The sequence below is a fragment of the Pseudomonas sp. MS19 genome (genome assembly GCF_013277615.1).
GTDB classification, from domain to species: domain Bacteria; phylum Pseudomonadota; class Gammaproteobacteria; order Pseudomonadales; family Pseudomonadaceae; genus Aquipseudomonas; species Aquipseudomonas marincola.
The window spans coordinates 1-100603 of sequence record NZ_VBTO01000001.1 but is presented as its reverse complement, the minus strand read 5'-3'; the positions used below and the strand labels follow the sequence as shown (position 1 = coordinate 100603).

Annotated in this window: 96 protein-coding genes, 1 tRNA gene and 2 pseudogenes; 43 read left to right on the top strand and 56 right to left on the bottom strand. The window is 56.5% G+C overall.

The genetic code is table 11. The features are described from left to right. A pseudogene (locus FEZ62_RS00490) lies at positions 1–239 on the top strand (IS4 family transposase); the annotation flags it as partial. Between the two features lie 44 nt (positions 240–283). On the opposite strand, the gene glyA reads toward FEZ62_RS00490, so the two are convergent. Further along, positions 284–1537, bottom strand: a complete 1254-nt coding sequence (gene glyA, locus FEZ62_RS00485; RefSeq protein WP_150548268.1) for a serine hydroxymethyltransferase — start codon at positions 1535–1537, stop codon at positions 284–286. Between the two features lie 436 nt (positions 1538–1973). Here glyA and ettA point away from each other — a divergent pair, with 436 nt between their 5' ends. The 3 genes from ettA (at position 1974) to FEZ62_RS00470 (ending at position 5642) form a co-directional block, all read left to right on the top strand. After that, positions 1974–3638: an energy-dependent translational throttle protein EttA gene (gene ettA, locus FEZ62_RS00480; RefSeq protein ID WP_172926473.1), complete on the top strand. Its 1665-nt coding sequence runs from the start codon at positions 1974–1976 to the stop codon at positions 3636–3638. A 217-nt stretch (positions 3639–3855) separates the two neighbouring features. Continuing rightward, positions 3856–5262, top strand: a complete 1407-nt coding sequence (locus tag FEZ62_RS00475; RefSeq protein ID WP_172926472.1) for an FAD-dependent oxidoreductase — start codon at positions 3856–3858, stop codon at positions 5260–5262. Positions 5263–5300: 38 nt separating this feature from the next. After that, positions 5301–5642, top strand: a complete 342-nt coding sequence (locus FEZ62_RS00470) for a cupin domain-containing protein (RefSeq protein WP_172926471.1) — start codon at positions 5301–5303, stop codon at positions 5640–5642. Positions 5643–5783: 141 nt separating this feature from the next. Here FEZ62_RS00470 and FEZ62_RS00465 read toward each other — a convergent pair whose 3' ends face one another. The 4 genes from FEZ62_RS00465 to FEZ62_RS00450 all read right to left on the bottom strand — a co-directional run bounded on the left by FEZ62_RS00465 (position 5784) and on the right by FEZ62_RS00450 (position 9218). Continuing rightward, positions 5784–6842 (bottom strand): c-type cytochrome, encoded by a 1059-nt coding sequence (locus tag FEZ62_RS00465; protein ID WP_150548271.1) that lies wholly within the window; start codon positions 6840–6842, stop codon positions 5784–5786. An 11-nt stretch (positions 6843–6853) separates the two neighbouring features. Next, entirely contained in the window at positions 6854–7408 is a 555-nt protein-coding gene (locus FEZ62_RS00460) for a c-type cytochrome (protein WP_274600607.1), read from the bottom strand. A gap of 473 nt (positions 7409–7881) precedes the next feature. After that, positions 7882–8445 (bottom strand): NADPH-dependent FMN reductase, encoded by a 564-nt coding sequence (locus FEZ62_RS00455; RefSeq protein WP_172926469.1) that lies wholly within the window; start codon positions 8443–8445, stop codon positions 7882–7884. A 500-nt stretch (positions 8446–8945) separates the two neighbouring features. Beyond that, the gene (locus tag FEZ62_RS00450; protein WP_172926468.1) at positions 8946–9218 is read right to left on the bottom strand and encodes a hypothetical protein; all 273 of its coding nucleotides are present in this window, start codon (positions 9216–9218) and stop codon (positions 8946–8948) included. Between the two features lie 96 nt (positions 9219–9314). On the opposite strand from FEZ62_RS00450, the gene FEZ62_RS00445 reads away from it, so the two are divergent. From FEZ62_RS00445 to FEZ62_RS00415, 7 genes are all read left to right on the top strand, one after another. Continuing rightward, the gene (locus FEZ62_RS00445; protein ID WP_172926467.1) at positions 9315–9971 is read left to right on the top strand and encodes a response regulator transcription factor; all 657 of its coding nucleotides are present in this window, start codon (positions 9315–9317) and stop codon (positions 9969–9971) included. A 5-nt stretch (positions 9972–9976) separates the two neighbouring features. Further along, positions 9977–10366: a curli production assembly/transport protein CsgE gene (gene csgE / locus FEZ62_RS00440; protein ID WP_150548273.1), complete on the top strand. Its 390-nt coding sequence runs from the start codon at positions 9977–9979 to the stop codon at positions 10364–10366. Continuing rightward, positions 10363–10776 (top strand): curli assembly protein CsgF, encoded by a 414-nt coding sequence (locus FEZ62_RS00435; RefSeq protein WP_069902575.1) that lies wholly within the window; start codon positions 10363–10365, stop codon positions 10774–10776. Before csgE ends, FEZ62_RS00435 begins: the two co-directional genes overlap by 4 nt. 24 nt (positions 10777–10800) lie before the next feature. Then, positions 10801–11649 carry a CsgG/HfaB family protein gene (locus FEZ62_RS00430; protein ID WP_172926466.1) on the top strand — a complete coding sequence of 283 codons (849 nt, stop codon included), beginning with the start codon at positions 10801–10803 and terminating at the stop codon, positions 11647–11649. Between the two features lie 353 nt (positions 11650–12002). Continuing rightward, a complete protein-coding gene (locus FEZ62_RS00425) occupies positions 12003–12500 on the top strand; it encodes a curlin (protein WP_242454851.1) in 498 nt (165 codons plus the stop codon). 51 nt (positions 12501–12551) lie between these two features. Then, on the top strand, positions 12552–14546 hold the full coding sequence (locus FEZ62_RS00420) for a hypothetical protein (RefSeq protein ID WP_172926464.1): 1995 nt from the start codon (positions 12552–12554) through the stop codon (positions 14544–14546). Positions 14547–14655: 109 nt separating this feature from the next. After that, complete coding sequence (locus FEZ62_RS00415) at positions 14656–14967, top strand: hypothetical protein (RefSeq protein ID WP_172926463.1); 312 nt, start codon at positions 14656–14658, stop codon at positions 14965–14967. A gap of 18 nt (positions 14968–14985) precedes the next feature. Here the strand turns inward: FEZ62_RS00415 and FEZ62_RS00410 are convergent, their stop codons facing one another. From FEZ62_RS00410 to FEZ62_RS00400, 3 genes are all read right to left on the bottom strand, one after another. Continuing rightward, complete coding sequence (locus FEZ62_RS00410; protein ID WP_172926462.1) at positions 14986–16548, bottom strand: acyl CoA:acetate/3-ketoacid CoA transferase; 1563 nt, start codon at positions 16546–16548, stop codon at positions 14986–14988. 113 nt (positions 16549–16661) lie between these two features. Further along, entirely contained in the window at positions 16662–18047 is a 1386-nt protein-coding gene (locus FEZ62_RS00405; RefSeq protein WP_172926461.1) for a GntP family permease, read from the bottom strand. 307 nt (positions 18048–18354) lie between these two features. Further along, on the bottom strand, positions 18355–19821 hold the full coding sequence (locus FEZ62_RS00400; protein ID WP_150548277.1) for a sigma 54-interacting transcriptional regulator: 1467 nt from the start codon (positions 19819–19821) through the stop codon (positions 18355–18357). Positions 19822–20157: 336 nt separating this feature from the next. On the opposite strand from FEZ62_RS00400, the gene FEZ62_RS00395 reads away from it, so the two are divergent. From FEZ62_RS00395 to FEZ62_RS00380, 4 genes are all read left to right on the top strand, one after another. Then, positions 20158–21153, top strand: coding sequence for a DctP family TRAP transporter solute-binding subunit (locus tag FEZ62_RS00395; protein ID WP_172926460.1), 996 nt, complete (start codon positions 20158–20160; stop codon positions 21151–21153). Positions 21154–21250: 97 nt separating this feature from the next. Next, positions 21251–21727, top strand: coding sequence for a TRAP transporter small permease (locus FEZ62_RS00390; RefSeq protein ID WP_069902584.1), 477 nt, complete (start codon positions 21251–21253; stop codon positions 21725–21727). Next, positions 21717–23012: a TRAP transporter large permease gene (locus FEZ62_RS00385; RefSeq protein ID WP_172926459.1), complete on the top strand. Its 1296-nt coding sequence runs from the start codon at positions 21717–21719 to the stop codon at positions 23010–23012. Before FEZ62_RS00390 ends, FEZ62_RS00385 begins: the two co-directional genes overlap by 11 nt. Positions 23013–23233: 221 nt before the next feature. Further along, complete coding sequence (locus FEZ62_RS00380; protein ID WP_242454848.1) at positions 23234–24253, top strand: GGDEF domain-containing protein; 1020 nt, start codon at positions 23234–23236, stop codon at positions 24251–24253. 19 nt (positions 24254–24272) lie between these two features. Here FEZ62_RS00380 and FEZ62_RS00375 read toward each other — a convergent pair whose 3' ends face one another. Beyond that, positions 24273–25301 (bottom strand): AraC family transcriptional regulator, encoded by a 1029-nt coding sequence (locus FEZ62_RS00375; RefSeq protein ID WP_172926457.1) that lies wholly within the window; start codon positions 25299–25301, stop codon positions 24273–24275. A gap of 125 nt (positions 25302–25426) precedes the next feature. On the opposite strand from FEZ62_RS00375, the gene FEZ62_RS00370 reads away from it, so the two are divergent. Then, positions 25427–27025, top strand: a complete 1599-nt coding sequence (locus FEZ62_RS00370; protein WP_069902587.1) for a choline dehydrogenase — start codon at positions 25427–25429, stop codon at positions 27023–27025. A gap of 108 nt (positions 27026–27133) precedes the next feature. Here the strand turns inward: FEZ62_RS00370 and FEZ62_RS00365 are convergent, their stop codons facing one another. The 6 genes from FEZ62_RS00365 to FEZ62_RS00340 all read right to left on the bottom strand — a co-directional run bounded on the left by FEZ62_RS00365 (position 27134) and on the right by FEZ62_RS00340 (position 33803). Then, the gene (locus tag FEZ62_RS00365; RefSeq protein WP_090515795.1) at positions 27134–27454 is read right to left on the bottom strand and encodes a hypothetical protein; all 321 of its coding nucleotides are present in this window, start codon (positions 27452–27454) and stop codon (positions 27134–27136) included. Positions 27455–28018: 564 nt separating this feature from the next. Next, positions 28019–30631, bottom strand: coding sequence for an N-6 DNA methylase (locus FEZ62_RS00360; protein WP_172926456.1), 2613 nt, complete (start codon positions 30629–30631; stop codon positions 28019–28021). 164 nt (positions 30632–30795) lie between these two features. Next, positions 30796–31719, bottom strand: a complete 924-nt coding sequence (locus FEZ62_RS00355) for a restriction endonuclease (RefSeq protein ID WP_172926455.1) — start codon at positions 31717–31719, stop codon at positions 30796–30798. Positions 31720–31757: 38 nt separating this feature from the next. Further along, positions 31758–32528 carry an NERD domain-containing protein gene (locus FEZ62_RS00350; RefSeq protein ID WP_172926454.1) on the bottom strand — a complete coding sequence of 257 codons (771 nt, stop codon included), beginning with the start codon at positions 32526–32528 and terminating at the stop codon, positions 31758–31760. 135 nt (positions 32529–32663) lie between these two features. After that, positions 32664–32816, bottom strand: a complete 153-nt coding sequence (locus FEZ62_RS00345) for a hypothetical protein (RefSeq protein WP_172926415.1) — start codon at positions 32814–32816, stop codon at positions 32664–32666. Positions 32817–32924: 108 nt separating this feature from the next. Further along, a complete protein-coding gene (locus tag FEZ62_RS00340) occupies positions 32925–33803 on the bottom strand; it encodes a competence protein CoiA family protein (RefSeq protein WP_172926453.1) in 879 nt (292 codons plus the stop codon). Between the two features lie 141 nt (positions 33804–33944). Between FEZ62_RS00340 and FEZ62_RS00335 the strand changes: the two genes are divergently transcribed. Next, a complete protein-coding gene (locus tag FEZ62_RS00335) occupies positions 33945–34925 on the top strand; it encodes a hypothetical protein (protein ID WP_172926452.1) in 981 nt (326 codons plus the stop codon). 51 nt (positions 34926–34976) lie between these two features. Here FEZ62_RS00335 and FEZ62_RS00330 read toward each other — a convergent pair whose 3' ends face one another. The 3 genes from FEZ62_RS00330 to FEZ62_RS00320 all read right to left on the bottom strand — a co-directional run bounded on the left by FEZ62_RS00330 (position 34977) and on the right by FEZ62_RS00320 (position 36860). After that, positions 34977–35315: a hypothetical protein gene (locus FEZ62_RS00330; RefSeq protein ID WP_172926451.1), complete on the bottom strand. Its 339-nt coding sequence runs from the start codon at positions 35313–35315 to the stop codon at positions 34977–34979. After that, positions 35305–35865 carry a helix-turn-helix domain-containing protein gene (locus FEZ62_RS00325; RefSeq protein ID WP_345940409.1) on the bottom strand — a complete coding sequence of 187 codons (561 nt, stop codon included), beginning with the start codon at positions 35863–35865 and terminating at the stop codon, positions 35305–35307. The genes FEZ62_RS00330 and FEZ62_RS00325 overlap by 11 nt, the downstream gene beginning before the upstream one ends. 530 nt (positions 35866–36395) lie before the next feature. Beyond that, positions 36396–36860, bottom strand: coding sequence for an MbcA/ParS/Xre antitoxin family protein (locus tag FEZ62_RS00320; protein WP_172926450.1), 465 nt, complete (start codon positions 36858–36860; stop codon positions 36396–36398). Between the two features lie 732 nt (positions 36861–37592). Here FEZ62_RS00320 and FEZ62_RS00315 point away from each other — a divergent pair. The 5 genes from FEZ62_RS00315 (at position 37593) to FEZ62_RS00295 (ending at position 41434) form a co-directional block, all read left to right on the top strand. Next, a complete protein-coding gene (locus FEZ62_RS00315; protein WP_172926449.1) occupies positions 37593–37961 on the top strand; it encodes a hypothetical protein in 369 nt (122 codons plus the stop codon). Positions 37962–38001: 40 nt separating this feature from the next. Continuing rightward, positions 38002–39492 carry a hypothetical protein gene (locus tag FEZ62_RS00310; RefSeq protein WP_172926448.1) on the top strand — a complete coding sequence of 497 codons (1491 nt, stop codon included), beginning with the start codon at positions 38002–38004 and terminating at the stop codon, positions 39490–39492. Between the two features lie 605 nt (positions 39493–40097). Further along, the gene (locus FEZ62_RS00305; RefSeq protein ID WP_172926447.1) at positions 40098–40514 is read left to right on the top strand and encodes a hypothetical protein; all 417 of its coding nucleotides are present in this window, start codon (positions 40098–40100) and stop codon (positions 40512–40514) included. Between the two features lie 12 nt (positions 40515–40526). Beyond that, positions 40527–40919, top strand: a complete 393-nt coding sequence (locus FEZ62_RS00300; protein WP_172926446.1) for a hypothetical protein — start codon at positions 40527–40529, stop codon at positions 40917–40919. Positions 40920–40921: 2 nt separating this feature from the next. After that, positions 40922–41434, top strand: coding sequence for an HAD domain-containing protein (locus FEZ62_RS00295; protein ID WP_172926445.1), 513 nt, complete (start codon positions 40922–40924; stop codon positions 41432–41434). On the opposite strand, the gene umuC is transcribed toward FEZ62_RS00295, so the two are convergent. The 9 genes and pseudogenes from umuC to FEZ62_RS00255 form a co-directional block, all read right to left on the bottom strand. Then, positions 41417–42676, bottom strand: a complete 1260-nt coding sequence (umuC, locus tag FEZ62_RS00290) for a translesion error-prone DNA polymerase V subunit UmuC (protein WP_172926444.1) — start codon at positions 42674–42676, stop codon at positions 41417–41419. The two genes, FEZ62_RS00295 and umuC, sit on opposite strands and share 18 nt — an antisense overlap. A gap of 5 nt (positions 42677–42681) precedes the next feature. Beyond that, on the bottom strand, positions 42682–43065 hold the full coding sequence (umuD, locus tag FEZ62_RS00285; RefSeq protein WP_242454847.1) for a translesion error-prone DNA polymerase V autoproteolytic subunit: 384 nt from the start codon (positions 43063–43065) through the stop codon (positions 42682–42684). A 183-nt stretch (positions 43066–43248) separates the two neighbouring features. Further along, a complete protein-coding gene (locus tag FEZ62_RS20815; RefSeq protein ID WP_274600606.1) occupies positions 43249–43476 on the bottom strand; it encodes an MbcA/ParS/Xre antitoxin family protein in 228 nt (75 codons plus the stop codon). A gap of 15 nt (positions 43477–43491) precedes the next feature. Then, positions 43492–43878: pseudogene (locus FEZ62_RS20660) on the bottom strand (antitoxin Xre/MbcA/ParS toxin-binding domain-containing protein); the annotation flags it as partial. After that, positions 43875–44132 (bottom strand): hypothetical protein, encoded by a 258-nt coding sequence (locus FEZ62_RS00275; RefSeq protein ID WP_172926441.1) that lies wholly within the window; start codon positions 44130–44132, stop codon positions 43875–43877. The pseudogene FEZ62_RS20660 and the gene FEZ62_RS00275, both read right to left, overlap by 4 nt. A gap of 8 nt (positions 44133–44140) precedes the next feature. Then, complete coding sequence (locus FEZ62_RS00270; RefSeq protein WP_172926440.1) at positions 44141–45121, bottom strand: tyrosine-type recombinase/integrase; 981 nt, start codon at positions 45119–45121, stop codon at positions 44141–44143. Then, positions 45114–45314, bottom strand: coding sequence for an AbrB/MazE/SpoVT family DNA-binding domain-containing protein (locus FEZ62_RS00265; RefSeq protein WP_172926439.1), 201 nt, complete (start codon positions 45312–45314; stop codon positions 45114–45116). The genes FEZ62_RS00270 and FEZ62_RS00265 overlap by 8 nt, the downstream gene beginning before the upstream one ends. A gap of 270 nt (positions 45315–45584) precedes the next feature. Beyond that, positions 45585–46364 (bottom strand): helix-turn-helix domain-containing protein, encoded by a 780-nt coding sequence (locus FEZ62_RS00260; RefSeq protein ID WP_172926438.1) that lies wholly within the window; start codon positions 46362–46364, stop codon positions 45585–45587. 30 nt (positions 46365–46394) lie between these two features. Next, entirely contained in the window at positions 46395–46622 is a 228-nt protein-coding gene (locus FEZ62_RS00255; protein WP_172926437.1) for a hypothetical protein, read from the bottom strand. Between the two features lie 162 nt (positions 46623–46784). Between FEZ62_RS00255 and FEZ62_RS00250 the strand changes: the two genes are divergently transcribed. Continuing rightward, positions 46785–47753 carry a hypothetical protein gene (locus FEZ62_RS00250; protein ID WP_172926436.1) on the top strand — a complete coding sequence of 323 codons (969 nt, stop codon included), beginning with the start codon at positions 46785–46787 and terminating at the stop codon, positions 47751–47753. Here FEZ62_RS00250 and FEZ62_RS00245 read toward each other — a convergent pair. From FEZ62_RS00245 to rpsU, 6 genes are all read right to left on the bottom strand, one after another. After that, positions 47733–48791: a site-specific integrase gene (locus FEZ62_RS00245; protein WP_172926435.1), complete on the bottom strand. Its 1059-nt coding sequence runs from the start codon at positions 48789–48791 to the stop codon at positions 47733–47735. The two genes, FEZ62_RS00250 and FEZ62_RS00245, sit on opposite strands and share 21 nt — an antisense overlap. Before the next feature lie 127 nt (positions 48792–48918). After that, positions 48919–48995 (bottom strand) — tRNA-Ile (locus tag FEZ62_RS00240). A gap of 15 nt (positions 48996–49010) precedes the next feature. Continuing rightward, entirely contained in the window at positions 49011–52958 is a 3948-nt protein-coding gene (locus FEZ62_RS00235; RefSeq protein WP_242454846.1) for an EAL domain-containing protein, read from the bottom strand. Between the two features lie 94 nt (positions 52959–53052). Next, entirely contained in the window at positions 53053–54897 is a 1845-nt protein-coding gene (gene rpoD, locus FEZ62_RS00230) for an RNA polymerase sigma factor RpoD (protein ID WP_069902598.1), read from the bottom strand. A gap of 67 nt (positions 54898–54964) precedes the next feature. After that, on the bottom strand, positions 54965–56953 hold the full coding sequence (gene dnaG, locus FEZ62_RS00225) for a DNA primase (protein WP_172926434.1): 1989 nt from the start codon (positions 56951–56953) through the stop codon (positions 54965–54967). 174 nt (positions 56954–57127) lie between these two features. Then, positions 57128–57343 (bottom strand): 30S ribosomal protein S21, encoded by a 216-nt coding sequence (gene rpsU, locus FEZ62_RS00220; RefSeq protein WP_003296736.1) that lies wholly within the window; start codon positions 57341–57343, stop codon positions 57128–57130. A gap of 205 nt (positions 57344–57548) precedes the next feature. Between rpsU and tsaD the strand changes: the two genes are divergently transcribed. After that, positions 57549–58574 (top strand): tRNA (adenosine(37)-N6)-threonylcarbamoyltransferase complex transferase subunit TsaD, encoded by a 1026-nt coding sequence (tsaD, locus tag FEZ62_RS00215; RefSeq protein WP_090515431.1) that lies wholly within the window; start codon positions 57549–57551, stop codon positions 58572–58574. Between the two features lie 35 nt (positions 58575–58609). On the opposite strand, the gene plsY is transcribed toward tsaD, so the two are convergent. Then, entirely contained in the window at positions 58610–59179 is a 570-nt protein-coding gene (gene plsY / locus FEZ62_RS00210) for a glycerol-3-phosphate 1-O-acyltransferase PlsY (RefSeq protein ID WP_069902601.1), read from the bottom strand. A gap of 251 nt (positions 59180–59430) precedes the next feature. On the opposite strand from plsY, the gene folB reads away from it, so the two are divergent. Together folB and folK are read left to right on the top strand one after the other, a co-directional pair. Continuing rightward, entirely contained in the window at positions 59431–59787 is a 357-nt protein-coding gene (gene folB, locus FEZ62_RS00205) for a dihydroneopterin aldolase (RefSeq protein ID WP_090515429.1), read from the top strand. Continuing rightward, the gene (folK, locus tag FEZ62_RS00200) at positions 59778–60311 is read left to right on the top strand and encodes a 2-amino-4-hydroxy-6-hydroxymethyldihydropteridine diphosphokinase (RefSeq protein ID WP_069902603.1); all 534 of its coding nucleotides are present in this window, start codon (positions 59778–59780) and stop codon (positions 60309–60311) included. The genes folB and folK overlap by 10 nt, the downstream gene beginning before the upstream one ends. Here folK and FEZ62_RS00195 read toward each other — a convergent pair. The 11 genes from FEZ62_RS00195 to FEZ62_RS00145 all read right to left on the bottom strand — a co-directional run bounded on the left by FEZ62_RS00195 (position 60308) and on the right by FEZ62_RS00145 (position 74377). After that, on the bottom strand, positions 60308–61546 hold the full coding sequence (locus FEZ62_RS00195; protein WP_172926433.1) for a multifunctional CCA addition/repair protein: 1239 nt from the start codon (positions 61544–61546) through the stop codon (positions 60308–60310). The two genes, folK and FEZ62_RS00195, sit on opposite strands and share 4 nt — an antisense overlap. Positions 61547–61677: 131 nt before the next feature. After that, a complete protein-coding gene (locus FEZ62_RS00190; protein ID WP_090515422.1) occupies positions 61678–63258 on the bottom strand; it encodes a SpoVR family protein in 1581 nt (526 codons plus the stop codon). Next, the gene (locus FEZ62_RS00185) at positions 63255–64529 is read right to left on the bottom strand and encodes a YeaH/YhbH family protein (RefSeq protein ID WP_069902606.1); all 1275 of its coding nucleotides are present in this window, start codon (positions 64527–64529) and stop codon (positions 63255–63257) included. The genes FEZ62_RS00190 and FEZ62_RS00185 overlap by 4 nt, the downstream gene beginning before the upstream one ends. Before the next feature lie 97 nt (positions 64530–64626). Then, positions 64627–66549 (bottom strand): PrkA family serine protein kinase, encoded by a 1923-nt coding sequence (locus FEZ62_RS00180; RefSeq protein ID WP_069902607.1) that lies wholly within the window; start codon positions 66547–66549, stop codon positions 64627–64629. 276 nt (positions 66550–66825) lie between these two features. Next, positions 66826–67155, bottom strand: coding sequence for a thiosulfate sulfurtransferase GlpE (gene glpE / locus FEZ62_RS00175; RefSeq protein ID WP_069902608.1), 330 nt, complete (start codon positions 67153–67155; stop codon positions 66826–66828). Beyond that, positions 67152–67976, bottom strand: coding sequence for a symmetrical bis(5'-nucleosyl)-tetraphosphatase (locus FEZ62_RS00170; RefSeq protein ID WP_172926432.1), 825 nt, complete (start codon positions 67974–67976; stop codon positions 67152–67154). The genes glpE and FEZ62_RS00170 overlap by 4 nt, the downstream gene beginning before the upstream one ends. Before the next feature lies 1 nt (position 67977). Then, positions 67978–68358 (bottom strand): Co2+/Mg2+ efflux protein ApaG, encoded by a 381-nt coding sequence (gene apaG / locus FEZ62_RS00165; RefSeq protein WP_069902610.1) that lies wholly within the window; start codon positions 68356–68358, stop codon positions 67978–67980. Positions 68359–68381: 23 nt separating this feature from the next. Next, positions 68382–69203 carry a 16S rRNA (adenine(1518)-N(6)/adenine(1519)-N(6))-dimethyltransferase RsmA gene (gene rsmA / locus FEZ62_RS00160; protein WP_172926431.1) on the bottom strand — a complete coding sequence of 274 codons (822 nt, stop codon included), beginning with the start codon at positions 69201–69203 and terminating at the stop codon, positions 68382–68384. 104 nt (positions 69204–69307) lie between these two features. Further along, entirely contained in the window at positions 69308–70297 is a 990-nt protein-coding gene (gene pdxA / locus FEZ62_RS00155; RefSeq protein ID WP_172926430.1) for a 4-hydroxythreonine-4-phosphate dehydrogenase PdxA, read from the bottom strand. Continuing rightward, positions 70294–71586, bottom strand: a complete 1293-nt coding sequence (locus FEZ62_RS00150; RefSeq protein WP_069902613.1) for a peptidylprolyl isomerase — start codon at positions 71584–71586, stop codon at positions 70294–70296. Before FEZ62_RS00150 ends, pdxA begins: the two co-directional genes overlap by 4 nt. After that, positions 71567–74377, bottom strand: coding sequence for an LPS-assembly protein LptD (locus FEZ62_RS00145; protein WP_172926429.1), 2811 nt, complete (start codon positions 74375–74377; stop codon positions 71567–71569). The genes FEZ62_RS00150 and FEZ62_RS00145 overlap by 20 nt, the downstream gene beginning before the upstream one ends. Before the next feature lie 126 nt (positions 74378–74503). Here FEZ62_RS00145 and FEZ62_RS00140 point away from each other — a divergent pair, with 126 nt between their 5' ends. The 3 genes from FEZ62_RS00140 to FEZ62_RS00130 are packed head-to-tail and all read left to right on the top strand — an operon-like array spanning position 74504 to position 76966. Next, positions 74504–75529, top strand: coding sequence for a phosphotransferase (locus tag FEZ62_RS00140; RefSeq protein WP_172926428.1), 1026 nt, complete (start codon positions 74504–74506; stop codon positions 75527–75529). After that, positions 75526–76209 carry an N-acetylmuramate alpha-1-phosphate uridylyltransferase MurU gene (gene murU / locus FEZ62_RS00135; protein WP_172926427.1) on the top strand — a complete coding sequence of 228 codons (684 nt, stop codon included), beginning with the start codon at positions 75526–75528 and terminating at the stop codon, positions 76207–76209. The genes FEZ62_RS00140 and murU overlap by 4 nt, the downstream gene beginning before the upstream one ends. 1 nt (position 76210) lies before the next feature. Beyond that, complete coding sequence (locus FEZ62_RS00130) at positions 76211–76966, top strand: DnaJ domain-containing protein (RefSeq protein ID WP_172926426.1); 756 nt, start codon at positions 76211–76213, stop codon at positions 76964–76966. A gap of 25 nt (positions 76967–76991) precedes the next feature. Here the strand turns inward: FEZ62_RS00130 and FEZ62_RS00125 are convergent, their stop codons facing one another. Continuing rightward, positions 76992–77981, bottom strand: coding sequence for an alpha/beta hydrolase family protein (locus tag FEZ62_RS00125; protein WP_172926425.1), 990 nt, complete (start codon positions 77979–77981; stop codon positions 76992–76994). A gap of 135 nt (positions 77982–78116) precedes the next feature. Between FEZ62_RS00125 and rpe the strand changes: the two genes are divergently transcribed. From rpe to trpC, 6 genes are all read left to right on the top strand, one after another. Beyond that, positions 78117–78791 carry a ribulose-phosphate 3-epimerase gene (rpe, locus tag FEZ62_RS00120; protein ID WP_090515402.1) on the top strand — a complete coding sequence of 225 codons (675 nt, stop codon included), beginning with the start codon at positions 78117–78119 and terminating at the stop codon, positions 78789–78791. Next, positions 78791–79474, top strand: coding sequence for a phosphoglycolate phosphatase (locus tag FEZ62_RS00115; RefSeq protein ID WP_172926424.1), 684 nt, complete (start codon positions 78791–78793; stop codon positions 79472–79474). Before rpe ends, FEZ62_RS00115 begins: the two co-directional genes overlap by 1 nt. Before the next feature lie 301 nt (positions 79475–79775). After that, on the top strand, positions 79776–81254 hold the full coding sequence (trpE, locus tag FEZ62_RS00110) for an anthranilate synthase component I (RefSeq protein WP_172926423.1): 1479 nt from the start codon (positions 79776–79778) through the stop codon (positions 81252–81254). Between the two features lie 10 nt (positions 81255–81264). Further along, a complete protein-coding gene (locus FEZ62_RS00105) occupies positions 81265–81861 on the top strand; it encodes an aminodeoxychorismate/anthranilate synthase component II (protein ID WP_069902622.1) in 597 nt (198 codons plus the stop codon). Continuing rightward, positions 81858–82907, top strand: coding sequence for an anthranilate phosphoribosyltransferase (trpD, locus tag FEZ62_RS00100; RefSeq protein WP_172926422.1), 1050 nt, complete (start codon positions 81858–81860; stop codon positions 82905–82907). Before FEZ62_RS00105 ends, trpD begins: the two co-directional genes overlap by 4 nt. Then, positions 82904–83740 carry an indole-3-glycerol phosphate synthase TrpC gene (gene trpC / locus FEZ62_RS00095; RefSeq protein WP_069902624.1) on the top strand — a complete coding sequence of 279 codons (837 nt, stop codon included), beginning with the start codon at positions 82904–82906 and terminating at the stop codon, positions 83738–83740. The genes trpD and trpC overlap by 4 nt, the downstream gene beginning before the upstream one ends. A 52-nt stretch (positions 83741–83792) precedes the next feature. Here the strand turns inward: trpC and crp are convergent, their stop codons facing one another. Next, positions 83793–84437 carry a cAMP-activated global transcriptional regulator CRP gene (gene crp / locus FEZ62_RS00090; protein WP_069902625.1) on the bottom strand — a complete coding sequence of 215 codons (645 nt, stop codon included), beginning with the start codon at positions 84435–84437 and terminating at the stop codon, positions 83793–83795. 230 nt (positions 84438–84667) lie between these two features. Here crp and FEZ62_RS00085 point away from each other — a divergent pair, with 230 nt between their 5' ends. Together FEZ62_RS00085 and speD are read left to right on the top strand one after the other, a co-directional pair. Beyond that, positions 84668–85090: an OsmC family protein gene (locus tag FEZ62_RS00085; RefSeq protein WP_069902626.1), complete on the top strand. Its 423-nt coding sequence runs from the start codon at positions 84668–84670 to the stop codon at positions 85088–85090. A gap of 314 nt (positions 85091–85404) precedes the next feature. Further along, positions 85405–86199 (top strand): adenosylmethionine decarboxylase, encoded by a 795-nt coding sequence (gene speD / locus FEZ62_RS00080; RefSeq protein ID WP_069902627.1) that lies wholly within the window; start codon positions 85405–85407, stop codon positions 86197–86199. Positions 86200–86283: 84 nt separating this feature from the next. Here the strand turns inward: speD and FEZ62_RS00075 are convergent, their stop codons facing one another. The 3 genes from FEZ62_RS00075 to FEZ62_RS00065 form a co-directional block, all read right to left on the bottom strand. Further along, positions 86284–87048, bottom strand: coding sequence for a carbonic anhydrase family protein (locus FEZ62_RS00075; protein WP_172926421.1), 765 nt, complete (start codon positions 87046–87048; stop codon positions 86284–86286). A gap of 144 nt (positions 87049–87192) precedes the next feature. Continuing rightward, the gene (coq7, locus tag FEZ62_RS00070) at positions 87193–87840 is read right to left on the bottom strand and encodes a 2-polyprenyl-3-methyl-6-methoxy-1,4-benzoquinone monooxygenase (RefSeq protein ID WP_069902628.1); all 648 of its coding nucleotides are present in this window, start codon (positions 87838–87840) and stop codon (positions 87193–87195) included. Between the two features lie 109 nt (positions 87841–87949). Next, entirely contained in the window at positions 87950–88288 is a 339-nt protein-coding gene (locus tag FEZ62_RS00065; RefSeq protein ID WP_090515392.1) for a histidine triad nucleotide-binding protein, read from the bottom strand. A gap of 85 nt (positions 88289–88373) precedes the next feature. On the opposite strand from FEZ62_RS00065, the gene FEZ62_RS00060 reads away from it, so the two are divergent. Beyond that, entirely contained in the window at positions 88374–89858 is a 1485-nt protein-coding gene (locus FEZ62_RS00060; protein ID WP_172926420.1) for an AAA family ATPase, read from the top strand. A 9-nt stretch (positions 89859–89867) separates the two neighbouring features. Here the strand turns inward: FEZ62_RS00060 and FEZ62_RS00055 are convergent, their stop codons facing one another. The 4 genes from FEZ62_RS00055 to hemJ all read right to left on the bottom strand — a co-directional run bounded on the left by FEZ62_RS00055 (position 89868) and on the right by hemJ (position 93285). Then, on the bottom strand, positions 89868–90659 hold the full coding sequence (locus FEZ62_RS00055; RefSeq protein WP_069902631.1) for an SDR family oxidoreductase: 792 nt from the start codon (positions 90657–90659) through the stop codon (positions 89868–89870). A gap of 77 nt (positions 90660–90736) precedes the next feature. Continuing rightward, on the bottom strand, positions 90737–91690 hold the full coding sequence (locus FEZ62_RS00050; protein WP_172926419.1) for a DUF805 domain-containing protein: 954 nt from the start codon (positions 91688–91690) through the stop codon (positions 90737–90739). 146 nt (positions 91691–91836) lie between these two features. After that, positions 91837–92793: a nitronate monooxygenase family protein gene (locus tag FEZ62_RS00045; RefSeq protein WP_172926418.1), complete on the bottom strand. Its 957-nt coding sequence runs from the start codon at positions 92791–92793 to the stop codon at positions 91837–91839. Positions 92794–92856: 63 nt separating this feature from the next. Further along, positions 92857–93285 carry a protoporphyrinogen oxidase HemJ gene (gene hemJ / locus FEZ62_RS00040; protein ID WP_090515383.1) on the bottom strand — a complete coding sequence of 143 codons (429 nt, stop codon included), beginning with the start codon at positions 93283–93285 and terminating at the stop codon, positions 92857–92859. A 132-nt stretch (positions 93286–93417) separates the two neighbouring features. Between hemJ and argC the strand changes: the two genes are divergently transcribed. The 4 genes from argC to erpA all read left to right on the top strand — a co-directional run bounded on the left by argC (position 93418) and on the right by erpA (position 96031). Beyond that, positions 93418–94452, top strand: a complete 1035-nt coding sequence (gene argC / locus FEZ62_RS00035) for an N-acetyl-gamma-glutamyl-phosphate reductase (protein WP_090515381.1) — start codon at positions 93418–93420, stop codon at positions 94450–94452. Continuing rightward, a complete protein-coding gene (locus tag FEZ62_RS00030; protein WP_242454845.1) occupies positions 94452–95177 on the top strand; it encodes a DUF6776 family protein in 726 nt (241 codons plus the stop codon). The genes argC and FEZ62_RS00030 overlap by 1 nt, the downstream gene beginning before the upstream one ends. Positions 95178–95192: 15 nt before the next feature. Next, on the top strand, positions 95193–95603 hold the full coding sequence (locus FEZ62_RS00025) for a polymer-forming cytoskeletal protein (protein ID WP_069902637.1): 411 nt from the start codon (positions 95193–95195) through the stop codon (positions 95601–95603). A 77-nt stretch (positions 95604–95680) separates the two neighbouring features. Beyond that, entirely contained in the window at positions 95681–96031 is a 351-nt protein-coding gene (gene erpA, locus FEZ62_RS00020) for an iron-sulfur cluster insertion protein ErpA (RefSeq protein ID WP_069902671.1), read from the top strand. A 73-nt stretch (positions 96032–96104) separates the two neighbouring features. On the opposite strand, the gene FEZ62_RS00015 is transcribed toward erpA, so the two are convergent. Both FEZ62_RS00015 and FEZ62_RS00010 read right to left on the bottom strand, forming a co-directional pair. Then, positions 96105–97196, bottom strand: a complete 1092-nt coding sequence (locus FEZ62_RS00015; protein ID WP_172926417.1) for an anhydro-N-acetylmuramic acid kinase — start codon at positions 97194–97196, stop codon at positions 96105–96107. Between the two features lie 4 nt (positions 97197–97200). After that, the gene (locus tag FEZ62_RS00010) at positions 97201–98607 is read right to left on the bottom strand and encodes a peptidoglycan DD-metalloendopeptidase family protein (RefSeq protein ID WP_172926416.1); all 1407 of its coding nucleotides are present in this window, start codon (positions 98605–98607) and stop codon (positions 97201–97203) included. A gap of 223 nt (positions 98608–98830) precedes the next feature. Here FEZ62_RS00010 and tyrS point away from each other — a divergent pair, with 223 nt between their 5' ends. Continuing rightward, positions 98831–100030, top strand: a complete 1200-nt coding sequence (gene tyrS, locus FEZ62_RS00005; RefSeq protein WP_069902640.1) for a tyrosine--tRNA ligase — start codon at positions 98831–98833, stop codon at positions 100028–100030. Positions 100031–100603 lie beyond the last annotated feature (573 nt).

The following is a 100603-nucleotide window of genomic DNA, read 5'->3' as shown; positions in this document are numbered from 1 at the left end:
CCTTTGGACGAACGCCTTCGGATATACGTTTCAAACCCGCCTGCCAGTACATCGCAGTGCAGTTGATCGTCATGGCGGCGGCCAATCCGGTATCGGCAACGGGCAGACGATTAGCAGAGTTGCGAGGAGGTGTCGCAGGGTTGTTTTTGGATCACCGACCAAGGCCAGGTAGACCAAGGACGGTGAAGATTTCCAAAACCCGGTATCCAGTTGACCGTAAGGCTGCTCCGCTTAAGTGAACAGCATTGCGCCAATCGGCGGGCTTTCTCATGTCTGCCAGTGCTTACTTGCCGTATACCGGGAAGCGTGCGCACAGGGCTTTGACTTGCTCGCGAACGCGCTCGACAACCGACTCGTCGCCCAGATTGGCGAGAACTTCGCAGATCCAGGTGGTCAGCTGACGGCACTCTTCTTCCTTGAAGCCGCGGGTGGTAACTGCCGGGGTGCCGATACGCAGGCCCGAAGTTACGAACGGTGAACGCGGATCGTTCGGAACCGAGTTCTTGTTGACGGTGATGAAGGCGCGACCCAGTGCAGCGTCGGCGTCTTTACCGGTGATGTCCTGCTTGATTAGGCTGAGCAGGAACAGGTGGTTTTCGGTGCCGCCGGAAACGACGTCATAACCGTTCTCGATGAACACGCTGGCCATGGCCTGAGCATTCTTCACAACCTGCTGCTGGTAAGCCTTGAACTCAGGCTGCAGAGCTTCTTTGAAGCACACGGCCTTAGCGGCAATTACGTGCTCCAGCGGGCCGCCCTGACCACCTGGGAAAACAGCCGAATTCAGCTTCTTCTCAAGGGCTTCGTTGCTGCGGGCCAGGATCAGGCCGCCGCGTGGGCCGCGCAGGGTTTTGTGAGTAGTGGTGGTTACCACATCGGCAAACGGAACCGGGTTCGGGTAAACGCCAGCAGCGACCAGACCGGCTACGTGAGCCATGTCGACGAACAGGTAGGCACCCACTTTGTCGGCGATTTCACGGAAACGCGGGAAATCCAGAACCTGCGAGTAGGCAGAGAAACCGGCAATGATCATCTTCGGCTTGTGCTCAACCGCCAGACGCTCGACTTCGTCGTAGTCGATCAGGCCGCTGTCGTTGATGCCGTACTGCACAGCATTGTAGATCTTGCCGGAGAAGCTGACGCTGGCACCGTGAGTCAGGTGGCCGCCGTGAGCCAGGCTCATGCCCAGAACGGTGTCGCCCGGGTTCAGCAACGCCATGTAAACGGCGCTGTTGGCTTGCGAGCCGGAGTGCGGCTGCACGTTGGCGTAGTCGGCACCAAACAGCTCTTTGGCGCGGTCGATTGCCAGTTGCTCGACGATATCAACGTACTCGCAGCCACCGTAGTAGCGCTTGCCCGGATAGCCTTCGGCATACTTGTTGGTCAGTACCGAACCTTGCGCTTCCATCACCGCTGGGCTGGTGTAGTTTTCCGAGGCGATCAGTTCGATGTGTTCTTCCTGGCGCTGGGCTTCCTGCTCCATCGCGGCAAACAAATCGGCGTCAAAACGGGCAAGATTCAAATCACGGCTGAACATGGCTATCCCCTGAGAAAATCAGCTGGGCTGTTAAAAGAGGGGGCGAATATTACCTTATCTAGCCGTTTCAGGGGTATGAAACACAGTCATATTGCGGACAAGCGGCCCTCATGTGCGCGTTGCCGGCCGAGGTTTTATCCGGCGGCGGATTCTTGCGCCTGCAGAGCGCTGTTGAAGCAAGGCCGATAATGCGCAAAAAGATGCTGAAAATGCGCCGAATCGTCGGCTGTCGTTTGCCCTCAAGCCCCCGTTCCGGTAGCTTTGTCGCACGCGCGCGCAAACTGTTCATGTCTGGCGCCGCAGGCCGGCTGTAAAGGTGCAGTAAACCACCAGCGGACACTCTCGGGCGACACACGGGCGCACAATCCGCCCCCGGTGAGCAGTCCGACAGCTGACAGCCATCCATCAGTTTCCACATAGAGACCCAAGGTTATCCATGGCTCAATACGTCTACACCATGCATCGGCTGAGCAAAGTTGTGCCGCCGAAGCGGGAAATTCTGAAAAATATCTCCCTGTCGTTTTTCCCGGGCGCCAAAATTGGCGTACTCGGCCTGAACGGCTCGGGTAAGTCCACGCTGCTGAAAATCATGGCTGGCGTTGATACCGAATTCGACGGCGAAGCCCGCCCGATGCCGGAGCTGAATGTCGGCTACTTGCCGCAAGAGCCGCTGCTCGACCCAAGCAAGACTGTGCGTGAAGTGGTTGAAGAAGCGGTCAGCGCGATCAAGGATGCACAGGCGCGCCTTGATGAAGTCTACGCCGCTTACGCCGAGCCGGATGCCGACTTCGACAAGCTGGCTGCTGAGCAGGCCAAGCTTGAAGCGATCCTGCAAACCTCCGACGGCCACAACCTTGAGCGTCAGCTGGAAGTTGCCGCCGACGCTCTGCGCCTGCCAGCGTGGGATGCTAAGGTCGAGCACCTGTCCGGTGGTGAAAAGCGTCGCGTGGCACTGTGCCGTCTGCTGCTGTCTGCCCCCGACATGCTGCTGCTCGATGAGCCAACCAACCACCTGGACGCCGACTCCGTTGCCTGGCTTGAGCACTTCCTGCACGATTTCCCGGGCACTGTGGTTGCGATCACCCACGACCGTTACTTCCTGGATAACGTAGCGGGCTGGATTCTCGAACTCGACCGCGGTGCGGGCATCCCGTACGAAGGCAACTATTCGGGCTGGCTTGAAGCCAAGTCGGATCGTCTGGCGCAAGAGTCCAAGCAGCAGTCGGCTCACGAGAAGGCCATGAAGGACGAACTGGAGTGGGTGCGCAAAGGCGCCAAAGCCCGCCAGTCGAAATCCAAGGCACGTCTGCAGCGCTTCGAGGAAATGCAATCGCAGGAATTCCAGAAGCGCAGCGAAACCAACGAGATCTACATCCCGGCTGGCCCGCGTCTGGGCGACAAAGTCATCGATTTCGTTAACGTCAGCAAAGGTTATGGCGACCGTGCATTGATCGACAACCTGTCGTTCAGCATGCCGAAAGGCGCCATCGTCGGCGTGATCGGCGGTAACGGTGCCGGTAAGTCGACCCTGTTCCGCATGCTCATGGGCAAAGAGCAGCCAGACTCGGGCAGCATCGAACTCGGTGAAACCGTGCAGCTGGCTTGCGTCGATCAGAGCCGCGAAGACCTCGACGGCAGCAAGACTGTCTGGGAAGCCGTTTCCGGTGGCTCCGACATGATCAAGATCGGTAACTATGAAGTGCCGTCGCGTACCTACGTAGGTCGCTTCAACTTCAAGGGCGGCGATCAGCAGAAGTTCGTCAAAGACCTCTCCGGTGGTGAGCGCGGTCGTCTGCACTTGGCGCTGACCCTGAAAGAGGGCGCCAACGTCTTGCTGCTCGACGAACCGTCAAACGACCTCGACGTAGAAACCCTGCGTTCGCTGGAAGAAGCGTTGCTCGATTTTCCTGGCGCTGCCATTGTGATCTCGCACGATCGCTGGTTCCTCGACCGCGTTGCCACGCACATTCTGGCGTACGAAGATGACTCGCACATTGAGTTCTTCGAAGGTAACTACACCGAATACGAAGCGGATCGTAAGAAGCGCCTGGGTGATGCGGCGGCGCAACCGCACCGCGTGCGTCACAAGAAGCTCGCGTAGTAACGCGCAGGCTTCTCTCAGCAGTACCGCGTGAAGAGAAAGCCGGTCGATGCAAGTCGACCGGTTTTTTTATGCCCTGAAATAATCCCGGGGTCGTTTACCTGCGAGTAATTCCCTGTGAGGTATTGGCGAAAATTCCTTGCGTACCCGCACGCACGACAAGCCACAGACGAAATGAATACTCTGCACTCAATTCGATATTGAGCGGAGAAATGCCGTGACTGACTGGCGCACGATTAGCCTGTGGATGGACCTGCTTGAGCAGCCGCTGCGCCCGCGCCCCGCGTTGGGTGAAGACCTGCAGGCGGACGTCGCCATCATCGGCGCCGGTTATACCGGCCTCTGGACGGCGTATTACCTCAAGCGGCAGGCGCCGCATCTCAAAGTCGTCATTCTTGAGGCCGAGACCGCGGGCTTCGGTGCATCCGGGCGCAATGGCGGCTGGCTGATTGGTGACATTCTCGGCAGTGCACGCCTGCTGTCAGGCCTTGACGCCGAGGCGCGGCATGCGGCCTACAACTTGTTGCACGGGATTCCGGATGAAGTCGGGCACGTGCTTCAGCGTGAATCCATCGACTGTGATTATCGCAAAGGCGGTTCGCTGTATTGCGCGGCGCGCTATCCAGAGCAGGAAGTCGCCTTGCGTGCTCAGTTGCAAGATGCCCGCAAACTTGGGTTGGGCGAGGACGATTATCGCTGGCTGGCGCCGGAAGATCTGGCGGGCCAGTTACGCATCGCCAACCCCTACGGCGCACTCTTCAGCCCGCATTGCGCGACCATCCAACCGGCGCGGCTGGTGCGTGGCCTGGCCGAGTGTGTCGAGCGTCTGGGCGTGCAGATTTACGAGCAAAGCCGCGTAACGCATTGGCAGTCCGGCTTGCTGCGCACGGCTCAGGGATCGGTGAAAGCCGACTGGCTGGTGCCGGCCGTGGAAGGTTACGCCGGCTCATTGCCGCCTCTGGGGCGTTATCAATTGCCAGTGCAAAGCCTGATTGTGGCGACCGCGCCGTTGTCTGCCGCCACGTGGGCGCAGATCGGGCTGGAACACGGCCAGGCCTTTAGCGAGAACAGTCGGCAGGTCACCTATGGCCAGCGCACGGCGGATAACCGACTGGTATTCGGCGCGCGGGGTGGTTATCAGTTTGGCGGGCGTTTGCGCAGCGATTTCACGCTCAAGGAGCACGAAGTCGAGTTGCGGCGCTACTTGTTTGGCGAGCTGTTTCCTCAACTGCGCAATGTCGAACTGACCCACGCCTGGGGTGGGAATCTGGGCATGGCCCGACGCTTTCACCCGCACATGTTGGTCGACCGCAGCGCAGGTATTGCGCTGTCCGGAGGTTATGGCGGCGAAGGTGTGGGCGCCAGCAATTTGGGCGGGCGCACCCTGGCCGCGCTGATCCTCGGTCAGAGCAACGAGCTGACGCAACAGCCATGGGTGCTTGGTGATAAGCCGCTGAAAAGCCTGTCTGGCTGGGAACCGGAGCCACTGCGCTGGCTGGGTTACAACGCGATCATCAAAAGTTTTGTGCATGAAGACAAGGTGCTGGCCAAGCGTGCATCAGCGCCGTGGCAACGCAAGTTCGCCGAACATCTGGCGGGCTTCATGGAAAGCCTGATGCGCTAAGCGCAGCACACTAATAAGCAAAGTACTGGAGCCGTAAGATGAGCATCACCCAATTCAAACAGACCGCGACGCTGCTGCTGGATGAGTCCAATCCTGTCACGGTGCCCATCGGCGAACCAGTGGCAATCGCCTCGACTCATAGCGTTGAGCGCAGTGATGGTGTGGAGACTGGCGTCTGGGAATGTACGCCCGGTCGCTGGCGGCGACAGATCGTCCAGCAGGAGTTTTGCCACTTCATCTCGGGGCGCGCCACGTTCACCCCGGATGGCGGTGAGCCCATCGTGATCGAGGCCGGTGATGCGATCTTGCTGCCGGCCAACTCGATGGGCATCTGGGATATTCAGGAAACCCTGCGCAAGAGCTATGTGCTGATTTTTTAACGCGTGTCAGTTACGCCCGTTTGATTCATCCGGGGGATCGCTACAAGCTGCGTTCACGCTCGCGTCGGGGTGCCTGAGTTATTCAGTGAATAAAAAATGCCGGTCGCGCATAACGCTCCGGCATTTTTTATTGGGGCAGGGCTATTTTACGGTGGTCGCTGGAAAGGCTTTAGTGCCGAGTATTTCACCCTCGACTTCCTTGCCGTAGAAGCCATCGTCGTCGGCGTGATACTGCTTCGCAGTGGCCGCAACATCGCCTTCAAAGCGTGGGTCTTGCGGGCGCTCGCGACTGTTGATGTAGGCCGCGACATCCCATGCCTCTTGCGGCTTCAACTGCACGGCCTTGCCCAGCGGCATATTCTCGTAGATGAACGTCGCTGCAGTGTTTACCCGGTGCATGCCGGCGCCCCAGTTGTAAGACTGCGCGCCCCAGAGTGGCGGCAGTACAGTGACGTCTGCCATTTTTATGCCCTGGCCATCTTCGGCATGGCACAGCGCGCAATGCTCGGCATAAATCTTGGCGCCGCGCTCGGGCGAGGGCGCTTGATCGGTTTTATCCAGCTTGGCAAAGGCGCGGCCCGGCATTTGGCCGCGTTTATCCAGCTTGACCTTGTCTGATAAAGGCCCGGGTAATTTGAAGTCGTCGATGTTGCCGCCTTGCTGCAGCGCCGCATCGCTCAGCTCAGGCACTGCGGTTTTTTGCATGCCGAACATGTCGAGCAGCCCGCCCATCAGCAGCCAGTAAGAATATGCCGAGATGGCGACCAGCTCGGGAGAGTCGATTGCTGGTGCCTTGCCGTTCATGGAGAAGTTGAAGCAGCCCTGAACGCGCTCGGCAAAGGTGTTCACGTGGTTATTCTTTTTACGAAATGCCGGGTACGCCAGATAGGCTGCCCACATTGGCGCTGCATAGGCTTTGGCGCCTGCGTCGAGGTGGCAGTTGGTGCAATTGAGCTGGTTGCCCACCGAGCGGCCGTTGAGTTGCTGGGTATTGACGAACAATTCATAGCCCTTGCGAATCTTGTCGCCAAATGCGCCCTTGGGGATTTCGCTCAAGTCCCGTGGAACGAAGTAGCCCAGGTTGGTCGCTTTTGGCTGCGGCGGAATTTCTTCCTGCATGTCGGCAAAGTACGCATCGGCCATCGCCACCCCGGTGCCGCCTAACAGTGTCAGCGCCAGCAAAGCTTTTTTGATCATCATGGCATTAACCCCTATTGGATGGCTGACAGGTAAGTGGCAAGGGACTTGATTTCGTCTTCCTTGAGCTTGGCGGCGATGTGGCCCATGGTGTTGTCGTGGTCACCGCTACGCTCAAGTTTGCGCCATGCAATCAATTGCTCCGCCAAGTAGTCAGCCTGCTGGCCAGCGAGCCTCGGGAAGCTGCCTCCGCCAGCTGCAGACGGGCCATGACAGCTGTAACAAGCCGGCAGGCCACGCTTCAAATCGCCCTGGTAATAGAGTTTTTCAGCGCCGGACAAGGCTATTTTATCGCCGCGCAATTGCCCCTTGAGTGGGCTGCCCTGCGCTGCAAAGTAACTCAGCGCAACTTTGCGTGCGGGCAGATCAACCAGGCTCTGCGCCATGAGTGTCATCAAGGTGTTGTTGCGCCTGCCAGCAATGAAATTCTCGATTTGCGCATCAAGGTATTGCTCGCTCATGCCACCGATCATGGGGCCTTGCGCTGTTCCCTGACCTTTGTCGCCATGGCATGTCACGCATTGTTGCGCCTCTGTGGGTATATCAGTCGCCTGAGCGGTTGCCGCCATCAGTGTTAGCATATTATTAGATTTCGCATTACACGTCCCCGTCAGTCACACGCCTGCGTTAGTCACAGCATAGGTGAGCGATGCTTCAGTTGTTTGCAATGCGGAAAGTTTCGCGGACTTTTGCGTTTTATTGGCTGAGATTGCGGGTTGATAGCTGCTATCGAGCATGCTGTGTAGGAAAAGGCTTACAAGCTATGACGGGAAAGACGACTACTTGGCGTCCAGCGGCGAGCGTAATCTTTGCTCATGGACATCGCGCAGGACGCGCAGCGCAGGAAGCGCTAAGTACAGCTTCACCGTACCGCATGGAAACGATGGATTGCAGCCACGGATGGCAAGCGGATCATGGAAGTCAGCTACAGTCTGCATAAGGCCCCGCTCTGCGGGGTTTTCTTTTATCTGGCATTCGCCAAATTCAAACCAGCGCGCCCAGCCTGATCAGAGACCAATAACCAGGCACGTGGGTTTGCGGCTCAAGCCTGTTTCGGATGCATCTCAACCCACTGCGCGTAGGCGTTGATGAACTTCTGCAGGAACGGTGTGATTCCCTCTGTCAGCTTGCCTTCGTCATCAAAGAAACTCCCTGCGCCACCCAGATAGGCTTCGGGTTGTTGCATCATCATGACGTCGAGAAACACCATGGACTGGCGCAAGTGATGGTTAGCCCCAAAACCGCCAACAGCGCCCGGTGATGCGCTCAGAACAGCGCCAGGCTTACCGCTGTAGCCGCTCTTGCCATAAGGCCGGGAGCCCACGTCGATGGCGTTTTTCAGTGGCGCTGGCACTGAGCGGTTGTACTCTGGCGTCACAAACAGCAGGGCATCTGCGGCGTTCAATTTTGCTCTGAACACGTTATAGGCATCGGGCGCAGAAGTGCCGTCTATATCTTCGTTATAGAGCGGTAGCGCGCCAATTTCGACGATTTCCAATTGCAGTGATGCGGGCGCAAGATCTGCCAGCGCCAATGCAAGTTTGCGGTTGATCGATCCGCGGCGCAGGCTGCCGACCAAAACTGCAACATGACGTACTTCGCTCATACAAACTCCTCAAATCGAAAGCTCAATGGTTAAACTACACAAACTATAGACGCCTCCGGTCGAACTATGGCTACGCAGGCTTGACGTTCTGTCTTCACCAGCCGAATGTTTAGCCGAGCAGCATGCCATCTGATTGTCATTTTAATGGCGGATGCTGACGCTATAACAATCATCTCCTCAGGCCGCTTGGCCTTTCGATCTGCCTTCTGACCACTGACAGAGCATCCGGTTAATCCCGGAAGGAGTTTTATATGCGTCCATTAGCTGCTTTCTCGCTACTTAATACCTATGACCCAGATTCACAGCTTGAGGCTGAGGATGAACCGCGCGTAATAGCCTCAAACCAGCCTGCGGCCCGAATTCATGGGCAGATAACCTGCACGGTTGCGGCCATTGATGCGGCGTTATTGCAGTTGAAGAGGCCGGGTAAACCCAGCGGCGAGCGCAGGGATTAGTCCTTCGCCGCATATGCAGCCTGACTGAGCCGAGGCTTGAGTCGGTCAGGCTGTTTCGCTGCTCTTCTGGTTGGCGCATGAGCGCATGTGGAAGGCTCTCGAGCGAGTGACTGATGCTGCAATGGCATCGGTTTTGGTCGGCAGATGCGAGGGCGACAGGGTGCCAAAGCGCGATTTATGCAAATAAAAATGGTTTTCGTTCAGCAGAAAAATAACCGGTCGCGTGAGTGCTTTTTTTTTGACGAAAAGCCTGAGATAGACAATCTGCGCGGGTAAGTCATTGATAAAAGTGTGGTTTTGTATATTCCATTTTTTCATTTTTGAGATGGTATTAATACCAAATTGAACTTTCGCGACAAAATTATCCTGCTAGATTCCAAGACATTATTAAAAAAGATGTCACGGTGATATCACATGGATGTGGAGTCCAACCCTGTGCTCGGTCTGTCAGATCGGGCAGATGTAGTGCTGCTAACCCGTCATCAACTCCTGGGTCAATTGCTTCAGCATTTTCTGGCTAATTTGCCGGACCTGAGTCTGTCCCTGCAGTCTCTGCCTGAAGATATTGGCAGCGGAAATGCCCTCTTGCTGCTGGATACCGCAAGCGTAGATTGCGCTGAGCTTGCTCGTGTTTTGGCTCTGGTCGATGACGGTTGTGCAGTGGCACTGGTGAATACCAATCCCGAGCAGGCTGAGCAGATTCTTGAGCAGTTTCCATGGGTGCGCGGGGTGTTCTACAGCCACGTCACACGGGAGCATTTGCTGCAAGGTATCCGCGCTTTGCTCGCCGGGAATGACTGGTTGCCGCGTCCCTTGATGGAGCGGCTGGTCGGTCAATTACGCTCCTTGCGCGGGGCGCCGCAAGAGCGCGAAGAGGCCGAGCTAACCCGCCGCGAGCTGGAAATCATGCAGTTGGTGGGCAAGGGCTTATCCAATACCGATGTGGCGGCGTTGCTCAATCTGAGCCCGCACACCATCAAAAGCCATGTGCATAACCTGCTGCGCAAACTCGGCGTGTCCAATCGTGCTGAAGCGGTTTATCTGCTGCGCGATCAGTTGGGCAGGGAGTGAGGGCTATGCGGATTGTATGGCTCGTTCTGATGTGCCTGCTGGCAGCCAATGCGGTTGCCAAGAATCAGGAAGACGAGATCAAGGGCTTCGTGGTGGATCAGACCATTTCGCGAATTGGCCACGAGTTCTACCAGCACTTCACTGACCGCCTGCGCGATACCAGCCCGATGGATTTCAATCTGGTGGTAGTCGAGCGGCCGTCTGCACGTTGGGGCAGCTTGATTTGGGTCGAGTTCGAGCGGCGCATGCTCTATCGCAGTTTCCTCCAGCCCAACACCTCGCAGCTGCAAGAGACGGCTTATCAGGCCGCAGACTTTGTGCAGGAGGGCATTGCCCGGCAAAAGTTGGAGCAACTTTTTGATGACACGTTTGATATGGACAAGGACGAAATATGACTAGGCGTACATTGACTCTCGCGGCGGGGGTGTTGCTGGGCTGTTCGACAGCGGTTTCGGCAACCGAGTTGGTCTACACACCCGTGAACCCTTCGTTTGGCGGCAACCCGATCAATGGCAGTTACTTGCTCGGCAATGCTCAGGCGCAAAACGACTACAAAGACCCGGATACCCCGGACTTTTCCTATGAGCAGCCCAGCGCGCTGGATCGGTTTACCGATCAGTTGCAGTCACGGCTTCTCAGTCAACTGTTAACAGACGTCGGTAATGGCAACACCGGCAGCCTGTCTACCGACAGCTTCCTGATCAATATCGTGGATGACTCGGGCGCACTCAGTGTTGAGGTGACCGACAAGCTCACAGGTGAAGTTTCAGTTATTGAAGTGAGCGGCCTCAACGCCACTTATTGAATTGCCGATAAGGAAGTCTGAAACATGAAACGCTACGTACTGACGGCTTTGATGCTGGCTGCGTTACAAGGTTGTGCCGTCCGCGAGCCGATGCCCGCCGAGCATGATGCCGATACCCCGACACTGACGCCCCGGGCCTCAACCTATTACGATCTGCTGCAACTGCCCAAGCCAAGAGGCAAGCTGGTCGCGGCCGTTTATGGTTTCCGCGACCAGACCGGCCAGTACAAACCCCTGCCTTCAAGCTCGTTTTCGACCGCTGTAACCCAGGGTGGCGGCAGTATGCTGGTCGACGCATTACAGGCCAGTGGCTGGTTCAGCGTGCTGGAGCGTGAGGGCCTGCAAAACGTGCTGACCGAACGCAAGATTATTCGCGCTGCGCAGAATAAGTCTGAAGGCGGCAATAACCCGCAAATGCCGCAACTGCCTTCGTTGATGGCGGCCAACATCATCCTTGAGGGCGGTATTGTGGCCTACGACACCAACGTGCGAACGGGTGGTGAAGGCGCGCGCTACCTGGGCATTGGAGTGTCCGAGAAATATCAGGTTGATCAGGTGACGGTGAACTTGCGCGCCGTCGATGTGCGCGGTGGGCAGGTGTTATCTAACGTGATGACGACCAAAACCATCTACTCGGTCGACCGCAGCGCGGGGGTCTTCAAGTTTATCGAGTTCAAGAAACTGCTTGAGATAGAGGCGGGCTACACCACCAATGAACCCGCGCAGCTGTGCGTGTTGTCGGCCATTGAGTCGGCTGTCGCGCATCTGGTTGCGCAGGGTGTCGAGCGTAATCTTTGGGTGATGGCAGACAACGTACCTATCGAGCAAACCAATCTGGTGAAGTTTCTCGACCAGCAGCAAACCAGCCTCTGAGGCTTAAACCGTTTGCCTCCATTTGGCCCCGTCCGCTTTCAGCGGGTGGGGTCAAATGGTTTCTGGGCAGTGTGAAGCTGAGCGCTGCTGCGCCTTGGCTTCGCTGACACCCCAACTCCCTGAATCCTGAATACGCGACTGCAGTGTCGCAGCCCGATTGCGCGGGCACATTGTGCGCGGCGACTACTCGGTATTAATCGGTTGGATAGGGGGCTTAATCCCTGTTGTATGACGAGGGCCGGATTTTTACACCGATTGGGCGATGTTGGTGTGCCACTACCGCGGCAACAATGTTGCTCAATTGAAGTGGAGCAACGCCCATGTCCCTCCGTTCACAGATCAACGCATTACTCATGGCTTCCATGCTTGGCCTTGGCTTGGCAGGCGGTGCCGTGATGGCTGCAGATCTGCAAGATAACCAGGACCTGATGGCGGGCACAGAGCTTGGCCAAGACCTCTCGGCGCAACTGGCAGGATTGTCTGGCGAGCAAAAAGCCCTGTTATTGCAGCAGGGCTACAGCAACGTCGGCAAGATCACCCAGATCGGCAGCAACCAAGCGGTGATGCTGCAAAACGGTGCTGATTTGTTGGGCGGCATTGTCCAGGTCGGCAGTGATCAGGAAGCCTACATCCTTCAGCAAGGCGCAGCTAACGCGGCCGGCATCATCCAACTCGGTAGCGACAACGATGCGCTGATCATCCAGAACGGCGCTTTCAATCAGGCACTTATTACACAGAACGGTGTGGGCAATAACGCCCAGATCATGCAGGACGGTTACGCCCTGCAAAGTAGCGTTACCCAGTGGGGTAACGGCAGTGGCAGAAGCGTCGTAGTACGCCAGTACCGCTGAGATTGGCAACTAACTTGACTCATGCAATGGATGCATCAAAGGAGAAATACCATGCTCAAGCTCAACGCAATTGCAGCGGCACTGATCGCACTTTCCAGCGCCCAGGCCATGGCAGCAGACAACTATGCACTGCAACTTCAAGCGGGTGTTGAAAACGAAGCCGAAGTTGATCAAACCACCGGTTCATTGAGCAACTACGCGCTGCAAGGGCAGGCGGGTGTTGGCAACGATGCGACCATTACACAAAAGAACAGCGGCGCTAACTTCGCTGTTCAGGGGCAAGCTGGGTTCGATAACGTCGCGGCTGTTAAGCAAAGTCTCGGCGGTGGTTCAGGGGCGCTCCAACTCCAGGGTGGCACTGGCAACGATGCGCAGGTCACTCAGACGCTTACGATTGGCGCAGGGGCTAGCCAAGTGCAGCTAGGCACCAGCAACCAGGCGGTTACCACTCAAACAGGGCAGACCGGCAGTACTGCCGCGACCTATCAGTACGGTAATGGCAACACTGCTGAGTTGCAGCAACAAATTGTGGGTTCAAACAACTCGGCTAGCGCTACCCAAGTCGGTAACTCTAACGATGTTCTGGTGACACAGAACAGCTCAGGATTCCTCGGTTTAAGCCCAAGCTCCAGCAACCAGGCTATTACCTACCAGGACGGTGACCGCAACAAGGCTTATGTTGGCCAGTCCGGGACCGGCAACACAGCAACCACTTCATCGGTCGGTAGCGACAACAGAATTCTGGCAGGTACCAGCAAATCACCAAGCAGCACCGGCCAGTCGGGTTCAAACCAAGTGGCGAGCCTGCAGCAAGCGGGTGACAGCAACCTGATTTCGTTGCGTCAAAGCAATAACGGCAACAATGCTACGGCCAACCAGAGCGGTGACTTCAACACCGCAAGCATTAGCCAGCCAAGCAGCGGCAGCGTTGCCACTGTCGACCAGACGGGCGACTGGAACAAGGCCACCGTTAGCCAAACGCGCAATCGTCAGACTTCCGATATCGACCAGAATGGCGTTGGTAATACCGCGACGACTTCCCAGGGTGGCGATAACGAAAACATCGCCAGCATCAATCAAGAAGGCACTTGGAACACCGCCAACACCGTGCAAAGAGGTAAGGCGAACGAGGGCTATGTAATTCAGTCCGGTGACTGGAACAACTCCACCGTTGATCAGAGCAACGAGGGCAACCGGGCTAACGTTTCGCAAGATGGCACTGGCAACACCTCTGGTGTGTATCAGGCTGATGGCTCGTTAAACGTTGCAGCGGTTGAGCAAGTCGGCGACTGGAACGTTTCATCGATTAAGCAATATGGTTCTGAGAACGGCGCTACTGTTGCTCAAGGCGGTAACTGGAACGAGGCGACTACTCTGCAAACGGGTAGCGGCAATCAGGCGGATACAAGCCAGTCCGGCGACTGGAACGTGGCCACAACCACTCAGAACGGTAATGACCATATCGCTGATGTGACTCAGGACGGAACCGGTAACAATGCGACAGTTGATCAGTTTGGCGGCAACGGCAACGCCTCGACAATTGATCAAACTGGCGGTTGGAACACTGCCAAGAGCACGCAGGACGGCGCAGGCAACGTTGCCGAACTGACCCAGGACGGTAACTGGAACAACGCGACCGGCAACCAGAATGGTAGCAGCAACGAGCTGTATTTCAGCCAGAATGGAACGGGTAACGAGCTGACTGCTGATCAGTCTGGCAACGGCAACATGATTGATGGTTTCTCAACTGGCAATTACAACGTGGCCGATATCGACCAGGTGGGTAATGGTAACGATGCGACTGTTCGTCAGCTTGGTGCGAACAACGACGCGTCGGTGGACCAGAATGGTGGTCATTACGCTCAGGTTGCACAGATCGGCTGGGGTAACGATGCCAACATCGTGCAAACCGGCACCGGCAACTCGGCCTGGGTGGGTCAGGTTGGCGCCGCTAACCTCAGCAACGTGACGCAAGGCGGTAGCAGCAACATCGCGATGGTCGGTCAGGTTGGCGCGAGCAACGTGAGCACCATCAACCAAAACTAAGCGCCGTCAGCCGCCTCGGCAACGGGGCGGCTTCTGGCAGGAAACGAATGTGTTATCGATTGCACTAACGTCCCTACTCCTTGCCTCAGCCTCACCGGCTGGGGCTTCTTTGTTTCTGCAGCCGGTTTCGGCAACCCAGTTGGAGCTGCGCCTGTGTTTCACCGGCGATGGCCAACAGGTGCGCTACGACCTCGAAGTACTCACGGTGTCGGCTGCGGGCAAGCAACGCTCGCGACAAGGCGGTACGTTGCTGGCGACCGCAACGCGCGCGTGTCCGATACTTAATCGCATGGGTACCAGCGCAGATCGCAGCGTTGAGGCTACCGTGCACTGGTGGGTTGATGGTCAGGAACAAGCGCCGCTGGAGCAGCGCTTTCCTGAAAACCAGCAGAGCAATGGCCGTGCTGGTGAGCCGACTTAGCGGCGCTGATTTCTTGCGCTAAAGCGTTGTCGCCAATTGCGCACTCAAGCCCATGGCTTGTGGTTGGAACAGGCGCGCATCCATCAGTTTGGGCTGGCGAATGATCGGTTCGAAATCCATCCGCTCAACGATGTCGCGCTGAATATCGATCCCCGGCGCCACCTCGATCAGCTCCAGTCCCTCGGTGGTGAGTTCGAATACGCAGCGCTCAGTGACATACAGCACGGGCTTGCCGCGTTCTGCTGCCTGTTTACCCGCGAATGTACGGTGCTCGACCTCGCCGACGAACTTGCGCATTTGCCCGTCTGTGATGATTTGCAGCAGGCCATTGTGAATACGGATGTCTTGTTTGCCAGCGCTGAATGTACCGGCGAAAACCACCTGTTTGGCGTTTTGGCTGATATTGATAAAACCGCCCGCGCCTGCCAGCCGACTGCCAAACTTCGAGACGTTCAGGTTGCCCGCTGCATCGGCCTGCGCCAGCCCGAGTACGGCCAGATCCAACCCGCCGCCGTCGTAAAAATCGAACTGATAGGGTTGGTCGATCAAGGCGCTGTGATTACTCGCCGCGCCGAAGTCCAGCCCAGACGCTGGTACGCCGCCGATCACGCCGGGCTCTGCCGTGAGTGTGAGTAAATCACTCACGCCTTCTTCGGCGGCAACGGCGGCCACACCTTCCGGCATGCCGATGCCCAGATTAACCACCGAGTTGGCCTTAAGCTCCAGCGCGGCGCGGCGGGCGATCAGCTTGCGCACATCGAGCGGCCGCGGCGCCAGGCTGTCCATTGCCACCCGCGTTTCGGCAGAGAAGGCCGGGTTGTAACCTGTGGCAAAGGTTTGTTGATGGTTTTCGGGGTCGGCAACGACAATGCAGTCGACCAGAATGCCGGGGATTTTAACGTCGCGCGGATTCAGTGAGCCGCGTTCGACAATCCGCTCAACCTGCGCGATCACCAAACCGCCGCTGTTATGCGCGGCCATGGCGATGGCCAGGCTTTCGATGGTCAGCGCTTCGCGCTCCATGCTCAGGTTGCCGTCGGCATCGGCGCTGGTGGCGCGAATAATGCCAACGTTGATCGGCAGCGCCGGATAGAACAGATAGTCCTGATCATCTATCGGCATGCGCCGCACCAGATCCACTGTGGTTCTGGCGTTCAACTTGCCGCCGCCAAACAGCGGGTCGACAAAGGTGCCCAGACCAACCTTGGACAGTTGCCCCGGTTTGCCCGCCGCGATATCGCGAAACAGTTGGGAGATAACCCCTTGCGGCAAGTTATAGGCTTCGATCAGGTTATCCACAGCCAGCTTCTGCAAACCGGGCACCAATCCCCAATGGCCGCCGATTACGCGGCGCACCAAACCTTCATGGGCCAGATGATTAAGCCCGCGCTGTTTGCCATCGCCTTGGCCAGCGGCGTACACCAGCGTCAGGTCGCGCGGGGCTTGTTGGGCAATGAAGCGTTGCTCCAGCGCCACGGCGATTTCCTCGGCGAAGCCAATGCCTACAAAACCCCCGGTGGCGACGTTGCTGTTGTCCTGTATGCGGGCCACCGCAGCGGCGGCCGTCATGATTTTGCTCATGCGGTTTTACTCAAATCAATACGCAATAACGGAACTGCGCAGCGCTAAGGACTTGTTGGTGCTGCACGCAGCGGCAGGCAGCAAGTCGAAAGCGCCACGTTTGTAGCCTCGGGTCAGAAGCTACCGAAAAGTGTTCCGAGGGCAATCACCACCGCCAGAGCCATCATTGGGAAGGCCACGGTGTTGACGAAAATAAACTTGTACGACTCACGGTGCGTGAGTTTGCAAATGGCCAGCAGCGAGATCACCGCGCCGTTGTGCGGCAGGGTATCCATGCAGCCAGAGGCCATTGCTGCGACGCGGTGCAGCAGTTCGGGGCTGATGCCGGCGGTGGTGGCCAGTGTCATGTATTGCTCGCCGAGGGTTTTCAGCGCAATCGACATGCCGCCCGAAGCCGATCCGGTAATACCCGCGAGAATATTCACCGCCACCGCTTCCGAGATCAGCGGGTTATCCGACACGCCCAGCACCAGATCGCGGATAACCACAAAGCCCGCCAATGAAGCGATGACGGTGCCGTAACCGACTTCGGCGGCGGTATTGAGAATCGGCAACATGGAGCCGAAAGCACCTTCGTTGACGGTTTTCTTCAGGTCCATCCAACGACGCCAGTGCATGACGATCAGCAAGACGATGGCCGACGCCAACGCAACAATGATCGACCAGATGCCGATCAGTGATTTGGCATCAGCCAGGCCGCCAAATTCAGGCTTGGCCAGATAGCTGGCATCGATGCCCGGCAGGATTTGCTTGGCCATTACATAGTTGAGGCCGATCACGATCAGAATCGGCAGCAGCGCCAACCAGAAACCGGGAGTGTGGCTGTAGTCTTGCTCAACCGGGTCTTCGCGGTGGTCGCCGTAGCCCTCGCCAGCTGCTTTCAGTTTGCGTGCCTGGCTGGTGAGCCACCATGAACCAAGGCCGAACATGATCAGGCCCGCGATGATGCCAAGGCCGGGCGCTGCGAAGGCATCGGTGCCGAAGAACGGGTTGGGAATCGCGTTTTGAATGGCCGGCGTGCCGGGCAGGGCGGTCATGGTGAAAGTGAACGAACCCAGCGCAATCGCGCCGGGGATCAGGCGCTTGGGAATATCGGCTTCGCGAAACAGCGCTGCGCCAATCGGGTACACCGCAAAGGCCACCACAAACAGCGAAACGCCGCCGTAGGTGAGAATGCCGCACGCCAGCACAATCGCCAGAATCGCCCGCTCGCTGCCCAACTTGGCAACGATGCCGTGGGCGATGGCGCGGGCAGAGCCAGAGTCATCCATGAGTTTGCCGAACAATGCGCCGAGCAAAAACAGCGGGAAGAACTGAATGACATAGCCGCCCATGGCTTTCATGAACACTTGGGTGTACGTGGGCAGCAGCATGGCCACTTCGCCTGAGAACAGCAGGGCGAGCAGCGCAAGAAGGGGAGCGAGTATCAGCACGTTAATGCCGCGATACGCGAGGTACATCAGCAGTGCGAGGGAAATCAGAATACCAAGGGTACCCATCGTAAATTCCTTTTGTTGTTATTGAGGTCGTGCTCTTTGGCGCGCCGGGTAGCGCTACGCGCAGTCAGCAGCGCGCAGCATTGGCGTGATAGAGCGAAAGGTGTGCCAGTTATCGTAAGACCTTAGTCGGACAGGCCTGCATGGCAGGCGGGCTGGGGTTTACAGCCCGTCAGGCGATTACGCGGGGCGATTTGGCGAGGGTTTTGATATGTCGCGATATGCCCAAAAAATTGGACATGTATGATTTTTTGGAAGGATCTGTCGTTTTTGTGTCCAGTAATTTGGACATTTGCGCGGTGGACTTTCGTTAAGCGTCGCGCTCGCTTAGGCCGTGCTGCTGCAACTTGTTGTACAGGCTGGCCCGTGAAATCCCCAGACGGATTGCGGTTTGCCGGCGATTACCGTCACAGGCCCGCAGCGCTGTTTTAAGCGCAGCCAGTTCGGCGTGAGCCATGCTGGTGGCAAGCTCCGGGATCGGCTGCTGAGTATCTGCCGCAACAGCTGGCGCTGGAGATGCTGGCGCCGCGCCGCGCAATAATGGCTGAATCAGCGCGACGTCGAGCACGCTGCCTTCGGTTGCCAGTTGCACACGCTCTAGCAGGTTACGCAATTCACGCACGTTACCGCTCCACGGTTGCTCGCCTAACAGTTTCAGTGCCTCTTCGGTCAGCTCCATCGGCGCCTGACCCGAGCGATTGGCAATGTCGTCCAGCAGGTGTTCAACCAGCGCCGGAATATCTTCACGGCGCTCGCGCAATGGCGGCACTCTCAGGCCGAGCACATTGAGGCGGTAATACAAGTCGTCACGGAACTGGCCAGCCGCGACCTTGGCTTCCAGGTCGATGTGAGTGGCGGCAATCACCCGTACATTGAGCGGTTTCACCTGATTCGAGCCGAGCGGCTCAATCTCTTGCTCCTGCAGCACGCGTAGCAGCTTGGCTTGCAAGGGCAGCGGCAGATCGCCGATTTCATCGAGGAATAAGGTGCCGCCGTTGGCGACTTCAAACTTGCCGATGCGGCCCTTGCGGTCGGCGCCGGTATACGCGCCAGGCGCTGTACCGAACAACTCGGCTTCCACCAGCGTTTCCGGAATGGCGGCCACGTTCACCGCCACGAATGGGCCATTGGCTCGCGGCGACAGGTTGTGGATACCCTGCGCCAGCAACTCTTTGCCGGTGCCGGTTTCACCGCGCACCAGAACTGTGGACTCAAGCTGCGCGGCGCGTCTGGCCTGGCGTTTGACCTCGCTGGCTGGTGCGCTGGAGCCGATAAATCCGGCGATGGTGTAGCGCGCCCGGCGGGCTTTGGCGAGTTCGTTCTGAGTCGCCAGCAACTGGCTCTGCAAAACATTGAACTTGGCCATCAAGGGTTTCAGATGCCGAGCCTGATCGAACAACACAAAGCCGAGCGCGCCGACCACCGTGCCGTCTTCGTCACTCAGCGGAATGCGCGTGACTACAAAATGCTCGCTGCCAAACGCCATCAGATCGAGCATGCTCGGCTGGCCGCTCTCAACAACTTCACGCAAGCGACTGGCGGGCAGCACCGCTTCAATCTCTTTACCGAGTACGCTGCGCGGATCGCTGATGCCGACCTTGGCGGCGTATTTATCGTTGATCCAGACAATCCGCGCCTGCCGGTTGACCGCGATGGTGCCCTCGCATTGAGCGTTCAGGTGATCAAACAGCAGCGGCATGGCCACCGAGCGAAAACGCTCCTGCGATACGCCGATAATCAGCCCGTTCTGGTCGAGGTCGCCGTGCGAGATAGCCATGCCTGAAAGGTTCCGGATTGAGGGTGGGGCGATTATGGGCATCTGAGCCGACCCGCAGCAAGGCGCGGGCGTAGCCTGATGCAATTGGTCTTCTCATGCTTTGCGCTAATGGCGTTTATGCCATTGTTTTGAGATAGTTAGCCGGCTATCCGCCTGCGCGAGGCTCAAAAGGCCAACTGCAAGCGTCGACGCCTATCGCGTCACTCCCTCATGGTGTCTATCTGACACACGTTGGCGAGCTATCCGCGCGCCGCTGGATCTGCCGTGCACAGCCCACATGGCTGACGTTCGTGCATTCAAAAAATTAAAAAGTCTCGATCCATCCAAGGACGTCCCATGAAATTCACCCGTTGCTTCACCTTGCTGGCTTCTGCTGCCGCTTTAACCCTTGCCGTTTCCGCGCAAGCTCGCGAATACTCGGTTTCGACCGTTCTGTCGGACGCTTTCCCGTGGGGGCAGGCAGCGCAGAAGTGGGCTGATCTGGTCGCCGAGCGTTCCGAGGGTCGTATCACCCTGCGTGTGTATCCCAATGCCCAGTTGGTAGCGGGCGACCAAACCAAAGAATTCTCGGCCATGCGTTCTGGCCTGATTGATATGGCTGTCGGCTCGACCATCAACTGGTCGCCGCAAGTGCCAGAACTCAACCTGTTCTCACTGCCGTTCCTGATGAAAGACGACAAAGACCTCGATGCGCTGACTCAGGGCGAAGCGGGCAAGCTGTCGTTCAGCGCGATTGAGTCGCGCGGCATCGTGCCGCTGGCGTGGGGCGAGAATGGTTTCCGTGAGCTGTCCAACTCGGTCAAGCCGCTGCGCACCCCGGCCGATCTGGCAGGTCTGAAAATTCGCGTGGTCGGCTCGCCATTGTTCCAGGATACCTTCACTGCACTGGGCGCCAACCCGACGCAGATGAGCTGGTCTGATGCGAAACCTGCACTCACCACTGGCGCAGTAGACGGCCAGGAAAATCCGATCTCGGTATTCGACGTTGCCCGTGTCGATCAAGTCGGCCAGAAGTACCTGACCCTTTGGCACTACATGGCCGACCCGCTGATCTTCGCGGTTAACCAGCGCGTGTGGAAAACCCTGCCGGAAGAAGACCGCGAACTGCTGCGCCAGGCTGCACTGGACGCCGGTAAGTGGGAAACCGAACTGTCGCGTGGCCAGCAAGCTACGCGTCTGGCTGATATCCGCGAGCGCGGTGTAGAAACTGTCGAGCTGAGCGCCGAAGAGCGTCAGGCATTTGTCGAGGCAACCCGCAGCGTGCATGAACAATGGGCGCCGAAAATCGGTGCTGATCTGATCAAGGCTGCTGAAGCGGCAATCGCCCAATAATGCTTGTGCGGGGCAGCAGTTTGCTGCGCCCTGCGATACGTCCCAATGATCGAGTTTTACCCGCAAGCCTCCGGGCTTGCGGTTGTTTGAGGTCTTTATGAAAAAACAACCGGACGCGCGCTTCGAGCGTGCGCTGGCTACCTTGGCGCTGGTGATCATTAGCCTGATCAGCCTGGCCAACGTGGTGGTGCGTTACTTCACCAATGCATCTTTTGCGTTTACCGAAGAGTTTTCCGTGTTCTTGCTGGTCATCCTGACCTTTGCCGGTGCATCGGTTGCGCTGCGCAGTAACCGCCACATTCGCATCGGCATGCTGGAGCGGATGTTTCCGCGTCTGCGCACGCCGCTAATCATTGTGCAATGGCTGGCAGCCGTGCTGGTGCTCGGCCTGGTGGTTGCTTATGGCGGTCAATTCGCCTGGGAAGAATTCCAATGGGACTCCGAGTCACCGGGCTTGGGGTTGCCTAACTGGTGGTACGTAATCTGGCTGCCGCTGCTCGGCCTGTTGATGCTGTGGCGGGTGACTCAAATGAGCCTCGACCGTCTGCGCGGGAGGATCAGCGATGAGCCCTGATATGTGGTTGATTCTGAGCTTTCTGGCGCTGCTGATACTGGGTGTGCCGGTGGCTTTCGCGCTGGGATTGTCGGGTGCTATCGGCATCATCGCCGGGTTGTCACCGGACATGCTCGCGACACTCGGCACCAATACCTACAACGGCGTGGCCAAATACCCGCTGATCGCCATTCCGCTGTTCATCCTCACCGGCTTGGTGTTTGAAAAGGCCGGTGTTGCGCTGCGTTTGGTGCGCTTTGCCCAGGCGCTGATCGGCCCGCGTCACGGTGGTTTGGCGCTGGTGGCGATTCTCGTGTGCCTGATCATGGGCGGCATGAGTGGTTCCGGCCCGGCGGATGCAGCCGCGGTGGCGATGGTGATGCTGCCCAGCATGACCAAGGCCGGCTACCCCAAACCATTCTCGGCAACGCTGATTGCGGCGTCGGCCTCGACCGCGATTTTGATCCCGCCTTCAATCGCGCTGATTCTCTACTCGATTGTGGTGCCCGGTGTAGATCTGCGCGCACTGTTTGCCGCTGGCCTGTTTCCGGGAATCATCGCCGGGCTGGTCTTGCTGCTGCCCGCGTGGTTGTTGTCACGCCACTACGGCTGGGAGTCGCCGGATGAGGTCGAACGCCCGGCGGTGTGGGAAAGTTTCAAGCAGGCGTTACCGGCACTGTTTGCCCCGGTGATCATTCTCGGTGGCCTGCGCAGCGGCCTGTTCACCCCGACCGAAGCGGCAGTAGCCGGCGTGACATACGGCGTGCTGGTTGGCTTGTGGCTAACCCGCGAGCTGGACTTGCGCAGTTTGTGGCGTTTGTGTGGTGAAGCGGCGGTGATCTCGGGCGTGGTCATGCTGATTATCGCGCTGGCAGGCATTTTTGCCTGGGCCGGCACCATGCTCGGCACATTCCGCCATTTGGCCGAGTGGCTGATTTCGTTGTCGGATAACGGCACGGTGTTGCTGATACTGGTCATGGTCGCGGTGCTGCTGGCGGGCATGCTGCTGGATGCCATCTCGATCTACCTGATTCTGATGCCGATCCTGATTCCGGTGATGCAGCACTTCGGCTGGAACCCGGTTTGGTTCGGTATTCTGCTGGCGATGAACATTGCCATCGGCCAATTTACACCGCCAGTCGCGATCAACTTGATGGTAACTGCCGAGGTGGCAAAAATCCGCCTGGAGCAAACCGTGGGCTGGGCGCTGCTGTTTGTCGTGGTCATGGGCAGTGCGCTGGTGCTGGTAGCGGTGTTCCCTGACATCGCCTTGTGGTTGCCGCGTGTGCTGGGTTACTCGGTTTAAGCTATTGTTGAACCCGTAGTCAGGTATTTTCAGATTGCCGGTGTAAAAGCCGGTAATCAGGCTATATTGTTGCGTTAGGCCGTTCAGGGGCTGCCGACTCGTTGCAGTGCTCGCAATGTTGTCGGATCACCTGATTACGAAGCGCAGGGAAATGGATGCCATCCTCCAGTATTGAGAAACGCTCGAATAACGGGCTGGCTGAAACTGGCAAACGAACGTTGATGCGGGTCATTCTGGCGTCGACGGGTGTCACGCTGGGCGGCTTTTCTGTGTTGCAGTTTCTTGCCGGCAACCACCTGTTTGCGCTGCTCGAAGTGGTGATGACCGGCGTGCTGTTATACGGCGCATGGCGGATTGTGCATGTGCGCAACATGACGCCCTGGATCTACCTCTACATCATCCCGACATCGGCGTTTATCACGTACATCATCATCATGCCTGATGCCTCCAAGGCGGCATTTGTGTGGGTGTACACCATTCCGCTGATGTCGTATCTCTTGCTGGGCAGGGCACGTGGCTTCCTGCTTTCCACGCCTTTGATGATTATTCCGACGGTGCTGTACTTTGAGCAACACAAGGTGGCCTTGGATACGGCGGGCTTGATCGATCTTGGCAACGCCGTGGCCTGTGGCCTGCTGATCATTGCCTTTGTGCACATCTACGAATCCTTGCGCGCAGCGGCTCATGCGCAGCTTGAACACATCGCCCAGACAGATGCGTTAACCGGGGTAATGAGCCGTGGCAGTTTTCAGCAGGTGCTCGACGGCAGCATTGCCGAAGCGGAGCGCAGCCAGGCGCCGCTGGTGCTGGTAATCATGGACATCGACCACTTCAAGGGCGTTAACGATGACTGGGGCCACGATGCGGGTGATCAGGCCTTGAGGCACATGAGCACGCTGCTCAAGCAGCGCTTGCGCGTGACTGACAGTGTTGGCCGCTTGGGCGGCGAAGAGTTTGGCGTGCTGTTGCGCAATACCGACAGCGACCGTGCCGCTGGCCTGATTGAAGCGTTGCGCGTGCAAATCGTCAGCACGCCTTTGCAATACGGTGAGGATATCGTGCCACTGTCTGCCACTTTTGGTTTGGCGGAATGGCCGCATGATGGCCGCACCTCCAACGAGCTTTATCGTTGTGCGGATAAACGTCTTTATCTTGGCAAAAGTCGCGGGCGTAACCAACTGGTCGGGCGCGATTATCGCGGGGCGGAAATGCCTGCGCATTCATTGAATCCGTCGCTCTAGCGTGGCGTAGCTTTTACGCTTAATGCTGATTGTGTGACGCTTCCATGCTCAGCAGTTTGCGTCGGAAAGCCAGCGGCGTTAGCCCGAACCAACGCTTACAGGCCCGATTAAGCACACTCTGTTCGCTGTAACCCAACAGCCCGGCAATCTGCGAAATCGGCATGTGCCGCTCGGCCAGATACTGCTCAGTCAGCTCCTTGCGAATGCCCTCAAGCAACTCGTCAAAATGCATATCCAACTCCGCGAGCCGGCGCTGTAGCACGCGTGGATGCAAACCCAATTGTTCGGCAACAGTGGGCAGACGGCAGCGATGAGTGGGTAGCAAGCGGCTAATAAGCTTGTTCACCTGCGCCACCAGATCAGAGCCGTTTTGCAGGCTGTGCTGCTGTAGATAATCTTCAAGGGTGCGGTGCAAATTATAGTTTTGCTGCTCAATCGGCCGGGCCAGTTGTTCAGCCGTCATCACCAGCGCATTGCGCGCCTCGCCAGTGAGAACGCGGCTGGCGAAATAGCGCCGGTAAGTGGCGGGCGGCAGCGTGCTCGAACTGGTCAGGCTGACGGCATACGGGGCGAAATTGCTGCCGCACAACAACTTCATCGCATTCAAGGCCACTCCCAACGCCAGCTCGGTCATCTGCCGCTTGTAGCGAACTTGCGGCAGATTGAGCGTGATAACCCATTGGGTTAACTGCGAATCGCGGGTGTTCAGTTCAAGCTCGATGCCGGGGCTGTGATAACTGATAAACCGCACAATATCCGTGAGCGCCTGACCAACAGTGGCGCAACTCAGGGCGATTACCGCGATGGGCCCGAGAATTTGCATGTCCTGATACTTGGCCATGCGCAGGCCAAAGTCCGGGCAATCGAGGCTGTTAGCGGCATGCTCAAGCAAGCCAACCAGCGCACTGAGCGGCAGGCGCGCGTCTTCATCATCCAGCAGCGCGGGGTTGATGTGAAAGCGATCGAGCATTGCATCGGCGTCGCCGCCCAGTTCGCGGGTCAATTCGCGAAAGCCGATGAATGAGGTGGTTCTGATCAGTGCGGTCATGGTTCCAAAGATCAAATAAAAGTCATCAAAGATCAATAATTACCTAGACTGAATGATGAAAATCGAACCTGTAGCTTTCGCGTCGCGTTCGATGGCGCATAAAACAACAACAATTGGAGTGCCAGATGACATTCGATTACATCATCGTAGGTGCCGGCTCGGCTGGCTGCGTACTTGCCAACCGCCTGAGTGCCGATCCCGCCGTTAGTGTTTGCCTGCTCGAAGCCGGGCCACAAGATTCCTCTCCGTTTATCCACATGCCAGCCGGGATCGCAGTCATCCTGCCGACCAAGCATGTCAATTGGGCCTTCAATACCGTGCCGCAGCCGGGCCTCAATGGTCGTCTGGGCTATCAGCCGCGTGGCAAAACTCTGGGCGGCAGCAGCTCGATCAACGGCATGATCTACATCCGTGGCCATAAAACCGACTTCGATGACTGGCATGCCCTGGGCAATGAAGGCTGGTCTTACGATGATGTGCTGCCGTATTTCCGCAAAAGTGAGAACTACTACGGCGGCGAGTGTGAATATCACGGCGCCGGCGGCGAGTTGTATGTGGGCCGCGCCGATGTGCAGCAAACCACGCACGACTTCGTCAAAGCCGGCACCGATGCCGGCCATGCCTTCAATGCCGACTTCAATGGCAAAGAACAGGAAGGTGTTGGTTACTTCGACGTCAACATCCGCGACGGCCGTCGCTGGAGCGCAGCCACTGCATTCCTCAAGCCGGTGCGTGAAGCGCGCAAGAACCTGACCGTAATCAGCGGTGCTCTGGCTGAACGAGTCCTGCTGCAAGGCAAGCAGGCAGTGGGTATCGAACTGAGCGTTAAAGGTAATCGACAAATCATCAGCGCGCGCAAAGAGGTATTGCTCTGCGGTGGTGTGTTTGGCACGCCGCAACTGATGATGCTCTCGGGTATCGGCCCGGAAGCCGAACTGAAAAAGCACGGTATTCCAGTCCAGCATGAACTGCCGGGCGTTGGCGAAAACCTCAAGGACCACCCCGACGTGGTGCAGTGCTACAAGAGCACCGACCGCTCACTCATGGGCGTCTCTCTGCGGGCTTCACCACGCCTGACCAAAGACCTTTACGACTACAGCCGAACCAAGAAAGGCCCATTGGCGAGCAACCTTGCCGAAGCCGGCGCCTTCCTGAAAACCGACGCCACCCTCGACCGCCCCGATATCCAACTGCATTCGGTAGTGGGCTTGATTGATAACCACAACCGCAAGCTGCATTGGGGCCATGGTTTCAGCGCACACATCTGCGTATTGCGGCCGAAGAGCGTCGGCAGCATGGGCCTGAATTCGCCAGACCCGAAAGACGCGCCGCGTATCGACCCGAATATCCTCGGTGACGACCACGACGTCGAGACCATGCTCAAGGGTTTCAGGATGACCCGCGAAATCATCGCCCAGTCGCCAATGGCGCATCTGCAGCTAAAGGAAATGTACGGCATCAATCAGGATCAGGACGAACAACTGATCAAGTTGATTCGTGATCGCACAGACACCATCTACCACCCGGTAGGTACCTGCAAAATGGGTTCAGATGAAATGGCCGTGGTCGACAGCAAACTGCGTGTGCACGGCATTCAAGGCCTGCGCGTGGTCGACGCCTCGGTGATGCCAACGCTGATCGGCGGCAACACCAATGCGCCAACCATCATGATCGCCGAACGTGCGGCCGAGTGGATATTGCAGGATCAAGCTACGAACGCCTAGCAACAGAGCACGGCTAAACGCTAGCCGTTGGTTCTTTGCAGCAAGGTTGTGGGGTTGTGCAATGGCATACAGCGATTGCACAACCCCACAGCGCGTTTAGACATCAAATCAAACGAAGTTCTGGCGCGCAGCACCACGCGGCAGACGATTACGCCCCGGCAGCTCCTGCAGGCGCTGCTGCCATGCAGCCTTAACGCTCATCGCAGGCTTGGCCTTAACCTGTTCCGCCGCCGCTTTCTCAGCTTTGGCTGCCGCACGCAACTCAGCCAGCGTAGGCGTTCTGCGGGCCACGGCAGGCGCCGCTTCCTTCTCAATAGAACGCAGGCAAAGCTTGCAGGAAACCTGCTCCTTTTCCCCGGTAGTGCTCAGGCTAGAACCCGTGCGGCCGCAAGCCACAGCGTCAGGGGAGGGCGAGTAGTGAATAGCCAACGTTACATCTCCAGCTTTTAACAAAGCCGGCGATTTTACATATCTAGTGGCGAGTGTGCGTCTGGAAATGGGACGAAAGGTTGTTGGGATGAGCGGGGAAGGGGATGTTTTGGGGTAACGAAAATGACCAGCGTTTAGGTTGGTCGTTTGGGTTGCGTTGTTTGGTGGACCTACACGGACTCGGACCGTGGAACAAAGGATTATGAGTTGCCTAGAAACACTGCAAGCCTAGTGAAACCGTGCGTAGCTTAGTGTAGGTACAGTAAGCTGAAAGTATCGTCGTAGAGCGGGTTAAGCGTAATTGAGCGTAACCTGCAAAAGCTGGGCACTGTACCGTCAGTGTACTGCTTTCGCATAAGATGGTATTGCATAAGTCGGGAGTTACCTCGGGAATTTGCAGGTAATGATTTATGCCGAGCGTGTGCATTGCATGCTATTACTATATTACTAAGTGTTTGGGGTTTTATAGTTGTACCCTGATTTAAAAATCGATCGAGTACGATTTATCAGTATCATGAAGTGCTGGTTTATGCTTCATGATACTGACATGTTTAATATGAGTCTCTATATGTTTTTATCAGGGTTCTGTTTTTTATTGCCTCGGGTTATTAGTCCCTCCAAAAGACTGTCCGTCATGCTCTCAAGGTTAATGTTTCCATCCTCAAGGAACTCTCGCATGGTAGTTTGAGTGCGTGACTTATTTATTATTTCTGATACTTCATTCCAGTCGTCTGGTATAGGGATTAGGATGTTAGATATATGAATTGGCTCAAGATGTTGTTGGACTGCGCCGTATTCATTTTTGAGCATTTGATTTAGCGCTTGCTTGGATTGAAGGAACTGATAGACGTAGAATCTAATATCTTCGTCCGGGATTCTGACTCGAATTAGGTCGTCAGATACGATTGCGCCATCAAGTCTTTTGGTTATATAAGAAACTCGGCCAATAGTACCTGAGCGGGTGATTACTATGTCTCCCCGGTGAACTCTAACAGCATTAATTGTTGAAATTTGCTTTGCCGATGCAAAATTTATGTTGAGTAATTTTGCGCTTTCTGATTTTTCTTGCAAGACAGCCGAGGGTGTATAGTAAGGCTCTATGCCGTCTCCTGTTTGCTCAACAAGGAGATTTTCACTTTTCAGTCTTGGGCCTTTGAATATTTTTACATTGGTGGTTATTTGGCCGAGCGTAGTTACTGACCAGCCATCTATGCCATCAATGGATTCTATCTGTTTAATGGTTTCATTAAGGTTTGGTAAATAAAACTGAGGGTTTATTCTCAGTTGATTATCGATGTCGGAGCGATTGATTGCAAAGCGATACTCTGATGCGATGAGGTTGTTCTGTTTGAATGCGTTGTAGTCTTTTAAGATCTCATCAAAGTCGTGATCAATCTCCTCTGTCGGAGCGTTATTATGGTCTCGTTTGAATATTGGGAAGCCCTCACTGTCTTGACCAATTTTCTTTGAGATTGCGAGGAATATTTCATAGTCGATTGGTGCCGTCATGTCCTTTTCAAAGCGCTCGATTATTAATAGGCATGTCCGGACGCCTGTATGTGGCTGAAAAGTGTCTTTATGGCAATTGATTACAGCCAGAAGCTTGTAGCCGTCAAACATTAGCTTCCTTGCTGGGAAGTAAGTTTGTGTGTCGAGAAAACTTTTAGGCATCACGATTCCTATGATGCCTCCGGGTGCAACCCAGTTGAGACAGCGTTCGAAAAAAAGCATTTCCGGTGGTACACCTTCTGCGTTTCTTTCGCCCGTCGGTGCGTATTCACCTCCCCGGCTTGTCCATTTGATACCGGTTGAAAAGTTATCAAGAACATGTGGGTCGGATATTCGTCCTTCTGAAGCTCCTGCAAATGGTGGGTTTGTCAAAATTACGGTCGGCTTTTCCATACCGCAACGTGCGAGTACATGCTCGTTTAGATTTGACAGATCACCAAGTGAGTCTCCTTGAGTCATGCCCGCGTGGCCATCGCCATTCAAAATCATGGCCGTCTTAGCAATTTTTACTAGCCGCTTGCTAATTTCAACCATAAACAAATTGGTGCGATGTTTGTCCAGCTGGCGCTGTTTGGCGATGGCAGTATCTGTTGACGATAATATTTTTTTTCGCACGTAGCGCATGGCCCCGGTAAGGAACCCACCAGAGCCTCCCGCGGGGTCTAATATTATGTCTTGGTAATGTGGACCAACGCACTCGCACAAAAAATCAACAACTAGTCGATTGGTAAAAAACTGTCCGCGTTTTCTCTTTAAGTAAGTTGCTGTGTATTGTTCGTAAGCGTGTCCCATTATGTCCCAGTCTGTGGAATCATTTAGGTCGCTTAGCAATCGATACCTCTGTAATTCGATAACAACATCGCAAATTGCGCGTGCTCCAACAGAAATGTTCTCGTGCTCAGAGAATACATCTTGATTGTTTGATACAACTTCTTTGAATAAGCGGTGAACTCGGTTTGCTACTGCTTCTCGTCCGACTTCCGATCTGTATTCCTCGGGCGTGCAATAGAACTCGCAATATTCACCGGATTTTTCCTCGTCCATGGCTTTTGCAAGAATTAGCCTAACCATGTCCATGGTTAAGTCATCTTCATCGCCGTCAACGCCCCTGCCATGAAGTTTGTTGTGGCATTGACGTAGCATTCCTTTTATATCTATTGGGCGTTTTAAGTCCTCTTTTTTTCTCTGGCCTAATGCGTCCCAGGCTTCGGATTTTCTCGGGATGCCTGTCCAGTCAATCAGTTCGTTTGTTGGGGCGCTGAGACGTCTATAGTACTGGGGTGCGTCGCCGTTATACCAGACACCACCCTCGGCGCTTGTATTGTATATGTAGGAAACTAATTGGTTGTAGCCGGTGTTTATGTTTGGTGCTTTACATTCTACTACAAGTAGTATTGAGCCTTGGTCTTTGTTTGCTTTTGCTTTTGCTGTGCGATAAACAACTATGTCGGCCCTGACAGGCTGTCCAAACTGATCTTTTAGCTCTTTACTTCCGTAGTGTATTGCTACTTCTCTTGCTAGTGTGTTGATAGGGTATTGGTATTCGTAATGCAGGACTCGTAAGTAGTATTGGCGTACAAATTCTTCGGGTGTCGCTTCCAACTCAATGTTGTCAAGAAAGTCTACAATTTTTCCATTTTCGTTTTTTATAACTTCAAAATGATCCATGTTCTTAGTCTTTTCATTCTTTAGCGGAAATGAGAGGTTTTTCTATCTGTGCTGGTATGTGTGCAGAATATTTTGCGCACGAGAAGTTTCAATGGTTTATTTTAAATAATCATTCATGATATATGATTGTATGTTTAATTGGATAGTTTTTCATCTTGACTTAGCTAGTCCTCTTCACTGAAGTAGTCGCTATCTAGCTTCGGAAGCTTGAGTAGGCGTGAGGCAACGCCTACTTCGTGATCCATCATCAGGTTGACCAGTCGGCTGCCATCGACCAGCACCATGCCTTCTACGGAACGGGAGAAGTCGATTGCCTGTGCTGTAAATCCTGAGGTGGTAATAAACACGCCACGCTTGGCTTTCTGCCCAGCGAGTGCGCCATAGAAAGCCTGCAACTCTGGCCGCCCAACCGTGCCCTGCCAGCGTTTGGCCTGGACGTAGACTTTTTCCAGGCCGAGCTTATCGAGTGAGATCACTCCGTCGATACCGCCATCACCGCTGCCACCAACACGCTGCAGATCGTTGCGACTAGCGCCATAGCCAAGGCTGTGCAGCACATCCAACACGATGACTTCAAAGCGGTTAGGGCTGACTTGCAGGAGGTTATCCAGCAGGTCTGCAGCCGTTGCCTCGCGTAGTTCCCGCAGAGCCTGCTCCAGGCGGTCGTCAGGGCTAACAGTGGCTGAGCTGGCCGCAGGTGTAGGCTGCTCTTGCCCATCGAGTGGGACAGCATCTGTCGGGGTCTTGAGTTTTACATTCATAAAGCCAATGGCGAGCTGTTCGACCTTATCCGCAGTCAGAGGGGCGGGGTGCTGGACGGCATAGGTAATGCCTGCGTCGGTCAGCTTCCAATACCCACGCTTGGCGCTGCTGGACAGGCCGGCGCGCTTGAGGCGGTCATGGGCCCAGCCTGCACGGTTTTTGTAGGTGGCCTGGCCGCTGGCAATCAGCTCTTGGCGCTGCGCTTCCGATAGGTTCAGTGCATCGGCGGCGGCCTCATGGGCGTCACGTGCTGTCGCGCCTTCGGGCGTAGCGGCCAGAAAGCGTAGGATCGGCTCAATAAACTGGTCGTAGGTAGGGACGGGCATTGCGACTCCAGGCGCAGGATTGATGGTAGGGCCGCTTGCTAAAGGTTCTGCATGGTTTTGCATTTGGGGAAGGTTGAGCAGCCCCAGAATTGTTGGCCGACATTAGTCCCTGTTTTACGGGTGCGAATAACCAGGGCGCTGCCGCATTTCGGGCACTGCCGCTCGGCGGTTGGATCGCTACGGCGTTTGAGGTTTTGCACATGCTCGCGGTGGGTAGCGAGGGTCGGCGCGCGGCGGCCGGTTTGCAGGGCTTGTAGCATGGTGTCGACATCAGCCGCGCTGAATACCGGCTGCTGGAATGACTGGATATAGCGGATAAAGCCAATGCCCTGGGTCACGTTGGCCGGCACTTCGGTTTTGAAGGTGCTGCCGCCAACGAAGGTGATCACCGAGTGCAGGTGCTCTGGGTTAACGCCAAGGGTGCCTTCCAGGGCTTTGAGGTGCTTGTAGTTCTGGCGTAGCGGGTTCTGGAATTTGAAGGTGCGTTTGTAGAGCTTCTGCGTCCACTGCGCCTGCTTCTCGCCGCCGAAGATCCAGCCGCTCATGTTCTTCGTTTCCAGCACGAAGATGCCGTAGGGCGAGAGGAATACGTGGTCGATCTGCGTGGTGCCGTCTGGCGTGTTCAGCGTGACATTGTGCAGGCGGCGGTAGGTGTGTTTGTCCAGCTGCCAATGGGCAAACAGCCGTACCAAAAGTTCGCCAATATGACCCTTGGCCCAAGGCGATTTGAGCAGGCCGATCAGCAGCATCAGCGGGATAAACCAGCCGAGCGTGCCCCAGACCTGCGCGATGATCGGGGTGAAGTCCATTTCTTAACCTCCAGTAATCCTGAGTTATCTGGATATTACCGAAAGTAAGCGTAAGTAGACGAAAGTATTCAATGGCCAGTCTAAATCGGGCCATTGCCCCCGGTTGTTTGCAAGAACTCGGGACGGTATATGTGGTTAGGCGTTGTCGCGGGTGTCGTCGCCGGCAGGCTCTGGCAGCGGCAGGCCAAGCAGGCTGCATAGCTCGGTGAGGAACAACTGGTAGTTGGCGCGCTCAGTGCCTCCGGCCTTTTGCCAGCGGGCCAGGAAGGTGTCCAGGTGTTCCATCACGGCATTGCTCCGACTACGAGAAAGGCTGGGATTCTAACGGAGAGGTCAGGTCTAGGGTATGGCATCGCAAATCTGCGTAGTTGAGCGCAGTTTGGGAAGCGACTCTGCTTAGGGTTGCCCATCCAATTGTTGCAGGCGGCTTAGAACTTCTTCGCAAGATCGTGGGTGGTAGATCCAGTTCCTGAATTTCGGGTTGTACTCGCCGCCCAGCTCGTTACGCCAGGATTTAAGCAGCTCTGCAATTTCCGGATTGAATGACCAGGAGCGTACGGCAACTGAACCTGTGGGCAGTATTCGAGCGGACATCCACATCCCCATGATCGTGTAACGGTGCTCGATGCATTTGGCTTGGGGTTCCGCTGCAGGGGGCTTGGCTGGAATGGATTGCCAATCAATTGCCGGTAGCAATGGCATTGGTGGCGGTTCGGGATAGATCCACGATTTGTTGCGTGTCTGTTCCAGGATATGGACTTTCACCTCTTCCGAGGGAATGGGCTGCTTGTTGAACAGCAGTTCGCTGAGGTCTATTTCGACAGTATTTATGCCAACGGTTTTGATCCGCTCCAGCTTTTCCTCGCTAATGAACGAGGTGACTGCGATTTCAATGAATAGCTGGCTACCGTCTCTAAGGTGGGCAACCAGGTCTGGTTGGAATCCTGGCTGCGGGACTTCTTCATCCACGCGTTCGAAATCCCACCAGCTGGATTTGTCTTCGCTCTCCGGCCAAGTGCCTGGCATTGGGGGCAGTTGCAGGCCGAGGTGATTGCGGATGACTTGCTTGGCGTAAAGGTGCAGCAGGCTTTCGCGCTGGATGAAGCAGCTTTCCTTGTTCGAGTGATGGGAGAAGTGATGCTCACGAATCATACCTTTGCGAGCGACTACCGGCTCACCGCAACATATGCAGGTGCAATTGCAGGCAAGCCCGCGCAGGGCGGTTTTAATGGTGATTAGTTGGCCGTTTGGGGCGAGAGCAACGAACATGCTCATGGGGTAAGCCTCTGGTGTTAAGACGGCTTAAAGAGTCATGATTCGAGCAGGTTAAAACCTCCCCCGAACCCTGTATAAAGGGTTCGGGAGGGTTCATGGAGATGCTTGGGCCCCTTTATTTACGTGGCCTCTGGAGGGATTGTGCTGGAAGTGATGCGTTGTCTGGATGAAGAACTGCGGCAGTCGCCTGCACCAGATGTAAAGGCCTACAAAGTGATCCGGGTTTTGCTGGATGCCAGTATTAACGCCCTGGTAAAGGGCAATCAGGACCCTCAGACCTTTGACCGCGCGACCTTACTGGAAATCTGCGATCCGAAGGTGAAGGCAGCCGGCCGCGATCCTGCGCGCTGGCTATCAACCTCCACGTTGGAAACATTCCTGGACGCCCGAATGAACTCGATTCGGCGGCGTGCGGAGCAAATAGGCTTGAAGCATTTGCCGGTGATTGCCAGCAGTGAAGCGAAGGGTGGAGCAGGCAATCAGCGGATTTACTGGCTCGCAACTCGGCCGGTAGAAGCTGGTGATGGCGGCTCACTGGCTGTGCAGGCGCAACGACAGATCGTTTACACCAGAACGGAAAATGGCGAAGTTCAGCCGGCATTATTTTTACGGCTGATTTTCCGCGAGGGTGTGCTGGAGAACCGGAGTTGGCGTGGCTTGATGATGTTTATCACCGTTATGTTCGGTATGGGCTCTCTGCTGCTTTGGGTATTGGCTTCGATATGGAGCCTTTCCACGATTGATCAGGCGCTCACGCTACGCCAGCTAGCCAGCAGCGTTTTAGTGGTCTTTCTTGCTTGGTTCATATGGCGCGGCGTACATCAACCGTGGATCGAGTTGGTGGACAATCGGGTCGTGAAAGCAGCGGCTCCGCTTCTTGCACTCAAGGAAGACTCTGCCGAACTCGAAATGTACCGTGATGACGCTAAGAGACCTTGGACGAGGTTCGTGCGCTTCTCAAGCGAATGCCCATTTTGTAGTGGCCGGGTTTTGCTGGCGGAAGGTAAGCCCGATCACCAGATGCCGCTTGTAGGTCGATGCAGTGAAAGTCCGCATGCGCACGTGTTCAGTTTTGACAGGGCTAGGTTGTCTGGGGTGTATATCGGGCCACCTTTGGGTTGAGCTATTAGAGCGGAGCGCCAAACATACACCGGATGCCGACGCCGCTCTCTTTTAGGAGTTGTACTCCTGTGCGTGGAGCTTCAAATGGTCGTCAAATGACGACGGAGTAGGGGGCACCCGCAGGCGGCAGATAACGTCGTCCTCTGGGGATTCACGAAAGCCGCGCTGGCGTAGTTCCGTAAGTAAGCGTTGCCAGTTGCCGTAACCGAGTACATGGACGATCACGTCGACATCTTCGGTAAAGCGCACGGCCTCGCGGGCGAAAGCATCGGTGATCAGCAGCGCGGTGGTGCAGCCGCCGACAAAGGCGACCTCACGCAGCAAGTCCGGCCCCAGTGCATCAGCCACGGTTTGCAGCATCTGCTCCTGCATACGCCATTCAGCTGCCATCGGGTTCGCCTCGCAGCTGTTGCGTTAGCAGGGTTTTGGCCAGGCTGGCCTCGCGCTCATTGCCCAACCGGATGGCGTCCACCAGGGCGAGCATGGCGTATAGCGCTTCATCCTGACGCACGGCATTGGGTACGCTTTTGAACAAGGGTTCGATGCTTTGGCCCATGTCGCTGCCCAATGCATCCTCCCAGACATAGATGTGCTCTCCGCCGGACAGCAGCTTACCCGCCAGCACGGGCGCAGCGTGCGCAGTGGCCAGGCCGCGCACGATAGGGCCGGGCCGTACCGGGAACACGTATTTCAAACCGTGGGCGAGAAATTCGTTGAGGGCGCGGGTGTTGACCTGCGGCAGTGCGCTGTTGCGCCCCAGCTTGGCGAGCCCTGCGGCAATGCAGCGGTTAAGCGCATTACTGACTTCGGATTTGCTGATACCGGTGGACTGCTCCAGCGCACGCATGGAAAAGTGCTCGGCCGCTTGCTCGGGTTTGGGGTGCTGGTTTGCCAAGCTAACCAGCTTGAGCATTAGCAGTATGTCTTGGCCTTTCATCATCGTAGTCGCTCTCCGTCCACTGTCCATGGACTGAGGACGGTTTGCTGGCCGGACAGCTCACCTGTCAATGCAGCCCAATGGGGCGAGCGTAGTGACTAGGTCTGGCTTCCGATGGCATTAATTGGCATCTAATGGCAGCTAATGCCATTAGATGCCACGCTTTGGCCGTGCGAAGCCACTGAGTGGCATCGGAGCTTGCAGTTTCGTTTGAGAAGGTGCCGACGGGCCTCGATAATGGCTGATTTGCCGTATTTTCCTGGCAAAAATACTGCTGTATCACAGGGTGCACGCATCACGTGTATCACATGCTGCACGCCTCTCTGTATCACATGCTGCACGCCTAAAAATCAGTGCGAGACTATTACGGGTAGACGAAAAGGGTGATACACCGCGATCTGAAAATGACTGCCTTGCATGTCGAAGAGATCGATTCGGCGTGCCCAGCCCAACTACAACGTTTGTGGTGCTGGCAAGCTGGGTGCGATTCGTCCATCACCGTTGCCTCCACTCATAATTCGGGAGCCCGTTGACTAAAAAACAAAGCCCTCTGCCAGCTGAGTCATCAGTTCCTCGACAAGCCAGGTCCCAGCTGTAGATGTCAGCATCTGCAGTGGCGAGTTACCCGAGAATCGGTCTTTTGGCTGCGAGAGCCAGCGCTGCGCTTTATCACGAGAACCGAACAGCAGTTCGGCCAGCACCACGGCATGCACAACTCGCAAGAATCGATCGCTCTCGCCTGCAGATAGGTGATGAGCAGATGTGGCACAAGGGGCGATCATTTCACACGCCAGGCGTGCTTTTAAGACCGCCCCTGACGAGATCTGCTCGCAGGCATGGGCATTGACGTCACCACTCCTGAGCAGCTTTGCCAACTGAGCCACAGGGATGCCTTTCATTATGTGCGTATGCACGTCTGCATCAGTTGCGTTCTCGGGCAGGCCCAGCAGCCTCGCCCTGCGACGACGGTAATCATCCCCCTGGATCCCTAAAAGCATGGAGCACCTCAGATGGCAGAATTAACGCGGCCTACGTAAGCCAGCTCGTTGGCTACGTATTGGAATCTAAGCTCTCGATGGTTGAATAGCCAAGCACAATTACGTAAGTTGCTGATATTAAGTAACCAATCGAGACCCTCAATGCAAAAGTCAGATGCCCCAGCACACAGCACAGCTGTCTTTAAGCGAGTCACTTTCTCTCTGACAAATCAGATTAGCGAGGAAATTGATCGGCTCAGCCTGGTCCCCCGTGGATTCCGGGCCTCTCGTTCTGATGTAGTTCGTGCAGGGGTAGCCGCCCTAGCAGCAATGACCGAAGAGCAAATCGTGGAGCTTCTGGATAAAGCCCGTCGCGAATAGCTGACTGAATGCGCAGCTCATCGGGCAGCGGCAGGCTGGTTTCTGTGAGTCGGGAAGCCATGCTACAAATGCGCGCTTACGTAATTTGCTTAAGTTAAGCGCGCCGACTATAATCATCATGCCCCCGTATATAGCCATTGCGGGCTCTTCAAGAGCTGCGCTCTGGAAAGGTTGCCTTAAGGTCACTGCTAAATGCAGGACGCTCAGATACGAGCTAGCTGCAGCTGCCTAGAAGGCATAGCTGCTCGTCGAGGCAGTGAAAGATGACCGTGTAGCAATTGCGCTTGTTTATCCAGGGCGAGATATGACCCATCGCTGCTAGATCTGATCCAGCAGCAGGGGAAGCTCGCCGACCAATTGCTGGAGAATAGAGTGGCCTTGAATTCGCCTTTTCATGACATCTACCTGAGCATGCCGATCGAGGCGACATTATTGCCGGAGCTTCACGGCCTGTCGTATTGGGGACGAACTGTTCACGAGATTCTTCATGAGGTGAATCCACTCCTCATGCGCTGGTTGGCCGAGAACCAGAAGCTGCAGGCCTTCGTCGAGCGGAAGCAAGCCCATCTTCAACTTGAGGCTTTGAAGCTTGAAAGAGAATGGCGAGAGCTTAACCCGCTGCGTATTGATGCTGGCTACCAGGCACGTGTTTGTTGGCTAAGGCATTGCAAGATGGCGGTACGGGAGATGCTGATTGATGAAATCACCAAAAGCCTAATACCAAGCCCCACAGCTGCATAGAACCCCGCCCTCAACCCAATTAATTCCAGGAGTTGCAGCTATGTCAGAGGTCAGGTCTTTCATCATAGGGGTTTGGACGTACTGCGTTTATCTGCCGCTGTTCCTTCTATTGAGCGTTGCAGCTGGTTCCTCCAGAGCCTTCTTCGATTTTTTCTATCCGACTGGCTACAAGCCTTGCAATGAGATGGCTGATGCGTTTGCTGAAGCGTGTGCCAATCGACCAGCTGGATATACGGTCAGACTGCCGTGGGTGGATAGCGATGCAAGTGTTTCGCTGGCATTGAACAACACGGGCCGCCTGCTTTCCTATGTCGCCATTAAAAGTGGTTGGTTTGGTCTGGCGGTGAGAGAGTCCGGCACCAAATACAAGCCATTGCGTAGCTATCGCTACTACTACCGTCGCAGCTTGACTGGAAACTGGTTCGCAGAAATCTGGTCGGTACCGAAGTCTGGTTTTATTGCTGCCATCTTGGCCATGCCTTTTGTGGATATGGCGCGGGACGTGATGAAAGGGGTTACATACGTTGAAGGTGAGTTTGTGCCCCTACCAGGGCATGAAGGCCTTCTGCTTCTGCTCGCTGGGCTGCTATTGGTGGTCTGTTTCCTTCCTCGTGCAATGCTCGGGCGCGGCACTCACTTTGCGGCCATAGCACCTATCAATGGCGGTGCCTTCGGTGGTTATGGCTGTGCACAGGTCATTAACTGGGGTGCCGCTATAGGTGGTCTTTCATACCTTTGGCTTGCGATAGGTGCTGAGTGGAATGTGGTAGCACTGATGAGCTTCATCACTACAAAACTTTCGGCGCTTGGCAGTGCGTTCATGGAGGCGATTGCGAATCCAGAGCTTCAAGATCTGTACATGATCCCCGCAATAGTTTTGGTGGGAATCCTGTTTGGCATGGCCTGGACTGTAATACCGGCGGCGGCCTTCTGGTATGTCTCCCTTCGCTTCATTGCGGCACGTAATGCCAAAGCCCAGCTTGAGGCTCTGCCAGTCAACTCTACTCAGGCGGCCATGTATGACGGCAGTGATTTCCAGGTTGCTGCTGATTTACGAGCGCCTCAGATTTTCTTGGGGTACTTGGCTTATCTCGGGATTCTGCTGGGGATCATTCTGTATCCAATTAGTGCCAGCATTGCTGGGCAGGCATGGAGCAAGCATGAGGAGGTTGACCCCGCTAGATGGAATGCGCGGGCTTCGGCGTACTTCAACCAGAACGTGCCGGCCATGAAAATTCGACCCGACCAGGAGTACCACCTGCAGGTTGTCGAAGGCGAACGAAAAAGTGGCAAAAGGGTCTGCGAGGTTCGCGCTTTCATAAATGGTCGGGAGATAGGCTTTCGTGAAACAAAGGGGAACGGTCCCTTTTACGACGGCTTCAATGCCTGCGACTACCGGGGTGTCCACATTCGCTACTCGAAGGAAAATGGTTACAAAGTCTCAACCAACTCTCTGTCCATGGAGGGGGTAGATGTTCTTGTCGTGGCCAAGTCTTTGCACAACAAATTCTTCAGCATCTATGTCAACTAGCGATCTGGTTATTGATCCGCTAATGGAGCTCGTGGTGCCGCGAATATTCACTGGTTTCGAGACTGAAACAGACACTGGTGTATCACCCTAAATGCCCTACCCGTAATAGTCTCGCACTGATTTTTAAGCGTTCAGCCTGTGATACAGGTTAACCGTTCAGCATGTGATACATCTCATGCGTGCAGGCTGTGATACAGCGCTATTTTGTCGATTGGTTATATAAATTTTGGTGGAAAACTGCTGCTCTTGGTATTGGTCGACCGAGTTTTTTGGTGCGGATCGAACAAATATGCCGTTCAACAAAAATCATCGGCATTTGCCGAGAGGGTTGCGTGGCAGACCGTGCCACTTTCTGCCACGCTCAGCCAAATAATGGCATGGCGTGCCACGTATCACATGATGCACTGTTTTTTGATTTATGGATTTTGTGGCATGCCGTGCCACGGTTTGCCAGAAAATGGCACAACGTGGCATGACGCACGCGATGACCTGACAGAAAAGTCTGACTCACTCAACGACTCGCCAGGATCCAAATTCAGCAATCAACAGGTCACCCCCTGATCGAAAGCCAAGAAACTGAATGCAGCGAAGGGAAGCATGAAGGCATGAGGAATCAAGAGCGTTGCTACGCCGCATGTCCGATCCTCCATGATGAGCAGATCGAGGCCTACCTCAATAGTGGTGAAGTCCCGACTGGGGCAGCCTACCTGGAAGTGCCGCAGAGCAAGGTCGTGCGTCAGCGCGGCTTTTGGCTGCGCTCTCATCATCGCATGCACCACACGGCCACGCTGTTTCTGATCAGTGCCGACGTGTATGCGATGAATGCAGATGATCATGCCGACCGTCGTGATCAGATTTATTGCTACCGCAGCCAGACGGCGCAAACCGCCTACCTCGGACGAGTCGACGAGGTTGATTGCCGACACACAACCCTCTCGCCGTTGATTGAAGGTCTGCACGATCCGCTGCATATACAGTCGTGCAATCTCGTTTATGTCGGCCGCGTTATTTCCGCGATGTAGTTAGGAGCGCTTATGGCGATTTCACTTGAGCTATGGCGGCAGCTGTTCGAGCGGGCGCATGGCCCCGGCGAGTTGATGCATGGCAGCGATATGTCCAACGTCGAGGCAATCGAGTGGGCGAGTGAGCGATTCCCCGATAGCAATTTCTGCCTGGTTCGAGAATGGGTTTGGCACGAGTTTTTATTTCCTGATGATGTAGCTAGCGAGCTGCGTATGCAGCAGATTCAGCCGGTGATGATTCGCGCCAACTATGTTGTTTTCGATAGCGCGGACCGCTTCGATCAAGGCAATTGGGTGCAGTCGTCTGGGCTCCGTTCGTTCAGTGAAGGCTTTATCTTTCAGACTCGAAACACAGCTTACCTGCTCCTCGGCCTCGGCTATCGAAAGTCCGTGGCGAAAAACTAGCAATGATCCTGTTCCTCGATTTCGACGGCGTGCTGCACCCGGATGCCGTCTATCTACGACTCAACGGCGAGATCGAGCTGCGCGCCGATGGCCATCTGTTTATGTGGGCGGATCGACTCACTGCCGCCCTGGAGCCATACCATGACATCAGGATTGTGCTGTCCACGAGCTGGGCGCGACACCTCGGTTTCCGGCGCGCCCGCAAAGCGCTGCCTGCCAGCCTCGCCGGCAGGGTTGCCGGTGCGACCTGGCATTCGGCCATGGGCCGAGGCTGGCCCGACTACATTCCTTGGGACGATCAGACGCGATTCGAGCAGATAGCGGCCTACCTGAGCCGTCTCCCCGGCGCGGTGCCATGGTTGGCAATAGACGATGACGATAGGGGCTGGCCCGACACCCAGCGCAGCAATCTGGTTCACACAGACGGAATGCTCGGGTTATCTGCTGATGATGCCCAAGTCGAGCTAATCAGCCGGCTACAACGCCTGAAAACTGAGTCAGCACTTCACCTTTAGCAGATCGCTCCAGGACGTTGTAAAGCGCGGGCTCAGCCTCTCGCGCTTCATCGAAAAGCCCTGATCCGGCGCGAGCCTGGCGGGCCTAATCGTTCCCCGCCCTTGCTTGGCGTTGATCGCGTCAATGGTGGCCATCAACCGATCGCCTCCAGGGCGTGGAGCCGGCGCGAACAGATCAGGGGTAAACCGGCCCGGCTCAACGAAATCCATCAGCACCACCCCAGCCTTTGCGTACGCCGGCCCCAGCCGGTAGATCGCCTGCAGGCCACTCAGCGCCGCCGCGACGAGATCGCGGGTATCAGCTGATGGGTATGGCAGCGCAACGCACACGCCGCGACTGTATGCCTCGCCCCGTTGATCGAACGGGCTGGAGCGAACGAATACTTGAATCGCCTGGCATAGATGCCGCTGGCCCCGCAGCTTTTCGCTCGCCCTGGTAGCGTATCCCGCAACTGCTTCCTGCAGCTCCTGCAGAGTATGTTTGCGCTCACCGAACGACCTGGTGCAGGCAATCATCTGCCTGGGTTCCGGCCCTTCTTCCAGAGCGAAACAAGCCTCTCCGGCTAGCTCACGTGCGGTGCGCTCAACATTGACGTTGAACATTCTGCGTAAGGTTTTGCGGTCATAGACTGCAAGATGCAGCGCGGTCGATACGCCTATGGTATTTAACCGGGCCGAGATTTTGCGGCCTATGCCCCAGACTTCACCGACTTCGGCCAGGGCCAGCAGCCGGCGCTGCCGGGCTGGATCGCGAAGATCAACTACGCCTCCCGTTGCCGGCCATTTCTTCGCCCCCCAGTTGGCCAACTTCGCCAAGGTCTTTGTGGGTGCGATGCCCACCCCGACCGGAATGCCCACCTCGCGCAATACGCGGGAGCGCATCTCACGGCCCAGCTGCTCAAGGTCGCCTTGGATGCCCTGCAGATCGAGAAATCCCTCGTCGATGGAATAGACCTCTATACGCGGGGCCATGGTGCGCAGCGTCCGCATGACACGGCCAGACAAGTCGGCATATAGCGCGTAATTACTGCTGCAGGCGATCAGGCTGTGCCGATCAACCAGGTCGCGCAGCTTGAAGTAAGGTTCGCCCATTTTTATCCCGAGGGCCTTGGCCTCGTTGCTGCGGCTCACAGCGCAACCATCGTTATTGCTCAGCACCACGACAGGCCTGCCATGCAGCTCGGGGCGAAACAGACGCTCACAGCTCACATAGAAATTGTTGCAATCAACCAGGGCGAACATGGTGATCAGCCCCGGCGTAGTGAATGCAGGTTGTCTGTCACTACGCCCCAGATTTCGAGCGCTTCGCCATCCTGCAAGGTGATCGTGGGGTAGGCTGGGTTGGCGGCCAGCAGCATCGGCCGACCCTTGGCGTCATAGCTCAGCACCTTGGCTGTGAACTCACCCTCAATCAGAGCAATAACTACCTCGCCCTGGTTGGCGACCGCAGCTCGGTCTACCACCAACACATCGCCGTCATAGATGCCGACCCCGTTCAGGCTATCGCCGCCTGCGCGCACCAGGTACACGCTTGGAGCCCTCACGTTGACCAGCTCGTCGAGCGACAGGTATGTCTCGGCATAGTCATCTGCAGGGCTGGGAAACCCGGCACTGACACGGGCCTCGATCATTCGGACGAGGACTGATGATGGCCGAATGCGGCCGAGGATGGAGGTCATTCTGCGTTGTCGTAATGCTGTATGGATATACATATTACAGCGTTTGGACGGTGGAGCAACTTCAGCTCATCTGATTACCCAGGAGTGTGGGTGGCTCAGGGGCTGATTGAGCTGTGCCAGCGCGCACTTTGGCCGTCACGCGACACCGCCCCACTCGATTGCGTGCAAAACACGGATTACCTGGAGGGTGCCAATCTCCGTCTCGCAAAGGGAGGTTGGCGTATTACCGCCCAGGCCATAGTTAGCTGTAGCCATCCATGCGGCGGTCACAGCGTTGTCTCCGAACACCTCGTCGGCGAGGACGAAAACTTGGGCAAGATAGTCTGGTAGCGTATTCACTAAGTCGCCCGATGCCGGTTTCATTTCGCATTGCGAAACGCGCACTCCATCAAGATAGCGGCGTACATCGGCCAGCTCGGTCATCCGGCCCGACAGCATGAACTGCAGCGCGCTTTGGCCGTTGAAGGGAGCGGCCTGGTTTGGCTTGCTTACCCAGTGATAGGCATTCTCCACCTGGTTGCTGAAGATGATCCTCAACGACTTGTGAATACCCATCAGGTAGGAAATGCGCTCCATCAGATCATGGCTCAGGCGCACCTCGGGCAGGCTCTTGTACTTGTGGTAGGTGGTATTGCCGACCGAGCCGAGTAGTACCTTCTGCTCGGCCACTGAACAGCCCCACTTTTCCATCAAGCCAAAGAAGAATGCGAGCGCGACCTTACCCGCTTGAGGGGTGTCGATGAAGGCTTGTGGCTGGCTGATCATGTGATCAGCACTTGCTGTCGCTTGATCGCTATGGTTTTCAGCCAGGTTAGGTAGAGCGCAATTACCACGGCACAGATGGCAGCTGCAGTCACGGGCATGACCATGGAGCCGACAACAAGGGTGACGCCTGTGCTGGTTGCGCTACCAGAAATGACACTGAGCTGCGGATTCGAGCGCCACGCCGCGATGCCGCTGCAGATAATGTCTGTGAGCAGCAACAGGGCTGCAATGAGTGCGGTTTCAAACTCAATCATCTGTCACCTCAGTAGCGGACTTTAAATGTCGGCGAGTCCTCCGGCCGCGAGTTGCGCCGGTCATAGATTTTCGTGGTGCTGATGTTCGCGTGGCCCAGCCACTGCTGGACCTTTGCAATGTCGGCCTCATTTTCCAAGGCGTTGGTCGCCGCCGTTGCGCGCAGGCCATGTACACCCAAACCCATGACCTCGATGCCTGCCGCTTTGGCATAGCGTCCGACCAAGGCATAGATGCCATCCGCGCTAAGGCCTGCGCCCGTTGCCTTGCCGCGCAAGGGCATAAATAACGGTGCCTCACTCTGCACCAGGTGGTGCCCGGAGGCCTCTAGGTAAAAGTGGATACGCTCCAGGGCAACCGGGTGCATCGGCAGGTAACGCAACTTGCCGCCCTTGCCGTGCACACGCAGGTGCTTGATGCCCCGGCGCTCCTGCATGTCCTGTACGTAGAGCCGTGCGGCTTCTTCACGGCGTAAGCCGTGGTACAGCAGCACCGCCAGTACGGCGCGATCACGTAGCCCCTGCAGGGTGCCCGGGTCAGGTGCGTCGAGCAGCGCCTTGGCCTGGTGATCACCGAGTGCCGGCGTTTTGCCTTCGTTGGTTTCAATCTTCGGCCGCTTGACCCCGTGCACCGGGTTGCCACCGGCGACGGCGTTGCTGTCGAGCAGGTGGTCGAACAGGCTGGCCAGAGCGGCGAGCTTGCGGCGGACGGTAGCCCCTGAGAGTGCGCGGCCTTCCAGCGCGGCGCGCCAGGCCAGTACATGGGCGCGGGTTACCTCACGGAACTGCTCAGGCCCGGTCAGACCGATGAACTGGCAAAAATCGCTCAGATCGCCCTGGTAGGCTTTGCGGGTACGTGGGTTGTCCAAGTTGGCGAACCACTCAGTGGCGGCAGGTACCTCTGTCAGTACCTGAAACTCAGCGGCCGTCAGTCGGCGCTCTGTGAGTGCAACGCCCGAGGCGCATTTCGCAGTGCTAAGTGGGTTATTCATCCTGGTTATGAGCACCGTCAGAAGGCCGAGGCGTTTTGCTGAGGATCAAACATCGCGAACCGTCAGCATCATGCTGCTCGCTCAAATAGAGTGAGTCACCGACCCCCACGCCAAGCTCTGCAAGCAACTCATCCGGCAGCGGGACAATGCCACCGTCCTCGTCATCGTGCTCTATCTTCACCGTCCAGGTCATGTGCCTTTAGCCTCGCATGGCCGCTGAAAGTAATTAGCGCTCGTAGGGAGAGGTGAGGGTGAGCCCTCACCAACCAGTCCCACGGCACAGGTGGGTAGGGTAGCAGAAAACACTAATTAACTACCGATAACCTATTTTATCGTTAGTATTTTTTAGGGTAATGGTCTCGCTTGCTTTGTCCTCAAGGTCAGCGTGGCCTGCTTTGTGTGCTGCACGCTGATTTATCTGAGCTCGTAGGTAGCAATTAATTTTCATTTTTTTGGATGGCCGCTATTTGGATTTCTTGGGGACAGTGTGCTTTTTGAGCAGCTCTTGCAGCTCATTGAGAAATTGACGGCCTGCATGTTTGTCTGGAGTGAGCTCCTGATCTTGCATGTGTTCAGCATTACGTGGCCCATGCTGACGAGCCTTGGTATTGGGTACGAACTTTCCGACTTGAGCCACTGCAACCAGTTTTCGAAGTAACCCTATGGGGTTTCGGACTTTACCTGCCTCTAGCAGGGTCGCTATCTCATCGAGGACGAGTTGCCGTAAGTCCGCCGGGCATTGCTGGATCAGTTTCTGGGTAGCAGCTTGGTTCCTGCCAGTTAATTCATCGGGAAATGAGAGTGCCTGGGGATGGTTGCTTTGATCTGTTTTAGGTTCTTTTATGGTTCCTGGTGGTTGGGCTGACACTGGTGTCAGGCTTTCGCTACCTCTGCTTTCATCCTTATGTTCCTGCTTTTTCAGGGTTTCGTTTGCCTCTGCTGCAAAGGGTGACAATTTGGCCGGGTTAGTTATCCACAGGGGATTGATCCGATATTCTGTCGCAAACCCACGACCGCCATTCCCGTGTCTGACAGTGAGTAGCCATCCACTCTCACGCATCTGAGCGAGGTAGCGGCGAACGCTTCGTTCGCTCTGTCGGGTCTTCTTGGCGATATATGCGACGCTGGGGCGGATATTAGTGCCGTTGTCGTGTGCGTGGTCGGCGTACGCCAGGGCTGTCAGCAGCTCGCTGCCGCCTGCCGGGTAGTGTTCCCAGACCAAACTTGAGATTTTTATGCTCATAAGGACGCTGCTGAAGTAGGTTTGGGATGGTTAGTTTTTGATGCCATCGTCGATCAATTTCGCAATATCCGCTGTGCGAAAAAGTACTCGACGTCCCCATTTCCTCTTTGCAGCGTTGATGCTTCGGGCCCAATCGGTTCTGTTGTCTGAGAGGGTAATTCGCAGTCCCTCCGGGCTTCGGTGCATAACCTCGCCGAGTTGCTCGTAGCTCATAAGTATTCCGCAGCGTTCGGTCAGTATTTGTTGGGTTGTCGACATGGTGGTTCTCCTCGGTTCAGTTACGGTTCAATCCTAGGGGCATTTCGCAAGGTCGATTAAGAGTTAAAATTTGCCACTTGAAATTTGAGTAGACCCCTGTCTTTATTGGGATGTAGGGCTTTTTCGCATTTTTGTTGATTTCGCACCTGAGGCGCTCACAGCGTGTATGCAAATAAAATCCTGTGGCAGGAACATGCTCTCGAGCTACACCTTTGTAAGTCTCTCGGATGGCAGCGCGTGGGCATGTGGCGCCCGCTGGTCGTTGATATTTCACGCCATTCGGTGAAAGAAGCCATGAGGCCACTGCTTTTCAAGAAAATTCTCAAAAGGCATATCCGCGAGCAGCTTGAGGGTGTTGAGCGCTGCTCCGGGCTTCCAGGTGGTCAGCGCCTGATAGATGGACTGCGCTCTGCAGATGCATTTCTGAGTGGGCGAGAACTTAGTTGGGAGGCATTTGCCGACAAGGGGCGTTCCTTAAGCAATCTTCCTGGCCATTCATCGACATCGGCGCTGGTTTCGCTTGGGCAACTGATGGCAATGGCTCCAGCGATAAACGTATTTTTTGAATATGCTAAGGCGTTTCCAGCTCCAGGTTTTTGCACCATGTGCTGGCGATTTGTTTTGAGCGGAGAGAAGTACTGTCGGATCCATCGTGTTCCAGTTGGAGGGGCAGTCCAGCAGTCACAACGAGACAGTGATAGCTATTGGTTTGGTCGTAAGCTGTCGCCGCAGTTTGACGAGCAGCTTCGACGCCTTTCAGGCCACGCAAGAAGGGAAAAGCTACGTTCACAGTGGAAGGCGGTCACTGACATTGCACCTTGGCTTGAGCGCTATAGGCCGCTGGTATGGCGGTTTGTAGTTGGGCGTACTGGTATACCTGAAAAGGCCTCAGTATTGCCCTCCGTGATTCGCGCGTTAGATGAGCACAGCCTAGAAGTTGGTGTCTTGAATGAGCAACGTGCGGTTTTCCACAGCTCACTGCTGGCTGATAGGAAAGCCATTTTTGATCTTCTGCTTCGAGCCGAGGCGTGGTTGGGCGCTGCAGCAGAGCGCCGAGCTAACTGGGGCGGAAGAAGGGTTGGGGCCGGTAGGCCGGTAAAGGCGGTTAGATCAGCGCGTCAGCTTGTCTAGCTTGCTAACCAGATCTTCAGCACGCAGATGCGTATAGCGTTTCAGCATCTGCATCGACTTGTGGCCGCTGATGGCGGACACCTCTTGGTCGGATAATCCGCCCTCGACTAGTCGGCTGACGGCTTCGTGACGCAGGTCATGAAAGCGCAGGTCAGCCATGCCTAGTTTCTTCTTGAGCACCCCCCAGGTCTTGTTGAAGTTGTAGGCGCGGCGTTTGCCGTCCTTGCCCGGCTCGCCAAAGAACACCAAGTCGCAATCTATCGGGCGTGTTGGGTTGTTTAGCGCAGCTTCAAAGGTCTCTGTTGCCCATTTGCTGAGAGGCACAGTACGTGCGCTGTCGTTCTTGGTGTCTGAGAGGCGCACCACGCGCTTTTTCATATCGACCTGGTGTCTGCGCAGGGATGTGATCTCGGATGAGCGCATGCCTGTTTCCAGGGCGATGCGGACAATCCAGCCAAGCATGGGGTTGCTGTGATTGTTCACGGCAGTCAGCAGGCGGCGTTCTTCTTCGGCAGATAAGCGCCGGTCGCGGCCTTCGCCGGGGCTGGGTTTGCGGATGTTCAGCACTGGGTTGAAGCTCAGGCCCAGCCCCCATTCCTGAATCGCCACTGTGAACAGGTGGCTGAGTAGGGCTAGCTCCAGGCGTACGGTGTTGTTGCTGGTTGGCTTGCCGCGATTGGTGATCGAGGCTAGGCGAGTGTCGCGATAGCTGGCGATGATCTCGGCCGACAGGGCGGCCATGGAGTATTTGCCCAGGTGGCTGATCAGTTGCTGGGCTTTGGTGGCTTCGGCGCGCTGGGTGGTTGCCTTCTTGGTTGGGCTGATTTCGCTGAGGTAGCGTCTCAGTGCCATTTCTAAGGTCATGCGTTCGGAGCCGCTGCGCTGGATATAAACGCCCCTGACCATTTCGTCTTCGGTGCGGCGCGCCCAGTCTTCGGCGTCACGCTTGGTGCGGAAGGTTTTGGTGTTGGTCGGCCACCCGGTTTTGCGTACCAAGGCCTTCCAGGTGCCGGCATCCGTTTTTACGATGGTGGCCATATTTTCCTACTCCAAAAGCGCGCCGCTATACCGGCACTGTACTGAATTTGTACCTTTGGACTATAGGACTGGTCTAGCTGTTTTTTCTGCAGATGTGAAAAAGCCGCGCAGTGCGCGGCTTTAAAGGTGGTGGGCCCACACGGACTCGAACCGTGGACCAAAGGATTATGAGTCCTCTGCTCTAACCAACTGAGCTATGGGCCCTCAGAAGCGTGCGGATTATACCGGTGCCTTTCCTGTGGTGCCAAGGGTGGAGCGCGGATGAAGGAATTTATCTGCGAATTGTCCAGCAGTTAGTGCGGGGCTGACGATGTAGCCTTGTATTTGCTCGCAGCCTTCTGAGGTGAGGAATTGCACCTGTGCGTCGGTCTCTACGCCTTCGGCGACGACGGTCAGGTTGAGGTTGCGGCCGAGGGTGATGATGGCGCGGCTGATGGCGGCGTCGCTGAGGTCGGCGGGGAGGCCGCTGACGAATGATTTGTCGATTTTGAGCACATCGAGCGGCAACTGCTTCAAGTAGCTGAGTGATGAGTAGCCGGTGCCGAAGTCATCTATCGCCAGTTGCAGGCCTAATTTCTTGAGCTTGTGCAGGGCGCGCAAAGCGCCTTCGGTGCGGTTCATTATGAAGGTTTCGGTGATCTCCAGTTGCAGCAGGTTCGCGGGCAACTGGTAGCGCTCAAGCAGGGTGCTGATCGTTTCTGTCAGGTGCGGCTGGTGCAGTTGCAGGCTGGATAAGTTGACCGAAAGCGGGCCGAATTCTGCGTGGGTCTGTCGCCATTCATGCAACTGCCGGCAGGCTTCATTCAGAACCCATTCGCCTAGGGGCAGAATGAGCCCGGTGTCCTCGGCCAGCGGAATGAAACGGTCTGGGAGCATCGTGCCGTATTCGGGGTGATTCCAGCGCACCAGCGCTTCTGCGCCGATTACGGTTTGGCTGGCGAGGTCGAGCTTTGGTTGGTAGTGCAGCACCAGTTCGTTGCGTTCCAGTGCCTGGCGCAAATCGGTTTCCAGGTTGATGCGCGCACTGGATTTCGAGGTCAGGTCGACGGTGTAGCGCTCTACGCGATTGCGCCCTTTGGCTTTGGACTGGTACATCGCGGCATCGGCGTTTTTGACGATTGTGGCGACGTCTTCGCCGTCTACGGGGTAGAGGCTGATGCCGATGCTGGCGCTGATGTAGAACGTGTGATCATGAATATTGAATGGCTCGGTGAAGCAGGCGAGCAGTTTGTTGGCGATGGTTTCGGCATCATGGCTGTTGTTGAGGCCGGGCAGCAGGATGATGAACTCATCGCCGCCCAATCGTGACACGGTGTCGAGGTCGCGCAGTTGTTCCTTGAGGCGCTCGGCTATGACGACGAGTAACTGGTCGCCGACAGGATGACCGAGGCTGTCGTTGATGTGTTTGAAGCGGTCGAGGTCGAGGAACAAAACGGCGCCGTTTTGGTTATCTGCCTGAGCGTCACGCAAGGCGGCGCTGAGGCGCGTTTCAAATAGCAGCCGGTTGGGTAAGCCGGTGAGCGGGTCGTGGTGGGCCTGATAATCGAGACGCGCCTGAGCCTGTTTCAGTGGTGTGATGTCTGCTATCACGCCAACGTAATGGCTCAGGTTGCTCTCATTGTCGCGCACCTCGTTTATGGTCAGCCAAGCTGGGAAACTTTCGTTATTCAGGCGCCGGTTCCATACCTCGCCTTGCCAATGGCCATGTTCATTCAGGCGCTGCCACATCTCGCTGAAGAACTCGCGGTCATGTTGGCCGGAGGCCAGAATACGTGGCGTTTGGCCCAGAGCTTGGGCTTCGCTGTAGCCAGTGATTTCGCTGAATGCATGGTTGATGGCGGTGATGCGCTGCTGGGTGTCGGTGATGACCACACCTTCAATCGTGCTTTCAAACACAGTGGCGGCCAGTTGCAATTTAGCCTGCATGCTCTCGCGTTCGGTGATGTCGCGAATAATGCTCAGCAGGCAACTCTGCTCACCGATCTGGATCATTTGCGCGGAAATCTCACAGATGCACAGGTTGCCATTGCGATGGCGGATGCGTGATGTTTGCCGGCGTACGCTGCCGACGGTCTTGATCTGTTCGATCAGTTTGTCGCGGTCTGTGGGTTTCGCCCAGAGGCCAAGTTCCACGGTGGTTTTATGGCTGAGGACTTCGCGGTTGTAGCCGGTGATTTGTTCAAAACCCAGGTTGGCGTCTATCAGCAGGCCATCTTCGAGGCGGGTGATGAGCATGCCGTCGGGTGAGGCGTGGAAGGCCTTGGCGAATTTCTCTTCCGAGGTTTGCAGCTGTTTCTGAGTGCGCTTGAGTTGGGTGATGTCGCGTACGATGGCGATGAGCACCGGTACCTCGTCCAGCTGAAATGCCTGCACCGAGAGCAAGCCGGTGAGCTTGTTGCCGTTACGGAGTTGAAAGGGCATTTCGATGTTGCTCAAACTTTCGCCGTTGTTCAGTCGGCGGATTAATTCCGGGCCGGTGTTGGGCAGGCTCCAGAGGTTCATCTCGGTTGCGGTTTTGCCCAGTGCCTCGCTGCGCGATATTCCCGTCTGCTGCTCGAAGGCGTAGTTGGCATCAATGATGCGGCCATCCTCGCGCTGGCTGATGATCATCACGTCCGGGCAGTTCTGGAAGACCAGCGAGAACTTGAGTTCGGAGGTGCGTTTGGCCTGTTCGATATGTTTGGCTTCGCTGATGTCGATCATCAGGCCGCGTAAGGTTGGCTGCTCTTGTGCGGTGTCGATGGTGACGATTTCTCGAATCCACACGGTTTGGCCATCGGCGGCAATCATTCGGTATTCGAGTGTGTGATCACGGCCGGCAGCAGTCTCTGCCCGCCGGGTTTGAGTGGTCTGTTGATGGTCTTGCGGGTGCAGTTTGAGGGGCCAGAAGTCTGCTTGGCGCCATTGCTCCAGTGAGTAGCCCAGTAGCTTTTCAGCGTGCGGCGAGACGTAGCGATAGGCCGTCTCGCCAATGGCCGCCTCCCAGGTCACGGCGGAGAGGTTTTCAACCAGCCGGCGGTAATGCGCCTCGCTGCAGCGCAGTTCGTGTTCAAGCGTGGTCCGCCGTGCAATCTCCCCGCTCATGCGCCGGTTTATCATCAGCGTCAGCGCCAGAATCGCCAGCAATATGAGCAGGGCTGGCAGGCCGTAATCCAGCAGTGTTTGCCAGGTGTTGTTGTATTGCAGCTTGCCGCCGACCCAGGGTTCCTGAAGGGCGATCTGCTCGCCTGGGGTCAGGCTGGCAAAAAGCTTGTCGAGTATCTCGACGAAAATCGCATTCTGTTTTGGTACCGCCATCGCCAGTTGGTAGCGATAGGGCGTTTCGCCGCTGATGATCAGGTTGTCGATTTTCTGCTGATGCAGGCTCCAGGTACTTGATGCAATGTCACTGATCAGAACGTCGGCCCGGCCTGTAGCCAACGCTTGAAGGCCAGCGTTAACGCTTGGGACTTGCAACAGGTTGAGGTCTGGATGTTGCTGGCGTAGCAACTCATCGGGCGCGTAGTTTTTAACGACCGCTACTTTTAACCCGTAAAGCGCACGGATGCTGTCGGGGTGTGGGCCGTCCTCGCGGGCGAGAATTACGATTGGAAAGTCGAGATAGGGACGGGTAAATGCCAGCGTCTTGATGCGATCGGGTGTTGCCATAACGCCAGGCAGCAAGTCAATCTTGGCGTTTTTAGCTTGCTCAAGCACGGCGCTCCAGTTGCCTGGCTCAACGTGCTCTAACTTTATATTCAGGCGTTGCTCGATCAGGCGCACGTATTCCGCGGACAGGCCAAGGTAGCTATTGTTCGCGCCGGTAAACTCGAAAGGCGGCCAGCTAGGATCGGTGCCAAGACGCAGCGTGGGATGTTGCGCAAGCCAGGCCTTTTCTTCTGCCGTGAGGCCCAGCTTCGCCAATGCATCCTGCTGTGTGTGGTCTGCGGCAGGCGACCTTGCGGCAGGCAACCCTGTGGCAGGCAAACCTGTGGCAGGCACCCCTGCGGCAGGCTCTTCCGAGAAAGTCCGCCCAGCAGCCGATCCCTCTTGCAGGGGCGTTTGTGTGGCCGATCCATCATTCGCGGCCAGAGCGAGGGGCGTCCAGGGCTGCGCTACAGAGCACGCCAAGTACAAAAGAATGGCAGCGGCAATTCGCGGCATGCGGTTCTCATTCTGCGTGGGCATAGCTTGATCTTAGCCGGATTGCGCAGTTGCACGCCAGAAACTAAAAGCCCCCCGGTTTTGAGGCCGGAGGGCTGATAGATGATGCGGTTAAGCCTTACTCGTCGAGGAAGGAGCGCAGGTGCTCGCTTCTCGTCGGGTGGCGCAGCTTGCGCAGTGCTTTGGCTTCGATCTGACGAATACGCTCACGCGTTACATCGAACTGCTTACCGACTTCCTCAAGGGTGTGGTCGGTATTCATGTCGATGCCGAAACGCATGCGCAGTACCTTGGCTTCACGTGCTGTGAGGCCGGCGAGTACTTCGCGGGTGGCTTCTTTGAGACTTTCCACGGTCGCCACATCAATTGGCGATTGCATGGTGGCGTCTTCAATGAAATCGCCCAGATGCGAATCTTCGTCGTCACCAATCGGTGTTTCCATGGAGATCGGCTCTTTAGCGATCTTCAATACCTTGCGGATTTTGTCCTCAGGCATTTCCATGCGTTCGCCCAGCTCTTCCGGCGTCGGTTCACGACCCATCTCTTGCAACATCTGGCGCGAGATACGGTTGAGCTTGTTGATCGTCTCGATCATGTGCACAGGAATACGGATAGTCCGCGCCTGGTCAGCAATGGAGCGAGTGATCGCCTGACGAATCCACCAAGTGGCGTAGGTCGAAAACTTGTAACCGCGGCGGTATTCGAACTTGTCTACCGCTTTCATCAAACCGATGTTGCCTTCCTGGATCAGGTCGAGGAACTGCAAGCCACGGTTGGTGTACTTCTTGGCGATCGAGATAACCAGACGCAGGTTGGCCTCGACCATTTCTTTCTTGGCGCGACGAGCCTTGGCTTCACCGATCGACATGCGACGGTTGATGTCCTTGATCTCGGCCAGGGTGAGTTCACACTCTTCCTGCAGGGCAATCAGCTTCTGTTGGCAACGCTGAATATCAGCTTCGCGCTCGCCAATGGCTTCGGCGTATTTCGCCTTGCCTTTGGCCAGTCCGGCTGCCCAGGTCTCGTCAATTTCATTGCCTGGGAACAGGCGCAGGAAATCTGTACGAGGCATGCGAGCATCACGGACGCAGATTTGCATGATTGCGCGCTCTTGGCCGCGCAAACGGTCAAGTGCACCACGCAGACGAACAACCAGTGCTTCGTATTGCTTGGGCACGAGTTTGATCGGCATGAACAGCGTAGCCAGTTCTTTCAGCTCGGCGTTCGCCTGCTTACTGCCACGGCCATGCTTTTTCAGCGCTTGCTTGGCAATGTCGAGTTGCTCGCCGATAGCCGTGAAGCGGCGCAGTGCCTCTTCCGGATCCGGGCCGCCATCGCCTTCTTCTTCGTCTTCGCTATCGTCTGCGTCGTCATCGTCATTGTCGTCATCAGCCGCACCTTCCTTCGCAGGGATGGGTGCTGGAGCTTCTGCGGCAGGCGCGATGCCATCGTCCGGGTCGATATAGCCATTCAAGACTTCGACCAGACGCCCACCTTCGGTGGTAACGCGGTTGTATTCGGCAAGAATACTCTCGACGGTGCCAGGAAAATGAGCGATAGCGCCCATGACTTCCCGGATGCCTTCCTCTATGCGTTTAGCGATTTCGATCTCGCCTTCGCGGGTAAGCAATTCGACAGTACCCATTTCCCGCATGTACATGCGCACCGGGTCGGTGGTGCGACCGATATCGGTCTCAACGGCTGCGAGTGCTGCTGCGGCTTCTTCTGCTGCAGCTTCATCGGTATCCGCTTCCGCCAACAACAGGGCGTCAGCATCCGGAGCACTCTCGAATACGTTGATCCCCATGTCGTTAATCATGCGGATGATGTCTTCCACCTGTTCCGGATCGGAAATATCTTCCGGCAGGTGGTCATTGACCTCCGCGTAAGTCAGGTAACCCTGCTCACGACCACGGCTGATCAATTCTTTCAAACGAGATTGCTGTTGCGCTTTTACGGACATAACACCCTATCCACTGAAGGTCTTGGCGGGCTAAAAACAAGCCGCGGATTATACCCGAGAAACTCCCTCACGCGCCAGTTGGGCTTAGAATTACTGGCGAGGTTGTGCGGTTTAACAGGTTGCGCAGTTGATCTTTCTCCTCTGCGCTCAATTCACTCTGGCGCGCTTTAAGCAGTAAATGTTCCAAACTGCGTTCGCGTTGGCGGGCTACAAGTGTAGTTATAGTGTCGAAAAACTGTTGTTCAAGGTTATCGGCTGAAATCAACCATTCCTTTTCTGCCAAAGCCTGCAATAAACGGCCTTGTTCGGTGCCGTGCCAGCGCGCAATCAGTTGCAGCGGGCTGAGCTGGGCGTTCTTCTGCAGGGCGCCGAGCAGGGCGACCAGCAATTGCGCATAGGTGTCGTCTTCTGCAGCGAAATGGCTGACATCGTCGACTTTATGCGCCAATTCTGGATGATGCAGCAGGGTTCTCAAGGCGCTCAGGCGCGGTGATTCAACGCTGACGGCAGTGCGGGGCTGGCGAGGTTGAAAGTCGTCACGGCCCTTTTTGCTCCACTTGCCATCCTGCTTTTTCCAGGCGCCTTTGTCTTTGTTGCCGGCTTTGAAGTTTTGTTCAAAAGCGGGCTGCGCAGGCATTGGCTCGTATTCAGTATAGCTGGGCGCCATGTCATGGTAGGCGCTGTCTGGAATATCGAAGTGTTCGTTGGGTGCGCTGCTGGAATGAATGGGGGCGCTGGGTGTTGAATTGTTGGTGGGGCTCAGCTGGCTCATGGCTTCGCTGTTGAGTCCGGTGATCTCGGTCAGGCGCTGGCGCATCAGGATGCGCAGGTTATTGCCCGGGATTTTGTCGATCAGCGGTGCGGCGAGAGTGACTAAATGCGCTTTGCCCTCGAGGGAGCGCGGGTCGGCCTCGTCGCTCAACTGCTGGAAGAAATAGTCGGCCAGTGGCTGTGCGTGCTGATTGATACGGGCGCGGAAAGCATCGGTGCCTTCGCTGCGCACCAGTGTGTCCGGGTCTTCGCCGTCTGGCAGAAACAGAAAGCGCGCACGCAGCCCGTCTTTTAGGTTGGGCAGGGTCGCTTCCAGTGCTCGCCATGCAGCCTTGCGGCCTGCGCCATCACCGTCGAAGCAGAACAGCACGCTGGGAACCAGGCGAAACAGACGTTTCAGGTGCTCTTCGCTGGTGGCGGTGCCCAGTGTTGCGACGGCGTTGCGCAAGCCTTCTTGGGCGAGGGCGATGACGTCCATGTAGCCTTCAACGACCATGATCTCGTCGAGATCGCGATTGCTCTTGCGGGCTTCGAATAGTCCGTAGAGTTCCTGGCCTTTATGAAATACCGGTGTTTCCGGCGAGTTCAGGTACTTGGGTTTGTCATCGCCGAGTACCCGGCCACCAAATGCGATCACGCGGCCACGGCTGTCGCGAATCGGGAAAATTACCCGGTCGCGGAAGCGGTCGTAGCGTTTGCCGGTCTCAGTGTTCTCGACTAGCAGGCCGGCGTCGATCATGGCTTTGATCTGCAGGCTGTCGCCGCCCAGATGCTTGTGCAGGTTATCCCAGCCAGGCGGAGCGAAACCCAGGCCAAAGTCGCGGGCGATCTCGCCGGACAAGCCGCGGCCTTTCAGGTAGTCGACGGCGGCGCGGCGCTGCGGGTGGCTCTTGAGTGCTTGCCGGTAATAGTCGGCGGCGGCAGTCAGGAGCGGATACAGCGGCGAGTCGGTGGGCTGGCGTGGCTTGTTGCTGCGTGCGCCTTCCTCGCGCGGCACTTCCATGCCGGCGCTCTTGGCCAGATCCTCGATCGCCTGGGGAAAGTCCAGTTGATCGTGATCCATGAGGAAGCCGAGCGCATTACCGCCCGCGCCACAGCCAAAGCAGTAGTAAAACTGTTTGTCCGGGCTGACGCTGAATGATGGGGTCTTTTCTTTATGAAAAGGGCAGCAGGCGGTGTAGTTCTTGCCGGTTTTCTTTAGTTGAACGCGTGAGCTGACCACGTCGACAATGTCGGTGCGGTTGAGCAAGTCATCAATAAAAGACTGAGGGATCAGGCCGGCCATAGGCACCCAGAATACTGCCGCATCACGCAGCGTTGCTGTTAACTGGAAAGCAAAAAACTCCGAACATCACCCAACGGTGTGCGGAGTATCGGTATTCTACGATGTGTGCAGGCTTAAATAGCAAAACCCGGCCTAGGCCGGGCAATGCTCACTGCGGCGACGTGCTGTACGGTATTAGTACAGACGAACGCTGCGGCGCTGCTCGCGCTGAACTTTCTTGGCGTGACGCTTAACAGCAGCAGCTGCTTTGCGCTTACGCTCTGAAGTCGGCTTTTCGTAGAATTCGCGGCTGCGAACTTCAGCCAGAACACCGGCTTTTTCACAGGAGCGTTTGAAGCGACGCAGGGCTACGTCGAAGGGTTCATTCTCTTTAACTTTGACGGCTGGCATCCAGGTCGTACCTTCGTTTAATTCCGTGGGTAACGTACTTCTAGCCTTGGCTCTGAAGAACGTTGGTTTTCAAGGGTTGCGGATATTACCGCTTCATCGCGGCGAATGCAAAGCCTCTGATCGAAAAGCTCTGGTCGACGCACGGTCACGGCTATTATTATGCCTGCCTTTATTAGTAAACCCCACCTCAATCAAGGCTTTATCAATGCTGGTTCTGGGCTTAGAAACGTCGTGCGATGAAACCGGTGTCGCGCTTTATCACAGTGAACGCGGCCTGTTGGCGGATGCGCTGTTCAGTCAGATCGACCTGCACCGTGTCTACGGCGGGGTCGTGCCTGAACTGGCTTCGCGTGACCACGTAAAGCGCATGCTGCCGCTGATCCGCGAGGTGTTGGCGACAGCCGGTTGCACGGCAGATCAGATTGATGCGGTGGCCTACACGGCGGGTCCTGGTCTGGTTGGAGCCTTGCTGGTCGGGGCTTCTTGCGCCCAGGCGATGGCATTCGCCTGGGGTGTTCCGGCGCTGGGTGTGCACCACATGGAGGGGCACTTGCTGGCCCCCATGCTGGAGGAAAATCCACCGGCCTTCCCGTTCGTCGCTTTGTTGGTGTCCGGAGGCCACACGCAGCTGGTTCGGGTAGATGGTATTGGCCAATACAGTTTGCTGGGTGAGTCGCTCGACGATGCTGCCGGCGAGGCATTTGATAAAACTGCAAAGCTGATGGGGCTCGATTATCCGGGTGGCCCGGAAATCGCCAGGCTGGCTGAGCGCGGAACACCGGGGCGTTTCGTGTTCCCGCGACCGATGACGGATCGTCCAGGGCTTGAGTTCAGTTTTAGCGGCCTCAAGACCTTCACCCTGAATACGTGGCAGAAGTGCCGTGACGAAGGCGATGACTCTGAGCAGACCCGTTGTGACATCGCGCTGGCGTTCCAGCATGCGGTGGTGCAAACCCTGACCATCAAGTGCCGTCGCGCGCTGAAGCAGACGGGTCTGAAGAATCTGGTGATTGCTGGCGGCGTCAGCGCCAACAGTGATTTGCGCCAGTCGCTCGGCGAGATGCTTAGCGAGTTTAATGGGCAGGTGTTCTATGCGCGGCCGAAGTTCTGTACCGATAACGGCGCGATGATCGCCTACGCGGGCTGTCAGCGCTTAAAGGCTGGCCAGCATGACGGTTTGGGTATTGCCGTGCAGGCGCGTTGGCCGATGGACAGCTTGCCGGCTATTTGAGCGGTCAGCTCTGCTGGGCGTTTGATCGCGGTTGATTAGAAATGCCGTTCGCGACCTGCGAACAGATCTCGCAGGTTGCTGCGGTGGCGCCACACGATCAGGCCGCTGAGTACCGACACCGGCATCAACACAGTTGGGTGCAGCCACGCCAGCAAGGGTATGGTCAGTGGCACCGAGATCAGTGAGGCCAGCGAGCTGGTTCGGGTCAGGCGAAAAGTAGTCACCCAGGCGGCTATCGCCAACAGTGCCGCGATCGGAGATAAACCCAGCAACATGCCCGCCGCTGTGGCGACACCTTTGCCGCCACGAAAGCGAAAGTAGAGGGGAAACAGGTGGCCGATTACGGCTGCCAGACCAATCCAGGCTTGTTGTTGCAAATTGAAGCCGGCCAGATTGGCGATGACGACCGGAACCAGCCCTTTGCTGATATCGCCCAGCAGCGTGAGTACGGCCAGCCGCTTGCCGGCTACCCGCATAACGTTACTCGCCCCCGGATTACCCGAGCCAAAACCCCGGGGGTCGGGCGTGCCAGCTCGCATGCTGAGCAAGATGGCGAAGGACAAAGAACCCATCAGGTAGGCGAGAAACGCCAGTAGCCAAAACATGGTACCCATTCCATGGCAGGTGTTCGGCGATTCTAGCAGGCGTTTGAAGATAACGGCGAGTCGGTCTTTTTGCCCGCGCAAGCCGCTGCGCAGGTTAAACTGACGGCCTTCGATTGCAGCGAGGCAATTGAGTCGTTCCCGGTTAACCGCCAGGGCGAAAAGTTGCCAGGGATTGTCGGGCTGATATGCATGCGAGCGTGCCGTGTGACATGCTGCATGTCGATTATTGAGATGGTGTTTGGAGAGCGGGTTTGGACACAGTTTTTGTCAGCGGCCTTGAGGTCGACACAGTGATCGGTGCGTACGACTGGGAGCGCACAATTCGTCAGTGTCTGCGCCTGGATCTGACCCTGGGTTGGGATATTCGTCCGGCAGCGGCTGGCGATGACCTGAACAAGGCGCTGGATTACGCCAAGCTCTCCGAGCGCGTGCAGGCATTCGCCAGTGAGTCGTCCTTTATTCTGGTCGAGACCTTTGCCGAGCGCCTCGCGCAGTTGCTGATGGACGAGTTTCAAGTGCCCTGGTTACGCCTGCGCTTGACCAAGCCGGGTGCGGTTGCCGCCGCGAGTGGCGGAGTTGGCGTGGAGATTGAGCGCGGATGTCGCTGACCCGGGTTTACCTTGGCCTCGGTAGCAATATCGAGCGCGAAGTTCATCTGCAGGCCGGGCTCGATGCGCTGGCGGAAATGCTCACAGACATGCGCTGTTCAGCCGTGTTTGAAAGCGCGCCTGTGGGGATCAAGAGCGGACCGTTTTTCAATCTCGTAGTGACCGGGCTGTGTGAGCTGGAATTGCATGAGCTTGATCGCCGGCTGAAATTCATCGAAGCCGATAACGGCCGTTATGCGCCAGATCGGGTGGGATTGCCGCTGGATATCGACGTGCTGTTATTCAGTGATCGGGTCGGTAATTTTCAGGGGCTCGAGTTGCCGCGCGCTGAAATCCTGAAGAACGCCTTTGTACTCTGGCCGCTCGCGCTGTTGGCTCCCGAAACGGTGCATCCGGGCGTGCAGCGCAGTTTCGCCGACTTGTGGCAGGCGGCAACGATCAATCAGCAGTTGCGCCCGGTCAGTTTTCAGTGGCGTGGCGTCGAGCTGACGCCTGCCGACTTGCTCGCCTCGCCCGACCGTTAATCGGCGGCAGGCTTGGCGCTCTGCTTGTAGGCGACGAGTGCTTGCAAGCGGGCAGCCTTGAGCGCAGCGCCCAGCTCAGGCCCTTTAAAGCCTTGTTCCAGCAGCGGCTGCACTGCAACTTCACGTGCCGCCTGCATGGCGCCCCGCAAGTAATCGGCTTGTGGATATGCGCGCGTCTCCAGTCCTGTTCTGCCGCGGGCGTCCATTTCGCAGGCGCTGATGAACTCCTCAAAACGTTGCGGTCTCCGGTACACATCGAAGCTTTGTAGCAGCTCGAGCAGTGTCGATGGTTTCAGCTCCAGCGCGCGATGGCCGTGTGTGTGGTATTCGCCAACCAGTAGCGCCAGTTCCTGACAGTCCTTGGGGGCTTTACAGCGCTGATTGACTGCCTTGATCAGTCGCAGGCCTTTTTGCTCATGGGCAATGTGGCGGGGCCATTCGGATTCGGGCGTGAGGCCCTTGCCAACATCGTGCAGCAGGCAGGCCCAGCGCACGGTTAGCGGTAACAGATGTTCGGCGCTTTGGCGCAACACCGCCAATACGTGCAAGCCGGTGTCTATTTCCGGATGGTGCGCCGGCGGTTGTGGAACGCCGAACAGGGCATCGACCTCTGGCAAGAGCGCGTGCAGAGCGTTGCAGTCGTGCAGCACCTGGATGAATACATCCGGGCGCGGCTCCATCAGCGCACGAGAAATTTCGCTCCAGCTGCGCTCTGCGGTCAGGGCGGCAAGCTCGCCCGAGTCACTCAGCTCACGCATCAGCGCGTAGGTTTCGTCGGCAATGATAAAACCCAATGGTGCGTAGCGCGCCGCAAATCGGGCGACGCGCAGTACGCGCAATGGGTCTTCGGCAAACGCGGGCGAAACGTGGCGCAGCACCTTCGCTTCAAGGTCGCGCTGGCCGCCGTAAGGGTCGATGATCGTGCCGTCATCGGCCTCGGCCATTGCATTGATGGTCAGGTCGCGGCGGATCAAGTCCTGTTCCAGTGTGACGTCGGGGCTGGCGAAGAAGGTGAAGCCGCCATAGCCACGGCCGCTTTTGCGTTCGGTGCGGGCGAGGGCGTATTCCTCGCCGGTTTTGGGGTGCAGAAAGACCGGAAAGTCCGCGCCAACAGGGCGGTATCCCAGTTCAAGCATTTGCTCGGCGGTAGCGCCCACGACGACGCGGTCGATATCTTTCGACGCAATGTTCAACAAGCGATCACGCACCACACCGCCGACTTTGTAAATCTGCATAGCACCCATCTGCAAAATTGCCTCTGTTAACGCAGAGGATAACGGTTACGCGGGCTGGAGGGAAAAGGCTGTGCTGAATAAGGCGCGAGCCCCGCGAGGTGCAGTCTGGTCGCGGGGCTGGCTAGGGGAGATTAGATCGGTGGGATGACCAGGTCGAGTCGGGGAAACTCGCCTTCACGTTCGGGTTCATTTTTCGGCGGTACATGTTGGCTGTTGACCAACTTGTCGCCTTGCCAGATTTCCAGATGCACATCAAAGCCCCATAAACGGTGCAGGTGCTTGAGTACTTCTTCGGTCGAGCTGCCCAGCGGTTTACGGTCGTGCTGCTGATGGCGCAAGGTCAGCGAGCGGTCGCCACGCCGGTCGACACTCCAGATTTGTACGTTGGGCTCGCGGTTGCCAAGGTTGTACTGCGCAGCCAGCAGCTCGCGGATGGTTTTATAGCCAGGTTCGTCGTGGATCGCGGGGACCAGTAAATCATCCTTCTGGTCGTCATCAAGAATGCTGAACAGCTTCAGATCGCGGATCACTTTGGGCGAGAGGTACTGCAGTATGAAGCTCTCATCCTTGAAGCTGTGCATGGCGAATTTCAGGGTCGATAACCAGTCAGATCCGGCGATATCCGGGAACCAGGCGCGATCTTCGTCGGTTGGGTTTTCACACATCCGGCGTATGTCGCTGTACATGGCAAAACCCAGTGTGTAGGGGTTTATGCCGCTGTAATACGGGCTGTCGAAGCCTGGCTGGTAGATCACGCTGGTGTGAGCTTGCAGAAACTCCATCATGAAACCATCGGTGACCAGCCCTTCGTTGTAAAGGTCGTTGGTGAGGGTGTAATGCCAGAACGTCGCCCAGCCTTCATTCATCACCTGCGTTTGGCGCTGTGGATAAAAATATTGCGCGACCTTGCGCACGATGCGGATGATCTCGCGCTGCCACGGCTCCAGTAATGGCGCGTGTTTTTCGAGGAAATACAGGATGTTTTCCTGAGGCTCGGACGGGAAGCGCTGAGCGTCCTGCTCGCCGCCCTTGCTCGCGCCTTTGGGAATGGTGCGCCACAAGTCATTGATCTGCTGCTGTAGGTGCTCTTCGCGCTCTTTCTGGCGGCGGCGTTCTTCCTCGGCAGAAATAGGGTAGGGCCGCTTGTAACGGTCTACGCCGTAGTTCATCAGGGCGTGGCATGAGTCGAGCAAGTCCTCGACGGCATCAATGCCGTGGCGCTCCTCGCATTGCATGATGTACTGCTTGGCGAACACCAGATAATCGATGATAGAGCTGGCATCGGTCCAGGTCTGGAACAGGTAATTACCCTTGAAGAAGCTGTTATGCCCGTAGCAGGCGTGAGCAATTACCAGGGCCTGCATACACATGGTGTTTTCTTCCATGAGGTAGGCGATGCAGGGGTCGGAGTTGATCACAATTTCATAGGCGAGGCCCATCTGGCCGCGCTTGTAGTTCTTTTCGGTGCTCAGGAAGTGTTTGCCGTAAGACCAGTGGTGATAGCCCAGCGGCATGCCCACAGAGGCGTAGGCGTCCATCATTTGCTCGGCGGTAATCACCTCGATCTGATTGGGATAGGTGTCCAGCGCATAGCGTTCGGCGATGCGGGCAATCTCGCGGTCGTAGCTGCGGATCAGCTCGAACGTCCACTCTGAAGTGGTCGAGATCGGCTGGCGTTTCTTGTCGCGTACGCTGCCTTCGGGTTGGGTCATGTCGTAAGCCTCCGCTGAAACAGTTCGCGGAATACCGGGTAAATATCGCCGGCTGAGACTAGTTGTTGCTGGGCAAAGGTGTCGGCGAACGCTTCGGCCACTTGCTCATATTCAAACCATAGCGCCTGATGTTCGCGCGGCGTGATCTCGACATAAGTGAAGTACTGCACGAACGGCATTATCTGGTTGATCAATATATCCCGGCACACAGGGGAATCGTCATTCCAGTTGTCGCCATCCGAGGCTTGAGCGGCATAGATATTCCACTCATTCACCGGATAACGCTCGGCCATGATCTCCTGCATCATTTTCAGCGCGCTGGAGACAATGGTGCCGCCGGTCTCGCGGGAGTAGAAGAACTCCTCCTCATCGACTTCCTTGGCACTGGTGTGGTGACGGATGAACACCACTTCGATCTTGTCGTAATTACGCTTGAGAAACAGGTAGAGCAGAATGAAGAAGCGCTTGGCAACGTCTTTGGTGGCTTGCGTCATTGAGCCGGAAACGTCCATCAGGCAGAACATCACCGCTTTTGAGCTCGGGTTGGGGTGTTTGACCAGCAAGTTGTATTTGAGGTCGAAGGTGTCGAGAAACGGCACCCGGTTAATGCGGATATGCAGCTTGCTGATTTCCTCTTCAAGCGCCTGTATATCGCCGAAGTTGTCGGGCTCCTCGCGCTTGAGCCGATCAAGTTCGAGCATGGCCTCCTTGAGCTTTTTGCGGCTGCTGCCAGAGAGCGCGATGCGCCGGGCATGAGCGGAACGCAGCGTGCGCAGTATGTTGATTCGGGAAGGGTTGCCTTCGCTGCTGATACCCGCGCGCACGGTCTTGAACGTGTCGGTGCCGGTCAGGTGACGCTTAACCAGATTGGGCAGCTCGAGATCCTCGAACATGAAGTCGAGAAACTCTTCCTGAGTGATCTGGAAGACGAACTCGTCCATGCCCTCGCCACTGTTGCTCGCCTTGCCGCTGCCTTGGCCGCCGCCACCCCCGCCTTGCGGGCGCGGGATATGGTCGCCGCCGCTGAATTCCTTGTTGCCTGGATGAACAATGGTCTGGCGGCCTCCGCGGCCATGGTGAAGCACGGGCTCGTCGATGTCGCGGCCAGGAATACTGATTTGCTCGCCGTGCTCCATGTCGGTAATCGAGCGGCGGCTGACAGCCTCTTCAACTGCCTTTTTGATATGACCACGGTAACGCCGTAAAAAACGCTGACGATTTACCGTGCTCTTGTTCTTGCCGTTAAGGCGACGGTCAATCACATAGCTCATAGGCCCCTCCGGGGAGCTTCAAGCGGCAAGCTGCGAGCGAGGACGAGCGTGTCGCCCTCGCTCTTGCGCAGTCATCACCGGGTGGCTTGAGGCTGCATTACTGCGATTTACGAACCCGCAGATACCATTCAGACAACAGCCGAACCTGTTTGTCGGTATAGCCGCGCTCGACCATGCGAGTGACGAAGTCGTTGTGTTTTTGCTGGTCCTCTTTGCTGGCCTTGGCGTTGAAACTGATGACCGGAAGCAGGTCTTCGGTGTTGGAGAACATCTTCTTCTCGATCACGACGCGCAGTTTCTCGTAGCTGAGCCAGGTTGGGTTCTTGCCATTGTTGTTGGCCCGCGCACGCAACACAAAGTTGACGATCTCGTTGCGGAAATCCTTGGGGTTGCTGATGCCGGCCGGCTTCTCGATTTTCTCCAGCTCTTCGTTGAGCGCTACGCGGTTGAGGATCTCGCCGGTCTCCGGGTCTCGGTATTCCTGATCCTGAATCCAGAAGTCGGCGTACAGCACATAGCGGTCGAAAATGTTCTGACCGTACTCGCTGTAAGACTCTAGATAAGCGGTCTGGATTTCCTTGCCGATAAATTCGATGTAGCGCGGCGCCAGGTATTCCTTGATAAAGCGCAGATAACGCTCGCGGGTCTCTGCCGGGAACTGCTCCTGCTCAATCTGCTGTTCAAGCACATACAGCAGGTGCACCGGGTTGGCGGCAACTTCGTGAGGGTCGAAGTTGAACACCTTGGACAGAATTTTGAAGGCGAAGCGAGTCGACAGGCCGTTCATGCCTTCATCGACGCCTGCCGTGTCCCGGTATTCCTGAATCGACTTGGCTTTCGGGTCGGTGTCTTTGAGGTTTTCACCGTCGTAGACGCGCATTTTCGAATAGATATTCGAGTTCTCAGGCTCTTTGAGCCGCGACAGCACCGAGAACTGCGCGAGCATTTTCAGGGTGTCTGGCGCGCAATGGGCGTTAGCCAGTGAGCTGTTGAGCAGCAGCTTGTCGTAAATCTTGATCTCATCGCTGACGCGCAAGCAATAAGGCACCTTGACGATGTAGATCCGGTCAATGAACGCCTCGTTGTTCTTGTTGTTACGGAAACTGTGCCATTCAGATTCGTTGGAGTGCGCCAGCAAAATCCCGTTGTAAGGGATCGCGCCGAGGCCTTCGGTGCTGTTGTAGTTGCCTTCCTGAGTCGCGGTGAGTAGCGGGTGCAGGACCTTGATCGGCGCCTTGAACATCTCGACGAATTCCATCAGACCCTGGTTGGCCCGGCACAGAGCGCCTGAATAGCTGTAGGCGTCCGCGTCGTTCTGCGGGAATTCTTCCAGCTTGCGGATATCAACCTTGCCGACCAGTGCCGAGATGTCCTGGTTGTTTTCATCGCCGGGCTCGGTTTTAGCCACGGCAATCTGCCGCAGAATCGAGGGGTAGAGTTTGACCACGCGGAACTGGCTGATGTCGCCGCCATACTCGCTCAGGCGCTTGGTGGCCCATGGCGACATGATGCTGCCCAGGTAGCGCCGCGAAATACCGTATTCCTCTTCCAGAATGGCGCCGTCTTCGGCATCGCTGAACAGGCCGAGTGGCGACTCGAAAACCGGTGAATCCTTGATCGCGTAGAACGGCACTTTTTCCATCAGGTGCTTGAGCTTTTCAGCCAGCGAGGACTTGCCGCCGCCGACCGGGCCCAGCAGATAGAGGATCTGTTTCTTTTCTTCGAGCCCTTGGGCGGCGTGGCGGAAGTAGGACACGATCTGATCGATGCACTCTTCCATGCCGTGGAAGTCGGCGAAAGCCGGATAGCGGCGGATCACCTTGTTCGAGAAGATTCGAGAGAGCCTGGGGTTGGCTGCCGTGTCGAGCAGCTCGGGCTCGCCTATTGCCAGTAACAACCGTTCAGCTGCCGAGGCATAAGCACTGCGATCCTGTTTGCACAGTTCGAGATATTCCTGCAGGGAATACTCTTCCTGGCGGGTCGCTTCGAAACGTTGTTGGAAGTGACTGAAAATGCTCATGACTTCACCTCGCTCGATGCAAAAGAGTTAGCAGGGATCGGTCGAACGGGCACGGATGGACGGCTGAGAAGTCAACCTAGGTAAATCCCCCGAAACACCTAAAAGTCGTACCGATGGCCCGGCTGCCGGCTTGCCGGCTCTACCTTTTTGGATGGCCTGAGATAAAGGATAGTTCGGAATTTGCGAGGGCAAGGCGATATGCGCAAATAGCTTGGCGCAGGAAGCCAGAAAGTGCGCGCAAGGCCCGATATGGCGGGCCTTGGCAGATTTAAAAAATTATTCGTCGGGGCTCTGGCGCGTGTCTTCAGGGTAAGTGGCGCGCCACAGCTCGAAGCCGCCATCAAGGCTGTAAACGTCAGTAAAACCCTGGCCAATCAGATAGGCAGCAGCGCTTTGGCTGGAGTTGCCGTGATAGCAGGAAACGATCAGCGGATGATCGAGATCGGCTTTGGCAATAAAGTCGACCAGCGAGTGGTTATCCAGGTGGTGCGAGCCGGCGATATGGCCCATGTCGAAACTCTGCGGGTCGCGGATATCGACTACCACGGCGCCCTGCTGGCGAAGTGCTTGAGCCTGCTCGGGGGAAATTCGTTTGAAGTCGCTCATGCGGAGTCCTCATTGCAGTTGCAGCGGTGCATTTCGCCGCTGTCGATGTTCATCAGCGTCATGGCCGCGCCCCAGACGCAGCCGGTGTCCAGGGCAAATACGTTGGGCTCGGTGCAGTTGCCCTCAAGTGCCGCCCAGTGGCCGAAAATGATCTTCACATCACGGGTCTTGCGGCTCGGGTGGCTGAACCAGGGGGCAAAACCACTGGGTGCCGTATCCAGGCCTTCCTTGCTGACGAGGTCGAGCGTACCGTCGGCTTTGCAAAAGCGCATGCGGGTGAAGTAGTTGGTGATAACGCGCAGGCGCTTGATGCCTTTCAGGTCGCCATCCCAGCAATCGGGCTGGTTGCCGTACATGCCATCGAGAAACACGGGCAGTCGGTTAGGGTCGCGCAGCACCTCTTCGACCTCTGCAGCGCGCTTGAGCGCCTTCTCCAGTGTCCATTGCGGAGCAATACCGGCATGCACCATGGCCATGTTGCGCTCGGCGTCGTAGTGCATGAGTTTCTGCTGACGCAGCCAGTCGAGCAGCTCGTCCCGATCCGGCGCATCGAGAATGTCCTGCAGCGTATCGTTCTTTTTCAGACGCTCGACGTTATGCGCAACCGCCAGCAAGTGCAGGTCATGATTCCCCAACACGCAGGTGACTGAGTCGCGCATCGCGTAGAGAAAACGCAGAGTGTCGAGCGAATCCGGGCCGCGGTTTATCAGGTCACCGACCAGCCACAGCCGATCAACTTCCGGGTCGAACTTTACTCGCTCAAGCAAGCATTGCAGGGGTTTCAGGCAACCTTGCAGGTCGCCGACAGCATAGGTGGTCATCTCAGTGCAGTGATCCTGGTACGGCTAAGCGGAAGGGTGCAATCGGTGCGTCGAAGTTCGCGCCATCTTCGCTGATCATCTTGTAGCTGCCCTGCATCGTGCCGACGCGCGTGGCCATTACGGTGCCGCTGCTGTAGGTGTAAGTCTCGCCTTGGGCAATCAGCGGCTGTTGGCCGATAACGCCGGCGCCACGGACTTCCTGCACCTTGCCGTTGCCGTCGGTGATTACCCAGTGACGCGATAGCAGCTTGGCTGGCAACTCACCGTTGTTGGTGATGCTGACGGTGTAGGCGAAGGCAAAGCGCTCCTGCTCGGGCTGGGATTGCTCGGGTAGGAAGCGGGTTACGACGCTAACGTCGACCTGGTAGCGTGGATCAGACATAGGGATGACTCGCAAATTAGGGATCAGTGATCCGTCTCGGCACTGGCGACTGGTTGCTCGGCCAATTTATCAGCCAGGCGCACAAATGCAGCCAAGTCCAGTTGTTCGGGGCGCAGGCTGCCGTCAACGCCTGCGGCTTCGATCTCGCTAGCCGGCAACAGGGCTTTGAGCGTGTTGCGCAGGGTTTTGCGGCGCTGGTTGAAGGCTTCGCGTACCACGCGTTCGAGCAGTTTGTGATCCTTGGCCGGATGCGGCAGTACCTCATGCGGCGTTAGGCGCACGATGGCCGAGTCGACCTTAGGCGGCGGATTGAACGCGCCGGGCCCGACGTTGAACAGATGCTCCACGCGGCAGTGGTATTGCACCATGATCGACAAACGGCCCCAATCGCCACCGCCTGGCCCTGCGGCCAGACGCTCGACCACTTCTTTTTGCAGCATGAAGTGCATGTCGCGAATCAGCGAGGCATTGCTCAGCAGGTGAAAAATCAGTGGAGTGGAGATGTTGTAAGGCAGGTTGCCGACCACGCGCAGGCTGTTAGGCGCGGCGTTGAGACGGGCAAAGTCGAACTTGAGCGCATCACCCTGGTTCAGCTTGAAGTTGCTGTGGCTGGCGAACTTGGCGTTGAGAATTGGCACCAGATCTTTATCGAGCTCGATCACATCCAGTTGCGCGCCGCTGCTTAGCAGGCCTTCAGTGAGAGCGCCCTGACCTGGGCCGATTTCCAGCACATGCTCGCCTTCGCGGGCATGGATAGCGCGCAGGATGCGATGGATCACGCCGGCATCATGCAGGAAGTTCTGACCAAAGCGCTTGCGCGCCTTGTGTTGGTATTGTTCAGACATACAGCAGCTCCAAGCTTCAAGCCGCAAGCTTAAAGCGAAAACAAAGAGATGCAGTTTAACAGTGATGGGGCAAAAAGTAGCTGCGTACAGCTGCAATCGTGGCGTTAAGCCTGACTGGCTGCCATGGCGAAGGCATTTTGCAGGGCGACTTGCAGGCTGGCGGTGTCGATATTGCCGCTGCCTGCGAGGTCCAGCGCCGTGCCGTGATCGACCGATGTGCGGATAATCGGCAGACCGAGGGTGATATTGACCGCGGCGCCAAAGCCTTTGAACTTGAGCACGGGCAAGCCCTGATCGTGATACATCGCTAAGACGGCGTCGCAATGGTCGAGGTGCTTGGGGGTGAAGAGCGTGTCGGCGGGCAGCGGGCCAATCAGGTTGATGCCCTCAGCGCGCAGTTGCACAAGCGTTGGCTCGATCACGTCGATTTCTTCGTGGCCAAGATGGCCGCCTTCACCGGCGTGCGGATTGAGGCCGCAAACCAGAATTTTCGGCTGGCTGATGCCGAACTTGTCGCGCAAATCGTTGTGCAGAATGCGCGTCACCCGGCTTAAGCGTTCAGGTGTTATGGCATCTGCTACATCTTTGAGCGGCAGGTGTGTGGTCACCAAGGCGACCCGCAAACCGTGGGTCGCGAGCATCATCACGACTTGTTCGGTGTTAGTCAGTTCGGCCAGAAACTCGGTATGGCCGGAAAAGCTTACGCCGCCTTCGTTGATGACGCCTTTATGCACCGGCGCGGTAATCATCCCGGCGAAATGCCCGTCCATACAGCCTTGGCCCGCACGGGTCAGGGTTTCAAGGACATAAGCAGCGTTTGCAGGGTTGAGCTGGCCAGCGGTAACGGGCGCGCCGAGCGGGGTGTCCCACACGTATTGGCTGCCAGCAGGCGCCGGTTGCTCGGGAAACGTGTCGGGGGTGACGCTGATGAGCTGGATATTCAGGCCCAGCAGCTCTGCGCGCTGGGCGAGCAGGGCGCAGCTGGCAATCGCGATGATTGGTTGCGCCTGTTGCTCGCGGGCCAGCAGCAGGCATAGGTCTGGACCTATACCTGCGGGCTCGCCCGGTGTGAGGGCAAAGGGTTTGCTGCTCACAGCTTGGTTTCTACGTAGGCCTCGTCGCGGATCTGACGCAGCCAGGTTTGCAGTTCTTCGTCGTACTTACGGTTACGCAGGATGTTCATCGCTTGCTGCTCGCGGAACTTCTCGCTGTTGTCCGTGGCGCGACGGCCCATAACCTGCAGAATGTGCCAGCCAAAACTGGTTCTGAATGGCTTGGACACTTCACCGCTCGGCGTGCTGTTCATTACCGCCTGGAACTCTGGAACCAGTACCTTCGGGTCGATCCAGTTCAGCGAGCCGCCATTAAGAGCAGAGCCTGGGTCTTCCGAGAAGTTTTTCGCCAGTTCGGCAAAGTCTTCGCCTGCGGCAATACGGTCATACAGACGCTGGGCCAGACGCTGGCTTTCGGCATCGCTGCGGATTTCGCTGGGCTTGATCAGGATATGGCGAACATTAACTTCTTCGCTGACCTGAGCACCGCCGCCACGTTTTTCTTGCAGCTTGATGATGATAAAACCACCTGGCGTACGTACAGGCTCGGTCACCTCACCTGCCGACATCGTGCTGAGCATGGTGTCGAATGGCGGCGGCAGCTGACCGGCTTTACGCCAGCCCATTTCGCCGCCTTCCAGCGCGCTTTCACTCGCCGAGCGGGCAATCGCCATCTGGGCGAAATCGGCGCCTTGCTTGAGCTGGCTGTAAATATCTTGAGCCTGCTTGGCTGCAGTCTGGATCGCGTCCGAAGAAGCGCCTTCCTGAACCGGAATCAGGATGTTGGCCAGGCGATATTCTTCCGAAAGCTGCATCTTGCCCAAGTCGGAGGCGAGGAAGTTCTTCACTTCCTGATCGCTCACCTGAATACGCTCACCCACGCGGCGCTGGCGCACGCGGCTGATGATCATTTCGCGGCGTACCTGATCGCGGGCATCTTCATAAGACAGGCCGTCACGGGTCAGGGCTGCCTTGAACTGAGCAGGGGTCATGTTGTTGCGCTGGGCAATCGTACCGATTGCCTGATTGAGTTCTTCGTCGCCGATACGAATACCGGAGCGCTCACCAATCTGCAGCTGCAGGTTTTCCAGAATCAGGCGCTCGAGCACCTGATTTTGCAGGACGTCATCAGGCGGCACGGCCGCACCGCGCTTGGCGATGGTTTGCTGAACTTCACGCAGGCGTGAGTTGAGCTGGCTTTGCATGATGACATCGTTGTCCACGATGGCGACGACCCGGTCCAGCGGCTGAACTTCAGCGTGTGCCATAGAGCCAATAAGTACTGCGCCCAGCATCAGGGGGCGCAGGCAATCAGAAAGCTTCATCTTCACGTTTACGATAACCTTGAATGCCGTTATTCAGGAACGAACTTGCGGATTTACCAGTAACGCCGCCGAGGCCTTTAAGCGTTACTTCCAGGAAGATCCCGCGATCAGGATCGTCGTTCAAGTCTGGGTTGAGGCTGACTTCGTCGTAGTTGATCCAGTAACGATCGATTACGCGTACTTTCCAGCAGCAGCTGTCGTACTCAAGGCCGCCAAAGGCTTCCAGTGTACGGTTGCGGCCGTAGTCATACTGCCAGCGTGAGATCAGACTCCATTGCTGAACGATCGGCCAGACCACCGAGAAGTCGTGCTGGCTGATCTTGTAGTAATCCTTGATGTAGTTGGCGCTGCCAGGAACACCGTAATCGCCGCCGCCGACAACCCACTGACCAGTGCTCTGGTCGTAGCGGACGGTGTCGTTGCGATAGCGATAACCGGCGTTGATGATCTTGCCCGGATTATCTTCAGGCTGATAATGGAACATGGTGCTGCCGGAGCGGGTTCTGCGAGCATCCGGATCCCAGTTGAAGTCCGAGTCCAGGCGCCAGTCGCGGTTGAACCTGTACGAGTGCTCAAGTGCAATCGGTGACACCGAGGACTGCGCATCGGCGCGGGTTTTGTAATCGATACCTGGCAGCTGAACCTTACGGTCTTCGAAGTAAACGGCCTGGCCGATGCTCAAGCGCTGACGCTCAAAGCCGTTGTCTTCGATCCAGCGGTTGGTTACGCCAAACGAGAGTTTGTTCTCGTCACCGATCCGGTCTTTACCACTGAAGCGATTTTCGCGAAACAGCGAGTTGTAGCTGAAGGTGGTTTCGCTGGTGTCGAATACCGGAATGTCGTCTTGATCTTCCTCAGGCACATACAGGTAGTACATGCGCGGCTCGAGCGTCTGGCGGAAGTTTGTGCCGAACCACTGGGTGTCGCGGTCGAAGTACAGGCCGCTGTCGACACTGAACATGCCAACGCCACGATCAGGGGCATCGTCAAATGAGCCTGCGCCTCCGGCGAGTTGCGCTTTGCCGATAGAGTCCAGATCAAGGTCATAGTTGGTGTACAGGTACTTCAACTGCGGTTTGACGAAGCCCCAGCTCCAGTCGAGCGGCAGGCTGACAGCCGGCTCGAGGTGCATACGAGTACCGTTCGCACGCGCAAGGCCGGTCACGTTGTTGTCGTACCAAGGCTGTTCTGCGACGCCATCTTCATTGATGTAGTCGCCGCTGCGCAGATCCCGGTCAAAGCGAACCAGTTCAGCGCCATAGCTCATGTTCAGACCCGAAGGCTGAAACGGCAACTGGCCATCAATTGTGATCTGCGGAAGGCGATCGTATGGGGTGATGTCGGTGATATTCGCCAGCTCATAGGCGTGAGCATTGAGCTTCGCGACGTAGGAGTCGCCGCGATAGGTCAGGGTGCCGCGCTGGTTGATAAAGTCCGGCGTATCAATACCCAGATCGGTGTCCAGATCTTGGAAGTAGTACGGGTCGCTGATGTCTGTGTAATCGACTTCAGCTGTCAGGCGTGAGTTCAGGCCTTCCTTGTGCTGCCAGCTGTACAACCAGCGAGTGTCCTTGGAGTCGGATTGCAGGTCGCGATCGTCATTCTTGTCATTCAGAATGGCCGCGCCGACCTGGCCTTCGCCGGTTTTGCTCAGGTAGCGGAACTCGCCTTCCAGATGCAGGCCACGGTCACCCATGTACGTCGGGTAAAGCGTGGCGTCATAGTTGGGCGCAAGGTTGAAGTAGTAAGGCGTTTCCAGCGTCAGGCCGTTACTGCTCGATGAGCTGATTGACGGCGTCAGGAAACCTGACTGGCGACGATCGTCGATCGGGAAGTAAATATACGGCGTGTAGAACACCGGGAAGTCTTTGACGCGCAAGGTCACGTTGGTCGCCGAACCAAAGCCAGTCACCGGGTTGAGAGTGATGTTGTTACCCTTCAGGTGCCAGTCGTTGCTGTTCGGTTCGCAGCGGGTGAAAGTGCCGTCTTTGAGGCGAATAATCGAGGTCTGCTCACGTTTTGCATAGAGTGCATTACCGCGCGCCTGACCTTCGTGCATCACATATTCGGCGTTATCAATCTGCGCTTCACCGTTATCCAGCTGCAGCTCAGCATGATCGCCAACAATCAGCGCGCCTTTGTCGCGCAAGCGCACGTTGCCATCGAGTACGCCGCGATTCTCGGCTTGCAGCAGGCTGGCTTCATTGGCCTCAACCTGCATGCTCGATTGGCGAAGAACAACATCACCCGCCAGGGTCGCTTTCTGAGTCTCTTGCTCGTAACGCGACGCTTTCGCCGAGACGAACAGCGGCGCTTCGTTCATTGGCGTGGTGTCATCCATGCCTGGGCGTTCGGGCTCAACGTAAGCACCGGAACAATATGGCGCTGTCTCGGCAAGCTGCTCCGGTGTCAACTTTTCGCGCGGAACCCAGTCAAGATGGCTATAGTCGGCGCTGCGAGAGGCCAGACCCAAGCCTTGCGCTTCGGTAACCTGCTTGGTCGTGTTGAGCTTTTTCGCCGGCTTGCTGCTCGTTGCGGCAACTGCAGCACCGGCTGCGACCGGAGCGGCAACATTGGTTGCGCTGGTCTCAGCCTCAGGTGTACTGCGAGCAGGGCGCGCCGGTAATTCGACGTTGCTGGTCTTGGGCGCACACGCCCAGCCACCGCTCGGAGAAACGCCGCAGTCGAACTGTTCGGCTGCAACAACAAATTGACTCGCCATAGGTTGAAGAGCCAACAGGCTACCTGTGACGAGAAGTGGGAATTTTTTACGTACCGCGGGAGTTTTAACTGCCATCTTGTTTTTCCGGGCTTCCTGCGTGTCATATGCCCGGAGGCTACACGCCTCTCGATGGGCTTTAAAAGATGCTGGATAATAAAGCATGACCCGCGCAACGGCTAGCGCCGTCGGAGACCCTTAGTGATGTATGAAAACGATGAACGCCTGCAACTCCTTGATAATTGGCTTAATCAGGTGCTGCCAAAACTATTTTCAGAGCAGGGTTGGGGCGCTGTTCCGGACGCCACATTAACCTCTGCGAGCAGCGATGCGAGCTTTCGCCGCTATTTTCGCTGGCAAGGCGCCGGGCGCACTTTGATTGTCATGGATGCGCCGCCACCGCAGGAAGATTGCCGGCCATTTGTGAAAATGGCGGCCCTGCTGGCGACTGCTGAACTCAATGTGCCGAAAATTTTGGCCGAAGATTTACAGCAAGGTTTTTTGTTGCTTAACGATCTGGGCAGCAAAACGTATCTGGATGTGATTGATGCTGGCAATGCAGACGCCTTGTTCGCTGATGCCATCGACGCACTGCTGGCATTGCAAAAGCTGCCAATGGACACTCCCTTGCCGAGCTACGACGAGGCGTTGCTGCTGCGTGAGCTGCAACTGTTTCCTGAGTGGTATGTGCAGCGGCATATGGGCATCACCTTCAGTGCCGAGCAACAGGCCAAATGGCAACGGGTCTGTGGGCTGCTGATAAGCAGTGCGCTTGATCAGCCAAAGGTGCTGGTCCATCGCGATTTTATGCCGCGCAATCTGATGATCAGCGAGCCCAATCCGGGCGTGCTTGATTTTCAGGATGCGGTGTATGGGCCAGTCACCTATGACGTGACATGCCTGTTCAAGGATGCCTTCCTCAGTTGGCCGGAGCCGCAAGTGCACGCCTGGCTTGAAGGCTATTGGCAGCAGGCGCGGGCAGCCGGTTTGCCGGTGCAGCCGGACTTCAACCAGTTTATGCGCGCCAGCGATCTGATGGGCGTGCAGCGTCACCTCAAGGTCATTGGAATCTTCGCGCGCATTTGTCATCGCGATGGCAAGCCCAAGTATCTGGCGGATGTGCCGCGTTTCTTCGCCTATATAGCTGCAGTGCTTGCGCGTCGGCCCGAACTTGCCGAGTTGGCTGAGCTGATCGAAGAGTTGCAGGGCGTGGCGGGTGAGCAGGCATGAAAGCCATGATTCTGGCCGCGGGCAAGGGTGAGCGGTTGCGTCCGTTGACCTTGCATACGCCTAAACCGCTGGTTCGCGCTGCGGGTGTGCCGCTGATCGAGTACCACATTCGTGCGCTAGCCGCCGCTGGCTTCACTGAACTGGTAATTAACCATGCCTGGCTGGGTGCCCAGATCGAGGCGTACTTGGGGGATGGTGAACAGTTCGGCGTCAGCATCGTCTACTCCGCTGAAGGTGAGCCGCTGGAAACCGGCGGCGGCATATTCCGTGCGTTGCCGCTGCTGGGTGATCAACCGTTTCTGGTGGTCAATGGCGATATCTTCACTGACTATCCATTTGCCGAACTGCGCAAAGCCCATGAGGGTCTCGCGCACTTGGTATTGGTCGACAATCCGGCTCATCACCAGACGGGTGACTTCTGCCTGAGTGAAGGCTTGCTGACGGATGCTCCTGCATCGGCCAATACGACTGCTGATCGCTACACCTACAGTGGGATCGCGGTGCTTGATCCGGCCTTATTCAAGAACTGCACAGCGGGCGCTTTCAAGCTTGCGCCCTTGTTGCGCGAAGCCATGAGTCGCGGGCAGGTCAGTGGTGAGTTGCATAAAGGTTGCTGGGTCGATGTCGGCACTTTCGAGCGGCTGGCTGAGGTTGAGCAACTACTGGCGGCGGAGGCTTGAATTGATCTTCCCGATTACCGCAATCGGCGCGCTGGCGGGGTTCGCAGCAGCGAGTATTCCGGGCGCGCTGCTGGGCGGTTTGCTGGGCCAGATCATCGACCGTCGTTTGCGATTGGCGAGCTGGTCGGCTCTGCTCGAGCGTTTTCAGCGCCCGGCCATAGCCGATGATCCCTACGTGTTATTCGTCATGCTGGGCCGAATGGCCAAGTGCGAAGGGCGGGTGCTCGATGCGCATATTCAGCAGGCGCGGGCGGAGATGCGTCGTCTGGGTTTCGATGAGCCAAGTCGAATGCGTGCGATCGAGGCCTTTGCTCGCGGTAAAACAGGCACGGACAGCCTGCGCTCCCCGCTGCAGCGTCAGCGCGGCAATGCCGATAGCCTGCTGCGCGCCTGTTGGCGCATGGCCTGGGCGGACGGTCGCATTAGCCGACCCGAGCGCGAACTGATAATGCTTTGGGGTAAATGGTTAGGCGTGCCGGCTGCCGAGCAGGAAGCCATTAGCGCCAATTATGCACCCAAGGCGGCAACTCAGCCTCTGGCTAGTGGTGGTTATCCGGGCGCCTTGCGCGTTATCGGCGTCAGCGATGACAGTGATCCGGCGCAGATTAAACGTGCTTACCGGCTGCTGCTCAGCAAGCACCACCCCGACAAACTTGCCGGTCGTGGTGCCAGTGCCGAGCAAGTTCGCGAAGCTACCGAGAAGACCCGCGAATTGCATCAGGCTTACCGCGTTATTCGCCAGCGCCGCGGCTTTTAGTTAATCAGCACTCCGGCAATCGCTGCTATTTCTCCAACCAGCCGCGGACACGCCGGTAGAGTTGCTCCTGCTCATCATGCAGGTTGCCCGGCAGTGGGCTGAGGGCGATTTGCTCGTAGTTTGACTCAGCTTGGCGCTTGCTGGCCATCAATCGCTCGTGCAGTTGCTTGTTGCGTGCAGCTGTCGAGCGGTAGAACACATCCAGCGTGGCAGTCTTGTTTTCAGTCAGTAAGGCTTCAAGTTGGCTTGAAGCAAATTCTGGCGCTTGCGCTGATATTGCAACTATCCGCTGTATGTCCTTGGCCGGGCGCTCGCTGATATAGCGCGCTGCCCAGTACGCGCCGGTGCCCTGACCCAGCAATGCGATGGTTCGGGGTTTGTGTTGGCGCACATATTCAAGGCTTGCGCCTATTCGCGCAAAGATCCGTTGCTCATGCTGCTTGCGCAGTTCCTCTGCATCCGGCGTGTTCGCAACTTCGGCTGGCGTTCCGGCTTCAGTGCTGGGCTCTGATGGCGTTTCGGCTGCGGCCTCTGCCGGCTGCCCAGCTGCTTTTTCATCTTCAGTTGCTGTCTCGGCTGCGGCGTCAGGGGCTGGCTTTTCTGGTGTCGGCGTGACGATCGGGACTGTGCTGAGTGGGTCAGGAAGCGTCAGGCTAAGCGTATGCCAGCCGTTGTCTGGCAGCTTGCGCCTTAGTGGTCCGACGGTTTGCGGCCAGTCGGCGCTTTCGTTGTCGCCTGGAATCAGAATCACCGCGCCGCGCGGTTGCGCACTGTTGGCTTCGAGCCAGAGCGCCAGAAACTGCTCATCACCCGCCTGCAGGTGTTGCACCTGTTTTGGGTCGACCTGCCGTTCAAGGGCCGTCGCCTCCACTTGGCTGCGCGCGGTCAGTGGCTCGCGAGGCGCGACGGCTTGCTCGCTGGCTTCATTATCCGGCGCGGCGTCCTCAGCAAGGGCGGGCAGGCTGAGCATCAGGCTGAGTCCAATGATGGGCAGGGCTATAGCGGTAGGGCGCATTCAACAACTCCGGCGGGCAACATCAACGCCAAGACTAGCGGTAATCGCAGCAGTTTGTCTGCGCCGCAATGCCAGCCAAAGCAAGGTTGGGGCTGCTACAATAGCGGCCTTCCGTGAAAGCCACTGAGGTGAGCCATGCAACCCTTCGCCATCGCCCCGTCGATTCTGTCCGCTGACTTTGCTCGTTTGGGCGAGGAAGTCGATAACGTACTCGCGTCCGGCGCCGATATTGTTCACTTTGATGTGATGGACAATCATTACGTCCCCAACCTGACCATCGGCCCGATGGTGTGCTCGGCGTTGCGTAAATATGGCATCACCGCACCGATTGATGCGCATCTCATGGTCAAGCCAGTCGATCGCATGATTGGTGACTTCGCCGAAGCGGGCGCCACTTACATCACTTTCCACCCTGAAGCGTCCGAGCACGTTGACCGTTCACTGCAACTGATTCGTGCGGCGGGCTGCAAGGCGGGCCTGGTGTTTAATCCGGCGACCTCGCTGGAAGTGCTCAAGTACGTCATGGATAAAGTCGACATGATTCTGCTGATGAGCGTGAACCCCGGTTTTGGCGGGCAGAAGTTCATCCCGGCCACCCTCGGCAAACTGCGCGAAGCACGTGCGCTGATCACCGAAAGTGGCCGCGACATCCGTCTCGAAATCGATGGCGGGGTTAATGTGCAGAACATCCGTGAAATCGCCGAAGCCGGTGCGGATACCTTCGTCGCGGGCTCGGCGATCTTCAATCAGCCGGATTACCGTCAGGTGATCGATGCCATGCGTGCAGAACTTGCGCAGGTGCAGCGCTAATGGCGTTGCGTCAACTGTTCAACGGCCAGTTGCCGGAACTGGTGATGTTCGATCTGGATGGCACGCTGATCGACTCGGTTCCGGATCTGGCGGCGGCAGTCGATAAAGCGCTGGTGCAACTGGGGCGTGAGCCTGCCGGTGTTGAGCGGGTGCGGGACTGGATCGGCAATGGCGCCAAGGTGTTGATGCGCCGCGCGTTGGCCGGCGGTATCGAGCATCAGCACATCAGCCTTGCTGACGAGCAGCAAGCGCTGGAGTTGTTTATGCAGGCCTATGCTGACAGCCATGAGTTGACCACCGTTTACCCTGGCGTCAGTGAAGTGCTGGAGTGGTTGCAGAAGCAGGGTGTTGCGATGGCAATCGTGACCAACAAACCCGAGCGTTTTGTGGCGCCGTTGCTGGATGAACTGGGCCTTGGCAGCTATTTCCGCTGGATTGTCGGTGGTGATACCTTGCCCCAGCAAAAGCCCAATCCGGCAGCCTTGCTGCATGTCATGCACATGGCCAATGTAACGCCAGAACGGGCGCTGTTCATTGGTGACTCGCGCAACGATGTGCAAGCCGCCAAAGCCGCGCAGGTTGCCTGTGTGGCGCTCAATTACGGCTACAACCATGGCCGTCCGATCAGTGAAGAGAACCCGGCCCGCGTGCTGGATAATCTGCGCGAACTTTTGCCGGCCTAACTGCGCTGGCGCCAAGGCAAGAGGGCACTGAGTCGGTTTTTTTCGCAAAGTGCCAGCAACCTCTTGCCCGGAGCCGTGTCGGCGGGTTGATTAGCGCAAGCGGCTGCGCTAGTGTTGCTGCACTTTATTGCCCGTCTAAGAGATCCCTCCGTGGTGGTTACCTGCAAACTCTGGCTCGAACGAGCCGGGATGAAAATCATCAAGGCACTGGCCCGTTGGCGCTGGCGCCTCTGACCTGATATTGGCCGCTTAGCCGGCGCGTTTGCACTCGACCGTTAAACCTCAAGCCACGAGGCTGATCATGATCCGCGAAGAATTCCTGCGTTTAGCCGCTGCCGGCTATAACCGTATCCCTGTTGCATACGAAACCATTGCTGACTTCGACACCCCGCTGTCTATCTACCTGAAGCTTGCCGATGAGGCGAACACCTACTTGCTCGAGTCCGTTCAGGGCGGCGAGAAGTGGGGGCGTTATTCCATTATCGGCCTGCCGGCGCGTACGGTATTGCGCGCTTATGACCACACTGTCATCGTCAGCATCGACGGCGTTGAGACCGAGCGCCACGAGTGTGAAGACCCGCTGGCGTTCGTTGAGTCGTTCAAGGAACGCTATAAAGTGCCGACCCTGCCGGGCTTGCCGCGCTTCAATGGCGGGCTGGTTGGTTACTTCGGTTACGACAGTGTGCGTTATGTAGAAAAGCGCCTGGCCGTTTGCCCGAATCCAGATCCGCTGGGCAATCCGGATATCCTGCTGATGGTTTCCGATGCGGTTGTGGTGTTCGACAACCTCGCAGGCAAGATGCATGCAATCGTGCTCGCCGACCCGGCGCATGCCGATGGTTACGAGCAGGCGCAGGCGCACCTTCAAGAGATTCTGCAGAAGTTGCGTCAGCCGATTACCCCGCGTCTGGGCGTGGATCTGAATGCACCGGTGGGCGCCGAGCCGGCGTTCCGCTCAAGCTTCAGTCAGGAAGACTACGAGCGCGCAGTCGATACCATCAAGGAATACATTCTGGCGGGCGACTGCATGCAAGTCGTGCCTTCGCAGCGCATGTCGATTGACTTCAAGGCGGCGCCGATTGATCTGTATCGGGCGCTGCGCTGCATCAACCCGACGCCTTATATGTACTTCTTCAACTTTGGCGATTTCCATGTCGTCGGCAGCTCGCCGGAAGTGCTGGTGCGCGTTGAAGATAACCTGATCACTGTGCGTCCTATCGCCGGCACACGTCCGCGTGGGGCGAACGAAGAGGCTGATCTGGCCCTTGAAGAAGACTTGCTCTCGGACGCTAAAGAGATTGCTGAACACCTGATGCTGATTGACCTGGGCCGCAACGACGTCGGTCGGGTATCGGCAACAGGCAGCGTTAAGCTGACGGAGAAAATGGTCATTGAGCGCTACTCCAACGTCATGCACATCGTCTCCAACGTCACCGGCCAATTAAAGCCGGGGCTGACGGCGATGGATGCACTGCGGGCCATTTTGCCAGCGGGCACGTTGTCGGGTGCGCCGAAAATTCGTGCAATGGAAATCATTGACCAACTGGAACCCGTCAAACGTGGCGTATACGGCGGTGCAGTGGGTTACATGGCCTGGAATGGCAACATGGACACGGCCATTGCGATTCGCACTGCGGTTATTAAAAACGGTGAGCTACACGTGCAAGCGGGTGGCGGTATTGTCGCCGACTCGGTGCCTGCACTTGAGTGGGAAGAGACGCTGAACAAGCGTCGTGCCATGTTCCGCGCGGTTGCGCTAGCCGAACAATCCACTCACTGAGGAGCCCGTCATGTTACTGATGATCGATAATTACGACTCCTTCACCTACAACGTGGTGCAGTACCTCGGTGAGCTGGGTGAAGACGTCAAAGTAGTACGCAACGATGAATTGACCGTGGCCGATATCGAAGCGCTGAACCCTGAGCGTATCGTGGTTTCGCCGGGGCCGTGCACGCCGAATGAGGCGGGTATTTCGCTGGAAGTGATCAAGCATTTCGCCGGTAAGTTGCCACTGCTCGGCGTATGCCTGGGACACCAGAGCATCGGCCAGGCATTTGGTGGCGATGTGGTGCGTGCGCGTCAGGTCATGCACGGCAAGACCAGCCCGGTTTATCACCATGATCAGGGCGTATTCAACGGCTTGAACAATCCGCTGACCGTGACCCGTTACCATTCTCTGGTGGTCAAACGTGAAACCTTGCCCGATTGCCTTGAGCTGACCGCATGGACTCAGCATGAAGACGGCTCGGTGGATGAAATCATGGGGTTGCGTCACAAGACCCTGAATGTTGAGGGCGTGCAGTTCCACCCCGAGTCGATTCTGACCGAGCAAGGCCACGAACTGTTTGCCAACTTCCTCAAGCAACAAGGAGGTATGCGCGCATGAATATCAAGGAAGCGCTGAATCGTGTGGTTAACCAGCTCGACCTGAGCACCGAAGAAATGCAGGACGTCATGCGTGAAATCATGACCGGCCAATGCACCGATGCCCAAATAGGTGCATTCCTTATGGGCATGCGCATGAAGAGCGAGACCATCGACGAAATCGTCGGTGCGGTTTCGGTGATGCGCGAGTTGGCGCATCACGTCGAGCTGCCAACCCTTGAGCATGTGGTTGATGTGGTGGGGACCGGCGGTGATGGCGCCAATATCTTCAACGTCTCCACTGCCGCCTCGTTTGTTGTTGCGGCGGCGGGCGGCAAGGTTGCCAAACACGGTAACCGCGCCGTTTCGGGCAAGAGCGGCAGCGCCGACTTGCTGGAGTCGGCCGGTATTTACCTGAACCTGCAACCTGAACAAGTCGCGCGTTGCATCGACAGCGTCGGCGTCGGTTTCATGTTTGCTCAGGTGCACCATAAAGCCATGAAGTATGCGGCCGGCCCGCGTCGCGAACTCGGCTTGCGTACTCTGTTCAACATGCTTGGCCCGCTGACCAATCCGGCAGGCGTCAAGCATCAGGTTGTTGGAGTATTCAGTCAGGCCCTGTGCCGGCCGTTGGCTGAGGTGCTCAAGCGTCTGGGCAGTAAACACATTCTGGTGGTGCATTCGCGTGATGGCCTTGATGAGTTCAGTCTGGCCGCCGCAACCCATGTGGCCGAACTCAAAGATGGCGAGGTTCGTGAGTACCAGGTATTGCCGGAAGATGTTGGCCTGCAGAGCCAGAGCCTGATCGGGTTGTCTGTCGACAGCCCGGCGGCTTCACTGGATCTGGTGCTGGACGCACTCGGCAAGCGTAAAACCGAGGCCGGACAGAAGGCTGCCGAAATGATTATTCTAAATGCGGGTGCAGCGCTGTACGCGGCTGACTTGGCGGCTACGCTGAAAGAGGGCGTAGCCCGGGCGCATGATGCGCTACACACCGGACTGGCCCACGAGAAGCTGGAAGAGTTGGTGTCGTTTACCACTGTTTTCAAACAGGAGAATGAAGGTTGAGCTTGCCAACTGTTCTGGAGAAGATTCTTGCGCGCAAGGCCGAGGAAGTCGCTGCCCGCCGTGCCGTAACAAGTATGGCGGAGCTTGAGACACAGGCGCGAAACGCTGATGCGCCGCGTGGTTTTGCCCGTGCACTGCAAACCCAAATCGCGCAGAAGCAAGCGGCGGTCATTGCCGAGGTGAAGAAGGCGTCGCCAAGCAAAGGCGTATTGCGCGAGGATTTTGACCCCGCTGAAATCGCCCGCAGCTATGAAGCCGGTGGTGCGACCTGTTTGTCGGTACTCACCGATATCGACTTCTTTCAAGGCTCTGATGCGTACTTGCAGCAAGCGCGTAACGCCTGCTCGCTGCCGGTTATCCGTAAAGACTTCATGATTGATCCGTATCAGATCATCGAGTCCCGGGCGTTGGGCGCCGACTGTGTACTGCTGATCGTCTCGGCCTTGGATGACGTTCGCATGGCTGAACTGGCTGCAGCCGCCAAAAGCGTCGATCTGGATGTATTGGTTGAAGTGCACGACAGCGATGAGCTGGAGCGCGCACTCAATGTGCTCGACACGCCTCTTATCGGCATCAATAACCGTAATCTGCATACCTTTGAGGTCAGCCTCGACACCACGCTCGACCTGATTACCCGGGTGCCGCAGGATCGTCATGTTGTCACTGAGAGCGGCATTCTCAATCGGGCTGATGTCGAGCTGATGGAAATCAACGACGTTTACGCGTTCCTGGTCGGCGAAGTGTTCATGCGCGCCGAGAACCCAGGTTCGGAGCTGGAGAAACTGTTCTTCCCGACGCGCAAGCGTGTGGCCTACAGCCCCGACGTTGACTAAATCGCAGGCATAAAAAAACCGGCATCGATGCCGGTTTTTTTATGCCTGGTACTCAGCGTGTGCCGAATACCACCATGGTCTTGCCTTTGACGTTGACCAGACCCTGTTCCTCAAGCGACTTGAGAACCCGGCCGACCATCTCGCGTGAGCAACCGACAATGCGGCCAATCTCCTGACGAGTGATCTTGATCTGCATGCCATCCGGATGCGTCATCGCATCCGGTTGTTTGCACAGATCGAGCAGGGTACGTGCAACGCGACCCGTCACATCAAGGAAGGCCAGATCACCGACCTTACGAGTTGTGGCGCGCAAGCGTTCAGCCATCTGGCTGCCGAGTGCGTAAAGGATGTCTGGATCTTGTTCCGTCAATTCACGGAATTTGGTGTAGCTGAGTTCTGCAACTTCGCATTCCGTTTTAGCTCTTACCCAAGCGCTGCGTTCCTTTTCAGCGCCCACTTTATCAAATAGACCCATCTCTCCGAAGAAGTCTCCGCTGTTGAGATAGGCGATGATCATCTCGCGCCCGTCGTCATCTTCAATGAGGATGGTGACAGAGCCTTTGACGATAAAGAATAGAGTCTCGCTACGATCACCTGCATAGATGATCGTGCTCTTTGCCGTATAACGACGGCGATGGCAATGTGCCAAGATCTTATCGAGATTCTTTATTTTAGGTGTAAGGGTTATAGCGACCATTCCCGAGTCCCGAATTAAAAAATTTATGCCTGTGCGACAGACGCTTTCTTATTAGTAATCGCATTCAGTGTGCCAGTAATCCGGCGTCATCTTAACAGGCAGAGTGTTGCGAGATAATGTTTTGCGACCTGGATAACACCTTATTTGCAACTTCTCGGCTATTTCGACGGAACTTATCCCAGACTTGCCTGTGATAAGCTGCTGGCCCTTTTTCTAGCGGAGGCTTGCAAATGAAAGCGCGGATTCAATGGGCCGGAGACGCCCTGTTTATAGGCGAGTCGGGCAGTGGCCACGCGGTTGTAATGGATGGCCCGCCAGAGAGTGGTGGACGTAATCTGGGCGTGCGTCCGATGGAAATGGTGTTGATCGGCTTGGGTGGCTGCAGCAACTTTGATGTAGTCAGTATCCTAAAAAAATCGCGACAAGCGGTAGAAAGCTGTGAGGCTTTTCTTGAGGCTGAGCGTGCAAGCGAAGAGCCAAAAGTGTTCACCAAGATCCATTTACACTTCGTGGTTAAAGGTCGCGGCTTGAAAGAAGCGCAAGTTAAGCGGGCCGTTGAGCTGTCAGCAGAGAAGTACTGCTCAGCCTCGATAATGCTCGGCCGTGGCGGTGTTGAAATTACCCACGATTATGAGATCGTCGAATTGGGTTAATTCCAATCTAAAGACAAGTGTTTTCCGGGATAAACCAGTGTCCCTGGTTTGTTCCGGAGTAAGTCCATTCTGGCTGCAACAGCCAAAATGTTTGCCACTGCAATCCCTTTATCATTTGTATGCTGCATGCTCTAGCGGGCATGGGCATCAATCTGCATAATGGCGCCCCTTTTGAGCGCAGCCGCGCTCTTGGAACCAATAACCAAAATCGCAATGCGAAGAGGTGTAAACCGTCCTACGCAACCGGGAACATCACGGTTGACGGGCATGCTCGACCACGCGGCGTTGCCGCTTATAAAGAGAGTTCTACAACGGTGAAAAGCAAACTCAAGCTCCATGGGTTCAATAACCTGACCAAGACCTTGAGCTTCAACATCTATGACATCTGCTACGCGGAAACGCCAGAAGACCAGCAGGCTTATGTTCAGTACATCGACCAGGAATACGATGCTGAGCGCCTGACGCAGATTCTCACTGATGTTGTAGACATTATCGGTGCCAACATCCTCAACATCGCTCGTCAGGATTACGACCCCCAAGGGGCCAGCGTAACCATCCTGATTTCCGAGCAGCCGGTTGAGCCAACAGAAAGCCAGATTGAGGAGTCGCCTGGTCCGTTACCAGAGACTATTCTCGCGCACCTGGATAAAAGCCACATCACCGTCCATACCTATCCGGAAATCCATCCGGTAGATGGAATTGCGACCTTCCGTGTCGATATCGACGTGTCGACCTGTGGCGTGATTTCGCCGCTGAAAGCACTTAACTATCTAATTCATCAGTTTGACTCGGATATCGTCACCGTTGACTACCGTGTGCGCGGTTTCACCCGTGATGTTGAAGGCCACAAGCACTTCATCGATCACGAGATCAATTCCATTCAGAACTACCTGTCCGAAGACACGCAGTCGGCGTATCAAATGACCGACGTTAACGTGTATCAGGAGAACCTGTTTCACACCAAAATGCTGCTTAAAGAGTTCGACCTCGACAACTACCTGTTCGGTGATGCGACCAGCAGCCTGACGCCTGAACAGCGTCAACTGGTCGAAGACCGTGTTCGCCATGAGATGCTCGAGATTTTCTACGCGCGCAACCTCTGGAAGTAATTGCAGCAACATAAAAAACCCGCTTCGGCGGGTTTTTTTGTGGTCATGAATAACTCAGGTTGACAGCCAGCAGCCCTGGAGCGATCAGTCTTCAATCACTTGGCGCGAGTTGAGCGGTTTTATCGGGCGGTGGTTGTCGGCGTATAGCTGTTGAAATGCCTTGATCTGCGCGGCGGACATCTCAATCGGTTGCTCGAATAACACCCACTGTACGCCCTCGGTACATGGCGGTGTTGTCAGCGAGCCGGTATACAGCAAATGCTTGCTATTACTCGGCAATATGGCCGCGAGGTCAGGTGCCAGTGGCTCGCTGATGTCGAAGGCCTGACCGGCTTTTTGTGGCAGCATTTTCCACAGGTGATCCAGTTCAGTGTTGGCTTCACCTTGTTTGATCATCACCGCCATTACCAGCAGTCGTCCGTCTTCAGCCTGATTGACCAGGTGCATTTCCATCGGGAAATTCTTGTCATTGAACTGGTGTTCGCTCGGCGTATGAAAATGGAACTGCACAAGGTTGTAGCTACTGCCCTTGAATATCAGAGAGTTGCCTGGTTGCAGGTTAGCCTGGATCGAGTGGCGGTTATTGACCAGCTGCAGCGCGCTGCGTTGGTAGTTGATGGTCAGGTCTTTGGCTAAGCCGGGTTGATGCGCGAGCTTGTGTAGATCTACATCCACGGGTGATTGCGCCTCCCCAGCAAGACAAGCCTCGCTGCCACCTGTCGGGTCTATATCTGCCCAATGCTCTGGTGCGTTTTGGCCTACGTAGCTCCAGCCGTTGGCGAGTGCATGAACAGGCATCGCGATAAGCAGTGCGATGAATAGTTTCTGCTGAATATGTTTTACAGACACGTTGAAACTTCCTGTAATAATTAACAGGGGCGATGGTAGAGAGTTTGGCGGGGGCAGGGCGGGCTGAAACAGTTGCGCGGAAAAAGACTACGAGAATTCACGAAGTTTCAGGGCGGGCTCAGGCAGTCCTGAGCCCGTCGATGATTACATGCGGTAAGTGCTTTTGGTCATCACTTTGGATAACAAGGACATGCCCAGCTTTATCGGCGCAGGAAAGCGCAAGCCTCCGGCCTCGATTGCGCTTGAGGCGTGATGCTCTTCATCTTCACGCATCTGTTCAAGAATGGCGCGAGACTTCTCGTCTGTGGCGGGAATTTGTTGCAGGTGATCATCGAGGTGTTTCACCACCTGATTTTCAGTGGCAGCAACAAATCCTAAGCTGACTTTGTCACTGACCAGCCCTGCAAATGCGCCGATGCCAAACGACAAACCGTAAAACAACGGGTTGAGTACGCTTGGGTGGCTGCCCAGTTGACGGATTCTCTGCTCGCACCACGCCAGATGATCAATTTCCTCATCGGCGGCCTGCTCCATGGCTTCACGCACATGCGGCAGTTTGGCGGTTAATGCCTGGCCTTGATACAACGCCTGAGCACACACCTCGCCGGTGTGATTGATGCGCATCAGCCCGGCAATATGCTGGGTTTGCTCGGCATCAAGCTCTGCCTCGGGCTGCACGATGGCGGGTGAAGGTCGGCTTGGCTGGCCACTGAATGGCAACAACGTGCGCAGCGCCGTATCTGCTTGCAGCAGCAGGCGGTCGACTGGGGAGTAGTGACGCATTTGGGCCATGAGAATATCTCCGACGAAAACAACAGCGCACAGTTTACTCTAAACCCGCGCGTCAGGTTTGATCGAGATCAGCGCCTGCCCGTGAGTGGGCGTGGTCCTGGCTGAGCAATCAGCCCGGTGGCCAGGTCATTTGACGCTTGCCGAGCACGTGCATATGAATGTGGTAAACCGTTTGGCCACCGTGTTCTTCGCAGTTCATCACGACCCTGAAGCCCGCTTCGCACCCTGACTCTTTTGCCAAATGTTGAGCCGTCAGGAGAATATGCCCGGCGAGCTCTTTATCATCTGCGGTCAGATGATTGAGCGTGCTGATATGCTTTTTCGGGATAACCAGAAAGTGCACCGGCGCTTGCGGGCTAATATCGTTGAAGGCGAGTATCTGATCGTCTTCATAGATCTTTTGCGCAGGGATGTCGCCGCTGACAATCTTGCAGAACAGACAGTCCATAAAAACCTCCCGGGCTGTTAGCAACTTGGGTTTAAACCGTCGTGTAGATCGCACGTGCGAGCCACCGCCAGCTAAGGATTTCAGCTTGAGAAACGATATTCATGACCTTGGTTTAGTTCTGGATTCCAAGGTCAAACTGATCTTGATCGAGTCATGGGATGAGCGTCGCGTCCTTGAAACCCTTACCAGTCTAGCCGTCAGGCGTGCGCTGAGTATTGTGCTTTGGTCCGTTACCGAGGGTTTACAGCGTCTTGGCTTTGGCGCGGACGGCGCTGATCAGCACAACAGTACAGAGCCGGAAGCGGCGCTGCGGCTGATCAAGGCCGATGTGCAGCCAACCCTTTATGTGATGTGCGATCTGCATCCCTTTCTCAGCGATAACCCCAAGTTGGTGCGCTTGCTCAAAGAAATCGCCATGAGCGAGGACGCGCATAAACCCACGCTGGTGCTGGTTTCACATGCCTGTAAGTTACCCGCTGAAGTGCAGCGTTATGCCGCCAGATTTGCTTTGGCCTTGCCTTCGGAAGATGAGTTGCTGGCGATCGTGCGAGAGGAGGCGGCGAGCTGGAGCGAGCGCAACCGTAATGTGCGGGTGCGCACCGACAATAAAACCTTGCAGCAGGTGGTGAAGAATCTGCGCGGTATGAGCCATGCCGAAGCGCGCGTGTTGGCGCGGAATGTGATTTGCGATGACGGCGCGATTACGCAGGAAGACTTGCCCGCACTGAACAAGACCAAATTCAAACTGCTCGATCTTGATGGTGTATTGAGTTTCGAGTATGAGACAGCACGTTTTGCCGAAGTGGGCGGTCTGAGCAATCTGAAGGGTTGGCTGGCAGACCGGCAAAGCGCATTTTTGAGCGTCTCGGCCACCGATTTACCCAAGGGCATTATGCTGCTCGGTGTGCAAGGCAGCGGTAAAAGCCTCGCCGCCAAAGCTGTCGCGGGTATGTGGGGCATGCCGCTACTGCGCCTGGATATTGCTGCGCTGTACAACAAGTTCTTTGGCGAGACCGAGCGTAATCTGCGCGACGCCTTGAAGCTTGCCGAGCAAATGTCACCCTGCGTTCTGTGGGTCGATGAAATAGAGAAGGGGCTGGCGACCGGCGATAACGATGGCGGTGTGAGCCAGCGGGTATTGGGCACTTTGCTGACATGGATGGCGGAGCGCACGGCGCCGGTATTTATGGTGGCGACCGCCAATGCCATCGACCAGCTGGCGCCGGAGCTGATGCGCAAAGGCCGGTTTGATGAGGTGTTTTTTGTCGACCTGCCCAGCAGTGCGATACGCGAGCAGATTTTCAGCATCCATTTGCAGCGTCGCGAACTGGCGGCGGCTGAATTCGATTTGGTCGCATTGGCTGCGGCCAGCGCTGGGTTCTCCGGAGCCGAGATTGAGCAGGTGATTGTCAGTGCGCTGTATATGGCGCAAGCCCAGCAGCGCGCTGTCGATCAGGCGCTGCTGGTGCAGGCGATTCAGGCAACCGCGCCGCTTTCGGTGGTGATGGCCGAGCAGATCACGGCGCTGCGTGACTGGGCGCGTGGCAGAACGGTGAGCGCCGATGGTTGAGTGGTATCGCTAAGCGATCTTGCCGACACGCTGGTTGATCTTCGCGCTGATCTTGCGCACCAGCCAACGTGGGGCAAAGCGCGGCGAGAGTGCCAGCAGCCGGTTGCGCCAGCCCGGAATGATGATAGTCCGGCGCTTTGCCAGTGCCTTCACGGTAATCAGCGCTACTTCTTCGCAGCTCATCATCAACTTGCTGTTTTCAATACCGCTGATATCTAGCTCTGCGCTGCGAAAGAATGCGCTTTTGGTCGGCCCGGGACACAGCACTGAAACGCTGACGCCGTAGCGGCTGAGCTCTTCGCGCAAGCCTTCGGAGAAGTGCAGCACGTAAGCCTTGCTCGCGTAATAGTTGCTCATCCACGCGCCCGGCTGGAAGGCGGCGACTGATGCCACATTGAGTATCTGGCCGCTGCCCTGGCCGGCCATGATGTTGCCAATGGAATGGCACAGGCGCGCCAGTGCCAGTACGTTGACCTCCAGCAGTTGCTGCTCGCGGCGCCAGTCCTGAGCGACAAACGCGCCAGCCGTGCCGATGCCGGCATTGTTGACCAGCAGGTCGATGCGCAGGTTTTGTTCTTCCAGTTCGAATAGCAGGCCGGTGACTTGTTGTGGCTCGCTGAGGTCGCAAACGCGAAACAGAACCTCGACCGAGAAACGCATGGCCAGCTCGCTGGCGATACTCTCAAGCGCGGGGCGTTTGCGAGCCACCAGAATCAAGTTGCGCCCGCGTCTTGCGAGCGCCTCGGCCAGTGCCAGGCCAATACCACTGGATGCACCTGTAACAAGTGCGTACTGAGTCATGCTGTCTCCATGTTGCAGTTGGTTTAACCCTGTTCGGGGCGTCCCCCTCCAAATGGAGGCAGTGCATAGCTTATCGATTAAGGCGCATAGGCGGAAAATAAAGTTGGCATGGCGATGGCAGCAATAATGCCGCTCAACGGTACCAGCAAGAACAAGCAGGCCAGTACTTTAACCGCGGTACTGTTGGGTGGCGGCATCGGACCGTAGCGATTGGCACCATTGGTACCCGGCATTACCACCATCAGCAGGGCGAACACGCTGCCCACCACCGGCACAATATTGATCAGCAAGAGCCAGCCAGACCAGCCAATGTCATGCAGGCGCTGCACGCCTATCTGAATCGCGATTACGAACACGGCAATAGTCGCGAGTACAACCAACAGGCTGCCGAACAGATCGGAGATGGCGTAGCCTGCCGCCGCAACACCCAGCAGCGGTGTGCTGGCAAGCAGCATAACCAGCGTCCAGGCCAGATAACGCAGACGGCCAATCCGGCCATTGGTGGTGAAGGCTTTGAGTTGGCCGAACTCGGGCATGTTGTCACTGACGTTGGCCTTTGGCGGTGCGTAAGGCGAGGCGGGCGCTACTGCCGAGGCGTCACTACTCTGCGCCGGGGCGCTGTCGGTCAGGGTTGCCTGGCGGGCGATATACTTCTCGATGATGATGCCGCAGGCGCTGCACTCGTCCGCTTTGGGTTGAACGTGCTGGCATTTGGGGCAGGTCATTTGCTCGGCTGACTCGGCCGTCGCTGCAGGCGCGCCATGATCATCGGTTGCCATTAAACTGAGGCTTTCGCTGAGTTCAGGCTCTTTGCGGACCCTTGCACCGGCACGCTGCAAGGCGCTGATGTATTGATCAGCTTCGCTTTCGGCGAGATTACGTTTGATCGCGACATTCCTGCCGCTGAACAGGTCATTGATTTTACTGACGTCGCTTTTAAACAGCCGGGCCAGGTTTTCCTTCACCGTATCCAACGCGGCGTCAGGCATAAGCTCGCCGCTGAAAACAATTTTATAACGGGCTTGATTCATAAGAGCATCCTTCTCTGCGGCAGAACTCTATTGATGTGATTGCTTGATGCTAAACCAGCGGTAATGGCACCGCTGGTTTGTAACGCTGGACGGTTGTCGGCAGCCGATAAAATGTAGCAGATTGCCATCAACTCAAGTCGTTAGTTTCAGTGCGCAGCCTTGAGTGCCTGAGCACGGTTGAGCGCGGCTTGATATTCACGGTCCAGTCGCGCAATCAATTCTGCGGTGTCAGGAACATCGCTGACTTCGCCAACGCCCTGACCAGCAGACCAGACGGTTTTCCAGGCTTTTGCTTCATCGCTGATGGGTTTGAGTTTCTCCCCGTAATTGATCTCACCCTTGTTCTGCAATTGGTTGAGATCAAAACCTGCTTGTTCAAGGCTTTGGCGCATAAAACTGGCGGGTACGCCGGACACCGCCGGGGTATGGATAATGTCTGCCGCTTTGGCGCCGAGAATCATCTGCTTGTATTCAGGCTGCGCGTCACTTTCGGTGGTCGCAATAAAGCGGGTGCCCATGTAGGCCAGGTCGGCGCCGAGCAACTGTGCGGCGAGGATTTCGTGGCCATGATTGAGGCAGCCTGAAAGCAACAGGGTTTTATCGAAGAACTGGCGAATCTCGGCGATCAGCGAAAACGGGCTCCAGGTCCCGGCATGCCCGCCCGCACCGGCAGCCACTGCAATCAATCCATCAACGCCGGCCTCGGCAGCCTTCTCGGCGTGACGGCGCGTGGTGACATCGTGGAAAACCAAGCCGCCATATTCATGCACCGCATCTACCAGCTCTTTGACCGCGCCCAGGCTGGTGATCACGATGGGCACCTGGTGTTCGATGCAGATGGCCAGATCAGCCTGTAGCCGTGGGTTGCTCTTGTGCACAATCAGATTGACCGCATAAGGCGCGCTGTCTGGGGTAAGGCCCGCTTCTATTTGCTCAAGCCAATGCTTGAAGCCGGAGCTTTCGCGCTGATTGAGTGCGGGGAAGCTGCCAACGACACCATTTTTGCAGCAGGCAAGCACCAGATCCGGGTTCGACACCAGAAACATCGGCGCTGCGACCAGAGGCAGACGGAGTTTGTTTTCGAGCAAGGCGGGCAAAGTCATAAAGTTTCCTTCAATGTCTGTGAGTAGTTGCTCTTTGGCGGCGGTTAATGAGCGCGACGCGGCCTAGAAGGGTTTCACCACAACCAGGATTACCACACCGAGCAGCACCAGAACCGGCGCTTCATTGAACCACCGGTAAAAAACATGGGTGCGCTGATTTTCGCCACGTGCGAAACGTTTCATTTGTGCGCCACACATGAAGTGATAGATCACTAGTAACACGACCAGGCTCAGTTTGGCGTGCATCCAGCCCTGACTAAAGTAGAAACCAGGATTGAGGCTGATAAGGCCGATGCCCAGCAGCACGGTTGCGATCATCGAAGGGGTCATGATGCCGCGATACAGCTTGCGCTCCATGGTGCAGAAACGGTCGCGGCTGATCTGGTCGTCGCTCATGGCGTGATAGACGAACAGGCGTGGCAAATAAAACAGTCCGGCAAACCAGCAGACCAGCGCAATAATGTGCAGAGCTTTGAGCCACAAATAGAGCATTGGGTAACACCTTGGCAAATAGATAGGCAGATAGTAGAGGCCTGTACAGCATCCGTCATCAATGGCGGTTGGCCCGCGGCGGCTGCGGCCTTATCATCAGCATCTTTTCAGCGCTATCGTAAGGGGCAAGCAATGATCAAGGTTGGGATTGTAGGTGGAACCGGATACACCGGCGTCGAGCTGTTACGTCTGTTGGCGCAGCACCCGCAGGCCCAGGTTGAAGTCATTACTTCGCGCTCCGAAGCCGGTATGCGAGTGGACGAGATGTACCCGAACTTGCGCGGCCATTATCCAACGCTTGCGTTCAGTGTGCCGGACGTCGCCACGCTGGGCGCCTGTGATGTGGTGTTCTTCGCAACCCCGCATGGCGTAGCGCACGCACTGGCTGCTGACTTGCTGGCCACTGGCACCAAGGTTATCGATTTGTCTGCAGATTTCCGTCTGGCCGATGCCGATGAGTGGGCCAAATGGTACGGCCAACCGCATGGCGCTCCTGAGCTTTTGGGTGAGGCGGTTTATGGCCTGCCGGAAGTCAATCGTGACGCGATCAAGCAAGCTCGTTTGATTGCGGTGCCTGGCTGCTACCCGACGGCGGCTCAGTTGGGTTTGCTGCCGCTGCTTGAAGCAGGGCTTGCTGATACCGATCGGTTGATTGCCGACTGCAAATCCGGCGTCAGCGGAGCAGGGCGTGGCGCCAGTGTTGGCTCGCTGTTCAGCGAGGCGGGCGAAAGCATGAAGGCTTACGGTGTCAAAGGTCACCGTCACTTGCCGGAAATTCGTCAGGGCCTGCGCCGCGCTGCGGGGCATGAGGTTGGTTTGACATTCGTACCGCACCTTACGCCGATGATTCGCGGTATTCACGCGACGCTGTACGCAACCGTGGTCGACCGTTCGGTAGATCTGCAGGCGCTGTATGAAAAGCGTTATGCCAATGAGCCCTTCGTGGATGTGATGCCAGCTGGCAGCCATCCGGAAACACGCAGCGTGCGTGGTGCCAACGTTTGCCGCATCGCCGTGCATCGTCCGCAAGATGGTGACTTGGTGGTGATCTTGTCGGTCATCGACAATCTGGTCAAAGGCGCTTCTGGTCAAGCCGTGCAGAACATGAACATTCTGTTTGGCCTGGAAGAGAATGCCGGCCTTGCGCATGCGGCCATGTTGCCCTGATGGCAGGCTGGGAGGTTCATCCGCGTGGCGCCCGTCGTACCGGGCGCTTGCGCGTTGCGCTAACGGTTGCGCTGCTGGCGATTCCGGCTGCATTCATGGTCGGCGCCTATTGGCATGACGAGCAAATGCAGGCCCTGAGCGATCAGGTAAAACCGCTGCAAGAGCGGGTTGCACAGCAAGACGCCGAGATCGAGCAGTTGAAGCAGAGCCTGGCCAGAGCGGCCAGTGGCGAAACGGTTGCGTTGCAGGCCAATGAGCAAAGTCGCTTGTCGATAAAGCTTCTTGAAGAGCAGATTTTTAAACTGCAGCAGGATTTGGCTTCCTATAAAGGAGTGCTGGCGCCCAATAGTCGCCAAGACGGCTTGCGAATTGGCACCTTTGAGCTGCAGTCCACGGAAAAGCCACGCAATTATCGCTACAAGATACTCCTCAGTCGGGTGGGTAAGGATGACAAACCCTTAAGCGGCCAACTGCGGATTACGGTTGAGGGCAAGCAGGCTGGCAAGTCTGCCAAGCTTGAATTGTCCGAGCTGACGACAGAGGCGGCGGGGCAGTTCGACGGCAAGTCGTTGCCCTTCACCTTCAAACACTTTAAGTCAATTCCCGAGGCAGGACGCTTCGCCGAGTTGGAGATACCTGAAGGCTTCGTGCCCGCTCAGGTTCGAGTGCGCGCCGAAGTCAAAGGTGAGAAACCTTTGGAACGCACATTCAAATGGATCGATTAAGAGTAAGTGGCCCACATGTGGAACAAAGAAAAGAAGAAGGTTGACGTGCAGCGATTTACTGGCAAAACCAGCCTCATAGCCGCGGGTGCATCGTTGTCTGGCGAAATGCGCTTTATGGGAGCTGTTCAGGTTGATGGTCGGGTAGAAGGGAATCTACTGACTACTGAGGGAATGATCCGCGTCAGTGTTGAAGGCAAGGTTGAAGGTGAGGTTCGCGCCCCCCATATAGTTATTGACGGTGAAGTGATTGGCGATGTTTATGCCAGCGAGCATCTCGAGCTCGGCGCGCGTGCACGCGTATGCGGTAATCTCTATTATGGTCTGATGGAGATGGCAATGGGCGCCCAAATCGAAGGTAATCTTTGCCATCTGAAAGAACATGTAAAGCCGTTGGAATTACCCGAGAGCCTAGAAATCGCAGAATAGTTGACCGCATTTGTAGGGTAAGCGGATAATGCACGGCATCAATGCAGTATGGCGCCTGGCGCCGGGAGATAGTCAGCATGAGCGTCGAAACCTTCACCCCTACAGCAATGCTGTTTACCCAAGGTGCAGCGAGCAAGGTGAAGAGCCTGGTCGATGAGGAGGGAAATCCTCGTCTGAAGTTGCGCGTATTCGTTACAGGTGGCGGCTGCTCTGGTTTCCAGTATGGCTTCACCTTTGATGAAGAAGTCGCAGATGATGACACCATCATTGAACGCGAAGGCGTTAGCCTGGTAGTTGATCCGATGAGTTTTCAATACCTGGCAGGTGCCGAAGTGGATTACCAAGAAGGGTTGGAAGGCTCACGTTTCGTGATCAATAACCCGAATGCAACCACTACGTGCGGCTGCGGTTCTTCATTCTCGATCTGATTATGCTTGCTTGTGTCACACCAAAAACGCCGCGCTCATGAGTGCGGCGTTTTTGTATGTGGGGTAATAAGGCTCAGGCTGGGTGGATGGCGCCGAGTATCCGCAAGCCTTTGGCGCCGGTAACGCTTGGGCGGTTTGCGGGTATGCCTTCCAGGCAGCAATGGGCGAGCCAGGCAAAGGCCATCGCCTCGACCCAGTCAGCAGGAACGCCGTGGGTATCGGTCGCGCAAACGCTGCAATCTGGTAGCAAGGCTGCAAGGCGGTTCATCAGCGTGATGTTACGCGCGCCGCCGCCGCAAACCAGTAATTGCTCGGTTTTAGCCTGCGCGTTGAGCAAGGCTTTGGCGATGGTTTGTGCGGTGAGCTCAAGCAGTGTGGCTTGCACATCTTCAGGGCGAAAGGATGGCAGTCTGCTCAAGTGCTGATCTAACCACTCGATATTGAACAGCTCACGGCCGGTGCTTTTGGGGCCTTGGGTGGCAAAGAAGCTGTCCTGCAAAAAGGCGTCGAGCAACTGCGCTTGCACTTGTCCTGTGGCCGCCCAGTTGCCTTCCTGATCGTAACTGGCGTTCTGATGGCGGCCAATCCAAGCGTCGAGCAAAACATTGCCGGGGCCGCAATCAAAGCCTCGAACCTCGGCGTCAGGTGCCAGCAGCGTCAGGTTGCTGAAACCGCCGATGTTGAGAACTGCGCGCAAACCGCCCGCCGCATTGAACACCGCCTCATGAAAGGCCGGCACCAAAGGAGCGCCCTGACCGCCAGCGCCGACATCGCGCCGGCGAAAATCGCTGACCACGCAAATACCGGTCAGCTCTGCAAGCAGTGGAGCGTTACTGATCTGAACTGTGAAGCCGCGTGCCGGTTCGTGGCGCACGGTCTGGCCGTGGCTGCCGATGGCGCGGATATCTTCAGGGTTCAGGTTCTGCTCGTGGAGTATTGCGCCAATGCCTTGCGCTGCAAGCTGGGCCCACTGTTGTTCGGCGAGTGCCGCTCTGGCCAGTTCATCCGGGCCGCTTGCGCACAGAGCAAGAATGTCTGCGCGCAGTTGACTCGGCATCGGGATGTAGTGGGTGGCAACTAAGCGAGTGGAATTGCCCTGTTCGATCAGGGCAATGTCCAGGCCGTCGAGGCTGGTGCCCGACATGACCCCGAAATAGCGGTGCATGAACTTAACGCTTGTTAAGCGCGAGCATGGTTTCGTGCTCTTTGTTCATCATCGCCATTAACGGTTGGCTGACCTTCATGAAACGTGTCTTCTCTTTTTTGGCAATCGGGTCTGCCATCGGCAGCTTTTGGCTGAGCGGGTCGACGTGTACACCGTTCACTTGGAACTCATAGTGCAGGTGTGGGCCGGTAGATAGGCCGGTTGTGCCGATATAGCCGATGATTTGACCCTGCTTGACCGAGCCGCCAGTACGAATACCTTTGGCAAAACCCTGCATGTGGCCGTAAAGCGTGCGGTAGCGTTGGCCGTGCTGAATGATTACAGCATTACCGTAACCGCCACGACGACCTGCAAGGACAATCTTGCCATCGCCAGTCGCTTTGATCGGGGTGCCACGGGGGGCTGCGTAATCGACGCCTTTGTGGGCGCGGATCTTGTTCAGAATGGGATGGCGGCGACCGTTGGAAAAGCGCGAGCTGATGCGGGCGAAGTCAACTGGCGTGCGGATGAAGGCCTTACGCATGCTGCCGCCATCGGCTGTGTAATAGGTGGTGTTGCCTTGCTGGTTGGTATAACGAACAGCCGTGTAGGTTTTGCCGCGGTTTTTGAAGCGTGCCGAGAGGATATGTCCGGTGCCGACTTTCTTACCGTCTACCACTTTGTTCTCGTAAATCACTTCAAACTCATCGCCTTTGCGAATGTCCATCGCGAAGTCGATGTCGTAGCCGAAAATATTCGCCAGTTCCATGGTCAGGTTGTGCGAAAGGCCGCCGCGACGGGCTGAGGCAAACAGCGAGTCGGTGATTACACCGTGGGCATAGGCGGACTGGACTTCCGGCTTGAGCATATCGCGCTTGAAGGCGTAGCCATCCGTGCTCTTCTCCATGCGGATGGTTTCGAGTTGGCTTACCTGGCACTCGATGCTTTCGAGCTGGCCGTCTTCGGTCAGTTTGAAATCAAGGGTCTGGCCTACTTTCAGCTTGGCGAAACGTTTGGCGTTCTTATCGCTTTGCAGCACGTCATGCAGCGTGCTGTTTGGCAGGCCAACTTTTTCGAAGATGGTCGAAAGGGTATCGCCACTTGCAACGGTGATGGATTTTTGCGTGGGGTCTTCAGGCGGCTCTGGAGTGATTTCCTTGAGGGCGACTTCTTTTGCGTCTGCTGAATCGCCTTCTATCTGCGCGAAAGGCGAGGCGAGGATTGGGGCCTCAAGCTTTTCCGGCAGGTCTTCATTATTAAGCAGTTGTTCTGTTGGGGCGTCTAGTTCAAGGCCCAGGTAGGTCTTCTTGGCTTCTACTTCACGTGTGGGGAACACTAACAAGGCGAGGCTCAGCACAGCGGCGACACCGCTGGCAGCCAAAATGTGGGTTTTGGGGTACAGGGGTGGCGCCGTGCTTATTTTATGGGTCATATGGCTACTTTTGACTTTGAAGAGATGAAAAGAAAAATATGGAAAAGATGAATTACATGATGAATATGCACTAACTGTATAAAATATAACCAAAATGCCTGTGAGGCAACCCTGTTACAGTGCTATCACGCCGCAGACTGACTAGCTGTTGGCAAAACTTGTTATTTGTCCGTTATCTTGTATCGTTGGTTCCCTTTCGTTTTGAGTGATTAAGAGTCCTGCCATGAAGTCGGTTGAAGAGCAGCTGGCGCTGATAAAGCGCGGCGCAGAAGAGGTTTTGGTTGAGTCCGAGCTGGTCGAAAAGCTCAAGCGCGGTCAGCCGTTGCGCATTAAAGCGGGCTTCGACCCAACGGCACCTGATCTGCACCTGGGGCATACGGTGCTTATTAATAAGCTGCGTCAATTCCAGGAGTTGGGGCATCAGGTGATCTTCCTGATCGGTGACTTCACCGGCATGATCGGCGACCCGAGCGGCAAGAGCGCTACGCGCCCTCCGTTGACGCGCGAGCAGGTTTTGGCCAACGCTGAGACATATAAGGCGCAGGTGTTCAAGATTCTGGACCCGGCCAAGACCGAGGTTGCCTTCAACTCCACCTGGATGGAGACGCTCACGCCTGCGGACTTCATCAAGCTGGCGTCGCAATACACCGTTGCGCGCATGCTTGAGCGTGATGACTTTAATAAGCGCTACACCACCAATCAGCCGATTGCGATTCACGAGTTCCTCTACCCGCTGGTGCAGGGTTATGACTCTGTGGCGTTGCAGGCTGATGTCGAGTTGGGCGGTACCGATCAGAAGTTCAACCTGCTGATGGGGCGCGAATTGCAGCGCTCTTACGGCCAGTCTTCGCAGTGCATCGTGACCATGCCGTTGCTTGAAGGTCTGGACGGTGTGAAGAAGATGTCCAAGTCGCTGGGCAACTACATCGGTATTCAGGAAGCACCGGGCACTATCTATAACAAGCTGGTGTCGATGCCTGACTCGTTGATGTGGCGTTACTTCGAGCTGCTCAGCTTCCGCTCAATGGATGAAATCAATCAGTTCAAGCTGGATGTCGAAAACGGTGCGAATCCGCGCGACATCAAAATCAAGCTGGCAGAAGAAATCGTTGCGCGCTTCCACGGAGAAGAGGCTGCTGCAAACGCTCATCGCTCTGCGGGTAACCGCATGAAGGATGGCGAGCTGCCGGAAGATCTTCCTGAGGTCGAATTGGCTGCGAGCGAAGACATGCCGATTGCCGCTCTCCTTAATAAGGCGGGTCTGGTAAAGAACGCGGCAGTAGCGCGTGACTTGTTGGGTTCTGGCGGTGTGCGTGTTGATGGTCAGGTCGTAGATCGCTCCTTCCTGTTCAAGCTTGGCGCAACTCATGTTTGCCAGGCCGGCAAGAAGTCATTTGCACGGATTAGCCTGAAAGCCGAATAAAACCCTTGACGGCAAAACTGAGGTGCCTATAATGCGCACCTCTTCCGGCGTCGACCTCTCGGAAAACTTCTTAGAAAACAAGAAGTTAGCTTAAAAAGAGGGGTTGCAAAACAGCGAAAGCTGTGTAGAATGCGCCGGGCTCTGAAGGGTGGTTTGAAAGCCTTTTAGAGTGATCGCCACGGTGATCGAAAGCGGTAAAAAACGAGGTGTTGACAGCGAGTTTGAACGCTGTAGAATGCGCCTCCCGCTGACGAGAAGCTGGTTTGATCGGAAGCGCAAGTGGTTGAGTAGATTGAAGAAATTCTTCGAAAAACAGCTTGACAGAACATGAGGCTGCTGTAGAATGCGCGCCTCGGTTGAGACGAAAGACTTAACCAACCGCTCTTTAACAACTGAATCAAGCAATTCGTGTGGGTGCTTGTGAGGTAAGACTGATAGTCAACAGATTATCAGCATCACAAAGCAACACTCGTTAATTCGAGAGTTACCTTACATTAATTTGTAAGTTTTGCGATTGCTGAGCCAAGTTTATAAGGTTTTCTCAAAACCTAATTGCAGTATTGAACTGAAGAG

Coding starts and splice junctions, on each gene's coding strand:
- FEZ62_RS00055 (WP_069902631.1), bottom strand. CDS start 90,659: ATGACTCAGTACGCACTTGTTACAGGTGCATCCAGTGGTATTGGCCTG.
- rpe (WP_090515402.1), top strand. CDS start 78,117: ATGCAACCCTTCGCCATCGCCCCGTCGATTCTGTCCGCTGACTTTGCT.
- FEZ62_RS00045 (WP_172926418.1), bottom strand. CDS start 92,793: ATGACTTTGCCCGCCTTGCTCGAAAACAAACTCCGTCTGCCTCTGGTC.
- plsY (WP_069902601.1), bottom strand. CDS start 59,179: ATGTTTTGGCTACTGGCGTTTCTCGCCTACCTGATGGGTTCTTTGTCC.
- FEZ62_RS00330 (WP_172926451.1), bottom strand. CDS start 35,315: ATGGCAGCTGAATGGCGTATGCAGGAGCAGATGCTGCAAACCGTGGCT.
- FEZ62_RS00195 (WP_172926433.1), bottom strand. CDS start 61,546: ATGCAGATTTACAAAGTCGGCGGTGTGGTGCGTGATCGCTTGTTGAAC.
- FEZ62_RS00375 (WP_172926457.1), bottom strand. CDS start 25,301: ATGACCGCACTGATCAGAACCACCTCATTCATCGGCTTTCGCGAATTG.
- FEZ62_RS00255 (WP_172926437.1), bottom strand. CDS start 46,622: ATGTCGACAACCCAACAAATACTGACCGAACGCTGCGGAATACTTATG.
- FEZ62_RS00380 (WP_242454848.1), top strand. CDS start 23,234: ATGCGGGTCATTCTGGCGTCGACGGGTGTCACGCTGGGCGGCTTTTCT.
- FEZ62_RS00435 (WP_069902575.1), top strand. CDS start 10,363: ATGACTAGGCGTACATTGACTCTCGCGGCGGGGGTGTTGCTGGGCTGT.
- murU (WP_172926427.1), top strand. CDS start 75,526: ATGAAAGCCATGATTCTGGCCGCGGGCAAGGGTGAGCGGTTGCGTCCG.
- glyA (WP_150548268.1), bottom strand. CDS start 1,537: ATGTTCAGCCGTGATTTGAATCTTGCCCGTTTTGACGCCGATTTGTTT.
- folK (WP_069902603.1), top strand. CDS start 59,778: ATGTCGCTGACCCGGGTTTACCTTGGCCTCGGTAGCAATATCGAGCGC.
- FEZ62_RS00265 (WP_172926439.1), bottom strand. CDS start 45,314: ATGACCTGGACGGTGAAGATAGAGCACGATGACGAGGACGGTGGCATT.
- FEZ62_RS00140 (WP_172926428.1), top strand. CDS start 74,504: ATGTATGAAAACGATGAACGCCTGCAACTCCTTGATAATTGGCTTAAT.
- FEZ62_RS00350 (WP_172926454.1), bottom strand. CDS start 32,528: ATGGACTTCACCCCGATCATCGCGCAGGTCTGGGGCACGCTCGGCTGG.
- tsaD (WP_090515431.1), top strand. CDS start 57,549: ATGCTGGTTCTGGGCTTAGAAACGTCGTGCGATGAAACCGGTGTCGCG.
- trpE (WP_172926423.1), top strand. CDS start 79,776: ATGATCCGCGAAGAATTCCTGCGTTTAGCCGCTGCCGGCTATAACCGT.
- FEZ62_RS00185 (WP_069902606.1), bottom strand. CDS start 64,529: ATGAGCTATGTGATTGACCGTCGCCTTAACGGCAAGAACAAGAGCACG.
- FEZ62_RS20815 (WP_274600606.1), bottom strand. CDS start 43,476: ATGAAACCGGCATCGGGCGACTTAGTGAATACGCTACCAGACTATCTT.
- ettA (WP_172926473.1), top strand. CDS start 1,974: ATGGCTCAATACGTCTACACCATGCATCGGCTGAGCAAAGTTGTGCCG.
- FEZ62_RS00030 (WP_242454845.1), top strand. CDS start 94,452: ATGGCAGGCTGGGAGGTTCATCCGCGTGGCGCCCGTCGTACCGGGCGC.
- FEZ62_RS00360 (WP_172926456.1), bottom strand. CDS start 30,631: ATGGATCATTTTGAAGTTATAAAAAACGAAAATGGAAAAATTGTAGAC.
- argC (WP_090515381.1), top strand. CDS start 93,418: ATGATCAAGGTTGGGATTGTAGGTGGAACCGGATACACCGGCGTCGAG.
- FEZ62_RS00310 (WP_172926448.1), top strand. CDS start 38,002: ATGTCAGAGGTCAGGTCTTTCATCATAGGGGTTTGGACGTACTGCGTT.
- FEZ62_RS00295 (WP_172926445.1), top strand. CDS start 40,922: ATGATCCTGTTCCTCGATTTCGACGGCGTGCTGCACCCGGATGCCGTC.
- FEZ62_RS00400 (WP_150548277.1), bottom strand. CDS start 19,821: ATGGCTATCTCGCACGGCGACCTCGACCAGAACGGGCTGATTATCGGC.
- FEZ62_RS00305 (WP_172926447.1), top strand. CDS start 40,098: ATGAGGAATCAAGAGCGTTGCTACGCCGCATGTCCGATCCTCCATGAT.
- FEZ62_RS00270 (WP_172926440.1), bottom strand. CDS start 45,121: ATGAATAACCCACTTAGCACTGCGAAATGCGCCTCGGGCGTTGCACTC.
- FEZ62_RS00385 (WP_172926459.1), top strand. CDS start 21,717: ATGAGCCCTGATATGTGGTTGATTCTGAGCTTTCTGGCGCTGCTGATA.
- erpA (WP_069902671.1), top strand. CDS start 95,681: ATGAGCGTCGAAACCTTCACCCCTACAGCAATGCTGTTTACCCAAGGT.
- FEZ62_RS00065 (WP_090515392.1), bottom strand. CDS start 88,288: ATGGACTGTCTGTTCTGCAAGATTGTCAGCGGCGACATCCCTGCGCAA.
- FEZ62_RS00320 (WP_172926450.1), bottom strand. CDS start 36,860: ATGCTTTTAGGGATCCAGGGGGATGATTACCGTCGTCGCAGGGCGAGG.
- FEZ62_RS00245 (WP_172926435.1), bottom strand. CDS start 48,791: ATGGCCACCATCGTAAAAACGGATGCCGGCACCTGGAAGGCCTTGGTA.
- glpE (WP_069902608.1), bottom strand. CDS start 67,155: ATGAGCGACTTCAAACGAATTTCCCCCGAGCAGGCTCAAGCACTTCGC.
- FEZ62_RS00470 (WP_172926471.1), top strand. CDS start 5,301: ATGAGCATCACCCAATTCAAACAGACCGCGACGCTGCTGCTGGATGAG.
- FEZ62_RS00445 (WP_172926467.1), top strand. CDS start 9,315: ATGGATGTGGAGTCCAACCCTGTGCTCGGTCTGTCAGATCGGGCAGAT.
- FEZ62_RS00145 (WP_172926429.1), bottom strand. CDS start 74,377: ATGGCAGTTAAAACTCCCGCGGTACGTAAAAAATTCCCACTTCTCGTC.
- FEZ62_RS00050 (WP_172926419.1), bottom strand. CDS start 91,690: ATGAATCAAGCCCGTTATAAAATTGTTTTCAGCGGCGAGCTTATGCCT.
- FEZ62_RS00235 (WP_242454846.1), bottom strand. CDS start 52,958: ATGCCCACGCAGAATGAGAACCGCATGCCGCGAATTGCCGCTGCCATT.
- FEZ62_RS00370 (WP_069902587.1), top strand. CDS start 25,427: ATGACATTCGATTACATCATCGTAGGTGCCGGCTCGGCTGGCTGCGTA.
- FEZ62_RS00010 (WP_172926416.1), bottom strand. CDS start 98,607: ATGACCCATAAAATAAGCACGGCGCCACCCCTGTACCCCAAAACCCAC.
- FEZ62_RS00450 (WP_172926468.1), bottom strand. CDS start 9,218: ATGAAAAAATGGAATATACAAAACCACACTTTTATCAATGACTTACCC.
- hemJ (WP_090515383.1), bottom strand. CDS start 93,285: ATGCTCTATTTGTGGCTCAAAGCTCTGCACATTATTGCGCTGGTCTGC.
- FEZ62_RS00410 (WP_172926462.1), bottom strand. CDS start 16,548: ATGAGCAAAATCATGACGGCCGCCGCTGCGGTGGCCCGCATACAGGAC.
- FEZ62_RS00390 (WP_069902584.1), top strand. CDS start 21,251: ATGAAAAAACAACCGGACGCGCGCTTCGAGCGTGCGCTGGCTACCTTG.
- rpoD (WP_069902598.1), bottom strand. CDS start 54,897: ATGTCCGTAAAAGCGCAACAGCAATCTCGTTTGAAAGAATTGATCAGC.
- crp (WP_069902625.1), bottom strand. CDS start 84,437: ATGGTCGCTATAACCCTTACACCTAAAATAAAGAATCTCGATAAGATC.
- FEZ62_RS00395 (WP_172926460.1), top strand. CDS start 20,158: ATGAAATTCACCCGTTGCTTCACCTTGCTGGCTTCTGCTGCCGCTTTA.
- rpsU (WP_003296736.1), bottom strand. CDS start 57,343: ATGCCAGCCGTCAAAGTTAAAGAGAATGAACCCTTCGACGTAGCCCTG.
- umuD (WP_242454847.1), bottom strand. CDS start 43,065: ATGATCGAGGCCCGTGTCAGTGCCGGGTTTCCCAGCCCTGCAGATGAC.
- FEZ62_RS00355 (WP_172926455.1), bottom strand. CDS start 31,719: ATGCCCGTCCCTACCTACGACCAGTTTATTGAGCCGATCCTACGCTTT.
- dnaG (WP_172926434.1), bottom strand. CDS start 56,953: ATGGCCGGCCTGATCCCTCAGTCTTTTATTGATGACTTGCTCAACCGC.
- FEZ62_RS00430 (WP_172926466.1), top strand. CDS start 10,801: ATGAAACGCTACGTACTGACGGCTTTGATGCTGGCTGCGTTACAAGGT.
- FEZ62_RS00325 (WP_345940409.1), bottom strand. CDS start 35,865: ATGATGAAAGGCCAAGACATACTGCTAATGCTCAAGCTGGTTAGCTTG.
- FEZ62_RS00340 (WP_172926453.1), bottom strand. CDS start 33,803: ATGAGCATGTTCGTTGCTCTCGCCCCAAACGGCCAACTAATCACCATT.
- apaG (WP_069902610.1), bottom strand. CDS start 68,358: ATGTCTGATCCACGCTACCAGGTCGACGTTAGCGTCGTAACCCGCTTC.
- FEZ62_RS00300 (WP_172926446.1), top strand. CDS start 40,527: ATGGCGATTTCACTTGAGCTATGGCGGCAGCTGTTCGAGCGGGCGCAT.
- FEZ62_RS00420 (WP_172926464.1), top strand. CDS start 12,552: ATGCTCAAGCTCAACGCAATTGCAGCGGCACTGATCGCACTTTCCAGC.
- FEZ62_RS00085 (WP_069902626.1), top strand. CDS start 84,668: ATGAAAGCGCGGATTCAATGGGCCGGAGACGCCCTGTTTATAGGCGAG.
- FEZ62_RS00170 (WP_172926432.1), bottom strand. CDS start 67,976: ATGACCACCTATGCTGTCGGCGACCTGCAAGGTTGCCTGAAACCCCTG.
- FEZ62_RS00260 (WP_172926438.1), bottom strand. CDS start 46,364: ATGAGCATAAAAATCTCAAGTTTGGTCTGGGAACACTACCCGGCAGGC.
- FEZ62_RS00115 (WP_172926424.1), top strand. CDS start 78,791: ATGGCGTTGCGTCAACTGTTCAACGGCCAGTTGCCGGAACTGGTGATG.
- FEZ62_RS00025 (WP_069902637.1), top strand. CDS start 95,193: ATGTGGAACAAAGAAAAGAAGAAGGTTGACGTGCAGCGATTTACTGGC.
- FEZ62_RS00455 (WP_172926469.1), bottom strand. CDS start 8,445: ATGAGCGAAGTACGTCATGTTGCAGTTTTGGTCGGCAGCCTGCGCCGC.
- tyrS (WP_069902640.1), top strand. CDS start 98,831: ATGAAGTCGGTTGAAGAGCAGCTGGCGCTGATAAAGCGCGGCGCAGAA.
- FEZ62_RS00105 (WP_069902622.1), top strand. CDS start 81,265: ATGTTACTGATGATCGATAATTACGACTCCTTCACCTACAACGTGGTG.
- FEZ62_RS00465 (WP_150548271.1), bottom strand. CDS start 6,842: ATGATGATCAAAAAAGCTTTGCTGGCGCTGACACTGTTAGGCGGCACC.
- coq7 (WP_069902628.1), bottom strand. CDS start 87,840: ATGGCCCAAATGCGTCACTACTCCCCAGTCGACCGCCTGCTGCTGCAA.
- FEZ62_RS00125 (WP_172926425.1), bottom strand. CDS start 77,981: ATGCGCCCTACCGCTATAGCCCTGCCCATCATTGGACTCAGCCTGATG.
- FEZ62_RS00405 (WP_172926461.1), bottom strand. CDS start 18,047: ATGGGTACCCTTGGTATTCTGATTTCCCTCGCACTGCTGATGTACCTC.
- FEZ62_RS00015 (WP_172926417.1), bottom strand. CDS start 97,196: ATGCACCGCTATTTCGGGGTCATGTCGGGCACCAGCCTCGACGGCCTG.
- trpD (WP_172926422.1), top strand. CDS start 81,858: ATGAATATCAAGGAAGCGCTGAATCGTGTGGTTAACCAGCTCGACCTG.
- FEZ62_RS00460 (WP_274600607.1), bottom strand. CDS start 7,408: ATGGCGGCAACCGCTCAGGCGACTGATATACCCACAGAGGCGCAACAA.
- FEZ62_RS00190 (WP_090515422.1), bottom strand. CDS start 63,258: ATGACCCAACCCGAAGGCAGCGTACGCGACAAGAAACGCCAGCCGATC.
- csgE (WP_150548273.1), top strand. CDS start 9,977: ATGCGGATTGTATGGCTCGTTCTGATGTGCCTGCTGGCAGCCAATGCG.
- FEZ62_RS00180 (WP_069902607.1), bottom strand. CDS start 66,549: ATGAGCATTTTCAGTCACTTCCAACAACGTTTCGAAGCGACCCGCCAG.
- FEZ62_RS00275 (WP_172926441.1), bottom strand. CDS start 44,132: ATGATTGAGTTTGAAACCGCACTCATTGCAGCCCTGTTGCTGCTCACA.
- umuC (WP_172926444.1), bottom strand. CDS start 42,676: ATGTTCGCCCTGGTTGATTGCAACAATTTCTATGTGAGCTGTGAGCGT.
- rsmA (WP_172926431.1), bottom strand. CDS start 69,203: ATGTCTGAACAATACCAACACAAGGCGCGCAAGCGCTTTGGTCAGAAC.
- FEZ62_RS00425 (WP_242454851.1), top strand. CDS start 12,003: ATGGCTTCCATGCTTGGCCTTGGCTTGGCAGGCGGTGCCGTGATGGCT.